Below are 115,343 nucleotides of genomic sequence, written 5' to 3' on the forward strand. Positions count from 1 at the left end.
AATAAAGAGTATACAGATATGGCTGTATTTGAACAAAAGCAGTATGTTGTTATTGCAATGGGGAATGAATTGTGGTATTGCCAATATGTGAAAGGTGTGGCATCTGCTCCAAAATTGATTCATACATTTGACAAGAAGGTGATTGCTCTTTCATCTAATGATATATATTTGTATCCAAAATATGGAGTTTACAACGGTCAGTTAGGGGTTGCCTTGGAAGACGGAAGTTTCTTTATATATGGGGTGGAAGAGAAGGACAAGCAAGAATCAGGATTGGTTAATGATGTAAAAATAAAACAATTATACCCGAATGAGGAAAGTGAGAAGGAGGGAGATAATAATTTTGGAAAAATAGTGGATGTACTATATAAAATAGGAAATGCTAACCAGATTGTTCAGTATGACCTTTAAAATAACTTGATCTATATAGATTATGCGGGGAATCGCATTGAGTCTTGAATACTTTATGTGATTCTCCTTTGTTTATTTGAATATGAGAAAAAGAATATTATTTATAGTTTTATTTGCTTGGTCAGGCATTCTGCATGCTTTTTCCCAACAGCAGGCCAACTATGAATTGGCAAATGAATTTCAGGCTTTCGGTTTAGGGGGTAATTTTACTGCTAATAGTCTAAATCTCTGGCCGAATGAAATTAATGGAACAGATAAGTTTTGGTTTGAATTTCATACGACTGTCGGGAAGGATTACTATTTTGTAGATCCTGAACGTCGGTTAAAAGAACCATTGTTTGATAAAGGGAAACTGGCATCGGGAATTGCACAGATTACTAGGGGTGTAGTGGACAGGAATAAACTGGAGTTGAGTGATATCAAATTTTCTGAAAACCTGGCTTCTTTTTCTTTTTCTTATAAAGGTAGGAACTATGAATATAATCGCCTGACACACCAGATTGTAGAGAAAAAGAAAGAAAAGAGTCGGTCATTATTTGATCGTTACTCATGGATGAAATATTCGCCAGACAGAAAATATCTTGTGTATGTGAAGAAACACAATCTGTATGTGAAAGGTAATGGGGAGATGGGAATGGATACGACGGAAGTGCAGTTGACCACTGATGGAGTTCGGTATTATTCTTATGCGCATGATGGAGGAACGGACGAAGAAGGAGAAGTCATGTCTGATATCTGTTGGTGCCCCGATTCAAGGCATCTTTATTTAGTACGCGAAGATGAACGTCTGCTTAGAGATTTTTGGGTGATAAATTCGTTGGATGACAGGCCTTCCCTGACTACTTATCGTTATGAATTCCCTGGTGATAAGAATGTAACCCAAAATGAACTGGTTATAGTTGACGTGATTGGGCGTACCGTAAAAAAAACAGACATAAGTAAGTGGCCGGATCAATACATAAATCCTTTGTGTGTGACAAAGGATAGTAAATACCTCTTTTTTGAACGTACGAAACGTACATGGGACGAAGTGGATTTGTGTTCTGTCAACCTCTCTACAATGGAGGTGAAAGAAATAATTCATGAAGTTGACAAACCGTATCGTGATCCGCATGCTCGTAGTGTCGCTATTTTGAATGATGGTAAAGATATTCTTTTTCGTTCGGAGCGTACGGGATGGGGGCATTACTATCATTATGATGGTAATGGAAAGTTGAAGAATGTGATGACTTCCGGTGAGTGGGTGGCAGGTCAGATAGCTTCTATTGATACTTTGGGGCGAACAGTATATCTATATGGATATGGCAGGGAAAAAGATATTGCCCCATCTTATTACATGCTCTATAAAGTGCATATTGATAGGGAAGGAGTAACTCCATTAAGTACGGAAGACGGTCAGCATCAGGTTAAATTCCTGAAGTCTAATAGATACTATATTGACACTTATTCAAGAGTGGATATGGAACCTAAAATCATGTTGAAAGATAACAAGGGACAAGGGATTCTTGAATTGGCAAAGCCGGATATTGAATTAGCCTACAAAGCCGGATGGAAAAAACCGGAACGTTTTGTTGTGAAGGCTGCTGATAATATAACCGATTTACATGGAGTAATGTGGAAACCGGCAGACTTTGATTCTACTAAGGTATATCCGATTATTTCTGTGGTATATCCGGGGCCTTACTTTGGTCAAGTTCCTACTTCATTTACCTTAGAAGACAGATGTTGTACCCGTTTGGCGCAGTTAGGTTTTATCGTAATTGCTGTGTCTCACAGAGGAGATACTCCTATGCGTGGAAAGGCATACCATCGGTTTGGTTATGGTAATATGCGTGATTATCCATTAGCTGATGACAAATATGCTATTGAGCAGTTAGCTCGGAGGTATTCATTTATTAATGGTAAAAAAGTCGGTATCTACGGTCATTCCGGTGGAGGATTTATGGCTGCTGCAGCCATCTGTACTTATCCGGACTTTTATAAAGCTGCTGTCTCCTGTTCCGGAAATCATGATAACAATATCTATAATCGTGGGTGGGGAGAATGCTATAACGGTGTGAAGGAAGTGGAAAAAGTAGTAAAAGATAGTTTGGGTAATGAGACAAAAGAGTATGGATACAAGTTCAATGTGAAGCCGAATACGGAGATTGCCAAGAATTTGAAAGGACATTTAATGCTCGTCACCGGTGATATGGACAAGAACGTGAACCCTGCTCATACTTATCGCATGGCGCAGGCATTGATTGAAGCCGGCAAGGATTTTGATATGCTGGTGATTCCGGGTGCCGGCCATGGATATGGTTCTGCTGATAAGTATTTTGAGAAGAAGATGTACCGTTTCTTTGCCAAGCATTTGCTGGGTGATACTCGTGCAGACTATTGGGGAGATATTAACCGTAACAAATAAGACAATAGATAAGATTTTATGAAAAACTCTCTCTTTAGATATGTGTGCCTGGTGGTTGCATTGTTGATATGTAGCTTTGCCGATGCACAGCAGAAAGCGAATTATAAGTTAGCGGAAAAGTTCCGTCTGTTAGAACAGAATCCTATAATAAAGTATTCAACAGAAGTCAAGCCAACGTTTATTAATGGTACGGACTGTTTTTATTATTCGTTTACTACACGTGAAGGAAAGAAGTATTATTATGTAAATCCGAAGAAAAAGGAAAAACGTCTTCTGTTTGATACGGCTGAATTATTGAGTAAAATTGCAGTATATACCAAGAAAGCCTATTCTTCGGCAGATCCATATTTGTCTTTCACTTTCATGAAGGATAACGAAACGATTCGTATTGATTTTGACCGTGGACTTTATACGTACAATATTCATACGAAAGCACTGAAGCAGCTTAATGAGAAACCATCTTATGGAAATAGTGATCCGTATTGGATGAAGTATTCTCCAGATAGTCTTTATTTTCTTTATGCCAGCAAGGATAATTTGTATTTTGTTGGGAATCAAAAGAAAGGGCAAGATACCATTCCTGTACAACTGACAACGGACGGTGAGCCGAATTATACATTTAACCGTGAAGATGAGGGTAAGCTGGAAGGACGCTTCGGAGCCGAATCTACTCATTGGATTCCAGGTAGCCATCGTTTTTATGCTGTTCGTGAGGATAACAGGAAAGTGCGTGATTTATGGTTAATCAATTCGTTGTCTACTCCATATCCGACACTGAAAACTTATAAAGCCGAACTGGCAGGCGATAAACATGTCACCCAATATGAATTGTTGATTGGAGATGTCGATACCCGTGAAGTGAAGAAAATCGATATTAATCGCTGGCCTGATCAGTATATTGACATATTGTATATTTCAAAGGACGGGAAGCGTTTGTATTTCCAACGTTATAACCGTCCATGGAACCAGTCGGATATTTGCGAGGTAGACGTAGAAACCGGAAAAGTGCGCGTAGTGATTCATGAAGAAAACAAACCATATCTCGATTATCAGATGCGTAATGTTTCTTTCCTGAATGACGGGAAAGAAATCCTTTTCCGTTCCGAACGTAATGGTTGGGGACACTATTACCTGTATGACACAGCAACGGGAAACTTAAAGAACCAACTGACCGATGGAATATGGGTAGCTGGTCCGGTTACCAAGATTGATACTATCGGGCGTAAGATGTATTTCTATGGTTATGGTCGTGAGAAAGGCATTGACCCTTATTATTACATTCTTTATGAAGCTCAACTGGATCGTCCGAATGCTGTTCGTCTGTTAACTCCGGAGAATGCGTCACATGATGTCAGTATCTCTCCGTCTTACCGATATATGGTAGATTCTTATTCTACTGTTTCGCAGGAACCGGTGAATGTGGTTCGTAACCGGAATGGAAAGGTGATTATGACGTTGGAAAAGCCCGATTTGCAGCCTGTCTATGAGATGGGATGGAAAGCACCGGAACGCTTTAAGGTAAAAGCTGCCGATGGAGTGACCGATTTGTATGGCGTGATGTGGAAACCAGCCGACTTTGACTCGACAAAGGTTTATCCTATCATTTCGAATGTTTATCCGGGACCGTTCTTCGAATATGTGCCGACACGTTTCACGATTAATGATGTTTATAATACCCGTTTGGCTCAACTGGGGTTCATTGTAATCACTGTGGGGCACAGAGGTGGCACTCCGATGCGCGGAAAGGCTTATCATACCTATGGATACAACAATATGCGTGATTATCCGTTGGCGGATGATAAATATGCTATTGAGCAACTGGCTGCCCGTTATCCGTTTATTGATGCCACCAAAGTCGGTATTTACGGCCATTCCGGTGGAGGGTTTATGTCGGCGGCTGCCATTTGTACTTATCCTGATTTCTATTCGGCTGCTGTTTCATCGGCAGGTAATCATGACAATCGTATTTATAATAAAGGCTTTGTTGAGATTCATTTCGGTGTAGATGAGAAGGTGAAAACGACTAAAGATAGTTTGGGAGTAGAAAGTACGATGTATGATTATAGTGTCCGTGTACGTCCGAATCAAGAGTTGGTAAAGAATTACAAGCACGGCTTGTTGCTGTTTACCGGTGCGATGGATAAAACTGTGAATCCTGCTAACACATTGCGTCTGGTGGATGCATTGATTAAGGCTGATAAGGATTTCGAAATGTTTGTATTGCCGAAATGTACACATGGATTCTTCGGTGAGTCTGAGGATTTCTTCGAGCATAAGATGTGGCGTCACTTTGCCCGCTTGTTATTGCATGACAACTCGGCTGATTCTGATGTCGATTTGAATAAGGATATGATTAAAGATGACAGGAGAAGATAAGATGAACCGGATATTTGTATATATAGGGATTATAGCAGGATTGTTGCTGGGGGGAAGCTTGTCTGTTGAGGCTCAAAAGAAACCGTTGGATATAGAAGCATGTACATCTTGGAAACGTATTGATGCACCGGATATTTCACCGACAGGCAGATGGGTGACTTACCGTATATCGTTGATGGAATATAATCCGGCTAGCAAGGAAGAAAAAAAACTGCATTTATTCGATTCCCGTACGCGGAAGGAAATATTGCTGAATGGCGATATAGAGCGTCTGGAGTTTTATAATAACGACCAGGGAGCTTTTTATCGGTTGGCAGACTCGGCAGGAGTAATGAAAACATTTTTGTTGTCATTGCCTTCGGGAGTAAAGACCGAATGGAAACATAAAGAGGCTTTTCGTCCTGTGGAAGGGACCCCTTACTCAATCTCTGTAACTAATGTGTCGAAAGATACGGTAAATCATGTTCCGGCTTTTAACAGGCTGGTGGTACGTCATCTGAAGACAGAAGTTGCTTTTCATATTGACAGTATCGGCTATCATACATTATATGACGGAGGACGTTCTATTCTTTTCATTCGTAAAAAGTCAGACAGGAACGAGCTATGCTATGGCCCTTTAGCTGGTCCATATAAGACTCTTTATCAGAGTTCTGTAAAGAGTGAACCCTCTTCTTATAGTTTTAATGAAAAAGAGATGATCGGGGAGTTTAGCGTAAATGATTCTTTGTGGTATGCTTTTTCATTAAAGAAGCCGGGTTGTAACTTGCTTTTTGACCGGAAAGAAATTGTTTTGCCTGATGGTATGTCTGTCGGACGTATTGACTTGTCTAAAAGCCATAATTTTTTGATACTTGAACTTCGGGACTCACAGCAGATTTCCCGTAGAAGGGAAGAATCGGAGAAGAAACCGGACAAGAGTTTTGAATTAGAGTTGTGGACGTGGAACGAAATGGAAGTTCCGACTTTACAAAGGGGCGGACGTTATAGGCAGGATAAGTCGGTGACGTATATTTATGATATTTTTTCTAAGAAGCTCACAGAAGTTGCTCCATTTACCGTAGATTTACTCTTACCATCGGGAGCAGAGAATTTGAACTATGTGCTTTACACAGATGAATCTCCTTATAAGATGCAGCGTGAGTGGTTGGATCGGTTGCCGTTCGATATATATTCAGTGAATGTGCATACAGGTGCAAAACGGTTGATCGGACGTAGTTATCGTACAGCTCCCAAATGGTCGGTAAATGGCAAGTGGGCAGTAATGTATGATCCGATTGCTCAAGTCTGGAATAAGTTTGATGGTGCTACCGGTAAGGTTGTTAATATATCTGATGCTATCGGTTATCCAATGTTCATGGAAAGTTATGATAAACCGGCTCCTGCTCCCGCTTATGGAATAGCAGGGTGGACGGCTGACGGGAATAATGTGTTTCTGTACGATGCATATGACTGGTGGAAGATTGATTTGACAGGAGAACGTCAGCCGGAGTGCCTGACTAAAGGATATGGTCGCAAGCATGGCAAATCTATTCGTAAAATGACGAGTAATATAGATAAGGATGTTTTTCAGAAAGACGAAAAAGTCATAGTTAGCCTTTGGGATAAAGACACGATGGATGAGGGTGTCTATCAGCTTGATATGAAAGGCCGTCTGAGAAAATTGATGGAGGGGAATTATGTATATACTATACATCGTTTTTCTGACAATCATGAGTATTGCGTTTGGAATCGTCAGAATGTATCGGAATTTAGGGATTTGTGGTGGAGTAAGTCCGATTTCTCCAATCCCGTTAAAGTGACGAATGCGAATCCTCAACAAGCAGATTATAAATGGGGTACAGTTAAACTGATAAAGTGGACTAATTATGAGAATAAGGAAAATAAGGGGTTGCTTTATCTTCCGGAAGATTATGATCCTCAAAAAGAATATCCGGCGTTGGTGCAGTTTTATGAAACTCATTCCGGTGAGTTGAATATTTATCATGCACCTTTGTTGAGTAGTGCGTTAGGGGATCCTATGTATTTTGCCAGCAATGGTTATATTGTGTTTATGCCGGATGTGCATTTCACGGTTGGGACTCCCGGTCAGAGTTGTTATGATGCTGTTGTGAGTGGAACGAAGTATCTGATAGAGCAGGGGATAGCACATCCCGGGAAAATAGGCTTACAGGGACATAGCTGGTCTGGCTATCAAACATCATATTTGGTGACAAAGACAGATCTTTTCACTTGTGCCAATATAGCGGCTCCAATTACGGATATGGTGACCGGATATTTGGGAATTCGTAATGGAAGCGGTCTGCCACGATATTTTATGTACGAGGAAACACAAAGTCGTATGGGAAAGACTTTATGGGAGGCAAAAGATAAGTATCTGGCAAGTTCAGCAATTTTGGAGGCTGATAAGATACATACACCTTTGTTGATATTACATAATGATGAGGATGAGGCTGTTGCATATGAACAAGGACGTGCTCTTTATTTGGCTATGCGTCGCTTACAACGTCCTGCATGGTTGTTGAATTACAAAGGTGAAGGACATTTCGTACTGGGAAGAGGTGCACAGAAAGACTGGACAATCCGGATGATGCAGTTCTTTGACTATTACCTGAAAGGAACAAAAGAACCACGTTGGATGAAGGAAGGTATTCATCTGCGAGAGCGTGGAATTGATCAGAAATACGATTTACTAAAAAAATAAATATTGATTTAAGATGAAAAAATTATTGATTACGGCTATGGCTCTGTCTTGTTTCGCTTTAAGCTACGGACAGAAGAAAGTAGAAAAACAGATTATCGGAAAATGGTGCAATCCTTATACATACAAGTCTACGGGTGAGTTGAAAGGATTTGAGTTCAAGAAAGGTGGTAAGTGTTCTGCTATCAATATTCCGTCTTTAGATTTGAAAACGTGGAAAGTGGATAATGGTTATCTGATTGTGGAAGGATTCAGCAAGGAAGATGATGGAAAGGTTGAGGTGTACAAAACTCGTGAGCGTATCGGCTACCTGACATCGGATTCATTGCAGTTGATAGTGAACGAAGGAACTCCTCGTTTGGCTTTCCTGTACCTAAATACAAAATCAATTAAGGAACTGGTTACTCCTGAAGTGAAGTAACTCCAAACTATTAATAAATTGACTAAATCTCTCTCTTAATAATTTAGTGTTAATTAGCATAAGCTAATGGAGTGCCTCGGCGTAGTGATTACGCCGGGGTTTCTTTTTTATGAAAGGCGAATTGAAAAGCAGTGTACGAATTGAAAGCAATGAGCGCTTATCGCAACATCCCCAATGCCTTATTCTCAGCTGCTTCCATAACTTCCCGTTCTCCGGGACCTTTATCATTAATGCCGCACAAATGAAGAATTCCGTGGATAATCACACGATGTAGTTCGTCTTCGTATGAAGCACCAAACTGTTCCGCATTGGTGCGTATCGTATCCAGGCTGATGAATAAGTCACCTGATAGACGATCGCCTTCACAATAATCGAAAGTAATAATGTCCGTGTAGTAGTCATGTTGCAGATACTGACGGTTTACCTCCAGAATTTTTTCGTCCGAGCAGAAGATATAAGCGATTTCACCGAGTCTTTTTCCGTAAGAAGCAGCTACGGTCTTTATCCATTCCGTAGTCTCACGTTTCTTGATATCAGGCATTTTTACGCCTTCTGTTTGATAAGTTACAGCCATAGTTGAATGTTATGATTTAAAAGAAAAATAAATAACTGATTAAGATAGCGGCTATGATACCCGAAAAGTCAGCTATCAGACCGCAAGTCACTGCATTACGAGTTTTGGTAATTCCTACACTGCCGAAATAAACGGCCAGAATGTAGAATGTGGTATCTGAAGCTCCGCGTACTACGCAACTCATACGCCCTACAAACGAATCCGGTCCCAGTTCTTTCATCGTATCAATCATCAATCCGTTGGCACCGCTACCGCTAAGCGATTTCATCAATGCAGTAGGCAGTGCCCCTACAAAGCTTGTATCAACTCCGCATGAGCCTACTATGTAGCCAATGCCTCCCACTAGAAAATCCATAGCTCCCGAAGTGCGGAACACGGCGATTCCTACAAGGAAAGCAACCAGATAGGGTATGATACGTACAGCTGTCGTAAATCCTTCTTTAGCTCCCTCTACAAACGAATCGTATACATTGATTTTTTTCCTGACTCCCGTCAGAATAAACAGGATAATGACACTGAACAGCAGAATATTCGCTATCAATGTAGAATAAGTACCCATATCCTCTCGTGAAACGCTTAGAAACAGATAAATCAATCCCGAAAAGAAAAGACAGATAACACCCATTAAAATGAGAATAGGCTTATTGATTAAGTTTATCTTTTGAGCGATACTGACTGCTATGACTCCTACTAAAGTTGAAATGAAAGTACTTAGCAGGATAGGGATAAATACATCCGTAGGCTGTGCAGCCCCCATTTGTGCACGATACACCATGATACTGATTGGAATGATGATAAGGCCGGATGTATTAATCACCAAAAACATAATCATCGGATTGGAAGCCGTATCCTTATTCGGATTCAGTTCTTGCAGTTCTTTCATCGCTTTCAGTCCCAGCGGGGTGGCGGCATTGTCCAAACCGAGCATGTTGGCAGACATATTCATAAAGATGGAGCCTAACACCGGATGCCCTTTAGGAATGTCCGGAAACAGGCGGCAAAGCACCGGACTAAGAAAGTGGGCCAGCGCATTAATCAATCCGCTGTTCTCGCCGATTTTCATGATGCCCAACCAAAGGGCCAGTACACCCGTAAGTCCTAGCGATATCTCGAATGCCGTTTTGGAGGAGTCGAATGTAGAGTTCATGATAGCCGTAAATATCCCCGTATCTCCCAAAACAATCACTTTTATAAGAGCGATGATAAAGGCTATGACGAAAAATCCTATCCAAATGTAATTTAGAACCATAGTTGATAACGTGTATATAGATAGTGCAAAAGTAGTTATTACGTTTCAAATAAACTAAATCTTCGTCTTTCTTATACTGAAAATGAATGTAAATCTCTATCTTTGTCTCCTACTTTCAAGAAATAAATGGAACAGGAAGATTTTAACATACGCGAACATCAGCTTACTTCAAAAGAACGGGATTTCGAGAATGCACTCCGTCCGTTAAGCTTTGAAGACTTTAGCGGGCAGGACAAGGTGGTGGAAAACCTTCGCATTTTTGTGAAGGCGGCACGTCTGCGTGGCGAAGCACTCGACCATGTGCTGTTGCACGGCCCTCCCGGATTAGGAAAAACAACTCTTTCGAATATTATCGCTAACGAATTAGGAGTTGGCTTTAAAGTAACTTCCGGTCCGGTACTTGATAAACCGGGTGACCTGGCAGGTGTATTGACCAGCCTCGAACCGAACGACGTGCTTTTTATTGATGAAATTCATCGGCTGTCGCCTGTGGTGGAGGAATATCTTTATTCGGCGATGGAAGATTACCGCATCGATATTATGATCGATAAGGGACCTTCGGCACGCAGCATCCAGATAGATTTGAATCCTTTCACGCTGGTTGGTGCAACCACACGTAGCGGTCTGCTGACGGCCCCGCTTCGTGCACGTTTCGGTATTAATCTTCATTTGGAGTACTATGATGATGATATTTTGAGCAATATCATTCGTCGTTCTGCGTCCATACTGGATGTGCCTTGTTCGGTACGTGCAGCATCGGAGATCGCTTCCCGTAGCCGCGGAACGCCCCGTATTGCCAATGCCTTGCTCCGTCGGGTACGTGATTTTGCGCAGGTGAAAGGCTCCGGTTCTATCGATACGGAGATCGCCCAGTTTGCATTGGAAGCACTGAATATTGATAAGTACGGCCTGGATGAGATAGACAACAAGATACTTTGCACCATTATAGACAAATTTAAAGGTGGTCCGGTAGGTATCACTACCATTGCCACGGCTTTGGGAGAAGATGCGGGAACCATTGAGGAAGTTTACGAACCTTTCCTGATAAAAGAAGGATTTATGAAGCGTACTCCCCGTGGACGTGAGGTGACCGAACTTGCCTATAAACATTTGGGAAGAAGTCTTTATAACAGTCAGAAAACGCTGTTTAATGACTAACATAAAGCGTCATGTGACAAGTGGTATTAACGGTATAAAAGAACTTTATAAAGCATAGTTGGATGATGAAGCAATGGACTACTTTACTTGTTTTTCTCTTTTTGAGCTTGTCTTTATCGGCTCAACAGGAATATGGGAGGGATATTTTTGTCTCTTCTAAAGGAGACTCTTTACCTTATCGGATGATTCATCCCGAATCGGTGAAGCCAGGTGAAAAGTATCCGCTCGTACTGTTTCTGCATGGAGCCGGCGAACGGGGAAATGATAATGAGAAACAGTTGACTCATGGTGGACAGATGTTTCTTAATCCGGTCAATCAAGAGAAGTATCCCGCTTTCGTTCTAATTCCACAGTGTCCGACAGACGGTTACTGGGCTTATACAGGACGTCCGAAGTCGCTTATCCCTACAGAAATGCCAGTGGGACAAGAGATCAGTCCTATATTGCAAACGCTTAAACAGTTGCTCGACTCTTATCTGGTAATGCCCGAAGTGGACACACAACGGGTTTATATTATCGGTCTTTCAATGGGAGCGATGGGAACGTATGATTTAGTCGTGCGTTATCCGGAGATTTTTGCAGCTGCAGTTCCTATTTGCGGTACAGTCAATCCAAGTCGGCTATCGGTTGCCAAGGATGTGAAATTTCGTATCTTTCACGGAGATGCGGACGATGTAGTTCCGGTGAAAGGTTCTCGCGAAGCGTATAAAGCACTGAAAGCTGCCGGTGCAGATGTGGAATATATTGAATTCCCCGGTTGTAATCATGGGAGCTGGAATCCGGCTTTCAATTATCCCGGATTTATGGATTGGTTGTTCAAACAAAAGAAGAAACGTTGAACCAATCTGAATGATAATCACTAATAAAACATGGCTGGACTAAAATCATTAGCTAAAGATACGGCAATTTATGGGTTAAGTAGTATTGTCGGACGGTTCCTTAACTACATGCTGGTGCCTTTGTACACAGCGGTATTGCCAGCTTCCACCGGAGGTTATGGAGTTGTTTCAAACGTATATGCGTTTACAGCCCTGATGCTTGTACTGCTTACGTTCGGTATGGAAACGGGATTCTTCCGTTTTGCCAACAAATCGGGAGAAGACCCGATGAAAGTATATGCCAACTCCTTGTTATCGGTAGGAGGGGTATCTTTGATTTTTGTTTTCCTTTGCTTGTTATTCCTGCAACCTATTTCCAATTTACTGGATTATGGCGATCATCCGGAGTTTATAGCGATGATGGCTGTTGTGGTAGCTTTAGACTCTTTCCAATGCATTCCTTTTGCCTATTTACGGTATAAAAAGCGGCCTATTAAGTTTGCTGCTATTAAACTGCTCTCTATCGTTGGTGGCATCGGTTTGAATTTATTTTTCCTATTGGTGTGCCCGTGGCTGAATGTACATTGTCCGTCAACGATCTCCTGGTTTTATGATCCGGATTATTTAGTGGGATATATCTTTATTAGCAACCTGATTATTTCGGTTGTCCAGATGTTCTTCTTTATTCCGGAACTGACAGGTTTTGCTTATAAGTTGGACAAGGTATTGCTGAAACGAATGGTCGTATATTCTTTCCCGGTATTAATCTTAGGTTTGGTAGGTATTCTAAATCAGACTGTGGATAAGATGATCTATCCGTTTCTTTTTGAAGACCGGCAGGAAGGGTTGGTGCAATTGGGTATCTATGCAGCAACCAGTAAGATTGCGATGGTGATGGCAATGTTTACGCAAGCTTTCCGTTATGCTTACGAACCGTTTGTCTTTGGCAAAGACCGAGAAGGAGACAACCGGAAGATGTATGCCGCTGCGATGAAGTATTTTCTTATATTTTCCTTGCTGGCTTTCCTTGCTGTCATGTTCTACCTCGACTTGCTGCGTTATCTGGTGGCAAGGGGTTACTGGGAAGGCCTGGGGGTAGTAGCTATTGTAATGCTTGCAGAGATCTGTAAAGGGATCTATTTCAACCTTTCCTTTTGGTATAAACTGACGGATAAGACCTATTGGGGAGCCTACTTCTCGGTGATTGGTTGTGTTATTATTGTCGTATTGAACATCCTGTTTGTGCCGGTTTACGGTTATCTTGCTTCGGCATGGGCTTCTGTTGCAGGCTATGCAGTCATCTTGCTGCTATCCTACTGGATAGGACAGAAAGAATACCCGATTCATTATGACTTGAAGAGCCTGGGACTTTATGTTCTGCTGGCAGCGGTACTTTACATTATTGGAGAGCAGGTTCCTATCCCTAATATAGTGCTCCGTCTCGCTTTCCGTACCGTACTCTTATTGCTATTTATAGCTTATATTATCAAGAAGGATTTACCATTGAGTCAGATTCCTGTTATTAATCGATTTATAAAGAAGAAATAACTATGAAGACAGATGAACGTAATAAGTTTGCTATCAAGTCCTTTCTGGGAGAATATCTGGACTTGAGGAAAGATAAGGATAACGAACTGGCCACAGTGGATTCTATCCGTAAGGGGGTAGAGTTCAAAGGTGCCAATTTATGGATTCTGATCTTTGCCATATTCATGGCATCACTCGGATTGAATGTGAACTCCACTGCCGTTATTATCGGTGCCATGTTGATTTCTCCATTGATGGGACCTATTATGGGAGTAGGACTGTCTGTCGGACTGAATGACTTTGAATTAATGAAACGCTCTTTGAAGAGCTTTCTCATAACGACTGCTTTCAGTGTGACTACGGCAACAATCTTTTTCCTTCTTGCCCCTATTGCCGGTTCACAGTCAGAGTTGCTGGCACGTACATCGCCCACTATTTATGATGTATTCATCGCGCTTTTTGGTGGTTTGGCAGGTGTCGTGGCTCTCTCTACCAAGGAAAAAGGAAATGTGATTCCAGGTGTTGCCATTGCTACTGCATTGATGCCGCCGCTTTGTACGGCAGGTTACGGACTGGCTTCCGGTAATCTCATTTATTTCCTGGGTGCTTTTTATCTTTACTTTATCAACTCTGTTTTTATCAGCCTGGCTACTTTCCTCGGTGTTCGTGTGATGCATTTCCAACGGAAAGAGTTTGTGGATAAAACCCGTGAGAAGACCGTACGTAAATACATTGTTCTGATTGTAGTGCTTACCATGTGCCCTGCAGTTTATCTGACATTTGGAATTATAAAGAGCACTTTCTATGAAGCAGCAGCCAATCGTTTTATAAACGATCAGTTGAGCTTTGAGAATACGCAGGTACTTGATAAGAAAATTAGCTATGACCATAAAGAAGTACGGGTTGTTTTGATTGGTCCTGAAGTGCCTGACGCTTCGATATCTATTGCTCGTAGCAAGTTGAAAGAGTATAAGCTGGAAGATACGAAACTGATTGTATTACAGGGGATGAACAATGAGGCGGTAGATGTATCTTCTATCCGTGCCATGGTCATGGAAGACTTCTATAAAAACAGTGAGCAACGGCTTCAACAACAGGCGGTGAAAATTTCCCAACTGGAGACAACACTGGAGCAATACAGAACGTACGATGCTATGAGTCGTACATTAGTACCCGAATTGAAGGTACTTTATCCTTCCATCACAACTCTTTCCATCGCTCACTCGCTCGAAGTGCGGGTCGATTCGATGAAGACGGATACGGTAACATTGGCTGTCCTTAAATTCGCCAGACATCCGTCTGTTGCTGAAAAAGAGAAAATCAGCGAATGGCTGAAAGCCCGCGTAGGAACGAAGAAGTTGAGGCTGATTACAGAATAATGAATCTAAAAATAATAATATGAAGTTCAGACTAACCGTCTTGATAGTCTTTTCTCTCTGTCTGTCGAATGTATTTGCCGATGAGGGAATGTGGTTGTTGGGAAATCTCCGAAAGAATAAACAGACTGACCGGGTAATGAAAGAACTTGGTTTGCAGATGCCTGTGAATAAAATATATGATCCGAAGAAACCATGTCTGGCAGATGCTGTTGTCAGTTTTGGAGGCTTCTGTTCAGGAGTGGTGGTTTCCGAAGACGGTCTGGTGTTTACCAATCATCATTGTGGCTTTAGCAGTATTCAGCAACATTCTTCAGTGGAGCATGATTACCTGAAAGATGGCTTCTTTGCACGTAGTCTTGAGGAAGAACTGCCGAATCCGGAGTTGTATGTTCGTTTCCTGCTTCGTACGGAAGATGTTACTAAACGCGTATTGTCTGCCGCCCGGCATGCTAAAACGGAAACAGAACGCCGTGTAGCTGTTGATTCGATTATGAATGTAATCAGTATGGAAGTCTCCGAAAAGGATTCTACATTGACTGGTATTGTAGATGCTTATTATGCAGGGAATGAATTCTGGCTATCTGTTTATCGTGATTATAATGATGTCCGCCTGGTTTTTGCACCTCCTTCTTCTGTCGGGAAGTTCGGATGGGATACGGATAATTGGATGTGGCCGCGTCATACGGGCGATTTCAGCGTATTTCGTATCTATGCTAATGCCAAGAATGGTCCGGCGGATTATTCTCCTGAAAACGTCCCTTATCATCCCGAATATGTAGCACCCATTTCTTTGGATGGATACAAAGAAGGTTCTTTCTGCATGACGCTTGGCTATCCGGGCAGTACGGAACGTTACCTTTCCTCGTATGGTATCGAAGAGATGATGAATGGAATCAATCAGGCAATGATTGATGTACGGGGAGTGAAACAAACCATCTGGAAACGGGAGATGGACCGTCGTCCGGATATTCGCATTAAGTATGCTTCAAAATACGATGAAAGCTCCAATTATTGGAAGAATAGCATCGGAACGAATAAAGCCATCAAGCATTTGAAAGTGTTGGAAAAGAAGCGGGTGGCTGAAGCAGAGCTTCGTAACTGGATTCAGTCTCATCCGGAAGAGAGAGAGAAACTGATTCGTTTATTTTCTTCTTTAGAGTTGAGTTATAGTAATCGCCGTGAAACCAATCGTGCGTTGGCTTATTTCGGTGAATCGTTTATAAATGGTCCCGAGTTAGTGCAGCTCGCTCTTGAAATTCTCAATTTCGACTTTGAGGCGGAAGAGAAGTTGGTGATAACCCGCATGAAAAAGTTACTGGAGAAGTATGATAATCTCGATCTTTCCATTGATAAGGAGGTTTTTGCTGCCATGCTCAAAGAGTATCAGTCGAAAGTGGATAAAAAGTTTCTGCCTGCTATGTATGAGAAGATAGATACGCTCTACAACGGGAATATTCAGACCTATGTAGACTCTTTGTATGCAACTTCCAATATAACGTCTCCTAAGGGCTTAAAACGTTTTCTGGAGCGAGATACTACATATAATCTCATAGAGGATCCGGCTGTTTCCTTGAGTCTGGATTTGATTGTGAAGTATTATGAGATGAATCAAAGCATTTCCGAGGCTTCCGAGCAGATAGAGGAGGGGGAGCGTTTATTCAATGCAGCCATGCGCCGTATGTATGCTGATCGTAATTTTTATCCGGATGCCAACTCTACCATGCGGCTTAGTTTCGGAACGGTTGGAGGATATACTCCTTTTGATGGGGCCACTTATGATTATTACACAACCGTGAAAGGCATTTTTGAGAAAGTGAAGGAACATGCGGGTGATATTGACTTTGCCGTTCAGCCGGAGTTGTTGAGTTTGCTTTCTTCCGGTGATTTTGGAAGATATGCCAATGCGCAGGGAGATATGAATGTTTGTTTTATCTCCAACAATGACATTACAGGCGGTAATTCCGGCAGTGCCATGTTTAATGCCAAAGGAGAATTACTAGGCTTGGCTTTTGATGGCAACTGGGAAGCAATGAGCAGTGATATCGTATTCGAACCAGATTTGCAGCGTTGCATCGGGGTAGATGTGCGGTATATGCTCTTTATCATAGAGAAATACGGTAAGGCAGCCCATCTTATTCAGGAATTAAAAATGGGTCGATGAAGTAAATATTCCGATGAAACCGCATTTTTTATCGTTTTAATATAATAACGATTACGGCAGCGATAATCAGTGCAATACCTACACCAATGCTTGTGGTGAAGGCTTCCCCGAAAAGAAAGATACCTACACATACAGCAGTTACCGGCTCCATAGCTCCCAACACAGAGGTGAGTGTGGAGCCGATGCTTTTTACGGCTCTTACTAGAGCAAGATTAGAAACTACGGTAGGGATTAAAGCTAATAGAATCAAGTTGCCGGCAGTATGCCATTCGCTGATGGGTTGAAGCTGGCTGATGGTTTCCGTTCCGATAAAAAGGAGAATACCTCCGAATAGGAATACATAGAAAGTAAGCAGTAGCCCTTTCATCTGTCCAATCTTTAATTGGCTCATTGTGACGAGATAAAGCGCATATCCGAGTGCCGACAGAAGAACAATGAAAAGTCCCAGGAAAGAAAAGCTCCCCGTTTTTGTATCTCCGCCGGATAAGAAATAAACTCCTGCCACTGCGGATGCAATGGCAGCGATCCGCCAGCCGGACTTCTTTTCTTTAAAGAAGAGCATCATGATTAACGTGGTAAGCACCGGATACATGAAATGAATAGTGGTGGCAACTCCGCTAGCCATAAACTTATATCCCCAGAACAGGAATACGGCAGACATTAAATAAAGAAGCGCAAGAAGAAACAGGGAAGGAATGTCCTGCCTCTTGATGCGAAATGATTGACCATTCACCAATAAGATTCCGCCTAACGCCAGACAGGCAAACAGGAAACGATAGAAAAGTATCGATTCAAATTGCATCCCTGCTTGCATGGCAGGAATGGTAAATAGAGGGATAAGTCCAAAAGAAGCCGATGAAAGCAGCCCATATAGTAAACCATTAACTTTATTCATAGTCAAGTATATATTCGGGCCGCAAAGATATAGCTTTTTTGAGGCAAGTAGATAAAGCGTCCATACAATATTTTTCGTAAATTAGCACGCGATGTAAATATGGCATCCGATTGAAAGAAAATACAAACTAATTTTTGGATAAAATGAAACGATTGACACTATTACCGGGATTACTATTTTTAATGCTGCAAGCAGCATTTTCACAAGAGTCAGGCAGCTGTAAACCAGTGAATCTGGTTTGTGATTATTTGGTGAATCCCTTGGGAATAGATAATCCTGCTCCCCGGTTATCATGGATGCTGAATGATGCTCGAAAAGGAGCACGGCAAACAGCCTGTCAAGTCATCGTAGACAAAGACTCTCTTGAATTGATTGCAGGGAAGGGAACTATCTGGGATTCGGGCAAAAAGGACTCCGAACAGATTCTGATTACCTATTCCGGACAGGAACTTCGTCCTTTTACCAAGTATTATTGGAGAGTGAATGTATGGGATAAGGATGGAGTGAAATCTTCTTCGGATATTAATAGTTTCGAAACGGGCATGATGGGGATGGAATACTGGCAAGGGGCTTGGATTAGCGATAACAAAGATATTAATTACCGTCCTGCTCCCTATTTCCGGAAAGTGTTTGATGCACGAAAGAAGATATGGTCGGCAAGGGCATATATTGCCGTAGCAGGTTTGTATGAACTGTATATCAATGGTGAGAAGATTGGAAACCACCGGCTGGACCCGTTATATACCCGGTTTGACAGGCGTAATTTCTACGTTACTTATGATATTACTTCCCAAATACAGAAAGGGAAAAATGCGATTGGTGTGTTGCTGGGCAATGGATGGTATAATCATCAGTCAATGGCCGTGTGGGACTTTCATCGTGCACCTTGGCGTAACCGTCCTGCTTTCTGTATGGATGTGCGGATTACTTATGAGGATGGTTCTGTTGAAGTCGTTTCTACGGAGCGGGACTGGAAAACTTCATCCGGCGCATTGATCTTTAATAGCATTTATACAGCCGAGCATTACGACGCCCGTTTGGAACAGAAAGGCTGGAATACCGTGAACTTTGACGATTCTAAATGGAATGGAGTAGGATATAGGGCTGTTCCTTCACAGAATGTGGTGTCACAACAAGTGCAGCCGATTCGTGCAGTAGAAACGATCCCCGTAAAAACCTGGAAGAAACTTAATGACACAACGTATGTATTCGATTTTGCCCGCAATATGGCAGGAGTCACCCGCATTAAAGTGTCCGGGGAAGAGGGAACTGTAGTGAGACTGAAACATGGTGAGCGGTTGTATGACAACGGACGAGTGAATACGTCAAATATTGATGTGTATCACCGCCCGGTAGACAACTCCGATCCTTTTCAAACGGACATCCTCGTTTTGAGTGGAAAGGGAGAGGATGAATTTATGGCACGATTCAATTATAAAGGTTTCAGATACGTGGAAGTAACAAGCACTAACCCCCTTGTATTGAATGAGAATAGTCTGACTGCCTACTTTGTGCATAGTGATGTTCCGCAGAAAGGGACGATTCATACTTCGAACGCACTTATCAACCGTCTTTGGTGGGCAACAAATAATGCCTATTTGTCCAACTTGATGGGGTATCCTACCGACTGCCCCCAGCGTGAAAAGAACGGATGGACAGGCGACGGTCATTTTGCTATTGAAACGGCATTATACAATTATGACGGTATCACTGTTTATGAGAAATGGCTTGCCGACCATAGAGACGAGCAACAGCCCAATGGTGTACTTCCCGATATAATTCCTACAGGAGGCTGGGGATATGGCACGGATAATGGACTGGATTGGACAAGCACTATCGCTATTATTCCATGGAACATTTATATGTTTTATGGCGATCATAAACTGTTGGCAGACTGTTATGAAAATATAAGGCGGTATGTAGACTATGTGGATCGCACCAGTCCGACCGGATTGACCTCATGGGGAAGAGGAGACTGGGTGCCTGTTAAATCACATTCTTCCAAGGAACTGACCTCTTCTGTCTATTTCTATGTGGACACCAAAATACTTGCCAATGCCGCAAAGATGTTTAATAAAACGGAAGACTATAAATATTATTCTGCTCTTGCCAATAAGATAAAGAACGCGATTAATGACAAGTTTCTGAATAGAGAAACGGGCATTTATGGTAGCGGCGTTCAGACGGAACAAAGCGTTCCTTTGCAATGGGGCATTGTTCCCGAAGAGTTGAAGAGAAAAGTAGCCCGGAATCTGGCAAAACAGGTGGAAGCAGCCGGCTTTCATTTGGATGTAGGTGTGTTGGGGGCAAAAGCTATATTGAATGCGTTAAGTGAGAACGGTGAAGCTGAAACGGCTTATAAATTAGCTGCACAAGACACTTATCCATCATGGGGCTGCTGGATTGCCAATGGTGCTACCACATTACTGGAGAACTGGGATTTGAATGCCACACGTGACATATCGGACAATCACATGATGTTCGGTGAAATTGGCGGATGGTTCTATAAAGGATTAGGTGGGATCTTCCCTGACCCCGAAAATCCCGGATTCAAACATATTCTTCTTCGGCCTAATTTCCCCAGTGGATTAAATGAGTTCGAAGCCAGATATCAATCACCTTATGGGGAAATCTGCTCTAAATGGGAACGTAAAAAGAACCGTATTGTCTATCATGTAACTGTTCCGGCAAATAGCACTGCTACCTTTTATGCACCCGACAATGTGAAAGGAGAGCGTGCAGTAAATTTGGAAGCAGGAAAACATATCTTGGAATTACCTATAAAGAGAGCTGTTTATTGAATGTCTTTCGATTGGTAATCCTGGTTGCTGTTTACCCAGATGTAAAAAACTGCTTCTACACCATTGAAACGGATGAATATATCTCTCCCCTTCCATGAATCGGGCAGAGTGAAATCCTTCCGATAGCTACCTATCGGATTGGGCATGGAAGCGAAAGTATAATCTGCCGGACGAGGCTGGATGACATTGGGCCACTGCACTCCTTTGCTATAATCGCAGAATGGATAGATCACGTTACAATAGAGAGGTTTGTCCCAATTTCGTGCTTTTGTATAGCTGCTTTATAACTAATAGATGGAGTGTTTTGAAATAAGAACTTGACAAACGACTTTTTATTTTGTATCTTTGTGATCAGAAAAGAAACTTATTGATTGGAAATTATGTGTATGAATAGTATAATATTAGAACAGAGTTGCCGACGATTTACCTCTCTTTAGAAGAAGAGGAAATTTATTATATACTAAAGGTTGCAGACTTTTGATGAGTTTGCAACCTTTTTTGTTGTATAAAATTGAATTGTTTGCAGTAGATATACTTCTTATCGTTTTTAATAAATAGGAATACCGTTTATTAAAAACGATAAGAAAGTTTATTAGAAACACAAAAGTAGATTCTGTATGAACAGTTGTCTTTTTTCAATAAGATAGAATAGGGATAATGTTGTTCCTTCTCATTAGAATGTCAAGATGGTAATTAGTTGTAACATAAAGACCTCTGACTAATAATGTACAAATCTACGGATTATGCTTGCTTCATATTTATTTCTTCTTAGGTTTTCTACGTGCCCATCCTTCTTCGCTGAAGTCAGGTTCTTTATCTTTAAAAAACTCCTGCCAGTCATCTTTCTTTTTCGGACCGCGAGCATCAGAGTATCCTCGCTCAGCACGACTAGGCTTATCTTTTTTTGTTGACTTTGAGTCTTTTGCAGAAGCATCTTTCGGTTTTCTATCCTTATTTTCATAGCGCGGTGCACGTTCGTCGCTTTTGCCGCCGAATCGTTTACCTCCCTTGCGCTCATTTGAACCGTTTTCACGTCCTTTTCCGTTTTCTTCACCGGCACCGGCAATCTCAACAACTACCTTGCGTCCGTTCCATTTAGCCCTATTCAGCGCCTTGATTACATTTGTCGCTTCCTTTTCCGGCACTTCAAAGAAAGAATAGTTCTGCATTAGGTCAATACGTCCCAACTCGATACGTCCTCTTGTGTTACTATTTAGTAGTCCGATAAGATCGCTAGGGAAGAAACTGTCTGTTTTACCCAAATTGATAAACAGGCGGTTAAAGCCCGGTGCAGCTTGGCGGCTTCTTTTTTCGAAACCACCTTCTTTGCGGTCACCCCGTCCGGTACGTTCTCCTCTGATGTCAGTCGGTACTTCTATTTCTGCACGGTTGCGATAATACTCGGCGAAACGGTTGAATTCGTGAGAAACCATTCGTTTAATCAGGTCCTCTTTGCTCAACCATTCCAGTTTACGATAGATTTCCGGCATAAAGTCAGCAATCTCTTCCTCGTTTACTTTTACTTTTTCGAGATCATCAATAACCTTAATCAGCTGCTTCTGACAGATTCCTGCTGCTGTTGGCATTTCTCCGACAATGAATTTTTTGCTGATAATCCGTTCAATTTCTCTCATCTTTCCTTTTTCACGGAGGTTGATGATGGCAATGGAAGTTCCTGTTTTTCCGGCACGTCCTGTACGTCCGCTGCGATGTGTATAACTCTCTGTATCGTCTGGTAATCCGTAATTGATAACATGCGTCAGATCGTCTACATCAAGTCCGCGGGCAGCCACGTCAGTTGCCACGAGCAGTTGCAAGTTGCGGATGCGGAATTTCTGCATAACAGCATCCCGTTGTGCTTGAGAAAGCTCACCATGCAAAGAATCGGCATTGTAGCCTTCTTGCATTAATTTGTCTGCAATTTCCTGAGTCTCTTTACGGGTACGGCAGAAAATGATACCGTATATTTGTGGGTAGTAATCGACGATACGCTTTAAAGCTTCGTATTTGTCTTTAGCCTGTACGGTATAAACAACGTGTTTAACGTTGTTGGTACTTTCATTCTTACGGCCAATAGTGATTTCTTTCGCATTGCGCAGGTAATTTTTGGAAATGCGTGCGATTTCCGGACTCATTGTTGCGGAAAACAATAGAGTGTTACGTTCCTGCGGTACATCAGCCAGAATGGCGTTGATGCTTTCTGTGAACCCCATATTAAGCATTTCGTCCGCTTCATCCATTACTACATTGTGGATGGTAGACAAGGAAACGGTTTTGCGTTCCATCAGGTCCAACAGGCGTCCGGGTGTAGCTACAATGATGTGTACTCCTCGTTTGAGGCTGCGTATCTGGCTGTCAATAGAAGAACCACCATATACAGGTAATACTTTTAGTCCATCAATGTATTTGGAATAGTCGTTCAAATCTCCTGCTATCTGGAGACAGAGCTCGCGGGTAGGGCAGAGGATAAGCGATTGTGGAATTCTGTTTTTTACGTCAACTTGTTGGAGCAAGGGCAAACCGAATGCGGCTGTTTTACCTGTTCCTGTCTGTGCAAGAGCTACTACATCATTATTTTCTCCTAAAAGGTACGGAATCACTTCTTCTTGTACCGGCATGGGATTCTCGTATCCCATTTCTTCAATTGCTCTACGTATCTCCGGAGAAACGCCAAGCTCTTCAAATGTCTTCATTAAATCTCTGTATATCTTTTATTTCGGCTGCAAAGATAGTTAATTTAGTTGATAATGAATGATTGATAGTAGATAATTATTATAGACGCCACCCTATTTTATCACTTATCAACTATTAATTATCAGTTAGTAAGATGCTGCGTAACTGTTCAATTTCTTCTGCAGAAAGTCCGATTCCCTTTTTCAGATAGGTCTGTACGCTCCCGTATTCAGCCTCAATCTGTTCTTTGGCAGCGTTCAGGAAATCTTCTTTTGCAGAGTAGATGGTTGTAATGGCTTCTTGCGAATTGACCGATAACTTATATGCATATTGAGAAGCTTTGGGAATATTAAAATAGTCATTACTCAAACGATAGTCTTCCATAATGACGTCTTCGTTGACTCCAAGAGCGGCAAGCAATAAGGCGGAAACGACCCCTGTACGCCCTTTCCCGGATGTACAATGAATCACAACCGGATAATGAGTACGGTCGAGAAGGACGGTGAACAGCTTTTTGAATTCCTTTTGGTAGTTTATAACTAATTCCCGATTCATTTGTTCTACCAAACGATAAATAGTGTCACTTTTTATCTTCTCTTCCTGAATTCCTTGCAGAATTTCTTCCATGTTCCCTGTGAGAATAGGGATATGTATGATATTAAATTCATCATCATGCAATTGCGGGTAGTTGTGGCGTTCATTTTCAGAACGTAAGTCTATGATTGTCCGTATCCCCATATTCTTAAGTTCCTGGCGTGAGCAGGGAGGAATGCTGTCTATTTGTGCGGAACGGTATATCATTCCCCAGCGAAGAGATTTGCCAGTACTGGCAGATTCATATCCTCCTAAATCACGGAAATTCTGTATGCCGGGGATGTTAATGTTGCGGGTGGCCACTTTAACCCGGTATTTGTTATTAAATACCATCAAGTAGTAATAACGTTGAGACGGATCGTTGGTTACGATTGTCATTTTACCACTGGAAATGTTTGCCATTGCAATGGGAGAATCTTCCGGAATAGCTTCAGGAGAAGTAGAGGTGTATACTTTTACCTGTCCTTTTAATACCGGTGCTGTTTCCCATTTGATAATACAGTTTCCTACGTTATTTTCTTCACATACCACAGATATAGCAGGTGATGTGCCAGAACATGATGGGAGCACTAATAAAACAGTAAGCCAGCTTAACAGGTTTCTATACATAGTTTCTTTGTCTTGAATCGTATACTGCAAAGATAAGAATTACCCGAAGATGTGGTAATTCCTTTGCTATAATTAGCCAAAGTTAATAGTAATTTACGTGTTAAAAAAGGGCGCTTCTTCGTTATAGAAGAGCGCCCTGAATGAGAAGTAATCTAAGTTTGCTTTATTGAATATTGTTCAATAGATCTATTTTTCCTTCGTTGACCAACTTTAAAATGAGCTCACCAAATAAGGTGTTTTGCCATGCAAACCAGGCGCGTGTGAAGTTTTTAGGGTCATCCTTATGGAAAGATTCGTGCATGAATCCTGTTCCTGCATCTGTATCCATCAGCATTTTTATGCAAGACTTAATTTCCTGGTCGTCCTGACTGGTGAATGCCTTCATCATGATACTCATAGGCCATATCATATCATAACCGATGTGAGGTCCTCCAATACCTTCTCCTGCCTTTCCTTTGAAGAAGTAGGGGTTGTCTTTGCTCCATACAAAACGACGTGTGTTTTGATAAATAGGATCGTTGATGTCTACATCTCCCAGATAAGGCATTGCCAGCAGGCTTGGTACGTTGGCGTCGTCCATTAAGAGATGATTTCCGAATCCGTCTACTTCAAAAGCATAGATTGTACCATATTTAGGATGATTGTAAGTTGCATATTCTTTTAATGCGGTTTCTACTTCTTGTGCCAAATCTGTGCACTGTTTCGCCAGACTGGTGTTTTTGTTTACAACATTCAGAATTTCCGCAGCTTTCTTTAGAGAAGAAACAGCGAAGAAATTAGACGGTACGAGGAACTGTAAAGTGGTTGCATCGTCAGACGGACGGAAAGCTGAAACAATGAGTCCGACAGGATTTACAGGAGCACCTAGACCGTTATTGTTTAATGTGTCGAGTGCGCGTTCTGTCTTACGCTGGAATTTATAGGGACCCACTCCCTCTTTGCGCTGTTGTTCCTTGAAAGTTGTCAGTATGTTGGCGATGGCCTGTATCCATTCATTATCAAAGATGCTTGCATCACCGGTTTCTTTCCAATATTGATAGGCCAGACGTAATGGATAACATAAAGAATCTATTTCCCATTTACGTTCGTGCAGTTCCGGTTTCATATCGGTCAGGTCGGACATCCAATCTCCTCCCACAGCCCCATCATTGAAAGCATTGGCGTATGGATCGATATTTATACATTTAAATTGTCTGCGTATCACTCCTTCGAGCATTTTCTTCAATTCCGGGTCTTTATTCGCTAATTGTATATAAGGCCAAACCTGTGCTCCTGAGTCACGTAACCACATGGCATGGATATCTCCTGTGTAGACGAAAGTATCAGGCTTACCGTCTGTTGTACGGTAATGAACTGTTGTCTCAAGGGTATTTGGAAAACAATTCTCGAACATCCATGCCAATTTTTGATTAGTAAGTAGCTTTTTCACCCTGATGATTTCTGCTTCCACGGCTTTTGATGTAAAAAGACGCTTGTTTACGGGTGGACGATTACTTTTATAAGCGGCAATTTCAGCTGCTTGATTGACCACATTGGTATGATCCTTAGCCAGGATAAGTTCTGTAGCTTTGGCAGGACCTCCCATTAATAGGGTGGTCGTGATGATACATATTCCGATATTTCTTTTCTTCATATCTCTATTGTTTTTAAGAGGGTTATTAAAAGTGATTATTGCAAATTGATTCCGCCTAGTCTTCCATACATTTCTATGAAAGCAGCTTGTGTCAAGAGCCATTTTTTCTCGTTTTTATCTGTGCCGCTCCAATCTGTCTGGAACAAGCCTCGTTCATCTCTGGCATGATGCCATGCGTAATCAAGACTTCTCTGGAAATCGGTTAGATAAGTCTTGTTATGGTCTATCTGATAAAGTTCAATAAAGCCTCTAAGCATAACGGCTGTGAACCAAATATTTCCTTTTTTCAGTAATTGGAATGTTTGTCCGTCTGGAGAGGTGAACTGAGTGAAGAAGTGCTTGTGACACGCTTCTGCTATATTTTGTGCATCTTCCAGATAACTTTTCTGTTTGGTAATTTGATAGAGTAGGGCAGCTGCCTGCATCATTTGTCCACTGTTATAGGCAAATTTGGCACGACCGATTTTCTTGTTGAGTGAGATGTTGTCAAAGTATAGATGATCTTTTGAGTCTTCCAGGTTCTTTTTAGTCCATTCGTATAACTCTTTTCCTTCTTTTAAATAGGCATCATCTTGAGTAGCTTGAAATAGTTTGAGAGCGAATACGGCTCCCGGTGCATTAGAACAAGTATTTTTAGATTCCTTCTTTTGTTCGCACCAGTAGACTCCTCCGCCGAGTACGTCATCTTTACCACTAAGGATAAACTTCCATATTAGTTTAGCTTTCTCCAGATAAGCTTGTTTTCCTGTCATTCGATAAGAATCGGTAAAATCGATACCTAACCAGACGTTATCATCATAAAAACGATCGGAGAGAGGTTGGCTGCTGATATAAGATGAGTAAGCGCATGGTTCCCTTCGTGTGTCGAAATACTCTTCTAATCCGGGTAGTACTTTGTTTTCCAAAAGTTTTTTATACTTCTTATTTTCAGTGCTCTCCAGTAGTGCATTTACCGCAGAGAACGTGCCCGAATACGGCCAAAGGTAGGAATATTCATTGCGTCTTTTTGCTTGTTCTTCTGATGCCAGATAAGTTGCCTTATTGTCTTGGTCAAAAGGATAATTCTCACGTAACAGACAAGTGTTGGGTGCTGCATAGTTTTGGTAAAGAGCATCCAAAGTTTGCTGTGCTTTTTCTATGTTAGGATTTGCGTTTGCAATGGTGAAAGCACAAATAACATTAAGTAATAGGCCGTTCATAATTTTTTATTTAAGTGGTGTTTATATAAATAGTAATTTGAATGAGTTCGCAGGTTTTATTGTGACTCTACAAAAATACCTTATTTCGGTTACTTTTTAAATGGGGAGTGAGCAGATTGTAAATGATTGTTTGGGGTATGTTACTGATAATCAGAGAGTTTTTGATCGGAGAGTCTCTGATAAATGTAAATGATGCTGTATGATTAATACACTGTTATTCCCGGATTTGTTGTCCGATTCGAGCTACTTTTTCTTCAAATTCATTCCGGTCTCCATTTGCTTTGATCCGCATTTTTGAGCGGTAATTATAGATGGTCGATAATGAGTACTGTAAGAAATGAGCTATTTTCACACTGTCTGTAATTCCCAGTCGGATAAGTGCGAAGATCCGTAATTCGGGTGTTAAGAGTTTGCCGGGTCCTGGAATGATTGCATTTTCCGGTAAAAGCAATGCGTTAAAATCTTCGACGAAATTCGGAAAGAGATTCAGGATTGCTTTGTCGAAGTTATTATAAAATTCAGCCAGATCTTCTTCTGTATTGAGAGAGGAGTGGAGGAAAGAGGTTACTTTCTTTATATCTTCACTTTTGGCTATTTTGAGTGCTCTTTTCTTAAAATTGGCAATTTTACTGATATAACTGGTATATTGTTCCATATACAGCCCTACATATTCTTCTTTGATTTTATTGTTATCTGCCAATATTGAGTTCATTTGTTGTATTTCGTAAAGATGATAAGACAAACTCTCATTAGCTTGTTCCACTTTACCTTTTTGTTTTTTCAGTTGTACGGACAGGATGAATAGCAGAATGCAGACAATGCATAATGCAATGAGCAATGCCGTTATGATGATAAATTTATGTTTCTCCTTTTCTTGAAATGCCTTATCTATGAAAAGGTACATATCTGAGGCTTCGATGGTGTTAATTCTCGCATTACATAGGATAGCGTCCTCCATTGCATTTTTCATATATTTAGATGCCCGGTCTATGTCCCCACTCTCAAAGATCAGCTTGGCTAATATTTTTAAAGAGAGGTTTTCTCTAGCTCCATTTAATACATCAGAAATGGCGGACATTGCGAAATACTTAATCGTATTCTCACGATCATTTTTACCTTGATAGGCAGATGCCAGAGAATATGCTATGATTCCGGCATTTCTTGAATAGGGTGTATAACTTTGATAAGTGCTGTCCAGTATATGAATAGCATCATCATACTTTTTATGGAAAAGAAGAGTTGGTGCGGTCATAAAAGCTCGTACATTCGTTGGGATTTCTTTGCATTGGAGCAGCGAATCGCGATAGATTTGTGCTATCAGATCATTTTCTTGTGAATCGTCCTCGTTGGAAGCAAAAGCTTTCTGGTGATTGTAGATCGTGACCTGTCCAAGAAAATATTCGGCTTTGAGTCTAGGAGATAGTTGCTCTTGTTGCATCGAATTGGTAATCGCCAGAGCTTCTTTGAAAAAGCCCATCGAAGATAATATTCTTGAATAATCCAGTTTAGCTTCAATTAAAAGTTCTTTGTCATTACTTTCTTGAGCGAACCTGTTCATGTGGATGGCATAGGCTAAAGCGGAATCTTTTTGGAAAGATGAATACTCAAAACAAAGAGACTGTGCTGTCCCAACTTTCTTTCGAATATCCCTGGATTGTCTTAATATTATTTTCAGGCTGTCTATCTGTCTTTGCTTTTGTTGGGTATAACTAGCTTTGTTTTGTAGAGATTTATCTAATACTTTTAACAATGTTTTTACTTCATCGTTTGCTTTTGCTGGTAAACTGATGAAGATAAAGATTATCAATAGAGGTAAAATAAATCTTTTCATATATTAAGTAAGATTGCTTATTGAATATGGTTGTTTGCAAAGATAAGGAAATCCATATTAAGTTAAGGTTGACAGATTAACTTAATATGGATTTTATGAAAATAGGGATTTCGCTGGATGAATTACTTATATCCAAATCCTTATTTGTAATATCACTTGTATTTTTGTGCAAACTCCACCGATACCGAATTACTGAAACTTCGGCAAACTTCAGCTGCGAAGTCTTTTCCGCATTGGATTATTTTATCCCAGATCTCTTCATTCAAGTTATTTAGATCGCGGTACCGGACATCGTATTTGAGTAATCCGTAGATCAGCCCTGCATTGAAGTTATCACCGGCTCCAATGGTACTGACTGCTTGTAATGGTTCTATCGGATAATCTTTATTGACCAGATTAGAGCGTAACGCTACCTTTTCCGCACCTGCAGTACAGATGAACCGGGGACAGTAGAATTTGATTTTATCCTTGTAAATTTTGTCTATATCCTGCATGCCATACATATATAGAAAATCCTCTAAAGAACCGCGTACAATATCCGCATACTCCAGATTCTCAATAATGGTCGGAGCCAGTTTCATGGCTTCATTCTTGTGTGAAGAACGAAAATTCGGGTCATAATAGATGATGGCTTTCTTTTCACGTGCCTGATCTAGTAATTCGAGAATCTTCTCCCTCAGAACCGGATTCAGTGCGTAATAAGAACCCACCATGACAATGTCGTCTTCCTCTAGTTTCGGAAACAGAACATCCAGACGTTGCTTCGGGTAGTCTTTGTAGAAGATATATTCAGCATCACTCTGCTCGTTCAGGAAAGCTAAAGATACGGGTGATTTTCCATCCGGGAATACATTTACATGATCGGTTGGGATATGATTCTCACGCATAAACTGCAGGATAATATTGCCTACACGGTCATTCCCGGTTTCACTGATGAAGCCGACGTTTATTCCCATTCGTCCCAATGAGACAATACCGTTGAATACAGAACCTCCCGGTACGGCGGCGGAAGGCTGGTCACCTCGAAAGATGATATCGAGGATGGTCTCTCCGATACCGATTACTTTTCGCATAGTGATCTTGATTTTTCTCCCAGATAACCGCCGTGGTGACGTTTTGAATATTCAGCGATAGTAAATCCTGTTTCCTTCATGGTTTGTACTACCAATATATCTCCGATCACTGTCATGGCAGTAGTGGATGTAGTAGGAGTCATCCCTAACACACAGACTTCTGCAGGCTTGCCGGTACTTAGACAGACATCCGATTCTTTTGCCAGCGGACTATCCGGATTTCCGGTGATAACGATAAACTTCAGATCCGGGTCCAGATTATGGGCCAGGCGGGTCAATTCCACAATCTCACGTGTCTTGCCAGAGTTAGAGATCAATAGGAGCAGATCGTTTTTTTGTAAGATACCCAAATCCCCGTGTTGCGCCTCGCTGGGATGCAGAAAGACGGATGGAATACCGGTGGAACAGAAAGTCGTAGCAATGTTCATAGCAATCTGCCCGGCTTTTCCCATACCGGAAGTTACCAGTTTTCCCTTTTTCTGATGTATTTGTTCTACAATCAGTTTCACCGCTTTTTCATAAGCGTCTGTTACGGGGATGTTGAGCACAGCTTGTGCTTCCTGTTGCAAAAGTTGTTTGATGGAGTCTATCATATAGGATCAGTTTATTTTTTCTTTTAATTCATTTAATGTGTTTGCTACTTCGTAATAGGTTGAGAAAGGCTGTCGTGCAAAACCTTTGTCCTCCAGGGTGTGGAGCGCTTTTAATAGCTCGTCGTAAAAACCATGTTCATTGTAGAAAATGACCTTCTTTTGGTGATATCCGATAGAGGCAGCGGCTATTACGTGGAAAATCTCATCAAGAGTACCGACGCCTCCGGGGAGTGCAACCAATACCTCCGACTTCTCCGTTATGATATCTTTGCGGTCACTCAAGTTACGGGTATGAATTTCTTCATCTAACAGAGTGCTTACCTTGCCATTCTCTTCCAGTTTGGCAGGAACTACTCCAATAACCTTACCACCATTTTCTTTCACGGCACGAGCTATGCATTCCATTAATCCGAGGCTGGCTCCTCCATATATCAAGGTTTTGCCTGTCTGCCCCATCCATTTGCCTATTTGGCTGGCGCTTTCGAAGTACATTTTGTCAATGTTATCGGAGGCGGAACAGAATATTCCTATCTTTTCCATATACGTTGTTGCTGTTATAGTCCACAAATATCTGCAATTTTCTATAAACAGCAATAAGTTTTATTGTATTTTTGTGGCATTAATTCAATAAGGAAGTATAAAACGATGCAAGGTAACGAATATACATTGCCAAATGGCCTGCGTATTATCCATGAACCAACCCTCTCAAAAGTAGCTTATTGTGGTTTTGCGATTGATGCCGGAACCCGTGATGAGGCGGAGAATGAGCAGGGAATGGCCCATTTTGTAGAACATCTGATTTTTAAGGGAACGGAGAAGCGGAAAGCCTGGCATATCCTCAACCGGATGGAGAATGTGGGTGGTGACCTGAATGCTTATACAAATAAGGAAGAAACTGTCGTCTATGCCGCTTTCCTGAAAGAACATCTGGAACGTGCGCTTGAGTTGTTGGGGGATATTGTATTTCATTCAACCTTTCCGCAGCATGAGATAGAAAAAGAAACAGAGGTCATTATCGATGAAATCCAGTCGTATGAAGATACTCCGTCGGAACTGATATTTGACGATTTTGAAGACATGATCTTCCGCAATCATCCATTGGGAAGAAACATTCTTGGTAAACCGGAACTTCTGCGGAGTTTTCGCACGGAAGATGTTCTATCGTTTACCCGCCGTTTTTACCAACCGGGAAATATGGTGTTTTTTGTTCAGGGGCAATACGAGTTCAAGAGAATCATCCGTCTGGTAGAAAAATACCTGTTGGATATTCCTGATGTGAAGGTAGAGAATCGCCGTACACCTCCGCCTCTGTATGTGCCGGAACATTTGACAGTGGCCAGAGATACACATCAGGCGCATGTTATGATCGGTAGCCGTGGCTATAATGCGTATGATGACAAACGTACTGCACTCTATCTGCTGAATAATGTCCTTGGAGGTCCCGGAATGAATAGTAAACTGAATGTGTCCCTTCGCGAACGCAGAGGATTGGTCTATAATGTCGAATCCAATCTGACTTCCTATACGGATACGGGAGCTTTCTGTATTTATTTCGGGACGGATGTGGATGACATGGATACTTGCCTGAAATTGACCTATAAGGAATTGAAGCGGATGCGTGATACAAAGATGACTACCTCCCAGTTGGCGGCAGCGAAAAAGCAGTTGATCGGGCAAATCGGAGTAGCGTCCGATAACTTTGAGAATAATGCGTTAGGGATGGCGAAAACATTCCTTCATTATCATAAGTATGAATCATCCGAGCTTGTTTTTAAGCGTATAGAAGAGCTAACAGCAGAGATGTTGTTGGAAGTTGCCAATGAGATGTTTGCAGAGGAATATTTATCCACATTGATTTATAAATAATTGATTGACAGATTTGCTTTCATTGCCAGAATTCGTATTTTTGTAGCAGATACGTATGTGATAACAATCTAATAGTAGAAATTGTATGTTGGTGACGGGCAGAAAACTCCCTATCGGGATTCAGACTTTCGAAGATATCCGCAATGACGGATACTTGTATGTAGATAAGACCGCATTGATGTGGACTATAGCAAACATCGGTAAACCTTTTTTTTAAGCCGTCCGCGCCGATTCGGAAAGAGTTTGTTAATTTCTACGTTTGAAGCCTATTTCAAGGGACGGCGTGACCTTTTCACGGGACTTGCCGTGGAACAATTAGAAAAGAAGTGGGAAGAATATCCCGTACTGCATCTGGATTTGAATGCCGAGAAATATGATTCACCGGACAGATTGGATGCTATTTTAAGTAACCAGTTAACTCAATGGGAAGCTATATATGGCAGGGGAGAAGATGAAACCACTTTGTCTTCCCGCTTCTTGGGTGTCATTCGTCGTGCCTCCGAACAAGCAGGCAGGGGTGTTGTAGTCCTGGTGGATGAGTATGATAAGCCCTTACTACAGGCTATTCAGAATGAACCGCTTCTCGATTCTTACCATTCTACTTTGAAAGCTTTCTACGGTGTGTTGAAGAGTGCAGACCGCTATCTTCGTTTTGCTTTTCTGACAGGTGTCACCAAATTCTCGCAAGTAAGTGTGTTTAGTGATCTGAACCAATTGAATGACATCAGTCTGAATTATGACTTCTCTACTCTTTGTGGAATCACCCGCGAAGAATTTCTTGCTAATTTTGAACCGGAGATTGCAGCTTTATCGCAAGCAAATGACATCAATACGAAAGAAGTTGTGGAAACAATGACCCGGCAGTATGACGGTTATCATTTTCATCCTAATGGAGAAGGAGTGTTCAATCCATTCAGTGTTCTGAATGCATTTTTCAGTAAAGAGTTCGGTAATTACTGGTTTCAGACCGGAACTCCTACTTTCCTTGTGGAGTTATTGAAAGAGAGCGATTATGATCTTCGCTTGCTGATGGATGGTATAGAGACAGCTGCTTCCGCTTTCACTGAATATTGTGCTGATAGGAAAAATCCTATTCCATTGATTTATCAGAGTGGTTATCTGACTATTAAAGATTATGACAGAGAGTTTAGACTTTATCGTTTAGGCTTTCCTAACGACGAAGTACGTTATGGCTTTCTTAACTTTTTACTCCCCTTTTATACGGCAGTCACGGATGAAGAACGAAGCTTTTATATAGGTAAGTTTGTTCAAGAACTACGTACAGGCAATGTTGACGCTTTCATGCACCGCTTTGAAGTTTTCTTTGCAGATTTTCCTTACGAGTTGAATGACCAGACTGAACGTCATTATCAAGTCATCATATATTTAATATTCAAACTGATGGGACAATTCACGCAGGCAGAAGTACATAGCTCACGGGGACGTGCAGATGCGGTTGTACGAACCCCGAAGTTCATCTATATTTTCGAATTCAAGCTGAATGGGACTGTTGAGCAGGCCATGGAGCAGATTGAAGAAAAAGGTTATGCTTTTCCTTATATGGCAGAGGATCAACAAGTGATAAAAGTTGGTGTAGAGTTTAGCGCAGAGAAACGAAATGTAGAGCGCTGGATGGTAGCGAAAGAAATTTAATATAAAATTGATTATGAAAAACTTAATACGAAATGTCTGGGTTTGCTTGGGGCTGATGGTGCTTCCCTTCACAGCCTCCGGACAACAAAAGGATAACATTACCTATGTACCGGCTCAAGAGCTTTTACTGGTAGGCAAAGCAACTACCGAAGGCGAATACTTCCATCGGGTAGATACAGCCAAGTATCGTACAATGCCTCCCACAGTGAAGAAACTATTCACAAACTCTGCCGGTCTGGCTATCTCTTTTACAACGAATAGCCCCGTCATAAAAGCCAAATGGATGGTTCCTGATAATTACCAGTTACCCAATCTGACCAGAGTTGCTCAGAAAGGTCTGGATTTATATATCAAACGGGATGGAAAATGGCAATTTGCCGGAGTAGGGATACCGGGTGGTGTGACTACGGAAAAAGTGCTTGTTGATAATATGGGTACGGAAGAGAAAGAATGTTTGTTATATCTGCCTTTATATGATGAACTGAAAAGTCTGGAAATAGGTGTTTCTTCTGATGCACACATACGTAAAGGAGAAAATCCGTTCAAAGAAAAGATAGTGGTATACGGGTCCAGTATTTTGCAGGGAGCATCTGCCAGTCGTCCCGGGATGGCTTATCCGGCTCGTTTGTCCCGTAGCAGCGGATATAATTTTATCAATTTAGGATTGAGCGGAAACGGCAAGATGGAGAAAGAAGTTGCCGAGATGTTGGCGGATATTGATGCGGATGCTTTCATTCTCGATTGTATTCCTAATCCTTCTCCCAAAGAGATAACCGACCGGACTGTTGATTTTGTAATGACGTTGCGCCAGAAGCATCCGGATACGCCTATTATTGTGATACAGACATTGATACGTGAAACAGGTAATTTCAACCAGAAAGCTCTTGAGAATGTAAAACGACAGAACGAGGCCATCGCTGAACAGGTAGAAGTATTGCGAAAGAAAAATGTCAAAAACCTGTATTTCATAAAAGAAGATCAATTCTTGGGAACAGACCATGAGGGGACTGTAGATGGGACCCATCCGAATGACTTGGGATTCGACCGAATGTTGAAGAAATATAAACCGGCTATCAGTAAGATTCTGAAGATCAAATTCAAGGCTGAATAACAGGAATGAAAGATTATAACAGAGACAGATAGAAAAAATAAAGGTCAATTCATGGGGGTGAATTGGCCTTTTTCTTTTGCAAATGTGTTAAGTTGCTGTTGGTATTTTATAGTTTCCTTAAACCTTTATCTTCTAAGTATTTGATTAATTCTTGGGGACGATCAGTTTGTATCATAGTTGCCTTATGTTCCAGTATCCATCCCCAATGCTTATCTTTACCTTCTAATAGGGCGTTTTCGTCATCATGTCCACCGCATAGACTATCCCATAGAGTATTCATCCATACCCGGCTACCAGATTGTACAATTTTATCAATAACCTTTAAATTTGAAGTCTGTTCGTCTTTGAAGCAGAGTTCATAGGCTATTGGCGTAAAGTCTTTAATAAAACTTTCGGTCGCTTTTATATCTTCTTCTTTCCATAAATGAATGATAGGCATATAGAGCATACTGGTATTGGTTCCATATTCCTCTTGAACTTTCTCGACAGGATACCTTCCTTTTATAATCACTTGTTTTTCCATTCCACATTTTCGAATGATGGGAAGAATCTCCTTTATATATGTTCCGCCTTTATCTATATTGACCAGAATACGATCTTTACATGTCATTAACGCTTCTTCTAAAGTGGGTATGGATCGGCGGGTCTTTATACCGTTTCCACTTTTCAGCACAAATTGTTTTAGTTCTGTTGTCGTATAGTTTTTAATGGCGCCTTTTCCTGTTGAAGTGCGGTCTAGCGTTGCGTCATGCATACAAATAAAGTTGTTGTCTTTGGTTTGCTGAATGTCAAGTTCAACCATGTCTGCTCCCATAGCGATGGCATTCTCTATACATTGTATGGAGTTCTCCGGAGCATTCCTCCAGTCGCCACGGTGAGCTATAACAAATACATATTGAGAATTCTTGTCGTGAAGATTCCTCAATAGTTTATCAATTCTGGATTCTGCTTCAGCAGATAATGAAACCAGAAGAACTGATAATAGAAATATAATTTTCCTTGTCATACGTGCTTTTCTTAAATAAAATGTTTTGATCTATATTGGGTACCTATGAAAAACTATCCTATAAAGTTATCTTAATCCTTTTTCTTTTAAATAAGAGTTGACAAGATCAGAGTAATCAGTTTGCACAACTTCTATTTTGTTATCTATAAAAGTTTGAAGGTGCGAATATTTACTATTCAGTAGATCGCTATCCCAATCTAAATGATTGGCATAACCTACTAACTTGGCATCTTTAATAGCTCCCATTAGTTCAGTGAGAGATGCATTGTCTATTCCGAATTGTACCATTTGTACTTTACTGTAATATTTGGCGAGGACTTTTACTTCTGCCGCAGTGGATACCCATGGAAAAGGAATGGCTCCAGGGTTAATAGTATTCATTTCTTCAATATATGATGTACTGGAACCAGTATAATAGCAAACCTGGTCGATCATCCCTTTTTCTGCAACCGTTTTAATGATTTTACCTAAAAGACCCTTCTCTTTTACATCGACACAAACATAGATTTTGCCTTTCGCAGCATCCAATACTTCCTCAAGTGTAGGCACTTTGTATTCAGTGATACCTTTAGAACCTTTTAAAAAATATTGATAAAGAGTTTGATAAGTCATATTGGCTACAGCACCAGTTCCGTTTGTTGTAGCATTAATGGTTGTATTGTGCATATTTACGATTACTCCGTCAGAAGTTGCTCTAGGGTCTATTTCAATCATATCGGCACCGACTTCTATTGCATATTGGATAGCGGGAATAGAATTTTCAGGAATTCCGTCACGTATTCCCTTATAGGTGTTGCTACGATGAGCGCAAGTCCACATTTTCAGACTTGTGTTGCTGGAAAGATTCTTTAAGTCGGTTGTTAAACTTTTAGTGTCAGGTTCTTCACCTGGGTCCTCCGGGTCTTCATTATCATCCGGAGGAGTCGGCTGATTTTTGTTTTCATATTCATCATTGGAAGAGCCGCAACTGGTACACATTACTTGCCCGGATACAAGTAAGATGATTGCCAAAAGAAAAAATACTTTCTTCATAGTCTTTTTATTTTATTTATTAGATAATGTAGGATAGGCTATCGAAATAACCTATCCTGTTTGATTTGAATTATTTTACTGTAGCAGTGTGTTGAGCGTCTTTTGCACGCATCGGCCAGCCTGTTGTTGGTAATCCTTTCACATATTTGGATGACAGGGCCACTAATAAACTTTTCGATTCATCTTGGGTGTTAGTAATGGCCACATAGATAGTCCCGTCTGCATCCACTACCGGTGAACTCCAGAATTTGCCTTGTGTTGCAGCCCATTCGGATGCATAAGCACTTTCACTGTTAGCAATTGCTCCGGCCACATCAAGTACGGCAATAGCGTCAGTACCATTTGCGTCAAGGATATAGAAATTACCACGTTCCGTACCGAACAAGATATGTCCATCCTTATCAATAACAGGAGTACTGCTAACACTTTCTGATATCTCATATTGCCATTTGATAGTTCCACCTGCTGACAATGCAACAATTCCGCCAGGCATATCTCCCTGACTTTTCAATGAGGCATATACAGTGCCATCTGTGCCGATAACGACTCCTCCCTGATCTTGTTTGCCGGTATTCTCAATAGGGGTAGTCCAACGTACACTACCGTCACTGGCAACGGAATAGATGGTAGTAGTCAGATCAGATGTATAAATCATGCCATATACATTTCCTTCATTGTCTATGGCCATTGATGCATGACAGCCGCTGTTCAAACCACTGTCAAATGCTCTCCATGCCCATGGGCTGAAAGTATTGTCATCTTTAGCCATAGTAGCTTTTGCTACACCAAACATTCCGTAGTTGGTACACATGATATACATCATTCCTTGTTTGGAGATAACAGGACCTGCATAAACACCTCCGGCAGGACCGCTGGTACCATCTGCGTTAGTTAAATAGCTAACACGGTTTCCTGTTGTTTTGTCTACCGCAATCATTGAACCGGTGCTTCCCCCATTACCACAGTATACATATTTATCATCAAATGCTGGTGACACACTACGCATTTTGGCATTGGCGGCGTTACCTTTATTCCAAAAACCGGTAGTCGGATCATTGAAAGTAATCCATTTCTTATTTCCATCAGGATTGATAGCAAATAGTTTACCATTGCTTCCGTCACCTGTGCCAATGTAGATTGTACCATCCGTATCTACAGACGGTGTCATGTTTGAGCCTCCTGTTGCCTGCGCTCCCCAAGATGGATCAGTCATGTCGAATGACCATTTTTCAATACCTGAAGTTACATCATAACTATGTAATATGTGGTCATTACTATTGATGTAAACCGTTTTTTCATCAGGAGAAAGAGCGGCGGAATTGGAAACTAACTTGGCTAAATGAGTGGAGGAGGTCCATAGTAATGTGAGGTCTCCTTTTTCTACTACTTTATCGGTAATTTCAATTGTTTTCCGGTAGAGGTTCGATCTTCCACTGCTGTCGGTTATGGTCAAACTAACAACAAATATACCTTTCTCATTGTACACGTGCTTCGGGCTTTCTTCGGTAGAAGTCGTTCCGTCCCCGAAATCCCATACATAAGTAAAGTTGCCACTACCTCCATAAGATGCGTTAGTGAATTGTATTTCACCTTCTATTTGCCCTCTTTCGGGAGCGATTGAGAAAGTTGCGGAAGGAATATCTTTCCCGGCATTGTCTTCGTTGCTGCATGCGGCAAATAATAAAAGACAAACAATATATATGAACGGACATATCCGTACTTTATTTTTAATAGTTGTCATACACATAATAATCATTTAAGGTTTTGTTATTAATTTCCTGTATATCCCGCATATCCGGGATTTTGTGGGTAGGCTACCGTACCGGCCATGTCAATCTCATCTTGAGGGATCGGATAATACATCAGATAAGTACGACCATCAAGTGTTTCTAGCAATTCTAAGCGATTTGTACGTTTGATGTCCTGCCAGCGCATACCTTCAGCATAAAATTCACGACGGCGTTCGTCCAAGATCAATGTCTGATATTCTTTGTCCGATAGAGCTTTGATTGCTGCTTCACTTGGAGCGGTAGTATATCTTTTTTTCATATATTCCACTAATGCGGCGGCTCCGTTCGTTTTTCCGAGAGCTTCGGCTTTTACCAGATACATTTCTGAAATACGGGAGATTACTACCGGTGTGCAGGTATAATCTGACGTTTCCGCCAATTGATAAGTCCCATTCGGATATTTGATTACGCGGTTGGCATCTTGGCTGGTGAATGTGGCTTTTAACCGTACGTCTCCTTTGCGTGAAAGAGTATTATCATCAGCAAAAAGACTACTATAACACCAATCAGATGGAGCATAATTCCATGAACCGTCCGTGTCATTAACGTATAATGTGAAGTTTAGAGGACTGGATGCTCTTGAATTATTAACATAGGCAAATATAATTTCCGGACTTGAACTTCCTGCAACCCAATTTTTAGAGAAATCCATAGCGGTGGATGCGAGCGAGAAACTGGGATTAGCTAATACTGCTTCTGCATAGTTTGCAGCATCCGTCATCTTGTTCTGGAAAAGAGCTACACGTGCAGCAAGTGCATTTGCTGCGTCAGAAGATACGTACCATTTGGAATCTGCTTTTGACAGTAAGCGGATAGCTTTACCCAAATCCTCTTCGATGAATGTCCATACTTCAGCTTCCGGAGAGATAGGAACCACCTCTTTTGAACGTTTACGCAGGATGGGGACATTTCCATAATGAGAGGCCAGACGATAATAAATAAATGCACGGAAATAGTAAGAGACACCACCTACTTTTTTCATAAGAGCACTTTCTTTATTTTCGGAAGCTTCATAAGTTTCTACGAGAAAATTGACCTGGTGCAATGTTGTAAATGAGTTTCTCCAAAAGGAGAGAATGTTAATTGCCTGATTGGTATACGAGGGAGACATTTCACATGGGTCTGTAATTTGACCTCCTCCAGGACCTGCTTTGAAATTTTCCCCTTGTATATCATCCAACCACCAGAAAGTGAATGTATAATTTTCCATAGTGGCGTATACTCCATTTAATAGCTTTTCGAGATCATCATCCGTCAAGGCTGATTGAGGAATTGCATGTCGGGGGCTGATGTCGTCCAGCCAGTCAGAACAGCTCGTGCCGAGTACAGTTATGGTCATTAAAACCAGAGTGAATAATAGTTTTATATTTTTCATATCGTTAGTTTTAGAAGTTAATGCTTGCACCTATGATAAAACTCTTTAATGTGGCTTGTTCTCCGAAATCTGCTCCGTAGCTGTTGCCTGTCGGATTACTTTCGTATGAGAATTCCGGATCATATCCGGAATATTTGGTCAGTGTAAAAAAGTTGTCGAGAGAAACAAAGATGCGAGCTCCCGTTACATGTATTTTTGACAACAGAGAATGAGGAAGGCTATATCCCAATGTGATGGTTTTGAATTTGAAATAAGAAGCATCTTCCAGATAGCGGGTAGAAACAAGATTGTTTCCGAAACCGCCGGTGAACGTGCCTGCCAAAGTAGGGCGTGGAACAGTGTTGCTAGTTCCTTCTCCCCTCCAGTAATGGTTGGCGGCATATTTTGATATGTTATAGAATTGTTCCGAATCGACCAGTGTGCCATTTTTGTAACCTTTGATACTGCTGGACGCTAAGCCGAGATGTTCCGTACCTTCTGTTCCCCCGCAGCCTTTCCATGCTGACAGGATTTTACCTCCGGCTGCAAATTGGCAGAAAATGGATAAGTCGAAGTTTTTCCAGTTCATAGTCGAAGTGATACCACCATAAATGTCAGGTGTAACCTTTCCTACATACATGCGGTCATCGTCTGTGATGTCTCCGTCATTGTTGTAGTCAAAGTACTTACAATCACCGGCACGTACTCCTTTTGCGTAGAGTTTGCTTGGTACTTCCTGGTTGGTTTGATAAATACCATCCTGACGCAACATATAGAAAGCACTAACCGGTTTACCTACCATTAAAGCATGCATTACTTTACCGGTATTGGCACCACCACCGTTGATTTTCATATCAAGTACTCCATCCAATGACAATAGTTTGTTTTTTGTATAGGAGAGGTTAGTAGCAAGCTCCCATTTAAAAGGACCATCGAATATTTTACCGCTCACCATCACTTCCAATCCTTTGTTCTCCAGCGAGCCGATATTGGCTGTCCGGGTAGTATATCCTGTTGTAGCAAGTGTACTGATATTATAAAGTAATCCGCTTGTCTTTTGATAGTATCCGTCTACAGATAGCGCCAGTCGTCCGTTGAATAGCTCTGCGTTGATTCCGACATTCACCTGATTAGCTTTCTCCCAGATAAGATCCGCAGCATCTGCTCCGATTTTAAAACCGGATGAACCATTATAGGAATTTCCTCCCGAAGTTACTAATGACATAGCTGCCCAGTTACTGATACCATCCATACTGCCAGTCTTACCCCAACTGGCGCGTAGCTTTAAGTCATTCAGTGGCGTGCCTTTAGGGAAAAAAGGTTCGTTGATAATCCGCCACGCGAAAGAAGCAGAAGGAAATGTTCCATAACGTTTATCTTTTGAGAAACGTGAAGAACCGTCACGACGCATCGTTACATTTAAGATATAGCGATTATCCCAATTCAGGGCGGCACGTCCGAAATAAGATTCGAGTGCATATGCATTATATCCGATACTACCTGCGTAGATGTTAGAACCGGAATTTATCAGACCGAAGCTGGAAGAAGGATAAGCACCGTTTGCGTAATTATCACTGTAAGCTCCAAAAGTTTCATAGTTATACTCTTCGTATGAGTGACCAAGCATGGCTGAATAAGTCAGTTTATCCCAACTATTTTCATACGAAATTACGTTGTCTATAACATATCGGTAACTTACATTTTTCTGTTCGCTAAGTGCACCCCATCCTGCATTTTTGGAACGTGCGTCATGTTTCTCTGAAATTGTTTTCTTTTCTTCATCAAGAATACCGTATATGCTGAATGAGGGAGTGTATTTGAGTCCTTTGATAGGAGTAATATCAAAACTAAGGGCAGCTACTCCTTGTTTCTTATGTACAGTCCAGTCTTCTTCATTAATCAGCATAACGGGATTATGACGACATAATTCTGTTGACATCACTGTATAGCCTCCATCTTCCCGATAAGCTCCAATCCATGGTTGTTCTTCACGGGCAGTACGAATCACTTTCAAACTGGTAGATGACTCTTCCACTTTATCGAAACGGCTGTAAGATCCTGTGAGATTCAGATTCAGTTTAAACCATTTGTTCAGCTGATGAGTAAATTTTGCCCGTAGGTTGGTTTGCTGGAATCCGCTGGTGCGGATGATACCTTGTTGGTCGTTAAATCCCACAGAGGTGAAAAAAGTAGTTTTCTCATTACCTCCCGAGAGATTGATAGATGCCGTAGTAGAGTGTGCTATATCACGTTGAATGAGTCCGAGCCAGTCTGTTTCGGTAATCCGGTCGGGGATAAAGAATGATTTTGTGTCCTTCTTCTGCACATTCCAATTATCTACGGCTGCTTGCATAGTACGAGTATATTCTGCTACATTTGCCATTGGTATATCGTTGGCAATCCATCCAAGGCTGTGGCGTACACTGGCATTTACGCGTGTTTTACTGTTGGTGTTTCCCGATTTTGTGGTGATGATGACAACACCGTTGTTAGCTCGCGAACCATAGATGGCAGCAGCTGAAGCATCTTTCAATACGTCCATGCGTTCGATGTCGTTGGGGTTTAGCATAGGCATTGATTCACTGGGAACTCCATCGACCACATACAATGGGGTGCTGTTACCTGTGATGGATGCAATACCGCGTACCCGTACACTCGGTTGTTCACCGGGGGTACCGCTGGCAGAGGCTACATTTACACCAGGAGTACGACCTTGCAGCATCTTGGCTACATTGTAGTCACTGCCTTGATCCAGATCATCCACTTTCAGGCTACTGATAGAAGTGGTTACTAGTTTTTCGGACTGGGAGCCATAGCCGACTACAACTATCTCATTTAATGCAATGCTACTCTCTTTCAAATATATTTTCAGATTGTTTTTATTGCCGGCTTTCACTTGTTGTGAGTCAAATCCAATATAAGATACTGTTAGTGGTTGGTTAGGATCTGCTACAATGGTAAAGTTTCCGTTAATATCTGTAATGACTCCGGTTCCTTTTCCTTGCATGACATTGGCGCCAATAATAGGAATTCCACTTTCATCTAGTACGGTTCCTTTAATCGCTCTCTTTTCATTACTTCTTTGTTCTGTCTCCTGCTTTACCAATACGATGGTGTTGTTGGTAAATGAATAAGATATATTCAAAGGAGTAAATACCTGTGAGAGCGCTTCGCTGATAGGTTTCTTTGTGCAGCTAATTGTCACTTTAGTCTGATCGTTAAGAACATGATTCCGGTATACAAAAGTATATCTCGTTTGCTGTTCTACTTGTTTCATGAAAGTTTTTACCGTGCCATTTTTGATATGAATGGACACATTTCCTTCTTGGGCAAACACTCCCGAAGGGAATAAAATTATAGCAGCGGATAAAATGGTAAAGTTTCTAAAAATAAGGCTGTTCCGCAGTTTCCTTCTCAATAAAAATGTTAACTTTGTGATATTCATAGTTGATAATGTTTTGATGTATAAAATTTTATCGACTTCCATACAACCAAAGGATTGGGCGATTCTTTGGTTGTTCTTTTTTGATTTTAACTACTGTGTGTTTTCCATAAGCTCCTTTCTTTTAAATTAGTAAATAGTTATTATATCTTTATGTATCTCGTACTTAAATCCGTATTGTATGCTTAAGGATCTTATGACATTCTGTATACTTTCGTTTCGGAAAGATCCCGATAGTAGATCTTGTGCGATTTGCTTATGATGCAATCTGATTTCCACCCCATACCATCGTTCTATCTGGGCTATTACATCAATTAATGGTGTGGATTCAAAGATGAGGTAATTATCTCTCCATCCGGCTTCAACATGGGCATCCGCTTTGCTTATTCGTAGTGTTTTGTCCATAGCGGAATAGGTCGCCTTTTGTCCAGGTGAAAGCGTATATTCATGGGGAAGTGAACCACCTGATATTCTGATTCGTCCGCTAAGTAAAGATGTTTCTACAATGTCTTTTTTATAGGTCTTTACATTGAATGAAGTTCCTACTACTTCAATTTGCAGATCGTTGATTATTACCTTGAATGGGCAATCGGGATTCTTGGCAACATCGAAAAAGGCTTCTCCTGATAGTTTGACGAGGCGTTGCTTGGAGTTGTTTACATCATATTCCAGGTTTGTAGCCGCATTTAGATGTACAAATGTACCATCAGGGAGAGCCATTTCTGCTTTACTGCCAGCTTTAACTGTTACAGCAACCATTTGACTTTCCGGGTTATTCATCCATGTATAAAGTCCAAAAGAGGATGATAGGATGATAGCGATAATGGCAGCATATTTCATATATTGCAGCCAACGGCGTCTCCAAATGATTTGTTGTAGTTCCTTTCGAATTTGCTTTTTCATCATAGGAGGCATCTTTATCTCTACTGTGTCGTTTTCCATATCTATCATGGTATTCCATAACTCTTCGTCAGGTATGTTGTTGAGTTCATTTCTGAACTTTCCAATATCGGAAGAGGTGATTCCTTTTTCGATGTACTGGCAATATAACTTTTTAAATTGTGGACTCATATTATTGGTGTTTCTATAGGTTATACGTAAATACATAAAGGGAGTACTAGACTTCTTTTATGTTGTAGAGCATAGAAAAAGTTAGGAATAGTAGGTGTTTGTAAAGTTTTGTGGAGTTTTAATTATTCCTACTGAAAGTGCTATTCTTGTTACAGGAAGAAAATAAAGAGAATATTATATTTCATCATTTCGCTGCGAAGAATCTTCAGGGCGGAAGTCAGATAGTTTTTCACCGTTTGTTCGGAGAGATCCAGTTGTTCGGCTATTTGCTTGATGGGGATATGTTTCTCCCTGCTTAATTCATAAATCTCATGTTCCCGTTGTGACAGAACTTTCTTCGATTGTTGGAGTTGTTGCAGGAATTCGTCGTACAATAAGATATCTTCCGGTGATACGTCAGTTGCCTGGTTCTCGCAGTATTCCATAAAATCCTCGAATTGCAGTTCGTTGACCTGTTTGCGGAAATAATCGATTACCTGATGTTTGGCAATAGTGAAAATAAAGGCTTGCAGATTGCCGAAGCTATTCAACTGGTTACGGTTGTCCCATAGGCGTAAAAATGTATCCTGAACAATATCCTGTGTCAGGGAACGATTTTTTAGTTGTTTAAGAACAAAGCTGTAAAGTCGGTCGGCATAGGCCTCATAAATCTGTGTAAAAGCCTGGTAGGAGCCGTTGCGTAGTTCTTTTATGCACTGTATTTCGTCTATTTTCATCCTTTCTGCAATAGAAGTAGGTCGGGCAAATGTACTGAAATAATTTAGAAATCAACAAATCTATGTGAATAAATAAAGAGAAACCGATGTCCGGTAGTTGGCAGATGAATTTTATTTTGCAATCATATTACAATCATATATTGAGCTTTATTGTGCCGTCTCTTGCTTTCCGCTAATTAATTTTGTATCTTTACTGTTTTTTACCCTTGTAAAGACAGGTGGTCACCTTATGCAGTGATAAATATCACCTTATAAGGTGACATTAGGCTGTTTACAAAGTGACTATTGTCCCGTTACAACCGGACAACTACCCGAGTGCATAAACAATGATAAATCTCTGCACTGAAAATCTTTATTCTCTGCACTGAAAAGTCTTAAATATAACAATAAGATTATGGCCTTTTACAATTTAAAGAAAAAGCCTGCCTTGACTACTAAGGAAGGAGAAACGGAAACAATGTATGCCGACATTGTCTACAGTGGAACGATTCCGGCAGAACGATTGATCCGTGGCGTTGCTAAGAGAACCGGATTTAAGGAAGGAGTGATAGAAGGTATCCTGATGGAACTGAAAGACGATGTATTGCAATATCTAGGTGAAGGATACCGCGTCGAATTGGGAGAGTTCGGCTTCTTTTCAGCCAAAGTGAAAGCTTCCCGATTAGTCGCAAATAAGAATGATATTCGTTCTGAATCCGTAGCTTTCAACGGGGTGAATTTCCGTGCTTCCAAGAGTATGCGTGTGGGTATTCGCGGAGATTTGGAGCGTAGAAAGTGTGTCGATTTCAACACTTCGCGTAAGTGGGACAGAGACAATCTGAAGAAACTCGTCCTGCAATATATCGGAGAGCATGGCTTCATCACAAGAGCCACTTATACGCAACTTACAGGACGCCTGAAGAATACTGCATTGGACGATCTTAAATCTTTTGCAGCCGAAGGCATTATTAAGCGAGAGGGACGGGGTAATCAGATGCATTTCATTGCACCGCCACGAAAGGAACCGGATGGCGAGTAGTGAAATCTAACGGAATATCGATGGAAACCTTTGTCGTACAAGATTGGAGATTGGGAACAGAACAGAGAAATGAAGAGGTAGTATCTACCCGAATGGATTGAATCAGTGCAAAATGTGGTATAAGTATGATGTATGGCTAAAAAAATACAGTACCTTTGGCTGTGAATACAGGTAAAACGGTGATGAGGTGTCTATGAAACAGCCTTACAGTGGATTTCTCGTCCGAATGTTGTTTGACCGATAACACAAACTATAATATGTTGGATATCATATACTACTTCAATATCTTCGGTTGTCTGACGATGGGGATGGCTCTACTGTTGATTCAAACAGCCCCACAGCTGATAAACCCGCACTACCGCAATGCCAAACGATTCTTGGGTATTGCATCGATTATCGTGGCTCTGTGCAATGCGCTTATCCTTTACAACAGGGTACAGGAGAGCGTTGCCGAGATATTTGCAATGCCTGTGCTCGTTGCGGCACAGTTGCAGGCGGCGCTTTTTACTTTTATCGTGCTGATACTTTTTCATTCACCATACGTTTGCCGGCGAAATATTTTGCGACACCTCTGCCCGACATTGTTTTTTGTGGGACTCTATCTATTAACGATACTTCTATTTCCTGATGTGAGGATCTATTCGGTGGATGAGTATATAGCGAATATCACGAATCCGGTTCTTTTGTTAAGAACTGTATTTGCGGCTACTTATCTGACGCAGATCGTGATTTACGTCCGTTTATTCCGGCGTGAGCAACGGAATTATATAGCCAAGATTGAGAACTATTTCTCCGACACCGACAAATATGAATTCCGGTGGGCTTCGAGATTGTTCTACGAGGCTGCCTGCATCGGTATTGCCGTTCTGGTGTTCAGTATATTCCCTGCCCCGTTATTCGACGGAATAATCACGGTGGTGATTACAGTGTACTACTTTGACTTTGGAGTGAGGTATATCAACTACCAATACAAACTTTACTATGAGGCTTTGCCCGCGATAGAGGAGAAGGAAGAGTCGCAGCCGGCAAAGGAGAGTGAAGGAGACAAGGAACTGGAAGATGAAATGGTAAAACTATTATTGTATCTCCAGCAGGGTGTTGTGCTGGGCGACTATGCCGAGGCTCTGCATATCCCGGAACGGAAACTATCTGTATTCATCAATTCGACTTACGGGGTGAGTTTCAAACGTTGGGTGAACAATAAACGGGTAGAATACGCCACAGAGCAAATGGCGAAACATCCGGATTATACAATGGAGAGGATTGCCGAGCTTTCGGGTTTTGCCCACAAAAGCCATTTCTGTAAAATCTTCCGGGAGATAACAGGGGGATCTTTTACCGAGTACAAAAATAGATAACACCTCCAATCTGTTGTATATTTGGCGATACAGCTTGTTCCAACATACAATAAATCCACAAAAAACACTTGTGTTGCACGTTTCGACGTCAGATATGCGTAAACGTGCACCAATCATCCAAAATTTTCATTATATTTTTGCTGCGTAGGGCATAGACCGCTCTGCGCTTTTTTGTTTTCCCATGAATATTAATCAAATATAAAACAACATGAAAAAGATTTGTTCTTTGTTAGTGCTATGTGCAACAGTAGTCTTTGCTTCGTGCAGCAAGGACGATCCGGTAACGGAGCCCGTGCCGGAAGGTATCACCGTCACCACATACGACGCCCTGCTCGACGCCCTGCAGACGGGCGGCACCTCGGCCGACGCTCCGACACTCGTCACGCTGGGCGCCGACATCACGATACCCGCGGGAGGTGACTACAACACCCCTCCCATGAATGGCAGCGGTTACTTCAAGATAGACGGCGGCGGCCACACCCTCACCTGGGAAGGGGAAAACGGCAACAACCACCACTTCCTCGGCAATTCCGACCCCGACGACGATGCCGTTTATATCGAACTCACCAATATCAATCTGGACCGACAGGATATGGGCACCGCGGTAGCTGTTTACAACGGCAGGATTACGCTGGGCAAAGACGTGGCATTGAACGGGCAATATGAACGCATGATTCTGGCTTCCGGCGAGCAAGCGGCATTGGAACTGGGTGACGGCTGCGAATTGTCTTACACGACAGGCCGTTCGTACTGTGTAAGCGTCTGGGGTGGCGCCACCCTCGTGCTGAACGGGGGAAAGACCGCTGCCGGGGCTTACATAGACATAGCCTGCTATTTTGACCCGGCCGCCTCCCATCCCCTTATCTCCGTTCCGAAAGCCCTCACGGGGGATGTGCACCTCTTTCTCGACATGACCGGTGTAACCTCCATCGCCCAGGGTGCCGGCGGTTACCAACTGACGCAGGCGGACTGCGACCGTCTGAAAGTGAATCCGGAGTCAATGGTCAGCCTCTATGGAGAGCCGAGTCAGAAGTACGGCGACAACTTCGAGCTTTACCTCGACCCTGCGGCGGAACATCAAATCAAGCTGCGCCTGAAGAATTTCACACCCCCCACTTCCGGCAACATCGACATGACCTCTATGACTGCCGACGAAGCGCAGCTAACCATCCTTGCCGCCCTCGCCGCAGGCTTCACCGAAATCAAGCTGACGGGCGAACTTTCCAAAACAGGAATTGGCGGTAACTGGGGTACATTTATCAATAATAAAAAAATCACGAAATGCGACCTCACCGGAGTGACGGACTGGGGTAGAACGCCAACTCTGCCCGATGTCGCCTTTGCGAATTGCACCGCCTTGCAGGAGGTGACGCTGCCCGGTGATATGAAGGTAATCGGAGGTAGTGCTTTTTCAGGTTGCGCTGCGCTGACTAAGGTGAATCTTTCGCAGGTTACCTGGATTAATCTAAGCGCATTCTGGGGATGCACTTCATTGGAGACGCTCGCTTTGGATAATGTGACTGCGATAGGCCAGGAGGCTTTCTACGGATGCACGGGCCTCGAAACGCTCAAAATACCGAAGTGTACCGAGTTCGGCACTTATATCGTATCGGGCTGCCGCAGCCTCACCCGGATAGAAGCCACCGCAGCCGGAAATTTCGTTGACATAAGTGATGGTCGCAGCAGTATAGAGCGCACCGCCGTTTTTCACAACAGAGACAGTCATTACGGAGATAGCGCATTCAATCCCGCCAAGTGCGACCTCGTGCTGAACGCCGACAAGAAGCAGGATGGCAATGCCACCCCCAAAGTCTTCAGCGACAACGAATGGCTTGTGATGCCCAACGGCCAACTCATGAGATGGAATAGCATCACCTTTGCGCAGCAGTAATCCGCGCCTTTCCCGAAGTTGAACTTCGAGGCGGTCTGATTTATTTTTTGAAATCCAATTTTATGCCTGATGCGGTAGACGGCATATGTTGTCGTAAAAAGATTATATCTTAATTAGTAGTCGATTAAAAACGCTCTGCCATCGGCAGATTACAAAATATATCTCCGCCCAACTTACAAAAAGGGTCCCTACTGTCAAATTGCAGGGATCCTTTTGCTTTATACAATTTACTCCGCATGACTTAGGAAAGCTGTCCTCTGTCAAAAGGAAGATTATCGAATAACGGAGTTTTTTTTACTGTCGAATTGTATAAAAACCGGTCGTGAGTTTGTTTCCTGAGAGAATTTTGTTACTTTTGTATTCGAAAGAGTTACTTGAAGATACAACTCTGCAAATCGCTAAAATGCGCACAGTTACCAAATTGTTATCTCTCAATTCCCCAAATTATGCAAAGTGTTTATTCTTCAATTGGTTATCTTAACCGCGAATAATCTAAAATAAAAAAACGATGTTTCAGAAACTTGTAGCTATAGAGCCGGTCAGTCTGGTTCCGTCGGCCGAAAAAGCGTTGTATTCATTTGCCGGTCAGGTGGTGATGTATCCTGACATACCCGCGAATGATGATGAAATCATTGCCCGTATCGGAGATGCTGATGCGGTGCTTTTGAGTTATACCTCCCGTATCAACCGGTATGTACTCGAGTGTTGTCCGAATGTGAAATACATTGGAATGTGTTGTTCACTCTATTCTCCCGAAAGTGCCAATGTCGATATTCGCTATGCTAATGAACGGGGTATCACGGTGACAGGTATTCGGGATTATGGTGACGAGGGAGTAGTGGAATATGTAGTCAGTGAGTTGGTGCGCTGTTTGCACGGCTTTGGGCAGGAATCGTGGGAGGAGTTGCCTCGTGAGATCACCGGATTGAAAGTCGGAATAGTCGGACTGGGTAAGTCGGGCGGCATGATAGCGGACGCTTTGAAGTTCTTTGGTGCTGATATTTCATATTATGCCCGCAGTGAGAAAGAAGCGGCTACTGCCAAAGGATATCGCTTTTTGTCATTGGGGAAACTCCTTGCAGAGAGTGAAGTCATTTGTTGTTGCCTTAATAAAAATACGATTCTGTTGCACGAAGAGGAATTTAAGCAGATGGGTAACCGGAAGATCTTATTCAATACCGGTTTGTCACCAGCATGGGATGAGGCTGCTTTTACTGAATGGCTGGAAGGTGATAACCTTTGTTTTTGTGACACGATAGGCGCATTGGGGGGTGAGCAACTGCTCAATCATCCGCATGTACGTTGTATGCAGGTGTCTACTGGCCGCACGCGTCAGGCGTTTGACCGCCTGAGCGCAAAAGTGTTGGCCAATTTGTCAGAATACAATGGGTGATGCGATATTAATCAGGGTGCTCACTACTGACCACCCTGCAATATCCGATGTAGCACTATAAATGTCTACTACGGCATGCACCTGATCGTTTTTGATTTCTACTCTTTGCGTATCTCCCACAAATCCGGGAGTAGACTGTATGGATACCTGCATGTTCTCCGGACCGACAGAAGCCCGTGAGGCGGCAACTGTAACATTCACTTTGGTTGGAAAGAGGCGAATAGCTTCCGCAGCACTACCGGAGAAAACTGTACGTTGCTCCGTTTGCAAAGAATCATCATAAACGGGAGTTCCTTTGAGTCCATTAGGACCTTTTTCATTGAAGAAGCGGGCCGTCGTATTTCCCATCAGAGAGGCAGTTCTTAAAACATCGAATCCACCGGTAGCTCCGGATGCGATATAGATTCGTGTACCATTTGCCTTGGCGGTTTCTGCCACTTCCCGATAGAATGTCTCGTCTGCCAAAGCACCGATAGACAAGGTAATGACAGAGGTTCCGTTTCTCAATGCCGGCAAAGCCAATTCCCGCATAGCGGCAGGAGAGGCCGATTCCACCAGATAATCTGGTTTTAATGCCAATAACTCTTCCAATGTGGCGCAAGCAATGCAAGGCTTGCCATGTTGCTGCATTTTATGAACGATGTGCGCTGCTTTTGAAGCTGTACGCGAATAGACACCTACCAAGTCATAATCTGGTAATAAGCCTTTGACAACTGCATCCGCAACGATTTCTGCAAGTCGTCCACATCCTACAATGACTAACTTTTTCATGCAACAAAGATAATACTTTTATTGGTAAGAGCTTCGGTTGGTAATATGGTATTTATTTTCATCAGGTATGTATCCGGGAATGGATTTGTCTGATAGAGTAAGACTCATTTTTATTAATGATAATGTAACACATACCCTGTCTGGCTCCTGTTTTTTCCTTATAATAGACTGTTTGTTCCTTTAATTTATGAACTATTTATAGTTAGGTTACAAAGATTTTCTATACATTTGTCCGGTTAATCTCTATCATCTCATACTCACTAAAGTCTATCCGCCTAATGAAAAAGAACTGTCTACTCTGCTTTTTGCTCTTCTTTTCCTGCCATTCAGCTTTTGCTGGTGAAAGCTTGGATTCATTGTTGAATGTGCTTGATAAAACGATTAAGGAAGCCGATACTTATGTGCAAATTAAAGAGAACAAACTCCATGAGCTGAAAAAAAAAGCACGAAAGACACCTCCCTTTTCTGTCGAACGCTATCATCTGAATAACGATATTTATCTTGAATATAAAGCATACAGTTCCGATTCTGCACTCCACTATCTGAATGAAAATATGCTGTTAGCACGCCAGTTGAATGACAAAGAGCGGGAACTTAAAATTCAATTGGAGCTATCCTATCTGTTATCCTCCATTGGAATGTATATGGAAGCAGCAGATATACTTAACTTGATTGATCGTCAGACACTGCCATCGTCTCTTTTGGGATATTACTATACTTGCTACGAGCATGTATATTTCGAAGCAGGAGCGGCACAACCCCGTTATAAGATGTTTGCTTCCCGTTATGCTAAATTGAGCCATGCATACCGTGATTCCATGCAGGTTACTTTAGATCCATCTTCGGCTACATATCTGTGGTTGCGTGAGACGCAACTAAGAGAAGCCGGAAAATATGATGAGGCTCTTGAGTTCAGTGACCGTCGGCTTGCGGAGGCTTCTTTTGGTACCCCTCAATATGCATTAGTGGCCTATCAGCGTTTCCGCCTTTTTGAGAGCATGGGCAAGAAAGACGAGCATTTGTATTATTTGGTACTTTCAGCTATATCAGATGTACGTTCCGCCATTAAGGAGCAATCTTCTTTAATGGTACTGGCACAGGAACTGAATAGCAAAGGAGATTTGAAACGTGCCTATGACTATATCAATTTCTCATGGGAAATATCACAATTCTATAAAACGCGGTTGCGGAGCTGGATGAATATCACTCCGCTTTCCATGATTAACGGGAATTATCAGGATATTATCAAGCAACAGAATCGGGAATTACTGATCTATATTACGTGCGTAGCCTTGTTGGCGTTGTTATTGGTGATTGCATTAATCTATATCTACCGACAGATGAAGGCCCTTTCCATCGCCAAAAAAGGACTGCAGGAAGTAAACGAACGGCTCTTCTCGTTAAATGAAGAACTCGAGGAAGTGAACTGTCATCTTCGTTCTACCAATCTGGAACTTTCCGAGTCCAATCTTATTAAAGAAGCCTATATTGCCCGTTTCTTCAAACTGTGCTCTGTATATGTAGACCGTTTGCAAGCGTACAGAAAGTTGGTAAATAAGAAACTGCAACGCGGACAAGTGGCAGAATTACTCAAAATGACACATCTTAGTAATGACATTGTAACCGTTGAAGTACAAGAATTATATGCGAACTTTGATTCCGCTTTCCTGCATCTCTTTCCTAATTTCGTGGAATCTCTTAATGCCTTATTATTACCGGAAGAACAAATCGTATTGAAACCGGATGAATTACTGAACACCGAACTGCGTATTTTTGCTTTGATACGTTTAGGAATAAAAGACAGTTCTCAGATTGCAGAACTTCTGCATTACTCGGTGAATACGATCTATAATTATCGTTCAAGAGTGAAGACCAAAGCACGTGTTTCACGAGATGATTTTGAAGATTTGGTGGCAAAAATCCGTTAATAAAATCTGTGCCGAATCTACCTTTTAATGTGAGCTTGTTAAGTTTTAATGTGTTTATTATCAGGTAGTTATTTCTTTGAGTGGATTGTATATTTCCACTTATATTCCCTTTGCTATTTTTTATCGGGGCATTTCCCTCTATTTTTGTCATAACCGAACGGAACGAACTGATTCCGTCTTCGGGAGTTCCTTTTTTTATTAACTAACCTTTATAGAAATACAAATGAAAAATGAATTATTGCATTTTTTTGTTCCGGAAAAAGGAAGAAGAACAAAACGCCAGCCTATAAGCTGGTTATGCTGTTGGGCTATTCTACTGGGAATGGTTTGCAACGCTTGCTCTGACGACGATCCAGTGAAAAAGAATCCTTACCTGCAAGTAAGTACTCGTGCCATGCTGAAAGAGGTGGTAGAGGTCAAATTCAACAACATTGATGGAAATACCGATATTACTGTCGATTTTGGTGACGGGACGGTCAAGGAGGGGAAAGCTGCCACCCCTATCACTTATGCCTATACCCAAAGTGGTGACTACACGTTACACGTTACGGCAGGTCAGTATGAGGTGCAGAAGAGAATCCGTATCTATAATCTGTTGTCGTTGACGGAGGCGATGAAGCAATTCAGAGAGCCGGACAATAAAAAAGTATGGGTTATGACACACCGGGCACATACGTCCGACAGGACTGTTCCCGAGAATTCTGTTTCTTCCGTAGAGGATGCCATTGATTCAGGAGCTGAAGTGATCGAGTGCGATACTCATGTGACAAGTGACGGAGTGGTAGTGGTTTGCCATGACCAGACGATCAATGCTACAACAAATGGTACGGGTGACATTACGAAAATGACCTATGCGGAAATACAGAAGTACAACCTGAAAGACCGGAATGGCCGGGTGACCGATGAAAAGATGCCTACTCTGGAAGAGTTTCTGAAAGCAGGACGCGGTAGAATCTATTACAACCTTGACTACTCTCCGCGTACAGCTACTTCGCAACAAGTGGTGGATATCGTGATGAAACTGGATATGATGGAATCTGTATTCTTCTACTGTAACAGTGCGCAGAAAGCGGAAGAAGTATTGGGTATTACTCCTAAGGCACATGTGTATACATGGACAGGAAGTCATAAACCGATGATAGGATTACCGGGTAACTACTTCGTGCAATACAGCTACCTGACGAATGGGAAAAGCACTCCTTTGGGAAGTTCAATCAATGATGGAATGCTTGCTACGGTGAATATGCTTCCTGCCAGTGGCAGTAGTGTGTCCGAATGGACGTTGAACGAGACTTATCTGGACGAACTCTTGCAAATCTATCCGATGGTATGTATGATACAAACGGATTTACCGGACTTGTTGATTCCGGCATTACAGGCAAGAGGGCTTCGTTAACTTTATCATCTAATATAAAAATCATCTATTTATGAGAAATATTTATTGTAGAACGTGTACCTGTCTGTTAGGTATATTGCTGATGCTGTTTTCCGGCATCCAGGCAAGAGGAGCTTCCTGGGAAGTGCAGCAGGAACGTAAAATATCCGGTACGGTGATCGATGAAAAGGGGGAACCTGTCATCGGAGCTTCGGTGGTAGTTATAGAGACAAAACAAGGTAGCATTACCAATATGGACGGTAAATTCCAGGTGAGTGCTCCGCAGAACGGACATTTAAAAATCTCTTATATCGGTTATGAAACACAAGAAGTGGCTATCAAGGACCGGCAATTACTAAAAATCGTGTTGAAAGAGGAATCCACTGCTTTGAACGAAGTGGTAGTGGTGGGTTATGGTACGATGAAACGGAAAGAAATGACTTCGGCTATTTCGCATGTCGGTGCGAAAGATCTGAATCAAATATCCAGTCTCGATGCTTCCATGTTGTTGCAGGGAAAGGTATCCAGCGTCTCTGTTTCCAATACGGCTTTGGCCGATCCGAATAGTACGGGAAGTATTCAGATTCGTGGTATATCATCACGTAATGCCGGGCTGGGTCCGTTGATTGTTGTAGACGGAGTGCCGGGAGGTGATATGACGAATATTAATCCTGCGGATATTGAATCTATCGATGTATTGAAAGATGGTGCCGCTTCTGCTATTTATGGTACACGGGGTAGTAACGGTGTTATCCTTGTTAATCTGAAAAAAGGAACCCGTGACGGGGAAGTGCATACTACTTACAGTGCTGCTGTCACTTTCAATAAAGCAAAGAAAGAGCTGGACATTATGAATGCGGAGGAATATCGTGCTTATCGTACAGTGTCTAATCCACTTTCCGATATGGGAGCTAGTACAGACTGGTTTGATGCCGTTACCCGTTTGGGAGTGATACACATGCACACGTTAACCTTCTCCGGAGGTAATGCGAGGACCAATTATCGTGTGACAGCTGATTATCGTAAAGCGCAGGGAATCGACTTGCGTTCCGACCGTCGGGAATATGGTGCACGTGCCACTATCAGTCACACAACGAAAGATGGCCTGTTTACGTTTGCTGCCAACATGACTCCCCGTGTCATCGACCGGAACAAATCAGCCAGTGTGTATGGTAGCGTTATTAAGAATAATCCGACGATGCCGGTTTATGATCCCGAATCAGCTAATGGGTACTATCGTTTTCCGTCCGGAGGAGATAGCTCGAATATTGTTGAACAATTGAACGAGGAAGAAAATGGTACGGAGATTAAATTGCTGGAATGGAATGCTACTGCTGCCGTTAATTTGCTGCCGTTGTTTAATCCTACAAATCCGAACATGGTCTTGAAATCACAGGTTACCATTTCCCAGTATCAGGTGGATAAGTTCAACGGATGGTTCACACCATCTACTTACGGTCCTAATGTGAATTCGGGCGTTACAGGAAAAGCAAGCCGTGATTTTGATAAAAGTACTAATAACAATCTGGAATGGGTGACTAACTTCTCTACACGTATTAAGGATCACCAAATCCGTGCAATGGTGGGTTATAGTTATAATTACGGTGTAAGTTCGGGAATGGGAGCCGAGAACTGGGATTTCTCTTCCGATGGATTGACGTATAATAATCTGGGCTCCGGTCTGGAAGCAGCCAAAGAAGGGAAAACCATGATGAGTTCTTATAAGAATGACCATAAACTAATCAGTTTCTTCGGACGTGTCAATTATGACTGGAAAGAGCGCTACCTGTTTACTTTCTCTTTACGTCACGAGGGCTCTTCCCGTTTCGGTGAGAATCATAAATGGGGTAATTTCCCGGCTGTGTCTGTCGGCTGGCGTATCTCGGATGAAAAATTTATGAAAGGACTTTCATGGATTGACGATTTGAAAGTGCGTTATGACTATGGTGTAACCGGTAATCAGGAAATAGGTAACTACCAGTCTTTGGCTACCTATAAGGCTTATGGCTGGTATCAGTATGGGGGTAACAACTTCCATGTTTGGGGACCGAGTAAGAATGTCAATTCGGAACTTCGTTGGGAGAAGGGACACAACCAGAACATCGGTTTGGACTTCTCGCTTTTCAAACACAAAGTAACCGGTTCATTTAACTATTTCCACCGTAAACAAAGCGATTTGCTCGGTAGCTATTCCGTATCGGTTCCGCCCAATTTGTTCTCTACCATCTATGCCAATGTAGGTACATTGCGCAATACCGGTTTCGAGCTTGATATAACTGTCAATGCTGTTCGGACAAAAGACTTTACTTATAGTTTCACATTAGTAGGTGCTACCAATAATAACAAGTTTGTCAGTTTCTCCAATGATGTGTACAAGGGACAGAAATATTACTCCACCTGTAACATGGCAAACCCCAATAATCCGGGATATTTGCAGCGGATTGAAGAGGGAGAGCGTATCGGTAACTACTTCACATACCGTTATGCGGGAGTGGATAAAAAGGGTGACTGGTTGATTTATGACAAGAAGGGAAATGTAATCCCTGTATCCCAGGGTACGGAAGAAGACAAAGCAGTGACCGGAAACGGTTTGCCGAAATTCACCGGTTCTATGACGCATAACTTCACTTATAAGAACTTCGATTTGACTGTTGCTCTTCGCGGTGCTGCCGGATTTGACATTTTTAACGTGCACGATTTCTATTTCGGATTACAGAGTATGAGTACCAATCAGTTGACCACCGCTTATTCGAAGAATGCACATATCACAACAGGTAAGAATGTGATTACCGACTATTTCATCGAGCCGGGTGATTACCTGAAGATAGACAACATTACTTTAGGATATACAATGAACCTGAATAAGAAGTACATCGAAAAGATACGCTTGTTCGGTACAGCTAACAATCTTTATACGTTTACGAAATTTACAGGTGTAGATCCTTCTACATACGAAGTGAATGGACTGACACCGGGTACTTTCGGAGGAGGATACAACTATTATCCATCTGCTTTCCAGTTTATTTTAGGTTTACAAGTAAGTTTTTAAAAGAAAAACAATTATGAGAATAACAAAATATATTATAGGATTGGGTATGATGGCAGGTACAGTGTTAGGCCTACCGTCTTGTACTGATCTGTCGGAAACGGTGTATGACCAGGTGATGTCCAAGAACTATTATAACACGAAACAGGATGTTATCAATGCTGTCTTCCGTCCTTTTGAACACATGTACTGCTGTATCTGGATACGTCATGAGAATGAAGAACTACCGGCGGACCAGCTGATTACTCCTACTCGTGGTACTTGGTGGTACGATGGAGGACTGTGGGAAATGTATCATCGTCATCAATATGACGATATTAATCAAGGGGACTGGTTGAGTGAATGGGACAACTTTTATGTAGGCATTGGTCAATGCAATATGGTATTGGATGACTTGGCACAGTTGAACCCGTCTAATTTTGGTTTAAGCGACAGTGAATTTGAAAGTTTTAAAGCGCAGCTACGTTGTATGCGTGCCTGGGGCTATCTTCGTCTGTTGAATACACATCGCAACTGCATTCTAACGACCACGTCGGATCAGGCAGTGAACGAACTGCCGGAAAACCGGAAACAAGTTTCTCCGCAGGTGATGTTCGATTTCATCGAGAGTGAATTGAAAGACTACTGTCTGACAGCTTTACCTTCCAAGAGTGGACAATCTGGAAATGGTAGCCAGCAGGGACAGTTCACGAAAGCTGCTGCGGCATCCTTATTGGTGCGTCTCTATCTGAATGCAGAGGTATGGATCGGCCAGGCTAAATGGCAGGAGTGCATTGATATGTGTAAACGTATCATAGGAGGAGAGTTCGGATATTATGCGATTGCGGATAACTGGTATGAACCTTTCGACTGGAACAATGAAATGTGCAATGAGGTGATCTTCGGTTTTCCCGGTTCTTATGGGCTGACCAGCTGGCATCTGCAAAATGACAGAAGAACGGTTTACGGACGTGGTTTGCCTTATGGTAGTGCGTATTATCTGAAAATAGAGGGAAACGGCGAACGGAATCCGAAATACGCGCTTTCACCCAGCTATGACAATCAGCAGCCACGCGAACTGTTCGACTATGGATTGGGAATGGTTACCCGGAAGTTTGCCAAATATCAGGGAGACATACGTTATAAGCAATATGTAAACACTGGTAACAATACCCGTGAAGGTATGTTCTTTCTCGAAGGTAAGATTGCCAACTCCGCTGTCAGCGGAGGATATGCCAAGAATCCGGATAATCAATATGTGATTTATTTACGTGATCAGGTCGGACGATTCGAAGGGAATGCAGAGTCTGGTTATATCTCCAATCCGGCTTATAAGGAATCTAAATTGGGTAATGGGGACTTCAACTCCGGACTTTACTGCGTGAAATATCCTTTCTATCCGTTTACCGGAGGTTATTATATTGAGTCTGACTATACAGAGATTCGTTTGGCAGAGATTATTTATTCTCAAGCTGAAGCTCTTCTTCGCCTCGGACAGGCGGGTGAGGCTGGTAAATTGCTGAACAGCGTGCGTAAGCGCAACTATGAAAACTTTACAGCGAATATCGCTTACCAGCCGGAAGGGAACGTGGTGCTCGATCTGAAAGAAATGCTAGATGAGTGGGGACGGGAGTTTCTGGCGGAAAGCCGTCGTCGTACAGATTTGATTCGTTTCGGCAGGTATCAGGAGGCATGGTGGGACAAACCAAGGGATGCAGACAATCATTATGAGCTGTTCCCCTTGTCGCAGACACAGCTGGAACAGAATGAATATCTGAAACAGAATCCCGGTTATCCGGATATTTCCCGGTGAAATCGGTGAATTTGCGATTATTCTTATCTAATGTACAAGTTAAAAAAGAAAGAAAATGAAAAATAGATTATTCATAATATCGAAGATATGTATGCTGGCTTTCATGATTCTGTTGGCACAGGGATGCCAGGAAGATTATGAGATGATAGACCCACCTATGATGACGGATTACGATGACGATCTGGACGAAGAAGTGATTATGCAGAAAGGATTGGAGAGTTACTTTGTGACTCAATTCGGTGAAGGTGAGATGGATGGCAGTTCTTGGGAACAGGCACTGGATGCGGCTGGCTTCCGTAAGTTGTTGAGCGGTTCAATCGATCTCTCCAAGAGTACGATTTATATGAGTCAGGGGAAATATATAATGTCCGAAGAGAGTGGGCTTGGTGTAATCGTTCGCAAGGATGTCAAAGCGATTAAGGGCGGATATAGTCAGTTTAGTGAAGGGACGGATGTTTCGGCACGTGATATAGATGCGTATGTGACAGTCATCAGTGGTGATGTGAACGGAAATAAGCAGGCGGATGCCGGTGATTGTGGTTTGTTGCTTGTCAAGAAAGGGCATATAGCTATTGAAGGGGTTACTTTTCAGTATGGATATGTATCTGAAGCAGATGCCAGTGCTACCGAATGTGGTAGTGGAATTTATGTGAGTGGCAGTGCCAGTGATACTTCTATTGAGTTGACCGATTGCGTGATTAGAGATTGTAAGTCGGGAGTAACGACTTCTGCCAAGCAGGGTGGTCCGGCTGTTTTTGTCTTGTCGGGACAGGTACGTTTGAATAAGGTAAGCTTGTTGGACAATACGGCTGCAGGTCGTGGAGGAGCTGTTCGTTGTAGTAGCAAGACAGCGGTGGTATTTATGAATGGCTGTCTGCTGAAAGGTAATTCTCATAACGGTTCGTGGGGAAATGGTATTCAGATGTCGGAAGGACATATTTGTATAAACAATACCACGCTGATAGAGAATATGGGGACAGGTGCCGCTTTGAATGGAGGAGGTAGTATACTGCTGACTAATAATACAATCATTGGAAATGCGAATGATAGTCATGGGGCTGTGCGCTGTGAGACGGGAGTTGGCGGTGATACGAAGTTTATTAATAATTTGTTGATTTCAGAAAATCCTTCGGCTCCGAGTTTTAATCTGAATGGTAGTAACTTTGAAGCTTTCTCGAAAGGATATAATGTGTATCAGCGTGTGACGGGGATAACGATGAGTGCATCCGATACGGCTTATCCTAATCAGGTGAACGGTGCGCTGAATGAGGAGGGAGTGTATGTGTGGGATCTCAATCAGATTGGTTCGGTAAAAGGATATGCTACCAGGCAGGCAGTAATAGAAGTTGCGAAAAGCTTTAACCCGGTGGCTTCGCCTATTACTAATTTGGGAGAAGTGTTTGTGGAATGGATCGGTGAAGATGCTTTCGGAATAGACCAGCGGGGAGTGACTCGTAATGCCAATAAGATGCAGGCCGGTGCTTATGATGCTGTTCTGGCCAATTAAACCCTAAAACGACTGTAACATGAAGAAAATATTTTATATAATAGCCTTGGGTGTCGGACTAGCCGGATGCTCAAATAATGAGGATGAATTACTGTCAACGGGTAGTTTTCCCGAAGACCATGTAATCCGTATCATTACAGAAGTAAATGAACCTTTGTCGCGTGCAGGGTATGACGTAACGAATCTGGAACGTTTCGGATTGATGATCCGGAATAGCGAGAATGCTGCTTATAACTATCATAAGCAAATGGTTAGTTCCGGAAATGCCTGGAGTACGTCCGACGGTCAGCAGATGCTTTGGGATGCGGAAAGAACGCCGGTGACGATGATAGCGTATGCGCCTTATATGAGTGAAGCTGCTCCGGATGCCTCTTTGGCAGTCAATGCTCTTACCAATCAGACTACTGAAGAGAATGTGAAGTCCTCCGATTTTTTGTTGATGAAAGCAACAGTCGACCCGGAGCAGGATTTAACTGCGGATGGAAAGCTGAAAATCTCTTTGAGTCATGCCATGAGCAAGCTGCTTATAAAAATCACAGTCAATGGAACGACAGATGCTGCGATGAATAAGTTAGGGGATATGTCTATCAATGGGGCTGTTGTTAATGGCATTTGTGATTTGTCGGCAACGGTTCCGATAGTTGTTCCTGCGCCAGATGCGGTAGTGGCTACTGTGGCTCCCTATAAAGGGACGGAATCTTGCGAATGTATTCTGCCTCCGCAAAAAATAGCAGAGGGCTTCTCTGTGAACTTCAGCTATGATGGAAAGCTGTATATCTGGACTGCAAAGGAAGCCATTGAATTGGAAAAAGGAGTGGAACATACCTTGACGCTCAATGTAAACACAACTGTCCGATTGGCTGCTAAGATGGCAAGAAATTGGGCAACCGGACAACTTATCGACCGGAATTAAAGAAGGAGGAGATAAACAATGAAGATTACAAAACTGATATTGGCTGCGTATTTACTGACGAGTATGGCGGCCTGTGATACGGATAAGAATATAGCTATGTACGGCGAAGATTCCGGTGCTATTCAGATTGAAGCTGCTATTAATACTGCCTTTACCCGCAGTAATCCCAGTGCGGCAGGAGATCAGCAGAAACAATTTAATGAGGGTGATGAGATTCAATTAAGTTGTGAGGATGGGTATTTGAATTATGTACTTTCGGAAGGAAAATGGGTGCCGACCGATAATTATTATTTAAGATGGGGTGCGGAACCGGTAACTTATTCGGCTTTTTATCCGGTAGTGAACGGAGCCAGTACGGCTAATTTTACACTTCCCACAAACCAGCAACGTTTGGAAAACCTGGCTAAGGCCGATTATATGACGTGTACCGTAGAGAATGCAACAGACGACGGATCCCGTATTCTTCGTCTGGGTATGAACCGGAAAATGGCAAAAGTGATTATGACGCTTGCAGATGTAGGCGGACAAGCTAAGGTTCAGGGAGTAAAGATTGGTTCCTATCAGGGATATACAAACGGGGAAGTGGTATCGGGTACTTCTTTAATATCCCCTTTCATTACAGTTCCCGAAGGTGGTAAGGCAGGACAGGATGGTTGTACGTACACTGCCATTGTGGCTCCCGGAAAAGCCGGGACAACTGCTACCTTTGTTTCTTTGAACTATTTGGGCGAAGATCTGGTGCTGCCCGGTATACCGGAACTGAAATCTGGAAAGTGTTATGAATTCACATTAAAAGTGGAAGGTTCGATCATAACTATCAGTGAACCGATTGTTTCTCCGTGGGATAGCGGTACTTTGCCGGGCGGAGATGCGGAAGAACTTCAACTGGCCGCTTACTATGTGAAAGAGCAACCTGCTGGAAATGCGACCGGTATGGATTGGGATAATGCAATGGGAGTAGATGCGTTACGCAACTTATTGCAAACGAATAGCAATAGTGAAATTTCCAATGCTAATGCAGCCAAACTGGATGGTAAGAAGATTTATGTAGCTGCAGGCTCTTATGAGATTGTGAAAGAAAACTCTGGAGTGAAGATAGAATATAGCGGTTATAGTAAGCAAGTGGAAATAACGATTGAAGGCGGATATGATCCTTCAAGCACGGGAACAGATTTAACGAAACGTGACGTTGCTAAATATACGACTGCTTTTGTCAGAAATACCAGTAGTGGAGCATCTGCGACGTCTAACTCTTTATTAGTATTGGGTAATCAGATAAATATTATTTTCGATGGCTGTACTTTCAATGGACAATATGAATTGAGCGATGCAGGAAGTGTTCGTGCCGTATTTGTTGCGGCAGGTGGAGGTGACGCAACCCTGCAATTGAATAATTGTGTCATAAAGAATTTTAATCGCGGAAGCGATGGTGGAACAGATGGCGGAGCAGCCGTTAAAGTATCAAAGGGAAGAGTCTTGTTAAATCAGGTGGAAATGGTGAGCAATAAAGCGACAGGGCGGGGAGGAGCCATCACTACTACCGCAGCAAATAGCTTCCTGTTTATGAATAATTGTTTGTTGCATGAGAATTATGCACCAACCGCTTGGGGAACTAGTATTCATGCCGGAAATGGATATGTCTGCATGAATAATGTAACCGTACTTGGCACGGCAGCTACAGGAGGAAATAGCATCACTGTCAACGGAGATGCCTACTTTATGCTTGCCAATACTACGATTGTTGGAAATTCGGGCAATCCGAATGGTGTCTTCCGTGCAGGGAAAAATGCTTCTCTTGTGGTCAACTCTTTATTTGCCAAAGGAGCCGGAAACAGAACTATTTATGCAGGTAATATCACTTCCGGTGGATACAATGTATATCAGGCGGCAGATGCCGGTTGGGGAGCAGTTGCTACGGATACGGATTATTCATCTCAAACTCTTCCAGCTGCTACTTTAACGGATGGCGTTTATCAATGGACTGTGACCGGGGTTATTGACGAATTTGCAACCAGACAGGCTGTGATAAATGCAGTGAAATCCTTTGATGCGACTGTGGGACAGCAATTTGTGGACTGGGTTGGTGAAGCCGGCTTTGGAGTAGACCAGCGTGGAGCAACCCGTAATGTCAACAAGATGCAGGCTGGTGCTTATGATGCAGGACTGTAACTGTGACCAAGATATAATAGGTTTTGAATTAAGTAAGAAGATTAAATAACAAATGAAAGATATGAAGAAAAGCAAGTTTATAGTGCTTTTGTTACTGTTCTGTCTGCAGCCAGGTTTCCTGGCTGCACAACGGGCGGAGCTCATTCGCAAGGATGTGTTAAATCCGCACTTAGATAAGGTTTTAGTGGTGGCGCATCGCGGAAATTGGAGTATTGCCCCCGAAAACTCTTTGGCGGCTATCGATAGTGCTATTCAGATGAAAGTGGATATTGTAGAGATAGATATCCGTAAGACGAAAGACGGTGAGTTGGTTCTCATGCATGACGATACGGTAGATCGCACTACTAATGGTACAGGAAAAGTAAAAGATAAAACGTTGGCTGAAATAAAGCAACTCCGGTTGAAAGATAAGGATGGTCAGTTAACGGAACATACTGTTCCTACTTTGGAAGAAGCATTGTTGGCAGCCAAAGGTCAGATTATGGTTAATCTGGATAAGGCCTACCCTATTTTTGATGATGTATATATTATATTGAGGAAAACCGATACTGCTGATTTGGTTATAATGAAAGGTGCTCAACCGGTGGAGACGGTGAAGCGGGAGTTCGGCTCTTATCTGGATAAGGTGATTTATATGCCTGTCGTAACGATTGATGAGGAAAAATCGATGAAGGTTGTCGAGGATTATATGGAACAGTTGCATCCGGTTGCTTTTGAGCTTTGTTACAGAAATGCTTCTAGCCCGGTACCTGCCGAAATGGAACGCAGGCTGGCAGGAAAAAGTCTGATCTGGTATAATACTTTGTGGGCTTCTCTGGCAGGCGGGCATGATGATGAGGCTGCAAAGAAAGATCCGGATGCTAGTTATGGGTATCTGATAAACAAGTTGGGAGCACGAATCCTTCAAACAGACAGTCCGGCTTTTATGCTCAATTATTTGAGAAGTAAAGGATGGCATGACTAATCACTAAGGCTAAATTTATGAATGATATAAAATTTTCTTTATGGACAGTAGGGTGGCTGTGCATCCTATTCTTTGCAGGCGGTTGTAAATCGACGAATGATTCGGGAGCTCCGATTTCTTTAACTTGGGAGATGGGAAACTACGATGAGAATGGTAAATATTATGAAAATTCATTTGTACTGAAGAATATATCAGATACTCCTGTTGGAAAAGAATGGGAGATTTATTATTCGCAGTTTCCCCGTACTATCCGGCAGGATGCTTCGTCACCGGTTAGAGTGGAGCAAGTGAATGCAACTCTTTTTAAAATGTATCCGGGAGAGGGATTTATCTCATTAGCTCCGGGAGATTCATTGAAAGTGATTTTCCAGTGTGATGGGGAAGTGCCAAAGAATTCGCATGCGCCCGAAGGAAGCTACTGGGTGAGCCAGTCGGGAGCATCGAAAAGTAAGCCACTTCCTGTAACATTGAATAACATACCATTACCTATGACGGAATGGCAAAGAACGATTGCTCGGAAAACGTACGAAACAAACCTTCGTTTAAACAATGCGAATACTCCGGAGTTTCGTTCGACGGATATAATACCTTCCATAAAAAAGGTGATTACTACCGGAGGTAATATCTTGTTAGAAAAACAACTAGCTTTGACTTTTCATGAGGATTTTGCCAATGAGGGAAAACTGCTAAAAGAAAAACTTTCCGGATGGTATGGCTTGGAAGTAGTGCCGGAAGCTTCGGTAACCATTACTCTGGATTACCTTTCTGACAAGAAGAAAGCAGTTAATGAGGAATATTATGAGTTGAGCATTGCCGGTCAGCAGATCAGGATTAGCGCTACTACTCCACATGGTATTTTTAACGGAGCGCAGACCCTGTTGGGGTTACTGAAAGGGCAGGAAAGCCCATTCCGGTTGGAAGCAATGTCTATAGTGGATTATCCGGATTTATTATATCGGGGACAGATGTTGGATATTGCCCGGAATTATACAACGGTGGATCACTTGAAGAAACTGATTGATATTCTCTCTTCTTACAAACTGAATGTGCTCCAGTTTCATTTCTCGGATGATGAAGGTTGGCGACTGGAAATTCCGGGGTTAGAAGAACTGACTGCCATTGGGTCACGGCGAGGACATACTACCGATGAAAAAGATAGGTTGTATCCGGCTTATGATGGTGGATATGATCCGTGTGCCGCTACATCGGGAAATGGTTACTATACCCGGGAGGAATTCATTGATTTATTGCGATATGCAACCGAAAGACATGTGCAGGTAATTCCGGAAATAGAATCTCCCGGCCATGCGCGTGCGGCGATTGTAGCAATGAATGCACGTTATCAGAAATACATCGATACAGACCCGGAGAAAGCAAAGGAATATCTTTTGAGTGACTTGCAGGATACTTCCCGATATGTTTCCGCACAGGCCTATACGGATAATGTTATGAATGTAGCCTTACCTTCCACTTACCGTTTTATGGAGAAGGTGATTCAGGAAATAGTGAGCATGTACAAGGAAGCGGATGCGCCACTGACCACCATTCATTTAGGCGGTGATGAGGTGGCTAAAGGGGCATGGATGGGATCACCCTTATGCAGAACGCTCATGGAAGAACAGGGAATGGAAAAGGCACATGATTTGGCCGAATATTTCATTACCCGGGTGGTTGATTGTTTACAACAGTATAATTTATCCTTTAATGGCTGGCAGGAAGTAGCTTTGGGGCATAAGAAAGATACTCATACTTATTTGTCTCAACACGCAGCCGGTATCAATTCGTGGAAGACTGTTCCCGAATGGAAAGAGGATGAAATTCCTTATCAGATAGCCAACAACGGTTATCCGGTTATTCTCTGCAATGTGAATAATTTCTATCTGGATTTGGCTTATGATGCTCATCCCGATGAACCGGGACATTTCTGGGGTGGATACGTGGATGAATCCAAAGCATTTTCCATGCTTCCATTCGATGTCTATCGTTCTTCCCGTACGGATATGGCGGGCAATCCGGTTGAGATCAGTTCCGCAGGAAAAGGAAAAACAGCATTGACTGCATCCGGCAGGAAACAGATAAAAGGCGTACAGGCCCAACTGTTTGCCGAAACAATTCGAGGATTTCAATGGGTAGAATATTATATGTTCCCTAAAGTGATGGGACTGGTAGAACGTGGCTGGAACGCGCATCCGGATTGGGAAGTCCTCTCCGGAGCAGCAGAGCAACAGGCTTTTGACCGGGATCTGGCACTATTTTATGAGAAAATCAGTGTAAAGGAAATGCCTTATTGGAGCCGGTTAGGGGTAAACTTCCGTTTACCTCATCCCGGACTCTTCGTCAGAGACGGACTTCTGTATGCGAATACTCCTATCGAAGGAGCACAGATACGCTATACGACGAACGGGACTGAACCGACGATTGATTCGATGCTATGGGAGGCCCCTATAACCTGTCAGCCTGCTGTTGTAAAAGCAAAACTGTTTTATAGGGATAAGCAAAGTGTAACCAGCTGTTATTTACAGTAATTAGTGGAATAGTATAGTAGTCTTAGATGCACAAGCAAAAAACTTGTGTATCTAATATTTTATAGACTTTATTCAGAAAGGCTTAGCTCATCAAGAAAGAGAAGTTTGAAATAAAAGAATGAAATGGACAATGTGAATGGATAAATGAGTGTTAGTCGGCTTATGATTAGTGATATAAGTATAATAAATATTAATAAACTCATCCGCAACTAGGAAATATACCCCATTTGAGAGTCTATATAAATAAAGAATGAACTTATTTCTTATATCATAAATGAACATGAAATTCAAAGCAATGTTACTTGCCCTGTCTGTGATGACTGCACTGTCTGCTTTTGCGCAGAAACCGGTGTATCTGGACACAGGTAAGCCTATTGAAGAGCGAGTGAAAGATGCGTTGAACCGGATGACCCTTGAAGAAAAGGTAAAGATGATTCATGCACAGTCTAAATTTAGTTCGGCAGGCGTTCCCCGTCTTGGTATCCCGGAAGTATGGGCTACTGATGGTCCTCACGGTATCCGTCCGGAAGTATTATGGGATGAATGGGATCAGGCAGGATGGACAAACGATTCTTGTATTGCCTATCCGGCACTGACGTGCCTTGCTGCTACATGGAATCCTGAAATGTCTCATCTTTACGGGAAAAGTATCGGTGAAGAGGCGCGTTACCGCAAGAAAGACATTCTGTTGGGTCCTGGTGTGAATATCTACCGTACACCCTTGAACGGACGTAACTTCGAATATATGGGAGAAGATCCGTACCTCTCTGCCACAATGGTGGTTCCTTACATCAAAGGTGTGCAAGAGAATGGAGTGGCTGCTTGCGTGAAGCATTATGCATTGAACAATCAGGAATTCAACCGTCATACCACTAATGTACAATTAAGTGATCGTGCTCTTTATGAGATATACCTGCCTGCTTTTAAAGCGGCTGTTCAGGAAGGTGGAACATGGTCGATTATGGGCTCTTATAATCTTTATCAGGGACAGCATGCTTGTCACAACAAACGCCTGCTTAAAGATATACTTCGCGATGAATGGGGCTTTGACGGCGTCGTAGTGTCTGACTGGGGAGGTGTGCACCATACCGAACAGGCGATCCACAATGGTATGGACCTCGAGTTTGGTTCATGGACGAACGGACTGTCTGCCGGAACGAGAAATGCCTATGATAATTATTTCCTTGCTTTCCCTTACCTGAAATTAATCAAGGAAGGTAAAGTAGGAACAAAGGAACTGGATGAAAAGGTTAGTAATGTCCTTCGTCTGATTTTCCGTACTTCAATGGACCCGCACAAACCATTTGGCTCTTTAGGTTCTCCTGAACACGGGCAAGCCGGACGTCAGATTGGAGAAGAAGGGATTGTACTGTTGCAGAACAACGGTAACTTATTGCCTATCGATTTGAATAAAGCTAAGAAAATAGCCGTTATCGGTGAAAATGCCATTAAGATGATGACTGTGGGCGGTGGTAGTTCTTCTTTGAAAGTGAAATATGAAATTTCTCCATTGGATGGACTGAAAAGTCGTGTGGGCTCAAAAGCAGAAGTAGTATATGCCCGTGGGTATGTAGGCGACCCGACAGGAGAGTATAACGGTGTGAAAACCGGTCAGGACTTGAAAGATAACCGTTCGGAAGATGAATTGCTTGCAGAAGCTTTGCAAGTGGCTAAAGATGCCGACTATGTAGTCTTCTTCGGTGGCTTGAACAAGAGCAATCATCAGGATTGTGAAGATTCGGACCGTGCTTCTTTAGGTTTACCATACGCACAGGATAGAGTGATTAGTGAACTCGCAAAGGTGAATAAAAACCTGATCGTGGTCAATATCTCCGGCAATGCTGTGGCTATGCCTTGGGTAAATGAAGTGCCGGCCATTGTACAAGGCTGGTTCCTGGGTTCGGAAGCCGGAACAGCTCTTGCTTCCGTATTGGTAGGAGACGCCAATCCTTCGGGAAAACTTCCTTTCACCTTCCCGGCAAAACTGGAAGATGTAGGGGCTCATAAATTGGGCGAATATCCGGGCAATAAGGAGGAACTGGCACAGTCTAAACATAGAGGAGATACGATTAATGAAATCTATCGGGAAGATATTTTTGTAGGTTACCGTTGGGCGGATAAAGAAAAAATCAAACCGCTGTTCCCGTTCGGACACGGATTGAGCTACACTACTTTCGCTTATGGAAAGCCTTCGGCTGACAAGAAAACAATGACAGTAGATGATACTATCTCTTTCACGGTCAATGTGAAGAATACAGGAACTCGTGAAGGTCAGGAAGTTGTTCAGCTTTATATCAGTGATAAGAAATCCTCTCTCCCTCGTCCGGTAAAAGAGTTGAAAGGTTTTCAGAAAGTGAAACTGGCTCCGGGAGAAGAGAAGGCGGTAACGCTGACGATTGATAAGAAAGCATTGAGCTTCTTCGATGATGCTAAACACGAATGGGTGGCCGAACCGGGTAAGTTTGAGGCAATCATCGGTAGTTCATCCAGAGATATTAAAGGTACTGTACCATTTGAGTTGAAATAGGTAGATGTTTGGTTAGAGATTTTTTTAAGGAGATGACAGAGAGTCTGGGTACTCGGAAAACGCTAAGTGATTGCAACAAATCGACTTAGCGTTTTTTTATTGCCTAATTTTCCCAGCGTTTGCAAAAAAATAGTAAGAAAGTAGTCGTTTCGCTTGGTAAAGTGTTGTATCAGAAGTAATTTTGGGAAAAATAACAATTAAGGTAACCTAATTATGGAAAAAGGTATTTGGCTGGAAATAGAGGAACTGTATAAGGAGTTTCAGCAACTCGGTATCAGTCAGTCGGTGGACTATGAGAAGTACTACCTCTATTCTCTTATTACCCATTCTACAGCCATTGAGGGTTCTACACTAACCGAAATGGATGCACAGCTTCTTTTCGATGAAGGTGTAACAGCTAAAGGAAAGCCGTTGGTATATCATCTGATGAATGAGGACTTGAAGAAAGCATACGAGCTTGCTAAAAAGGAAGCGCAACGCAATACTGTTATAACTCCTGCTTTTTTGCAGAAGTTAAACGCTACTTTGATGCGGACAACAGGGGGAAGGCATAATACAATAGGCGGCTCTTTCGATTCTTCCAGAGGTGAGTTCCGTTTGTGTGGCGTTACGGCTGGTGTAGGTGGGCGTTCTTATGTGGGTTATCAAAAAGTACCTGTTAAAGTAGAAGAACTTTGTTTCTTGTTGCAGGAACGGCAAAAGAATGTGGAAACGTTCCGTGAACAATACGAATTAAGTTTTAATGCTCACCTCAATTTAGTGACTATTCATCCTTGGGTGGATGGCAACGGGAGAGCAGCTCGCTTATTGATGAACTATATTCAATTCTGCTATCATCTTTTCCCCGCTAAGATTTTTAAGGAGGATAGGGCAGATTATATCCTTTCTTTACAACAGGCGCAAGATGATGAAACCAACCAGCCTTTTTTGGATTTCATGGCGGTGCAATTGAAAAAATCACTGTCTTTGGAAATTCAAAAATATAAAGCTTCTCACAATAAAGGATTTAGTTTTATGTTTTAATCTTGTAGGGCTTCTTTTGATAAGACTTCCACCCATTGTATATTGTGTTGTTTTTCATTAACGAAATCACCATTACAGTAACGGCGGTTGCATTTATTAATATCGAACTTATGTAATTCTCTAATAGTTTTAAATAAAGGTTCATCAGTTTCACCGTTAGCTGAATAGTTATAGACCAGATATTTATGGTGGAAGAGGTACATAAAATAATAAAGAATCATCCTTCACACTCTTCACTGTTCTTTTTATATGCCATAAGCTAAAGTAAATATGCTATAAGCAAAAACGAATATGCTATCAGCTAAAATTAATAAGCTCATAGCAAACGCTCCATCAAGTATTAACATTTGAGCTATCGACTATTAATACTTTGTATTTAGGCTATTAATACTTGAGTTGTTGGCTATATATACCCAAGACGCACGATATATATATCCAACGTGTTAGATCTATATGACCAATACATTGGATCTATATGCCCAACAAATAGGGTGTATAGACCCTTAATCTATACGATATAAGCGTCTTTTAGTCTGGTTATTTGAAAGAAAGAGAAACAATCTTGTTAATATCTGCTAAGGAGCTATATCGATAAAAAGCTATCTAAACTTGGGGGCTTACTAGTTCTTCGTTAACAATCTTAAAGCTTATAAGAAGTCTCTCTTTCGAGTGCAAAACTAAAAGACGCTTACTTTTATTTTGTGAAGGAGGTGAAGGATGATTCTTTATTATTTTATGTACCTCTTCCACCATAAACATCTGATTTATACTCATTCAACTAAAGGTGAAACCGGTGAACCTCCTAAATGAATTTTATAGTTACAAGTAGCTTTAGAAGATTTTGTCTTTTGCTGATCGCTGTAAACTTCAATTTATATTGATTTTCTTTTCTCTTTTCTGATTTTATATTCTATCTTTGCAATGCTCTTTATCAAAATCCACAGCAGGGGAACCTGCTGTATCAATGTGGCAGGCTTTTTTATGCTTGTCCTATCATTCTATATGGCGGTTTCGTACCCCCATGTAGGATGTTAATGCACCTACTGCCTGTTGTGGATGGTGAAGAGCAATGGGACAGGCGGAACCGCTTCTTTTATTTCTTAAAACTACCCTTCTGTATCGCCCCATTGAACTTAATTTATTCACCATTTAATTAAAATTCTTATGGAAGAAGTTTTAAGCAACCAGCAGGCTCGTCCGGGGGACGCGACGCAACTCATGCACGCTATCTTTTCATCCGATGATGAAATGATGTCTTTTTATCTGACCCTCAATTGTTTTATGAATCCTGAAAGCTATCTAGTGGAACGAACAGATCGAAAGAGACTGGAGGATTTAGCTAGTACGCTTTGTAGTAATGTGGCAGCCTTTGAAGCCATCCGTAATTATAAGTCGATAAGTGTGAAAGAGGTGATTAGAGGATTCGGGGCGCACATGATGAATACGCTAATCTCCAATACCAATCGTTTCCAAAGTGCCGATGCCGTGGGAACGTTAATGAATTGCATACTGAATACCACTAAAAACAGTTGGCAGTTTAAGAAAATGGATCGGAATAACGATATACATCTTCAAAATGTACGCTATTTGTTGAATCGGCTGGATGCAGCAGAATCTAATGAAGAGAAGAACTGTGAAGAAGTAGCGATATAAACAGTTTTCTCTAAAAATTACTTAGGAAATGCAAATAGAGGGTATAAGAATCGGAGATAATGTATAGATAAAGGCAAATGTAACGTAACATAAAGCATCTGTAACCTGCCCGATAGAAAAGGAACACAAGACGTTGTGCTCCTTTTTTATATTGTTGTAACTTTGCTTTCAGATAATATGATAAAGCTGATTGTTATGAGAAACACACTTTTTGGGATTCTATTCCTTTTTATTTTGCCTCTTCAGGCACATCAGAAACTTCCGTATTTGCAGAAACAGGGAAGTACCACACAACTTATGGTAGATGGAAAACCATTCTTAGTGATTGGCGGTGAATTGGGAAATTCTTCAGCTTCCTCTATTGAAGATATTGAACGTATATTCCCGAAATTGCAGCGTATGGGTCTGAATACGGTACTGGTTCCTGCATATTGGGATTTAACAGAACCACAGGAAGGTAAATTTGATTTTACCCTGACGGATAAAGTGATTCAACAAGCCCGTGCGAATGATTTGAAGGTGGTTTTCCTTTGGTTCGGTGCGTGGAAAAACTCAATGAGTTGCTATGCTCCGATCTGGTTTAAGGAAGATTATAAGAAATACCCGCGTGCCTATACGAAAGCAGGGAAGCCCCTCGAAATAGCCAGTTCCTTTTCGGAGAATGTGTTTCAGGCGGATAGCCGTGCTTTTTCCCAATGGATGAAACACATTGCTTCTGTGGATAAGGAAGAGGGAACGGTTATCATGATTCAGATAGAAAACGAAATCGGAATGTTGGAAGATGCCCGCGATTATTCCAAAGAAGCGGATAAACTGTTTTATGCATCAGTTCCGTCCCTTTTCATCGACTATTTGCAAAAGAACAAGAGATCTCTGCATCCCGAAATGTTGGCAAAATGGGAGAGCCAGGGATTCAAGAAGAAAGGTACGTGGCAGGAAGTGTTTGGTGCAGACGTGTATACGGATGAAATTTTTATGGCCTGGTCGTATGCGCAGTATGTAGAACGAATGGCAAAGTTAGCACGTTCTATCTATAATATTCCGTTGTATGTCAATGCAGCAATGAACAGTAGGGGGCGGAAACCGGGAGAATATCCGTCGGCAGGACCATTGGCTCATTTGATAGATGTATGGCATTATGCAGCACCCAACATTGATTTTCTGGCTCCGGATTTATATGATAAAGGTTTCGTTGATTGGGTGGCAAAGTATAAACTGCACAATAATCCTCTCTTTATACCTGAAATTCGGTTGGAAGACAATGATGGAGTACGTGCTTTCTATGTGTTTGGTGAGCATGATGCGATTGGCTTTTGTCCTTTCTCTATTGAAAGCGGTTCGGATAGAGCAGATGCACCTTTGGTACAGAGCTATATTAAATTGAAAGAACTGATGCCTTTATTGACAAAATATCAGGGTAAAGGAGTGATGAACGGTCTTTTGTTTGATGAAGAGAATAAAGAACGAATACTTTCATACGATGATTTGGAGATTACCTGCCGTCATTACTTCACTCTGCCATGGGACCCACGTGCCCGGGATGGCACTGTATGGCCTGAAGGGGGAGGTGTTTTGCTACGTCTGGCTCCAGATGAGTATATCGTTGCCGGCAGTGGCTTGGTACTTGAATTTAAGAAACAGGGGGAAAATAAAATGAAAAGTTCACCGGCATTGGGCGAGGATGGTTTTGCCAGTGTGGGCGGAAAGGCATCAAAAACGGAAAATAGCTGGCAAGGTGGTATGAGAGCCGGTATCGGTTCTGTAGATGAAGTTAATGTGAACGAAGATGGTTCACTGAAATATATCCGGCGCCTGAATGGCGATCAGGACCATCAGGGAAGGCATGTACGTATTCCTGTCGGAGAATTCAGTATTTTACACGTCAAACTGTACGAGTATAAATAATGTGACGACATGGTGCACCTTTGTTGGCTACATACGTATAGAAGAGTGGAGTCATTACTTGCCTAGTACCAACAGACTTTCCGGTCCCATATTGAACAACAGGTCTATGATACTCAAATTAGGAAGAAAACCCAGTTTGGGCTCGAAAACCTGATAGTAAGGTTGCGGAATAAACTCTGTATCCACTTCTCGGAAATCCTTTTTGGGATGAATGACTTCCCGAAAATCGAATTCTCCGGGAGCAAACTTCATCTTATATTCGCTAGTACGCTCCATAGTGGGGTGAATATCTATCAATTCACAGACCATCCGGCATAGTTCTTCGTTGAAATCGATTAAAAACTCGTATTTCTTTTCGTAGAAGGGACGGAAGTCGTCCTTGTAATATTCAAAGAAAGGAGTACTGTTGTAGGCTGATTCGATGGCGTTCCAGTGCAGATGTCTCCAGTTGCCGTGGTCGGAGATGCGGATATCTTTCATCGGACACTTCAATGTGTCGGGTTTTACGGTTGGGATAGAAAGAGCTAATTCGCCGGATGGGCCGGCAATGGTGCATCGGTTACGATAGGTTTGTTTGATATAGTGGTCGTGTTGCTCTACAAACACTTTGTCATAAGCCAGAAGTTTGGTATAATATTCGACGGGAGCGAGATAAGCTGAAGATAAATAAGCTATTTTCATTTCTTTCATTTTAATACGTTTAGGGGGCTCTATAATAAGGATATTAATTAAGGATATTATTAAGGAGTTATTTCTTTTATGTTCCGGAAGATTATTTCACCGTTCTGAAGAAACGGTTCCATCGGTATCCGTCAAACAAGCCTGTCTCTTTTTCTTTGGAGAACCAAATGATGGAGGCTTTCCCGATGATATGGTCTTGCGGGACAAACCCGAAGAGCCGTGAGTCGGAAAAGTTGACGGTATTGTTAGACCCCATCCAATAGTAATCTTTAGTGAAATAACAGTGTTGTGTAGGTTTGCCGTCTACGTAGAGAGTGTCGTTCTTTATTTCTGCCTGTTTGCCTTCGTGTATCACGAGGGTATTCCGCAGTAAGGTTATGTTCCAGGGATAGACCCGGATAAATTTCCCTTTTCCGGGAACAATCAGCGGATTCGGTTCGGCATCTTCCCTGTTTGACAAAAGTTGGACAAAACTCTCTTTCCCATTCATTGCCTGTTCCAACAAATAATATTCGTAACGGCTGAAACTACGCACATGAGTACTGTCATTACTTCCCATCAATCCGTCGTTGGTGATGGAAAGAGTATGCATGAGTGAGGTAATCAGATTTTCTTTTGACGCGGGGTACGAATAAAGCCTTTTCTTATCCGGATTGAATTGTGCCTCTGGAGAAATAACGGAGAAAAGAGAATCGACCAATAATGTATCTCCCGGAACTCCGAGGCAACGGCTGATATAGATTTCCCGGCGGTCGATGATAGGTTCCCGGATTCCAGCCGGATTATTGAACACTACAATATCTTGTTGCCGTACAGGACTTTCGCACCAACGATGATAAGAAAAGAGCGACATGAAAGGAACTCGCAATCCGTAACTCCATTTGTTCACTAAGATACGTTCACCCTGGAAAATGGAGTTTTCCATACCGGTGGAAGGGATAAGGCAGGACGTAAAAGCAAATCCCCGGAGCAGAAGCACTACGACTACTGCTCCGGCAAATGCTAGTATCCATTTGAATTTACGAATGTTCATCAATATTTATCACCTTATCACTCTATTCTATCCGTACACTTATCAGTCTACCCACTTGAAGAGGCGGTTCCAGCGAATCTTACCGTCAAACCATCCACGGTCTTTGTCAAGCGACAGCCATACGACAATCGGCTTGCCCACTACGTGATCTTCGGGTACAAAACCCCAATAACGGGAGTCGGCAGAGTTGTGACGGTTGTCACCCATCATCCAGTAATAATCCATTTTGAAGGTATATTCATTGGTCTTTTCACCGTTGATGTAGATACCGTCCGGTTTCACTTCCAACTTGTTGCCTTCGTAGGCTACGATGCAACGCTCATAGATAGGCAGGTTGTCTTCTGTGAGGGTAATGGTAGCTCCTTTGGCAGGAATCCAGATCGGACCGTAATTGTTGCGGTTCCATTTGGTATAAAGGTTCAGCGGATACATCTGTCCGGCGTATTCTTCCGGTTCCATTACTATTTTGCTGATTAGCTTTTTATTGCCAAGGAGAGTGTCATACATCTTTTTAGTCAATGGAAGATGATATACCGGATTCAGTTTGCCTTGCGCATTCCGGTTGTCCAGTCCCATATCCAATAATCCGCCTTCCCAGCCAGAGTCTTCTATCAGCATGGTGTCATCCTTGCTGATGCCTAATTCGCGGAGCATATCTTCCGGAATGTACGGGCCGGTAGTCTGTACGAAGTAGTTGAATTGCAGGTTTTCGGGGTTCTCAATCGCCTTACCGTCAATCATCACCTGTCCGTCTACAATTTGCAATGTATCACCGGGCAAGCCGACACAACGTTTCACATAATTCTCGCGACGGTCTACCGGACGCCACAGTACTTCACCGTAAGTACGAGGATTGTTTAGAATCTGTTTACGTCCGGCGTCATAGTAGAGGTCATAGATTGCACGTTGCTGTGAACGTGTCAGGCTATCCATTTCAATCTGTTTGGAGTAGATGCGTTGTCCTTCACCATAAGCCAGCGTATAGAAGTCCGTTGTCTGTTGGTAGTTCACTGCCACCGTATCTCCTGCCGGGAAGTTGAAAACCACAATGTCATTCAGCTTCACTTTGCCGAAGCCCGGTACCCGTTTGTATTTCCATTGTGGCCACTCGATATACGATTTAGTATTGAAGACAGGCAGCGTATGTTGTGCCAACGGCATAGAAAGGGGAGTGTTCGGTACGCGGGGACCGTAGCTCATCTTGCTTACATACAGGAAATCGCCTACCAGCAATGATTTTTCCAGCGAAGAGGAAGGAATCTGGTAATTCTGGAAGATGTAGATATTGACGAAGTAGACGGCAACCAACGCAAATACGATGGCATCCACCCAACTCATCACACTGCGGACAGCCGGATTCTTCGACTTCTTCCAAAAAGACCAAGGTATTTTCTTTGTGATATAAATATCGAAAATGAAAGGAACAACAATCAATCCCCACCAACTCCGTACCCAGAGGAGGAAGACGAGGTAAAGTAGAATAGCAATGGCACATTTGATCCATTGTGCGCGTGTGGCTTGTCTCATAATGTTATATTTGTTTAGAACTAGCTTCTGAAATCTTAGTCGTTCAAGAATGGGAATAAATCACTCATGCCCAAAAAACCTTCGTGTGTGGCAGTATATTCGGCTGCCAGTACGGCTCCCAATACAAATCCGCCACGACTTTTGGCATCATGCGTGATAGTTATGCTGTCTACATCAGATTCATAGCGAATGGTATGAAGGCCGAACACTTCTCCTTCGCGGATAGAGGCGATAGGAAGTTCATTAGGGGCGCAATCGTTGGTTCCGCTAATGGTTCCGTCCGGTGCAAGGAAAGTGCCTTTCACCCATTTGTCCTTACGGTCCAGCTTTTCCAGAATACCTTCCGCCAATGTAATGGCTGTTCCGCTGGGAGCATCCAGTTTGTGGATATGATGTGTCTCGCTCATGGTGACATCATAAGCAGGGAACTGATTCATGATTTTAGCCAGATACTTGTTGAGAGCGGAGAAGATGCTGACTCCCAGGCTGAAGTTGGACGACCAGAAGAGTGTTTTGCCCTCTTCCGTGCAGAGCTTCTTGATTTCTTCGCCATGCTCGGCCATCCATCCGGTACTGCCCGATACCAGTTTCACACCGGCTTTGAACGCTTTCATATAATTGCTGTAAGCTACCATCGGATTGGTAAACTCAATGGCCACATCGGCCGATTTGAATGCTTCCGATTCGAAGTCATCCTGATTATTGATGTCAATGATGCAGACGATTTCATGTCCGCGACTACGGGCAACCTTTTCTATCTCTTTGCCCATCTTTCCGTAACCGATCAGTGCTATTTTCATTGTTTTCTGACTTATATTCAAAATAATAGTCGCAAAGATAAGATTTTTATTACATTTGCAGCGCACATTAACGTCTTGTTAACATGGAACATCTTCTCCACTACGTGTGGAAACATAAATTATTTCCCCTGAAAGTACTGCAAACCACCAACGGCTTACCGGTAGAAGTGATTGACCCCGGTCTGCAAAACCCCAACGCCGGTCCCGACTTTTTCAACGCGAAACTAAAGATTGACGGTGCCTTATGGGTAGGGAATATAGAAATACATACACATTCTTCCGACTGGTTTCGCCACGGGCATGATTGCGACAAAGCCTATGATTCTGTGATTCTCCATGTGGTGAGTGAAGCAGATACGGAAATAACCCGTTCCAACGGTGAACAGATACCGCAACTATTACTTACCTGTCCGGACAATGTGCAATTACATTACCACGAACTTTGTGTAGCCGATCAGTATCCGGCTTGCCATCCCATCCTTGCCTCTCTTCCCAAACTTACCATTCATTCTTGGCTGACCGCTTTGCAAACGGAACGTTTGGAGCAGAAAGCGCAATTAATCACACAGCGTCTCAAACATTGTAACAGTAATTGGGAAGATGCTTTCTTTATCACCCTTGCCCGTAATTTCGGTTTCGGCTTGAATGGAGATACTTTTGAAACGTGGGCGGGATTGTTGCCATTTCGTGCGTTGGGTAAGCACCGGAATGATTTGTTTCAGATAGAAGCTTTTTTCTATGGTTTGGCTGGGTTGTTGGAAGAAACATTTCTGAAAAAAGAACAGGAAGACGAATATAGTCTTCGTCTTTGTAAAGAGTTTCGTTATTTACAGCATAAATTTGAAATCGGGCAGGGGATGGATGCTACTTTATGGCGTTTTCTCCGGCTTCGTCCGGAAAACTTTCCGCATATTCGCCTGGCGCAGTTGGCTTATCTTTATCAGAAAGGAGACAAGCTGTTTTCACGTTTGTTGGAAGCGGAAACTCTGGCGGACGTGAGAGCTTTACTGGATACCCGTACGTCTCCCTATTGGGAGAATCATTATCTATTCGGACGACTATCTTCTCAAAAGGAAAAGACGATGGGAGAGCGTTCCAAGGATTTGATTGTCATTAATACGGTGGTTCCTTTTCTTTATACCTATGGTTTGCACAAGGCAGATGAACGAATGTGTGAACGTGCCGCACGCTTTCTGGAAGAATTGAAGGCGGAGAGTAATCACATCATTCGTTCGTGGAGCGATGCCGGACTTCCGGTAGTCAGTGCGGCGGATAGTCAGGCACTGATACAGTTACAAAAAGAGTATTGCGATAAGCGGAAATGTCTGTACTGCCGCTTCGGCTATGAATATTTGAAACATACAAAGATTTAGTTCTTAAAATAACCAAGATGCCAAACTTGTCATTATCTTTGCGCCGTTAATTAAACTCTTAATTTATATAGTATTATGAGAGCTAAAAAGTTTGTATGCTGCTTGCTGGCTATGATGCTGCTCGCAGGTGTTTCGTTTATCTCCTGCGGTAATAGTTCCAAGGCAAAAGCCGATAGTGAACTGACTACACAAGACGGTGAAGATTTCAAATCCTTTTTGGATAAATTTACTTCCAGTGCAGCCTTCCAGTATACTCGTATCAAGTTCCCATTAAAGACTCCGATCACTTTGTTGGCAGATGACGGAGAAACCGAGAAAACATTCCCTTTCACTCGGGAAAAGTGGCCGTTGCTGGATAGTGAAACTATGAAGGAAGAGCGTATCACCCAGGAAGAGGGAGGTATTTATGTTTCCAAGTTTACGCTGAATGAACCGAAACACAAAATCTTTGAAGCGGGCTATGAAGAGTCCGAAGTGGATTTGCGTGTTGAGTTCGAATTGCAGGCTGACGGGAAATGGTATGTGGTGGATTGCTATACAGGCTGGTATGGATATGACTTGCCGATTGGGGAGTTAAAACAGACTATTCAGAATGTGAAAGAAGAAAATGCCGCATTCAAAGAAATACATCCGTAGAGATAAGTATCAATATCAAGTATTAAGTATCAAGTATTAGCCAGTCATTTAATACTTAATACTTGATACTTAATACTTATTATTAGGGTTCTCCTACATAATATCCTAGTTCGGATTCTTTTCCGTCTACCATTTCCCTGACAATGCCGTTTTTAGTGTTGAAATCCTGATAGAGTTCTTCATAATCACGTGTATAATCTGCGTCGGGGACTACGTTAACATCAAATTTTAGTTCTGCTTTTCCATTTGGGAGCATATTACCGAAAATCCGGATGCGGTGAACCACTTCGCCTACATTCTTGATACTGTTGTAGGTTGCCTTGAATTGCCTGATACCATCCTCAGGAATGATGATATGCGAACTTTTATCCAGAATGATACAGCCACAGGAAGGTTGCATTTCTGAAATGATTAACGGAGCATCTCCCGTGTTGGTGATGGTAAACATGATATCGAGTTGCTGACCTTGCTTGATAGGGTAATAGTGTCTGACGGAATCTTTTATCGTCATGCTGGTGGGACGTACTTCCTTCCTGCACCCTGTAAAGCAGAGCGGAAGTGCCGTCAGTAGTAAAATATAGAATATAGATTTATTCATTGTTGCCATTTATTTTTGTTATATCACTTTTTCAGCATTTAAGGGATGAATGCAATTTCATCGATACCCATTTGCGTTCCCGGTTTCTTTAAACAACTGATTTTTATGCTTAATTGTTCTGTTCCGTTCAGGGCTGCCGGAACAGTGGCTTTCATCATTTCTCCTTTTTCTGGGGAGTCTTCCGGTTTCAAGTCTATTGTTTTATAGGCTACTCCGTCTTTCAACAGTTGAACTTGCTGTGGAGCATAGATACGGTGGCGGGGAAGATTCAGAAAACTGATATAGAATGTTCCTGATGCATTGAGTCCTTTAACCGGCAGGTTGATGGTACATTCTTCTCCCGGAATGATAACCCAACCGCAATGATAGTCTCCGGGTAAACCGTGAGTGCCGTCGGTCAGTTTCTTTGAATCATTTTTATTTAGTTTAGGGGTTGTGGAAGGATTCATTCCCAGAAACAAACTTTTCTTTATGTCGGAAGCAAGTATATATTGTTCCCATTCCTTTATATAATAGTCAATCTCATAAGCTGACTCATTATAATATTCCATTCCGGCAAATGCTTGATGCTCTTTGAGCTGGGTGACCCATTTACGAGCTTGGGGAAGCGGTTGAATATCCTTTCCATTCCGCTTGGCATATCCGTAAGCGTCGAAACCGTGGTCACGTGCTAATTCCATGCGCGTGAAAGACAAGGCGGTCTGGAGCTCGTGCAGCTTTTTGCGCTCTTTCCCTTTTGCTTCGGATACAAAATCTCCCATTTCATCATAGAATTTGATAAACTTCTCCGGATAGAGGAATCCTTTTTCCGATTCTCTGATACCGGCGTAAAGTCCGAGCCGCTTTCCAGATTGGGCGTTGTTTTCTAGCTCTGTGTAGTAATCGTACAGCCATTTTTTGGATACCGGGTATTCCTGATTGAAATAGCTTTTAATTAACTCATCAACCGGAAGTTCCGGGTTGATAAGAAGGGCTGATAATACAAAAGTCCTCATTTCATCGAAAGAAGAATAGCTGTAGCCGCTTCCGTTGAAAAATATGCCGCTGGCTCCGTGTTGTTTGAAAAGTTGGAGTCTTTGCTGGGCTATCTTTAATATGGGGAAAGGAGTGAGGTAGTCGTCGAAGTTGTTGATATAGTCCCATATATAGATGTTGTTCGTTACTTTCTTCCAGTTGTCGAGTTGTTCCGCAAATTTCTTGTCTTGCTCGTCTTTGCCGTCTGTCCGGCGGGGCGGGTAGTCGATAGCGCTGACAATTACCCCGACGTTAGGCGGGAGCTGCTTGTCTGTGACTTGTTGCGTAGTCAGGTAGGAAGTCGTAAAGAACGTGTGTTTGGGAAAACGCTGCGACAGGCGGAGGATCAGTTCCGTAACGGCGGGGGTTGCGTTCTTCTCTGTATTTCCCAATGCGGTACAGGTGGCACACGTACAGGCGTACGGAGTATCATCCGGTGCGATTACAAAACGGAAATTCCCCTTTTCACCGAAGTTATCTACGATGTAACTTTCTATCTGGCGATACATATCCTCGGAAGAGAAACACAGTTGTGAGTCATCTGTCTTCCCGTGAATGGTGGCATATACTTTCTCTGCATCTTTTCCCAAGACTTTTCGCAGGTTGTGTCCCCATATTCCCCAGCTGTCATCAAAGTTGTTCAGGCCGATAACGCCTGTATGATCGGCGTTCAGGCCGTATGGAGAATAAATACTTTGATAGTCAAATGCAAAAGCTCCGCAAGTATCGTTGAGATTGATAAGGGCGGGAGGAAGATCCGAACCGTCTATACGCGGGTCTTCTTTGCTGATCTTCTTTATCAGTTGGTATTGCAGCCATAACATTTGTTTGTCGTCACTTGCGGTCAGTCTGATATCAGAGCCTTTGCAGGCTACTTTGAATCCTCTCTGCAATGTTGGGTCTATCTGTATGATGATGCGCCACATGTCCATTTCGGAAACGCCAAAAGCGACTATTTCATCGTCGTTTGCACGCTTCTTGAGATGCTCGTACAGGTATTTCGCCCACCGGGTGTCTCTGTCCGTCGGATCCTCACCAATGGTGACGAGATACCCTTCTTTAGATGGGAACATCTCCGTGCGTGCCTGCATACGGCAGCCGGATAAAAGGCAGCAAATACATATCATTCCTGCCAATATGGGGCAAAGCGTGTCAGAATGAAATATAGACTTGTGCATAGATGTTATATAAGTTTTTATAGCGTGTCGATATGGATTCTATCGGGTTGAGCGGACTGGTCCCTCGCACGGTGTTGGTCTGGTTATAATAAGTATTCCAGGTACCCATCAGACCTATGGTAATGTTAGGACTGACCATATACTGGCCTCCCAATCCCACCATAGTATTGGTGTGAGAGAAAGAGCCGGGCAGCGCATAGTCCAGTACGGCCGTTTCCGGTGCCGATCCGATGCTTGCCATGGCGTTGATATTTGTCTTTCCGTCATTAGCCGGGAAGTATTTGGCGCCAATCTGAGCATTGTAATAGAAGTTGGAGTTGAAGAAGTGCATATCTATCTTCGTGTTGAGACGAACGACTTCAATGGTCTTGGCTAATTCTCCGCCTACAGTGAGTAGGTTAGTTTTTGACTCATTCCAACCCGTAAACAGATAGCCATTGTCTCCGGTGCCACCTGCAAAGAATTCATCGTTCCATTCATAACGCTTTGTGTAGGCGGCTACCCGTCTATAACCCACATGTGCACCTATTTCCCAATCATTCTTGAGATAATGCCGTAAAGCGACATCAGCCGTTATGTCCGGGAAGTATTTGGTCGCAAAGGCTGCATTGGCCGTGAGGCTCCACTTCGGTGAGAAGTGATGCGTCCACTCACCTTGTACCTGAATGCCGACTCCTCCCGGTGTCTGTTCTTCAGCCTCCATGCTGTCGCTTGCCGAGCCGCTTCGTCCTGCATAGTTGAGACGTCCCGTGTAGCTGTTCTTCTGGCCTTTTCGAGTGTATTCAGCGGTGGCAACGGAGGTAATGATGTCTTCTTCTCCGTAGCGTGCACGCAGGTAGGTCAAAGCAATCTCATTCTTGAGCATCATGCTTCTAAGGCCCGATAAGTGTCGTTGGAAAGAGCGATATTCCATGATGGATGGCTCGTAGTACTTTTGGTAATAATAGGCTGAATCCGCTTGACGGTTGGCTTCATATACCACCCCCTTGGTGTACTTCAATGATTTGTTCTGACTGTCGTAAAGCAAAGCTGTATCAAGAACAGCGAGAGCCTTTTCCGGTTCTTTCGCCTTTGTCAGTTGCAGGGCACGATATTCACTGCTTTGTGAGAATGCGCCTATAATCTCTTTGTTACTCGGGTATTTATTGAGTATCGGTTTCAGGAATTCCAAAGAAGCTTCGTATCTCTTGTCACGCTCAAGGACAGTAGCCCTCTTTGCCTGATAGAACGGTTCTTCAGGATAATAATTGATCCCTTGAGCCGTATATTTCTCGAATTCATCGTATTTTCCGAGTAAACCGGACGAATTGATGGCATACCGTAATCCGAGATCGCTCGATGGATTCAGGCTAATTAGCTTAACAGATTCCTCGTATGCTTTCTTCGTAGCTCCGGCTTCCATACATTTCTTGATGTACGGCACTGCTAGTTCCTCGTATCCGATAACATAGAAAATGCGCATATCCTCATCACTCTGCTCGATGGCAGATAGATACAGTTGCAAAGCCTCTTCGGTTTTATCCATTTTATCGAGAATAAATGCCCTTTTCAACGTGCCGTTTTCGTAATCAGGGAAGTGAAGAGTGATGGTGTCCAATGTGGCAAGTGCTTCATTGTAACGTTTCATATTGATATAGCAACTCAAGGCTTTTTCCCATGCGGCACCGTTCACTTCATTGTCGTCTACATGTTTTTGAGAAACGAACAATACGTGCGGCAATGCTTCTGCGTACAGACCAAGTTCCATCAGTTTTTCAGCTTTCTTCATGTGTTGTGCGCTCATGGCAAGCGTAATATCATAATCATCAGGATACATCTCATACATCTTTTTCAGCGTTGAATAGGCAAGATCATCCTCATTCATCTGGCGATAAAGCATATATTCTTTATAAAGAATTCCTTTATCATTGTTGCCATATTGTTTTTTAGCTTCTCTGATATAGAAGAGTGCGTCATCGGTATATCCCCGGGTGACGGAAGTGTTCAGCAGGTAGTCTAATGCTTCCTTGTTCTTATTACCTCCTTCGTAGGCCATGCCATATAATACATAAGGATCCCGCTGCTTCTCTGCTCGGGCAGCCTCCATTAACAGGTCGTTATACATACGCCGTATGGCAGGGCTGTTGTTTCTTCGCATTTGCTCGCGTATAAACACCAGAGCTTCTGGATAACGTGCCAATTCACTAAGGATACTCGCCCTTTTGACGATAAGCGCACCGCTTCCCGGTATGGCAGCCAAACCGTTGGATGACCAGCCTAGAGCAGCTTCCCGGTTTCCTTCCTGTAAATGCAGGTTAATGATGTCCAGATAATATTCTTCGTTTTGAGGAGATACTTTGATAAGCTCCGTCAGCTTTTCGATAGCCTCTTTTCGGTTACCACCTTTTTTCATTTGCTGGTAGCCTACCTCCATGCTGTAGATATAATCCTTCCTTAGAATCGTATCGTTCGGGTAAATCTGATTGATTCGTTTCAACAGACGGTCTGCTTCCACATCGTTGTTCTGCTTGCGGTACAGTTCAATCTTTCTTCGCCATAAACCTCTCCAATACGGATTCACTTCCAGCAACTCATTAACGTAACAAATAGCACTGGAATAATTCTCGGTGATATCTTCTACGTCTACCAGCAGATGTTTGGCATTGACGTTGTTGTAATTGTCATCTATCGCTTTGACAAGATGATAACGCGACTGGTCATAGTTCTTTTCGTGGAACCAGTATTTTCCCATGAGCCATTCAAGGTCAGAAACATTCGGGTATTTCTGAAGGCCCTCCTCCAACAGCTCTTTCCCTGCTTCCCATTCCTCGTTCGCAAAATGCTCCTGTACAATCTGGGCATATTGCTCCGGTGTCTGGAATCCGTTGTCGGTCCCGGAGGAAGAGGTTATCAGTAAAAACAGACAACCTAATATGGTGATCTTATGGAGAAATTCTCTGTTCATTCTATCTTGTCTTTAATCTTTCTTTCTTGTTTAAATCGTAGCAGGTTCGGGCTTCATTGCCGTTATATCAGTACCGTCTGCACTTTCTTCTTTCTGCTTGAATCCTTTCCGTTCCATGTTCTTCCACTTGAAGTCTCTATTGGTCAGATAACTGAGGTATCCTCTCAATGAACAGAAAGTGATGATGGGATGATAGAAGATGGGCTCCAATATGGACGCAATGATAATCCACAGGTATTCATATCCTCTTTTATATAGCATCCCGACATAGTAGTCGTAGGTAATAACAACGATGGAAAGGAACTGGCAGAACGTATAGATCGTCAGGTAAATCATCCATGCCGTGTTCCAGTTGACTGCTCCTGTAAAGGCCAGATAGATAAATACTATCAAACCGACGAGCTCGATGATCGGCGCCAGAAACTCAAAAACGAACATATAAGGCAGAGTTAACAGTCCCATCTGTTTATACGTCTTTTTGAAAATCATCTTACGATGGATATTAAGTGTCTGGAACAATCCCCGTGCCCAACGGGTACGTTGCCGGTAAAGCATTGCCAGGTTGGGAGGTCCTTCCGTCCAACAACAAGTATCAGGAATCTGTACGATCTTATAAGGACGGGAGAAGTCGCACATATATCCTACCATGCGGGTGATGAGGTCCATGTCTTCGGCAAAAGAGGGGGCATCGTATCCTCCGGCTGCAATCGCTACCGAACGGTCGAAAAGACCGAATCCACCGGAAACATTCGGCATACCATTGATTGCGGACCATCCCATCTTACCAATCAGATAGGAACGCATGTATTCCAGATTCTGGAAAAGTGGAATCGGTGTACGGGGAGTTCTAACGTCTATGATTTGTCCGTCTTTCACGACGCATCCGTTAGCCATCAACATCGTTCCGCTGACTGCAATTACTTGTTTTTCTGAAGATATAATGGGCGAGATACAACGATAAAGAGCATACTTTTCCAAAATGCAATCCACATCCGTGCAGATAAAATAAGGATGAGAAGCAACGTTGATACCCGCATTGGATGCATCCGCTTTAGTTCCTCCATTTTCTTTGTCTACAACGATGAGTCGGCTGTATTTCGGGTTGGAGGATTTGAGGAGTCTTCGGAACGGTCTGGTTTTGATTCGCTCGATATAAGCATAGGGCACTTCTACCAGTTCATAATATTCGGTCATCTTTTCCAATGTACTGTCCGTACTTCCATCATTTACAATAACCACCTCGAAAAGCGGATATTCCAATGCAAGCATGGAGTTCACATTATCAATGATTGTCTTTTCTTCATTGAAGGCAGGAGCAATTACCGAAATGCCCGGTGTATAGGGGGATTCCTTGATTGTTTTCCGCATATAGCTTTCCACATAGTAATCCTTTCTCCGTTTTAGAGAAATGAAAGAGAGGAAGGCGAATGTGACGAAGAATATCGCCAGCATGCTCGTATAAAAGAATACGAAATAATTGAAGAATGTAAATATTATATCTCTCATGTTCTCTAGTTTAACTGGTTGATTAACGGATGCTTGGTGTGGGCAAACAATATAGCTGTGTGGGAATCTGCTTTTCTTTCCAATTGATCGAATGTTTTCCTTCCCATTGCACTATACTCATAGAGGGCTTTGAGTATGACTCTCTTGGTTCCCCAGTTATCTGCTTCATCATAAGCATTGTAAAGAAATCCTAAAGCCTTATCGGTCTTTAGATCCGCAATAGCCGAAATGATTTGTCGTTTGACTTCTTCCGGTTGTACATTATACATTTCAATCAGCTTAGGTTCAACCTCTTTGTATTTTAGTTTACCTAAAGTCTTGATCGCTTCACCTCGTATTTCCACAGAACGGGCATTGAGTTGCTTCGCGAGAATTGGGGCACTTTCGGTTTCATTATATAGCCGGATTTCGTTGATAAAGAATATCTTAACGTTTTCTTCAGCTGAAGTATTCACCCATTTAATAAAGGTGGGTGTGTTATATCCCACTTTCTTACGGTGTTCCAAGATAGCGTGTAACTCCATCATGTCCCATTGCCTTAACTTCATGCCGATATCTTCGTCAAAGAAGCGGAACGGGTCACCCTGGCTTAACCACATATAAGTGTAGCGTGCCGAGTTTCTTAGTTCTAGTTCACGATGATAGAGGAAACGCACCAATACCGCTTCAGAGGCATACCCATTGATGGACTGAATAAGTTTCAGAGCTTGTATCTTTGATCTTTTGGAACCGAATTGAAGTTCGCGTTCAAGGAAACGTGTGATTTGGAATACGGTTTGAATCGTTTGATAGTTTAGTTCATTGATCTCATCTTCATGCACACTCTTGATTTCTGTTAATAGTTGAGTGATAATGCGTAACTCGTTAGGTTTCGGGCGCTTTTTCGTATCATATTCTAATCTGTCAGCTATCTCTTCTTCACTCAATGTGTTGGAATCTAGTGAGATAGATTTCATTTCTTCATAATACTTATCAAATGCTTTATTGTATTTCCGCTTCTCTTTTCGCCTTTTAAATATACCATATATAATATGGAATAGGAGAAATAAGTACGCAATAATACAAAACATTACAGCAATTGAGCATATTCTTATGATTAAAGGATAGCCAATAAACTTGTAATATATCCAATAGAAATAATATTCTATGTAATCTATACCATACAGTACTTGATCCATTTCCCTTGATATATTTATATATAGAACTTGTATATTCGGAATAAAAGCTCTATATTTGTTGTATTGAATGTTCTGTCTAATGCAAATATACGAAATAACTTGTATATATTATCCATTGTTCATGAACAGGCCTTTTGAGCCCTATTTTAGCTCTTGTGATTATTTTCGATGGAAAGGATTGAAATTACAAATAAAGGCAAGCAAAAAGCTATTAGGCGTTAAATATATTTTTGATAAGTTAACAAATGAAGCCTGAAAATAAGTGTGATAAGCTAGGCTCTCATGCGAAACAGAAACAAACAATAAATTTAAAAATTAGATTAAGATGAAAATTAAAGGTTTGATGTATGTCCTTATGGGGACAATGTTGGTTACCACTTCCTGCTCTGATAATGAGTTGGAAAAAGGTAAAGATGGTTCGGGAACTGTTGACCCGGTAAATGCTTCTGCACTTGTGAATGTATATTCTGATAAAAGTGGTTCTGAAGCGAGTCTGCTTGTGGGAGATGTATTAGTGAAAGATTCCCGCACTCTTACGTTGAATGTTCCTGCTGCTTGCGAGAAAGTGTATATGAAATACAATACAGTTTCGGGAACAGAAGCTACAAAAGAATTTGCTTTGTCTCCTGTTAGTCGTGGTGTAGATCAGAGTACTGGTTTCAATTTTGAAACAAACCGTCTGGCATCGGTAACTCTTGCGCTTCCTGAAGATGCAGTGCAGCCGACAAATGAAACGGACCAAGGCTATCTTTTTTATCATAACACAGGTGTGGTGATGTTCGAAGATGGTTGGCCTACTCAATTGGCTTCATGGTATGATGAAGATTTCAATGATGTTGTTTTCGAGTATGATTTGAAGGTGACTGAATGTCATAGTCAACAAATGATGGAGACCGTAGGAGGCAAGGAGGAATTATTGCTGACTTTGGACGTTCGTGCAGTAGGTGGAACATTACCGACTGTGTTAGGTGTTGTTTTGGATGGTTTGAAAAGTGAGTATGTTGACCGGATTACTGCAAGCCTTGTACTGAAAGGTGGTCAGGGAACAATGACAGACTTAGCTAAAGAGGAACTTTCTACGAAAGATGTAGTGAAGATTGAAAATAAAAACTGGAATTGGAGCAATGATACTCGCACTGAACCACGTTTTGCAATCCTGACTGTAGATAAAGCACAGGCAGAAGGTACTGTTATCACATTGGATGGTTTAAGCTCTTTGAAAGATAATAATCAGGATATGTTCCAGGTAAGACCGAAAAAAGTAAGAGAAGGACTGCCTATGTTGCGTGCTGAAGTCAGATTGATTGGTAAAGAAGGGCTAACTGGAGCTGATAGAGATGCTCAGCTTGCAGCATTTAGAGAACTGATTCTTGATACTAATAGACAAAACTTCTTTATTTGGGCTAACAATAAGGAAATCCACATGAAGGGTTATGCACCGACTTCTGCTTATAAGGCTGAATATGATAAATTGGTTGCAAAGGACGCTACATTAGATAAAGATGTTTATTATTCAAACACTAACGGTTCCACTTGGGGAGTTAAGATGCCGGTTGGCGCACGTCATGCCTATGAGAGTGTACCTTTTGTAGAAGCGTATACAGGATTTGCTGATTGGGTAAATACTAACGGTAAATCAAATAAGAATTGGTATGAGGGCTTTGATCCAGAAAAAACTGTAAGATATTGGTAATGCAAATTATCAGTCAATACGTTATTTGAGATATTTTGTACAATTTGAACCCCTCTTTTTTCGAAAAGAGGGGTTTCTTTGTATTCGGAAGAATAATCTTTAAACTAATACCGTAATGACGAAGCGATTTTTTATAGGCTACAGTTTGATTACTTTTTTTCTCTTAAATAGTGTGGTGCTTTTGGCACAGCACAAAGCTTCTTTTGTGCAGCAATGGAAAATAGAAGATGCATCCCATGCTTTGCAAATAATAGAACGTGCGGATACATTAGAATTGATAGTTCCGGACGGACTGACTATGTGGTATCGGCAACGATTGGCAGGCGATTATGAAATAAGTTATCGTATTTGTATGGTGATGCAAGGTGGAAAGTATGACCGCTTGAGTGATCTGAACTGCTTCTGGGCTGCCAATGATCCTAAATACCCTGATGATCTTTTTGCCCGTAGTCAGTGGCGTGACGGCATCTTTAAAAACTACAATACATTAAACCTTTTCTACGTTGGATACGGAGGAAATGATAATTCAACGACCCGTTTCCGTCGATACAAAGGAGAATATTATGGAGTGGCAGATGACAAGGTGAAACCTTTATTGAAAGAATATACCGATGCCCCTCATTTACTCGTCCCCAATCAGTGGTATGAGATTCGGATTCGAGTGGAAAAGGGAATCACAACTTATTCTGTGAATGATGCAGAGTTGTTCCGCTATACCCTTGCGGGTGGTGAAGGTGACGGGCACTTCGGTTTACGTCTTTTACAGAATCACGTACTCTTTACAGATTTTAAAGCGACTATACTTTGACTTATATACTGAAAACCTAATAAGACCATATTTCCATGATGAAACAACCTTTTACTAAATTTGGAGTGACAACTCTGTTTTCTCTTTTGTGCTCAGCATTCCTTCATGCGCAAGTCGTAACAGATGAGCGGATGTTTTCTTTTGAAGAACCGCAAATACCGGATTGTATCACCGCTACCCATTCCCGCCTGTCGGTATCTGATCTGCATTATAAAGATGGAAAACATTCGTTGGAATGGACATTTGAACCGGGTGGTATATTGGAACTCAAGAAAGACTTGAAGTTTGAGAAGAAAGATCCGACCGGCAAGGATTTATATCTTTCGGCTTTTATTGTGTGGATTTATAATGAAGTGCCTCAGGATGCGACTATTGAGTTTCATTTTCTGAAAGACGGCAAAAAATGCACATCTTTCCCTTTTGGTATTAATTTCAGTGGTTGGCGCGCCGCATGGGTCTGCTATGAACGTGATATGCAAGGCACACCGGAAGAAGGCATGAATGAACTCCGAATTATTGCTCCAAATTCAAAAGGAAGCCTTTTCATCGATCATCTGATTACGGCTACTAAGGTTGATGCACGTCAACAGACGGCCGACCTGCAAGTCCCTTTTGTCAATGCCGGAACCACCAACCATTGGCTGGTTGTCTATCAACACTCGCTTTTGAAACCGGATATTGAATTGACTCCTGTAGACGATAAGCAAAGAGCAGAAATGCAACTGTTGGAAAAGCGTTTTCGTGATATGATCTACACGAAAGGGAAAACGACAGATAAAGAAGTAGAAACCATCCGTAAGAAATATGATTTCTATCAGATAACTTATAAGAATGGCCAAGTATCGGGAGTACCTATTTACATGGTACGTGCTTCAGAAGCTTATGAACGGATCATACCGAACTGGGATAAAGATATGCTGACTAAAATGGGAGTGGAAATGCGTGCTTATTTCGACCTGATGAAAAGAATTGCCGTTGCATATAATAATGCGGAGAATCCGGTGATTCGGGAAGAAATGAAGAAGAAATTCTTAGCAATGTACGATCATATAACCGATCAGGGAGTAGCTTATGGTAGTTGTTGGGGAAACATCCATCATTATGGCTATAGTGTTCGCGGTCTGTACCTGGCATATTTTCTGATGAAAGATGTGCTTAGGGAAACCGGGAAACTTCAGGAAGCCGAACGTACGTTACGTTGGTATGCGATTACTAACGAAGTATACCCTAAACCGGAAGTTAATGGAATTGATATGGACTCTTTCAATACACAGACCACAGGACGCATTGCCAGCATTTTAATGATGGAAGATACACCGGAAAAACTACAATATCTCCGGTCTTTCTCCCGTTGGATTGATTTTGGTTGCCGTCCTGCATTGGGATTGTCCGGTTCGTTTAAAGTAGACGGAGGTGCCTTCCATCATCGAAATAGCTATCCGGCTTATGCTGTGGGCGGACTCGATGGAGCAACCAATATGATCTATCTTTTCAGCCGGACGGAATTTGCTGTTTCCGAGTTAGCTCATGAAACAGTGAGAAATGTACTGTTGACCATGCGTTTCTACTGCAATAAGCTGAACTTCCCTCTTTCCATGTCCGGTCGTCATCCGGATGGAAAAGGTAAACTGGTTCCTATGCATTTTGCTATGATGGCTTTAGCCGGTTCTCCCGATGGAAAGGAGGAATATGATAGTGGAATGGCTTCTTCTTACCTCCGTCTGATTTCAGACCCAAGTATTGAAAATGACTCTCCTGAATATATGCCTAAGGTTTCAAATGCTGAAGAACGTAAGGTGGCAAAACTTCTTATAGAGAAAGGTTTCCGTCCGGAGCCGGACCCGCAGGGAAATATAGCGATGGGATATGGTTGCGTCTCTGTCCAACGTCGTAGTAACTGGTCGGCTGTGGCACGCGGACATTCCCGTTATTTATGGGCGGCAGAGCATTATCTGGGAGCAAATCTATACGGTCGTTACCTGGCGCACGGCAGTTTGCAAATATTGACTGCTGCACCGGGACAGACAGTAACTCCCGCCACTAGCGGCTGGCAGCAGGAAGGTTTTGACTGGAACCGTATTCCGGGAGTGACATCTATTCATTTGCCATTGGAGCAATTGCAGGCTAAGGTGCTCAATGTAGATAGTTACTCTGGAATGGAAGAGATGCTTTACTCCGACGAGGCTTTTGCCGGTGGTTTGTCTCAACAGAAGATGAATGGTAATTTTGGAATGAAGTTACATGAGCATGATAAGTACAACGGATCACATCGGGCACGTAAATCTTACCATTTCATCGATGGAATGATTGTCTGTCTTGGTTCGGATATTGAAAATACAAATACGGAGTTCCCGACAGAAACGACTATCTTCCAATTGGCAGTTACTGATAAAGCAGGGCATGATTATTGGAAAAATTATCAAGGAGATAAGAAAGTATACGTAGATCATTTGGGAACGGGTTATTATGTTCCAACTCCCATTCGGTTTGAGAAGAACTTTCCTCAATACTCGCGAATGCAAAACACAGGAAAGGAAACAAAGGGTGATTGGGTTTCTTTGGTTGTAGATCATGGAAAGGCACCGAAAAACGGAAGTTATGAATACGCTGTTCTGCCTCAGACGAATGAAGCTCTGATGAAGAAATTTGCAAAGAAGCCCACTTATAGGGTATTACAGCAAGACCGGAATGCACATATTGTAGAGTCCGTCTCCGAACAGATCATTTCTTATGTGTTGTTTGAAACTCCTGAAACGACATTGCCGGGTGGTTTATTACAACGTGTGGATACTTCCTGTCTGGTTATGACTCATAAAGAATCTGTTGATAAGATTAAGTTGACGGTGGCACAACCGGATTTGGCTTTGTATCGCGGTCCAAGCGATGAAGTGTTTGATAAAGATGGGAAACGTATCGAACGTAGTATCTATTCACGACCATGGATTGAAAATGCCAGTGGTGAAATACCTGTGACTGTAACGATAAAAGGGCAATGGAATGTAGAAAGAACTCCGTTTTGCAAGGTGATTTCTTCTGATAAGAAGCAAACAATTTTGCAGTTCAGTTGCAAAGATGGCGCTAGCTTTGAAGTGGAGTTAAGGAGATAAAAGTCAGACAACAGGCGATCATTTGCTTTCCCTGACAGAGAACAGTAGTTTTACCGTATGAAACTTTTAGTTTCAAGGCTTGAAACCAAAGGTTTCGCACCGGGAAACTAAAGTTTCAGCACCGAGAAACAATAGTTTCAACGGCATGGAAACTATTGTTTCATGCGGTGAAACAAAGATAATGCATTCATGAAATAAATAGGATTGCCTGGAGCTTCCGGAGTGAATACCTCCGCGTTGTGAAATGTAGTTTATCTGTTTCTGGTGACGGCATTATTGTTGTCACACTACTGTCACCTATTGCTGTCACGGTGTTAATTGTTAATAATCAAATCGTTAAGCAGCAATCGGTGACAGGTGACAGATATATAATTAAAATAATTGTATAGTAGAGAGGTTAGAACATAAACATGGCAACGGCAACAATACGGTTGTTACATACGGCATGGGTATCTTGAATTTTCCCATTGGACGTATTGAGCGAACCATACCATGCAGAGCTTAATGTATATTCCAACCCGAATTTCCAGTGGGGGACATTGTAGGTCAGTTCTGCTCCTGCCGTAACTAATTGGTTAAGGTCTGTTCCTGTTCCATAAAGTTTTGCATCATTTCCTTTGGGAGCATATAGCGCATCACTTGTTCCCAGATTCTTGGCATAGCCTACGAAGATTCCCGGCTTCCATTTCTGTCCGTAGACAACGTTGAACCAAGAGCTAGAGAAACGTATCGGAGTATATTCTTGTTCTCCCGTTTGTTCGTTGACAGACTTGATCCCGAATCCACCCAAACCGGAAGCTTGTGTCAGATTGGATCCTAATACACTCTTCGCAGCGATGAACCAGTCTTTGTTGGTGTATTTCACATGAGCTTCGTATGAAAGAGTTGTGATGCGTTCGTCTACCTTGTATTTATCTGTATTTACTATAGACTCCGTACGTGGTTTCAATGATAACAACTCAATGCCTACGCCGGCCAGCAAACCGCCATTCTTATAATCAGCTCCGACATAAAATTCGGGAATACAGCTTTGCTTCAGATACTTATGTGTTTTCCCTTCCGGTCCTTGTGAAGTATATTGTGATTGCCACACTGCGGCTCCGGTAAGTTGGAAATTCTTGTTTGTATAGCGATAACGAATTTGTGGCGCACGGCTGAAGGGCTGAAACGGTGCTCCTACGGAGAGATTAAGAATCTGCGGAGACACATCTCCGAATAAGGGATGCCAGTTCTGTCCGAGTAATAAAGTTGATTTTCCCCAATCCAGATTCAAATAAGCATGACGAAGGCGAATGACCGAATAAGAAGTGCCTGTGCCGCGGAAGTCGACTTCTACTTTGGCAGATGTCTTGGCTGTTCCCAGTTTTGGACCGGCAACGTCTACTCCAAGGCGCGAATATAAAGTATAGAAGTTACTGTTGGGTGTTGAGTTCAAATCGTTCCCCTCCGGATCACGCACTTTGTCTTTTGGATACATATAAAACAATCCGTCTACGGTTTCTTCGTTAGCACGACTATTATAATAGAAGTCAGTACGAATCTGTCCATAGAATTTGAACTTGAAATCCTGCATTTGTGCGAAACTGCCTGATACGGTTATCAGACAAAGAAAGATTAGAATGTATTTTTTCATAATGTGCATGTTTGTAAACGGGCGCAAAATTACGTAAAATTACTGGTTATCAGTTCATCGTTGATTAAAAAAGGCAAGGATTGCCTGATTATATTTGTTGAGACTTGTGCTTTTATGAATTGCTTTCAGTAATTTTCTGTCTGCTTGCGGCATTAAATATTCCCAGAAAGTTTTCATTTTGTTCAGAAGTTGTTCGTCTCCTCCTTCCAACTGTTCTGCATATTGATTGTATACGCATTTGTGCATAGATTGCAATTTTTCTCTCATTTCATCGAACTCGAGTGCACGGTTTTGTCTATACTCCAAAGCTAATGCCGGGTTGGCAAGTAATCCCCGTCCTATCATCATTCCGGCTAGTCCGGGAAACTGTTCCTGAATGCGGTGAATATCTTCTACACTATTGATATCTCCATTATAGATGAGCGGATGCTTGCAGGCATTCTGAAAAGCCTCAAACGCTTTAAGGTCAACTTCTCCTTTGTATTGCTGTTTTCCCAAGCGGGGGTGCATAACCACTTGTCGCAAGGGTAGCTCATTGATAATCGGAGCCAGTTTCAGACATTCTTCCGGATCTTCCCAGCCCAACCTCATTTTGATGGAGAAACTTATTTGCGGATATTCTGTAATCAGGCTAAGTAACGCCTGAACTTCTTCGGGATAAGGAAGAATGCCGGAACCATTGTGGCGTTTAGCCAGCATGGGAAAAGGACATCCCATATTGATGTCGACTTCCTTATATCCCTTTTCAATGAATAGGGATAAGATTTTTTCTGCTTTTTCAAAAGAAGGGGCTATCAGTTGGGGAATCAGATGGGCTACCTGATTATTCCCGGGTTCGATTCCTCGCACATCTCTATGGCGGAATCCGCCTTTTTCGAGTCGTACAAATGGGGTATAATAAGTATCTATACCTCCGAAGCAGGCAGCATGAGCATTACGGTAAAACACTTCGGTGTAACCTTGTAATGGGGCAAAATGAATAGGAAGAGTCTTTGGCATTATTTTTATTTTTGTGCAAAGATACAGAAAAAGTAAAAGAGAGGAACCTCGCGGTCCCTCTCTTTCTGATGTTAAATTGATTAAAGTCTGATTTTTATAAACGTTTTCTATGATTGAAGGTTAGAAAAATTGGGGGATATATTTTTATTCTACAACGTTTATAGTCAGTTCACGTACTACTTGACCACCTTGATGGACGTAGTTTGCATTGTTGGCTACGAAAGTAGCGGTATATGTACCGGCCTCTTCATAGGTATGTGAGTATATCTCCAACGATTGCGAGATATTCTTGATAGCTACACCAGCGTCAGGATCGCAGGAACCGTTAAGGAGGATGGAATTGGAGATAAGCCAAGTATCTCCTTTTGTATACCCTGCTGCTCCGCCACTGGTTACGAAATCGCTTGGCTGGCTAATTCTCCAGAAATAAGGAATATTACCGTCTACAGTAGCATATGCTATTTTATCTGCATATTCTGCGCTTTTCATCTCTTCAAGTGTGAGGTTTTTATTTCCTAATGCTTCCTTCAATTTGGTAAGATGAGTGTTGTTTTTTGAAAGATCATCTAAATTGTAGGTTACATTTAAAGCCGAGAATTCGAAGTTCTTTGCATTAATTGTGGTTGATTTTCCATTGTTGAACTCCAGATTAAGCTGTAAGCCTTTAATATGTATTACAGGCATTGTGCTGCTATTATCAAGAGGGTTGAGGCGGAAAGCAATGCTGATTTCTTTACCCAAGTAAGATATTAAAGGACAAGAATAGTCTTTAGTATCTTTGGTTGCTTTAGGAAGCTCATCTTGGCTGACAAGTTCTGTCCATTCGCAATTAGTAACTGCTTCTTTGTCTTTTTCCACATTGTTGCCACTAATTCCTTCGAATTGATCGGATATTAATATGTGAGTAGAACCTTCGATGGTTTTCGCACTACCATAGTCATATACTACGGAGAAGTTGATTTCACATTTTTCTACGTCTTCCGGTTGCATTTCAATTCTGTTCCGGTGTTTGTATTCGTGCCCTATCTCACCGCTGAAGAAACTGATAAAATCAGGGTCACCATCGAAGCTGAACGTTACAGGGTTTCCTTTCTTTACAGTCACAGTTTTGCCATCGAAGCTGACATTGCTGTCTGTCACCACACCCACTTCCATTGCTGTTTCTTCTTTTAATTCCTTGTCGCATGAAGCCAGGGATAGTCCGGCAAAAGCGATAGTCATCAAACTTTTATATATTGTTTTCATGTCCTTTTCTTTTTAAAGTTATTAAGAGAATTACCAACCCGGATTATTCGTCTTGATAGCACCGTTTGATCCTATTTCATTGGCAGGAATCGGGAAATAATTGTAAGACTTCGGAATATTGAAGTAAGTATATACATTGATTCCGAACTTCCAGGATTCGTCAGCCTGTGCCTTGTCCACTTGTTCCTGCATCAGTTTGTAATAGTCTCCCCAACGGATCAGGTCGAAACGGCGTGTGTACTCGAAACAGAGTTCCATTGCACGTTCGTCTTTGATAGCTTTGCGGAAGCTCTCTTCATCCAGATTTGCTGCAAGTTTTTTGATTCCTGCACGTTCTCTTACTGCATTGATACATTCATACGCCAAATCATTAGGGCCATGGTTGACTTCATTTTCTGCCTCTGCAATCATTAGCAGAATGTCAGAGTAACGGAGAAGAGGGAAGTTGATGGAAGTATCGTTTTTACTCTTCTTGTCTGCTTCATATTCTCTACGATATTTGGCGGCAGCCCTGTTGCGGTTCTTATTGGCATCGTTCTTCGATTCACGATCACCGTAAGTAGACCCCGGCTCTGTTTTACCATAGCTGAAGGATTTATCCCAGTATTGTTGTTCCACTTCATCTCTTTTTCCTTTTACAAATTCACGACCGTCTACCGGAGTACCTTCTCCTGCTGACTGGGTGTAAGTGAATGGAGCGATGTTCCAGTTGCAACGGTCAATGTCATCGTTTGCTTCATACAATTCCAGCAGTTTAGGAGTATTCCAGATAAAAGCGTATGCATAGCCCGGATCACCTTTACCAGTGATGGATGCTTTGGAAGAAAGGTCCTTACCCTGAATGCCGATAATATTACCGATTCTACCTTCTGCACGTACATCCGTCGAACGGTTACCTGCAAATTCTACTTCCCAAATACTTTCATTAGCCTTGGCACCATCCTTATTGAGAGCAGTGTTATACTTATCAGAACAAATGTCGATAAAGAAGTCCCAATATTTGGCAGTTAGTGAATGACCCTCATTCTTGACTAACTGTGCATAGTAACTTGCTTTTTTGAAATATTCTGTAATCTCGGCACTAGTCGTGTTGTTAGCCAAACCCACTTCCTTGTCACGTTTAGGTTCACCGGCCCGGAACATATATACACGCGCCAACATTCCCCAAGCAGCCGATTTGGAAACACGTCCCGGTAAATAGTTCAAATCTTGAGCAGATTTGAGATCCTCGGCAGAACCATACATCTCTTTGATGATAAAATCATAAATCGTCTGTTTGTCCGTACGTGGAATGGAGAGGTTATAGGCATCTTCTGTAGAAGTAGTCTTGAAAGGTACATCTCCCCAACATTCTACCAAAGTAAAATAATAGAATGCGCGTAAGAAACGGGCTTCGGCTTTGTACTGCTTGCGGGTATCATCGTTCATATCGGGCACTGCATCAATATTTTCCAGGAAAATATTGGCTCTGTTGATGCCGGAGTATAATGTGTACCACAATGCTGCAACGGCCGGATCACTTGTGTTGGCATTGTTACAGATCAACCCACTTTTGTTAGGTCCGCGGTTGGCACCACCATAGTGTCCCAGATCGTCACCTCCTACAAGGTATAAGAACTCATTTCCGTAGAAGGAACTTTGTCCCAGAATGGCATAGGTTCCTGTCAGCCAAGAGGTAGCGTCCGCTTCATTTTTGAAGAAGTTTTCAGGAGTGGTGTATGTCGGGTCTTTTTCCAAGAAATCGCAGGAAGTCAGGTTAAGTCCGACAAGAAGTGATATGATGATTATTTTTATTGTTTTCATATACGTAATTGTTTGAAGGATGATTGATTAGAAACCTAAGTTTATACCAAAACTGATAGAGTAGGCTCTCGGATAAGCGGAGAAGTCCAGTCCCGGAGTCAGTGCGCCTTCACGGATAGATACTTCCGGGTCGTAACCGGAATACCCTGTACATGTCCATAGATTCTGACCGGCAACGAATACGCGTGCATTGTCTATCTTCCATTTCTTGGTCAGTTGTTTCGGCAGTGTATATCCTAAAGACACGGTCTTCAGACGAAGGAACGAACCATCTTCGATAATACGTGTAGAGAACACTTTGTTAGAACCGGAGTCGGTAGCTCTCGGAATATTACTTTCCGGATTTTCCGGTGTCCAGCGGTCTGCGTAACTTGCGTATTGGTTCAAGTCACGTGTTTTATTGCTGTTCTCGAAGAACAGGCGGTTGGCATTCAATACATCGTTTCCATACGACCATTGGAAGAAGATGCTCAAGTCAAATCCTTTGTATTCGAAATTGTTGGTAAATCCGCCCGTATGTTTCGGCATACCGTTACCGATCATAGTGCGGTCGTTATCGTCGATGATACCGTCACCATTCAGGTCTGCGTATTTCGGCATACCCGGTTGTGTATTACTTTCGGAAGAGAAATACGGAACATTGCGTTTCAGTGTATATGTATCACCTACTTTGTCGAAATCTTCGTATTTGTATGTACCTTCGTAGATGAATCCGTACATCATTCCCATCGGATAACCCACTTTGGCAATGTAGCTGTATTGAGAGTTATAGTTCTGGTCAAATTTGGCTGCACTCAACAGAGAAGATTGGTTTTCGGCCAATTCTAATACTTTGTTCTTGTTGAATGCGATATTAAAGTTAGTAGTCCATGAGAAATGACGGTTCTTGATATTGGTTGTGTTCAATGTGAGCTCGATACCTTGGTTGCGTACCTTTCCTACATTCTTCATGGCACTGAAATAACCGGAAGAGGTGGGAAGTGCAGTATTCAGCAACAAATCACGAGTCGTTTTACGATACCAGTCTACGGTTAATCCGATGCGTTCGTCCAGGAAGCCTAAGTCCAGGCCTAGGTTCCACTGTTCGGTAGTCTCCCATTTCAGTTTTCTGTTTCTTAAGGAAGTGGGCACTGTACCTACACTTGTCAGGCTGTTTTCGAACGGATATACACCACTCGGTAGGCTACCGATCGAAATAAAATCTCCAACTTTATCTTTTAATATCTGATATAAAGCATACGTATCATACTCGCCTACACGGTTGTTACCGGTCAATCCCCAGCTTGCTCTTAATTTACCGGAAGAAACAACAGACTTCAATGGTTTCATAAAATCTTCCTCCATGAATCCCCATGCCAATGAACCGGAAGGGAAATAGCCGAAACGGTTATCACCACGGAATTTGGAAGAACCGTCGGAACGGAAAGAAACCGTTGCATAATACAATGATTTGTAGTTATAGTTCAAACGGCCCAGGAAAGAAAGCATAGACCAGGAACTCTTTAATGATTTAGTCGTACTGGGAGTTCCTTCACTCATTCCCGCCATGCCGAGTGCTTCGTTCGGAATCTGTACCGTTTTGTATGAATAGTATTCATAGTCGGAATTTTGCAGGGTTACACCTGCCATACTATTAAAGAAATGCTTCCGTTTGATATTGGTCTGATAGGTCAGAATGTTTTCGTTCAACCATGTTGCACGTTGAGAATGGTAGATTTCTGCATTTACCTTATCGGATGATTTCGGATTACCATAGCGGGTCTTCGAGTTGTTGAATGTTTCCCCTTTGCGGGTATCGAACGTGTAACCGCCGGAAACTTTCAACTTCAATCCTTTGATAAATTCATATTCTGCAAATCCGTTGAACTGGATATAGTTCGCGTACGTCTTACGATATTCGTTTTTCAAAGACATGATAGGGTTGAAACGATAGTCGTTGGTATTGTTTATCGCATCATCCATAATATTGTCCATCAACGAGTTTAATGGTCTGTCCGGTTCTGTCACAGGGCGATATCCCCATACACTATAGAACAGGTTATTCATACCACTGTATGAGTTCTGAGAAGGAGAACCACCGGTGGTTGTAGTGCTTGAATAGTTGGTTGTCAGATAGATTTTCAGTTTCTTCTTTTGAATGGTAGTACCCATACGACCTTGTATACGCTTGTAGTTTGATTCCAACAAGATACCGTCCTGGTCATAATAAGATAAAGAAGCGTTGTAACGAACTCCTTCCGAACCACCGGTCAGGCTGACATTGTGGCTTTGCATCCATGCACTGCGGAAGATTTCATCCTGCCAGTTATATTGCGGGATATTTCTATAATCTTCCAGTCCCCATTTCTTGCCGTCATAATTCATGAAGTAAGTAGTTTCCATATCTTTGGGACTACGTTCTGCCTGTAGTTTGACGAATTCATAGGCATCCATCATCGGGATTGTTTTGGTGATATGCTGAATACCGAAACTTCCGTCATATTTAATTTTAGGTTGGCCGATTGTTCCTTTCTTGGTTGTAATCATCACGACACCGTTGGCACCACGGGCACCGTAGATAGCAGTAGCAGAGGCATCCTTCAGGAAGTCGAGTGACTCGATATCATTCTGATTGATGGCTGCGGCTATGGAGGGGTCTTCCACCGGGAAACCGTCAATGACATAAAGAGGAGAGTTGTCCTGTGTCAAAGAGTTGTTACCACGGATGACGATGTTCATCTGTCCGCCCGGCATACCTTCGCCCGAACTTACGTTGACACCGGCAATACGTCCGCCCAATGTCTCGCCGAAAGAAGCAGTCGGAGTGCTAAGCAGTTCTGCCATACTGGCTTTGGCAACAGAGCCAGTCAGATCCTTCTTGCGTATCTCCTGATAGCCGACTACTACCACTTCGTCCAGTGTCTTTGTATCTTCCTTTAATGTGATAACCATTGGCTTTTGAGTGTCCACCTTCATTTCTACTGTGACATAACCAATGAAAGAAATAACCAATATCGAATTTTTATTGGGCACGTTAAAAGCAAATTTACCGTCAAGGTCAGTGATTGTTCCTTGCGAAGTACCTTTTACCTGGACACTGGCTCCCGGCACTCCTTCTCCTAAGTTATCCTTCACTGTACCTTTAACAAGTACCTGTGCAAGTACAAAAGAAACAGAAAACAGGATCAGTCCGATGGAGGAGAGCATCCTTTTTCTAGTTTGAGTGGATAAATGTTTTTTCATATATTAAAAATTAAGTGATTTTATTGAATCTACGCTTGCAAAGATAGATGGATTGAATATTCTAATATGGATAGAATTATTCAAGATTGGTGCAAAATCATACAATTTTTCTGTTCTCATAAACTATTTTTCTTTTACGGATTCTAGTAATTCAGATAATTCTTTCACTATGTCGGGATATTGTTTTGATACATTCGTTTTCTCCGATGGATCGGAGGATAAATCGTAAAGTTGAGGCTGTTTGTCGTTGCCTAACTCCATTTTCGTCCAATACTCGATAGCGGGGCCGTCGCTCGGTTCGATGTATTTCCATTGACCTTTTATGATGGCAAGTGTGTTATTGAGATTCTGTTGAACGACATACTCACGGTTTGTATTATTTTTGCCGAGGAGTACGTTCAGATGTTCTTGACTATCGGGAGCAGCTCCTTTACGTAAAGGTTGGTCCAAAAGGGAGGCGAGCGATGCATACACATCTATTTGAGAGAAAAGAGCTTGTTGCTTGTTCGGCTTTACTCGGGCAGGCCAGCGGACGATAAATGGAACGCGTGCCCCCGCTTCGTAAGCACTGTATTTCCCACCACGGTAGATCCCCATCGGAGTATGCCCGTTGAGAAGTTCGTAAGCTTGGTCTTGATAGCCGTCGTCGATAACAGGACCGTTATCGCTGGTAAAGATCAGGATGGTGTTGTCTGCGATGTAGAGGCTGTCCAGTGTGTGCATGATTTCACCGATGGTCCAGTCCAGTTGCAGGATGACGTCGCCACGAGTGCCGAGCCCGCTTTTGCCTGCGAAACGTGGGTGGGGGATGCGTGGTACATGTACGTCTTGCGTACCCATATATAAGAAGAAAGGTTCTTCCTGATGGGATGCAATGAAATTCTTAGCCTTATGAGTGATGATATCGGCTATGTCTTCATCTTTCCAAAGGGCGGATTTTCCTCCGGTCATCCAACCGATGCGGGGAATGCCGTTGATAATTGTATTGTTGTGTCCCTGGCTGGGTTTTAAAGTGACGAGCTCTGGGTTCTCTTCTCCCGTAGGCCAGTCGCCGACTTTGTGGTCGTAACTTACGGTGATAGGATCATTGGGGTCAAGTCCTACGACATGTCCGTTTTCTACAAATACACAAGGTACACGGTCTACGGTAGCCGGAATAATAAATTCGTAGTCAAAACCGATGCTTTGTGCATTAGGGGTAATCCGGTTGTTAAAGTCGGTTCCACCTTTCGGACCGAGTCCCAGATGCCATTTGCCTACTGCACCGGTTGCGTATCCTGCATCTTTCAGCATATCTGCCATGGTGATGCAGGTAGTGTCGATAATGAGTTCAGAGTTGCCGGGAGCGATTCCTGTGTTTTCTTGTCTCCAGGGGTACATACCTGTCAGGAGTCCGAAACGGGAAGGAGTGCTGGTGGCAGAAGTTGCATAAGCATTGGTGAATTGTACTCCTTGTCCTGCCAACCGGTCGATGTTGGGAGTACTCACTTTCGTTGCTCCATAACAGCTTAAATCACCAATGCCGAGATCATCTGCAAATATATAAATAATGTTAGGCTTTTGGTTGTTCTGCCCATTGCTCTTTTGGGGTGCATGACTGCATCCTGACAGCGTGACGATGCCGGACAATAGGGGAAGTAGACGCGAAACGTTTTTCATAATGCTGAATGTTTTAGGAAATAATGTAATGAACACAAAGATAAGCGAATGGAAGAAAAAGAATGAGTAGGAATGTACAAGTGAAGTACAAAATAGTACACTTAAGAAGTTACCTTCTTTATTCGGGCGAAGATGTCCGGACTAAGAAACCGTTTATATCATAAATTTAGGCACGGATTACACGGATTAACGCTGTTGTTTTCATACTCATCGTTTTTTAATCCGTGAAATCCGTGTGATCCGTGCCTAATAATATAAGATTATTTTGCAAGAGTGCTTGTATAGTTGCCTGCTAATCTGTTTCTTCTCCGTCCCCTTCTTCTTCGCTCTCTTCTCCTTTACGATAAGCCAGCGGACTGACGTGATAAATCTCCTTGAAACATTTACTGAAATAGCGGGAGGAGGAGAACCCAATCCGGTCAGAGATCTCCGTGATATTCAGCTCCGGGTTATTCCTTAACATGACAGCGCCTTTTTTGAGACGTATGCTTAGGATGAAATCATTCGGGGTCTGGCCTGTAACTGCTTTCAGTTTAGTGAATAGGTTCGTACGTGCCATACCCATTTCGCGGGCGAAGATATTAACGTTGAAATCCGTATTGTCCAGATGACGTTCGATAATGGCCATCGCGCGGTCGAGCATCTCCTTATCCATCGGGTTGGTAGCCAACATTTGGGCAAAAGCCTGTGGTTGTTTGCTGAACTTCTCTTGCAATAGCCGGCGGGAATTAACCAGGTTATTGCAGCGGGAAATCAGAAGATTGGTATTAAACGGTTTCGTGATATAATCATCCGCACCAATCTTCAAACCTTCGATATTGTGCTCTATAGCAGTACGTGCGGTTAATAATACCACCGGAATATGGCAAGTGTTAAAGTCCGTCTTGATCTGTTTGCAAAGTTCCGTACCCGACATGCGTGGCATTACGACATCACTTAAAATGATGCTCGGCATATCCTTCTGTATCATCTCTAATGCTTCTACTCCGTCGGAAGCCGTACTGACTTGATAGAATGTTTCGAAAATACCGACTAACATCTGTTTGATAGATTCATTGTCTTCCACTATCAGCATTTTGGCGTCTTCGATGCGCTTGTTATCTTCTTCTTTCCATTCCGAATCAGGGATTATTTCTACTGAAGGAACAATAGTCTCTGTTTGCTGGATGGTTTCCGTATCATCTTTCGCTATTTGCTCTTCTGTGAAGTGTTCCTTGCCTAGTTTGAGGGTGATAATGAAACTGCTTCCTTTGCCCGGTTCGCTTTCTACCCGGATTGTGCCGTGATGAAGTTCCACAATACCTTTTGTCAGTGCCAGTCCGATGCCTGTACCGGCTCCGGTATTCAGCGAGTTGAGATGTTCGGTCTGATAGAAACGGTCGAATATCTTATCAATTTCGGCAGCGGCGATACCTGTCCCGGTATCTTTTATTTCAATGATGACATGGTCTTTCTCCTGCGATACATTAATCGAAATTGTATCTTCGGCCTTGGTATGCTTCACTGCATTAGACAGCAGGTTGTTTATTACTTTCTGCATCTGCTTTTGGTCATACCATACTTCAATGTCATCCTTCTGTTTGTTGAACTTGAAGTTGATTTGTTTACTGCTCGCATATTCGAGGAAGAGCAAATAATTCTCATACAGGAAGTTAACCAGATTGTGCTGGCTAACTTTGATCTTCATGTGACCCTGTTCCTGTTTACGGAAATCAAGTAGTTCCGTAATCAGTTCCCGTAATTGGAGACTGTTCTTGTAGATTCCCAATACCTTATTATATATATTAGGCGTAAATGTCTGCACCTGCAACAAAGTTTCCACTTGTCCCACGATCAGCGTTAACGGTGTGCGGAATTCGTGCGAGATGTTAGTGAAGAAACGGAGTTTCGACTGGTTCAATGCTTCGAGGTCTTCAATATGCTTCTTTTCGTACTTCAAAGACTCACGGAGTTTGATGCGCGAATTATAGTTCTGAATAAGATACCATAACAGGCTGATAGTGACAATGGTATAAATCAGGTAAGCCCACCATGTCTCATACCATGAAGGGAGTACGATAATCAGCAGTCTGGCCTCTTTTATTCCTTCCCTCTGTGATTTGATGACAAGGGTATATTTACCCGGATTCAGGTTTGTATAAGTAATCAGCGTTTGCTTCCGGTAGGTATGGTTCCATTCGTCTGAGAAACCCTCCAGGCGATAGAGAATTTCATCTCTGTTGGCAGGGATGAAGTTGGAAGTGGCATATTCGATGCTAAACATCGATTGATTCGCTTTCAGACTGATTTCCGGAGTATGACAGATCGACTGTTCCAGGATGCCGCTTTCATCTCCCGGAACTACTTCTTTTCCGTTGACAAGCAGGCGGGAAAGAATGATATTATATGATTTGGGAGTGAAATGTAACTTCTTCTCCCAGAAAGAAATCATTCCCTGAATACCGCCAAGGAATACTTCTCCGTCATGTGTCACAAATAGTGCGTTTTCATTGACGGCAGTCAACGGGAATCCGTTTTCCGTACCGTAATTATAGAATTTCTTGCTTGGATAGTCGAACTGTGAGAAGCCTTGATTGGTAATCAGCAATAAGTCACCTTTTTGTATGGACGATTCGCATACTTCGTAGATGCAGTCACTGGATAAACCATCTGTCTGTACATCGAAGTTTTCAAAGTCATCACTTGCCTTACGGTAACGGTCGAGACCGCTTCCGGAGGTGCAGAACCATAGATTACCATTACTGTCCTGCATGATGCTGTTGATGTTATTGTTGCTAAGACTGTTCGGATTAGCGGGATTGTGTGGATAATTAGTAAGTTTACCGCTGTCGAACCGGTAAGAATAAACACCCTCCCCGGTAGCCGCAATCCACAGTGTACCGTCTTTATCAATATAAAGACTGGCTACCATGCCAATACCTCTTCCTTCTTTCGTCTCTTTGAAGAGTTGTTGACAAGCACCTGTTGCCGGATTGAAAAGACAAACACCGTTTTGTGTGGCGACAACCAGCTTGTCTTTATAAGGTACAATGTCTCGGACGATATCCGAAGGTAGCGAAGTTGGATCTCCCGCTTTCATCCGGTAGGCTGTGAAACGATTGGTACGCAGGTCGAGTTTGTTCAATCCTCCCAAGTGTGTACCTATCCACATGATTTCATTAGTCCGGTCGTAATAGATTGCTTTGACGTTGTTATGGGAAATACTATTTTTGCCCTCTTCGTGGCGATACCACCGATAGGTATTATTTTTCCGGTCGTACACATTCACGCCACCGCCTTCAGTACAAATCCATAAGTTCCCGTCTTTATCTTCAGTCATTCTGCCGACGATCGGACTACTTAGACCTTCTTTCTCTGTATCTCCGGTTTTGTAGCGGGTATAGATTTCATATTCCGGGTTAAAGTAATTGACGCCTCCGAAGTAAGTTCCCAGCCAGATTGTACCTTGTTCGTCTTTCACGATGCACCAGATAGAAGAGTGGGTGAGGCCGTCGGGTTTGTCATTATTGGCGGTATAAAGATGGAATTTACCTGTGCTTTTGTCGTATCGGTTCAGACCGTGAAATGTACCTATCCACAGGTTGCCTGCGTTGTCCTCGCAACAACTTCTGACAAAGTCGGAGCAGAGGCTGTTCGGGCTTTTCGGATCGTGGCGGAAGTTTTCGATGCTTCCGTCTTTTTTTATGTGGTAAAGTCCTTCTTCCCAACTGCCGATCCATAACTCCTTGGCAGAGTCTTCATAGATGCTGGCGATATTTCCTTTCGTAATAGGTTGTGAAAGCTCCTTGCCCTCCGACAGGCAATAAAGCCCGTTTCTAGTCGTTCCCATCCAGAGATTCTTCTTTTTGTCCAGATGGATGCAGGATAAAGAGATATTCTTCCCGGCGAGATGGTAGTAAAGATCAAAGTTGCCTGTGCTTTCGTTCAACACGAATACATCTTCTCTTTTACTTATATATAATCTCTCATTATAATAAATAGCGTCCACATTGCCTTGCAGCAACGTCTTAAATTTTTGTGTCGTCAGATCAAATTCTGCCACCCCGTCCGTACAGAGCAAGTATACTTTCCCGTTTTTGTTCCCGGTGATGCGCAACACAGTGTTGCTGAACAAGCTGTTCGGATCGTTCTTATTGAGTTTGAAACTTTTAATATCGTTACCGTTATATCGGTTAAGTCCTTCACGCGTACCGATCCATATAATTCCCCGTTCGTCAATATAAAGGCTATTAACAGAGAACTGGGAAAGCCCGTCGTCCGTGGTCAAATGACTGAAAGTGATGTTTTGACCTTGTGTGCGGACTGCGGCTACGCTTAAAAATAGCAGAAATAAAAGAATTACTTTTCTCACTAATTTATTTTTTAAGGTGTTTACATCTATGCAAATATATTGTTTTTATTCGATTTCAGTGAATCTTATTAGAAGAAAGTAACTATATTTGTATCATTCAAACGAAAGATATATGAAAGTAAAGAAAATTAGTGCGGCTAACGTGGAGGCTTGTTCGCTTCCTAAATTATTCGATGAAGAAAAAATAGATTTTCAGCCAATTCAGTGTGTCAATTGGGCTGAATATCCATACAAACCCAAAGTGAACTTTCGCATTGCTCACACGCAGAACTCAATTTTACTACACTTTAAAGTGAAAGAGGAGAGTGTACGTGCCAAGTACGGCGAAGATAACGGTTCTGTATGGACTGACTCCTGTGTAGAATTCTTTTCTATACCTGCAGGCGATGGGATCTATTATAATATAGAATGTAATTGCATCGGAACTATCCTGATAGGTGCTGGCCCAGTTCGTAACAACCGGGAACATGCACCGAAAGAAGTGACTGCTCTTGTGCAACGTTGGTCAAGTCTGGGTAATCAGCCTTTTGCAGAACGTGTCGAGGAGACAGACTGGGAAGTTGCTCTCATCATTCCGTATGCTGTATTCTTTAAGCATCAGATTGAATCACTCGATGGAAAGGAGATAAAAGCTAATTTCTATAAGTGCGGTGATGAGTTGCAGACTCCTCATTTCCTTTCATGGAATCCGATAGAGATTGACCAACCGGATTTCCACCGTCCCGATTTCTTCGGTACTTTGGAATTTGAATGATGAATTGAATTTCCGGATTTGAAGATAAATCATTTGCTTAACTGAATCACTGGAGTATCGTCTATTTAAAAAAATATTATCTATTGCGTCATCCATCTATAAAAAAGAAGGGTGACGCTTTTCTTTGAGCATCACCCTTTCTTTTTATAGATGTTACATTGTTTATTTCACAATACCTCTTTCCGAGTTTTTTACGAAATTTACAATATTCTCGATCTCTTCACTCATAGGAACCTGATCGATAATCTTCTGTACGGCATCCTGAACGCTGAAATTACCCTGATAAATCAAACGGTATGCGTTAGCGATGTGACGAAGGATTCTTTCCGATGTATTGTGATGTTGAGAAAGAACTACAGCGTTTACACCATGATATGTTACCGGATTTCCTGACATGATAACGTATGGAGGTACATCTTTAGATATACGGCAGCCGCTTTGTACCAGTGTCCAGCTTCCGATGTGACAATATTGATGTAAAGTGACATTTCCACTTAGGATAGCGCAATCATCCAACGTACATTCTCCTGCAATAGTGGTGCCGATACCTACCACACAGTTATTGTTGATTTGTACGTCATGGCAAAGATGTACTTTATCCATCAGGTAGTTTCCGTTTCCGATTTTGGTAGCATTGCCGGCAAATGTAGCGCGGCTGATTACTACATTCTCACGAATATCGTTATTATCTCCGATAATCAGGCTGCTTTCTTCTCCAGTATAGTGGAAATCTTGTGGTTCCGCTCCGAGGACAGCATTCTGATGTACCTTGTTTCCTTTTCCCATTTTAGTACCTTGCAGGATACTAGCGTAAGACATGATGACGCAGTCATCCCCGATCTCTACATTCTTTTCAATGTAGGCAAAAGGCAGAACGGTTACATTCTTGCCCAGCTTTGCTTCGGGATCTACGTAAGCTAACGGACTAATCATAATAGTATATGTTTAAAGTTATTCTTCTCTTCCACCACCCAGTGCCTGGTAAAGGCTTACTACAGCCTGCATCCGATCAAAGCAATCGGAAACCTGTGAGATTTGTGCGCTCAAGTAAGCCTGCTGTGCAGACAATACTTCCAGGTAGGTTGAAGTCCCTAAGTTAAACAATTCTTTTGTATCTTCCGAAGCTTTTTTGGCAGATTCTACTTGCATTTGACGAGATTCTACCTTTTCACTCGTCTTTTGGTATAAACTTAGCGCATTGCTGACTTCACTACCGGCATTCAACAGCGTTTGCTGGAAGGAGAGTTTCGCCTGTTCTTCCTGCGCTTTGGCCATTTTCAGTTTAGCGATATTTGCTCCGTGATAAAAGAGAGGCTGTGTCAGTGAGCCGATGGCAGTAGCCAGGAATTTTCCCGGATTAATGATAGCAGAGCCTGCGCTGTTTGTCCATCCGGCAGATCCACTAAGTGTAATTTGTGGATAGAAAGCGGAACGTGCGGAGTTCGTGTTATAATAAGCAGAAGCTAGTGACATTTCAGCCGCTTTTACATCCGGACGGTTGGATAATAATTGGATAGGTATGCCTACTGAAAATTCGGATGGTAGAATTTGCTTTTCGATGGTACCGCGTTGGATATGGCGGGGAGCTTCTCCAAGAAGAGTTGATAGAGAATTTTCCACTTCGCGGATGCTCTGTTCTATTTCCGGAATAGAGGCCATCACTTGTGCATAAGCCGCTTTACTCTGTTCGACACCTGCCGAATTGATATTATACATAGCAGCATTTTTCATTGCTTCCATTGTTTCGGCATTACGCTTTAATATTTCTGCTGTCTTTCTGGTGATTTCCAGTTGGCGGTCAAGCATTAATAAAGTGTAATACAGATTAGCAACATTGGCAATAATCTGCGTTTGTACAGCTTGTTTGTAAGCTTTGGCCTGCTTAACGGCAACATCTGCACCTCGTTTGGCATTTAGCAAGCCTCCAAAGAGACTAATCTCCCAACTGGCGGTTACCGGAAGTGAATAAGTCTTACTTGCTTTACTATTATCAAAACTGCTGATAGTACCTTGTGGGGACAAGGCCAGAGCTGGAACATAGGCTAGTTTGGCTGCCAACAACGGAGCCTGGGCTGCTTTGATTGATAGTATTGCACTCTGCAGGTCAGTATTTTGTTTCAGTCCCGTTTCGATGAGTGACTGGAGTTGCGGGTCGGTGAAGACTTCTCTCCACGGCAGATTACCGAAGTTGGCTGTATCCGAAACCAGTGTATCATTATCCGCTACCGGATCGCGATACAGGCCGGAAGTAGTGATATCTTCGGGTCTGTCATACGACTTATAGATGTGGCAGCTGCTCAAGAGAGCAGTTGCGCACAACATATATAGAATCTGTTTCTTCATATCGAATTTCATTATTTAGCGTATTGTTCAATCTCTGTTACGGCATCTGCATTGTCAATATCTTCCCATTCCATCGGTTTAACTTTCTCTTGCAGATACTGGAAGATAACAAACAAGGCAGGAACGATGAAAATTTGGCAAATCATACCGATTAACATACCACCGATAGAGGCAGTACCTAGTGTACGGTTACCGTGGGCACCTACACCGAAGGCAAACATCAACGGAAGCAAACCGACTACCATCGCCAATGATGTCATCAGAATCGGGCGGAGACGAGCACCGGCACCCAATACAGCTGCCCAAGTGATACTCATACCCATCTTGCGACGATCTAGGGCGAACTCTACGATCAAGATGGCATTCTTCGCCAACAGACCCATCAACATGATTAACGCGATCTGCATATAGATATTGTTTGACATCGTACCCAGAATCATCTTCAATGCCGAAATATTACCGATAGCACTTACACCGTTCACAAACAGGAAACTGCCTAACAGACCGAACGGAATGGATAATAATACGGCCAATGGAAGAATGTAACTTTCGTACTGTGCACTCAACAATAAGTAAACGAATACAAAACAGAGTACAAAAATCAGTCCGGTAGCACTTCCGCTACTTTGAGCCTCTTCACGCGCCATACCTCCTAGTTCATACGTATAACCGGTAGGCAGGTTTTCTTGAGCAACTTCGGCAAGAGCCGTCAATGCCTGACCGGATGTATAACCACTTGCCGGAGCTACCATTACTTTCATAGAGGTATAAAGGTTGAAACGACTAATAATATCCGGACCATATACTTTCTCCACAGAAATGAACTGGGCAATCGGGGCCATCTCGCCTGCACTATTACGCACCTTGATATTTTTTAAAGATTCCAGGTTTTTGCGTGATAACGGATCTGACTGAATCATAACACGATACATCTTACCGAAACGATTGAAGTTGGATGCGTACAAACCTCCGTAATATCCTTGCATAGTAGTGAGGATATCGCTCGGGCTGATGCCAGCTTTTTTACAAGCTGCCGCATCAATGTCAATCATGTATTGCGGGAAATTCGGGTTGAAGGAAGTCTTTGCTGAATTAATTTCCGGACGTGCTTCCAATGCTGCCGTATAATCATTAACCACATCGAAGAATTTGTTCAGATCACCACCGGTCTTATCCTGCATATTCACTTCAATATCCGTAGATGCCGAGTAACCCGGGATCATAGGAGGAGCGAAGAACAATACTTGTGCTTCTTTGATAATCTTCTGTGCACGCATATATAAGGAGCCGACCACAACGTCTGAATTCTGTATCATGGAACGTTCGTCCCAGTCTTTCAGTTTGATAATGAAAGAACCATAGGAAGGTCCCTGACCACC

At 42.4% G+C, this 115,343-nt stretch carries 75 protein-coding genes and 1 pseudogene (2 of these 76 cut by a window edge); 37 read left to right on the forward strand and 39 right to left on the reverse strand.

What is annotated here, in order from left to right:
• The 5 genes from DWZ47_RS04175 to DWZ47_RS04195 all read left to right on the forward strand — a co-directional run.
• Positions 1-411, forward strand: partial view of a PKD-like family lipoprotein gene (locus DWZ47_RS04175; protein WP_022199979.1) — the 3' portion only. Its footprint begins 1,263 nt before the window's first position; only the last 411 of its 1,674 coding nucleotides appear in the window; its start codon lies beyond the left edge, outside the window; the stop codon is at positions 409-411.
• A gap of 82 nt (positions 412-493) precedes the next feature.
• Positions 494-2,818 carry a S9 family peptidase gene (locus DWZ47_RS04180; protein WP_117512370.1) on the forward strand — a complete coding sequence of 775 codons (2,325 nt, stop codon included), beginning with the start codon at positions 494-496 and terminating at the stop codon, positions 2,816-2,818.
• A gap of 18 nt (positions 2,819-2,836) precedes the next feature.
• Positions 2,837-5,194: a S9 family peptidase gene (locus tag DWZ47_RS04185; protein ID WP_008998256.1), complete on the forward strand. Its 2,358-nt coding sequence runs from the start codon at positions 2,837-2,839 to the stop codon at positions 5,192-5,194.
• Positions 5,178-7,895 (forward strand): prolyl oligopeptidase family serine peptidase, encoded by a 2,718-nt coding sequence (locus DWZ47_RS04190; protein ID WP_004298032.1) that lies wholly within the window; start codon positions 5,178-5,180, stop codon positions 7,893-7,895. Before DWZ47_RS04185 ends, DWZ47_RS04190 begins: the two co-directional genes overlap by 17 nt.
• Before the next feature lie 13 nt (positions 7,896-7,908).
• Positions 7,909-8,313 carry a lipocalin family protein gene (locus DWZ47_RS04195; RefSeq protein WP_004298034.1) on the forward strand — a complete coding sequence of 135 codons (405 nt, stop codon included), beginning with the start codon at positions 7,909-7,911 and terminating at the stop codon, positions 8,311-8,313.
• Between the two features lie 157 nt (positions 8,314-8,470).
• On the opposite strand, the gene ybeY is transcribed toward DWZ47_RS04195, so the two are convergent.
• Together ybeY and DWZ47_RS04205 are read right to left on the reverse strand one after the other, a co-directional pair.
• Positions 8,471-8,887 carry an rRNA maturation RNase YbeY gene (ybeY, locus tag DWZ47_RS04200; RefSeq protein WP_004298035.1) on the reverse strand — a complete coding sequence of 139 codons (417 nt, stop codon included), beginning with the start codon at positions 8,885-8,887 and terminating at the stop codon, positions 8,471-8,473.
• A gap of 16 nt (positions 8,888-8,903) precedes the next feature.
• Positions 8,904-10,136, reverse strand: a complete 1,233-nt coding sequence (locus DWZ47_RS04205; RefSeq protein ID WP_004298038.1) for a nucleoside recognition domain-containing protein — start codon at positions 10,134-10,136, stop codon at positions 8,904-8,906.
• Positions 10,137-10,262: 126 nt separating this feature from the next.
• Here DWZ47_RS04205 and ruvB point away from each other — a divergent pair, with 126 nt between their 5' ends.
• The 5 genes from ruvB to DWZ47_RS04230 all read left to right on the forward strand — a co-directional run bounded on the left by ruvB (position 10,263) and on the right by DWZ47_RS04230 (position 17,179).
• Positions 10,263-11,294 carry a Holliday junction branch migration DNA helicase RuvB gene (gene ruvB, locus DWZ47_RS04210; protein WP_004298040.1) on the forward strand — a complete coding sequence of 344 codons (1,032 nt, stop codon included), beginning with the start codon at positions 10,263-10,265 and terminating at the stop codon, positions 11,292-11,294.
• A 62-nt stretch (positions 11,295-11,356) separates the two neighbouring features.
• Positions 11,357-12,133, forward strand: coding sequence for a dienelactone hydrolase family protein (locus DWZ47_RS04215; protein WP_004298042.1), 777 nt, complete (start codon positions 11,357-11,359; stop codon positions 12,131-12,133).
• Positions 12,134-12,163: 30 nt separating this feature from the next.
• Positions 12,164-13,660: a polysaccharide biosynthesis C-terminal domain-containing protein gene (locus DWZ47_RS04220; RefSeq protein ID WP_117512371.1), complete on the forward strand. Its 1,497-nt coding sequence runs from the start codon at positions 12,164-12,166 to the stop codon at positions 13,658-13,660.
• Between the two features lie 2 nt (positions 13,661-13,662).
• A complete protein-coding gene (locus DWZ47_RS04225; RefSeq protein ID WP_004298044.1) occupies positions 13,663-15,018 on the forward strand; it encodes a TIGR00341 family protein in 1,356 nt (451 codons plus the stop codon).
• Between the two features lie 19 nt (positions 15,019-15,037).
• Positions 15,038-17,179, forward strand: a complete 2,142-nt coding sequence (locus tag DWZ47_RS04230; RefSeq protein WP_004311915.1) for a S46 family peptidase — start codon at positions 15,038-15,040, stop codon at positions 17,177-17,179.
• 28 nt (positions 17,180-17,207) lie between these two features.
• On the opposite strand, the gene DWZ47_RS04235 is transcribed toward DWZ47_RS04230, so the two are convergent.
• The gene (locus tag DWZ47_RS04235) at positions 17,208-18,074 is read right to left on the reverse strand and encodes a DMT family transporter (RefSeq protein WP_004302970.1); all 867 of its coding nucleotides are present in this window, start codon (positions 18,072-18,074) and stop codon (positions 17,208-17,210) included.
• A gap of 143 nt (positions 18,075-18,217) precedes the next feature.
• Between DWZ47_RS04235 and DWZ47_RS04240 the strand changes: the two genes are divergently transcribed.
• On the forward strand, positions 18,218-20,875 hold the full coding sequence (locus DWZ47_RS04240; RefSeq protein WP_032856234.1) for a glycoside hydrolase family 78 protein: 2,658 nt from the start codon (positions 18,218-18,220) through the stop codon (positions 20,873-20,875).
• Here the strand turns inward: DWZ47_RS04240 and DWZ47_RS04245 are convergent.
• The 9 genes from DWZ47_RS04245 to DWZ47_RS04285 all read right to left on the reverse strand — a co-directional run bounded on the left by DWZ47_RS04245 (position 20,869) and on the right by DWZ47_RS04285 (position 31,620).
• Positions 20,869-21,075 carry a sugar-binding domain-containing protein gene (locus tag DWZ47_RS04245; RefSeq protein ID WP_117512416.1) on the reverse strand — a complete coding sequence of 69 codons (207 nt, stop codon included), beginning with the start codon at positions 21,073-21,075 and terminating at the stop codon, positions 20,869-20,871. The two genes, DWZ47_RS04240 and DWZ47_RS04245, sit on opposite strands and share 7 nt — an antisense overlap.
• A gap of 558 nt (positions 21,076-21,633) precedes the next feature.
• On the reverse strand, positions 21,634-23,568 hold the full coding sequence (locus tag DWZ47_RS04250) for a DEAD/DEAH box helicase (RefSeq protein ID WP_008648935.1): 1,935 nt from the start codon (positions 23,566-23,568) through the stop codon (positions 21,634-21,636).
• 115 nt (positions 23,569-23,683) lie between these two features.
• Complete coding sequence (locus DWZ47_RS04255; protein ID WP_117512417.1) at positions 23,684-24,751, reverse strand: tyrosine-protein phosphatase; 1,068 nt, start codon at positions 24,749-24,751, stop codon at positions 23,684-23,686.
• 163 nt (positions 24,752-24,914) lie between these two features.
• Positions 24,915-26,384: a glycoside hydrolase family 125 protein gene (locus DWZ47_RS04260; protein ID WP_074638950.1), complete on the reverse strand. Its 1,470-nt coding sequence runs from the start codon at positions 26,382-26,384 to the stop codon at positions 24,915-24,917.
• A 35-nt stretch (positions 26,385-26,419) separates the two neighbouring features.
• Positions 26,420-27,583: a glycoside hydrolase family 76 protein gene (locus DWZ47_RS04265; protein WP_004302988.1), complete on the reverse strand. Its 1,164-nt coding sequence runs from the start codon at positions 27,581-27,583 to the stop codon at positions 26,420-26,422.
• A gap of 214 nt (positions 27,584-27,797) precedes the next feature.
• Positions 27,798-29,414: a DUF6377 domain-containing protein gene (locus tag DWZ47_RS04270; RefSeq protein WP_117512372.1), complete on the reverse strand. Its 1,617-nt coding sequence runs from the start codon at positions 29,412-29,414 to the stop codon at positions 27,798-27,800.
• A 152-nt stretch (positions 29,415-29,566) separates the two neighbouring features.
• Positions 29,567-30,487, reverse strand: coding sequence for a carbohydrate kinase family protein (locus DWZ47_RS04275; RefSeq protein ID WP_074558860.1), 921 nt, complete (start codon positions 30,485-30,487; stop codon positions 29,567-29,569).
• Positions 30,475-31,080: an SIS domain-containing protein gene (locus DWZ47_RS04280; RefSeq protein WP_004298060.1), complete on the reverse strand. Its 606-nt coding sequence runs from the start codon at positions 31,078-31,080 to the stop codon at positions 30,475-30,477. Before DWZ47_RS04280 ends, DWZ47_RS04275 begins: the two co-directional genes overlap by 13 nt.
• A 6-nt stretch (positions 31,081-31,086) precedes the next feature.
• Positions 31,087-31,620: a TIGR00730 family Rossman fold protein gene (locus DWZ47_RS04285; RefSeq protein ID WP_004302991.1), complete on the reverse strand. Its 534-nt coding sequence runs from the start codon at positions 31,618-31,620 to the stop codon at positions 31,087-31,089.
• Between the two features lie 105 nt (positions 31,621-31,725).
• Here DWZ47_RS04285 and DWZ47_RS04290 point away from each other — a divergent pair, with 105 nt between their 5' ends.
• From DWZ47_RS04290 to DWZ47_RS04300, 3 genes and pseudogenes are all read left to right on the forward strand, one after another.
• On the forward strand, positions 31,726-32,946 hold the full coding sequence (locus DWZ47_RS04290) for a M16 family metallopeptidase (RefSeq protein WP_004302992.1): 1,221 nt from the start codon (positions 31,726-31,728) through the stop codon (positions 32,944-32,946).
• An 85-nt stretch (positions 32,947-33,031) separates the two neighbouring features.
• Positions 33,032-34,599 (forward strand): annotated as a pseudogene (locus DWZ47_RS04295) (ATP-binding protein).
• Between the two features lie 13 nt (positions 34,600-34,612).
• Positions 34,613-35,710: an SGNH/GDSL hydrolase family protein gene (locus DWZ47_RS04300; protein ID WP_117512373.1), complete on the forward strand. Its 1,098-nt coding sequence runs from the start codon at positions 34,613-34,615 to the stop codon at positions 35,708-35,710.
• A 106-nt stretch (positions 35,711-35,816) separates the two neighbouring features.
• Here the strand turns inward: DWZ47_RS04300 and DWZ47_RS04305 are convergent, their stop codons facing one another.
• The 7 genes from DWZ47_RS04305 to DWZ47_RS04335 all read right to left on the reverse strand — a co-directional run bounded on the left by DWZ47_RS04305 (position 35,817) and on the right by DWZ47_RS04335 (position 46,121).
• On the reverse strand, positions 35,817-36,716 hold the full coding sequence (locus tag DWZ47_RS04305; RefSeq protein WP_004298066.1) for a glycerophosphodiester phosphodiesterase family protein: 900 nt from the start codon (positions 36,714-36,716) through the stop codon (positions 35,817-35,819).
• A gap of 66 nt (positions 36,717-36,782) precedes the next feature.
• A complete protein-coding gene (locus DWZ47_RS04310; protein ID WP_004298068.1) occupies positions 36,783-37,748 on the reverse strand; it encodes a glycerophosphodiester phosphodiesterase family protein in 966 nt (321 codons plus the stop codon).
• A 70-nt stretch (positions 37,749-37,818) separates the two neighbouring features.
• Positions 37,819-39,489 (reverse strand): PQQ-binding-like beta-propeller repeat protein, encoded by a 1,671-nt coding sequence (locus tag DWZ47_RS04315; RefSeq protein ID WP_224440830.1) that lies wholly within the window; start codon positions 39,487-39,489, stop codon positions 37,819-37,821.
• 29 nt (positions 39,490-39,518) lie between these two features.
• The gene (locus DWZ47_RS04320) at positions 39,519-40,913 is read right to left on the reverse strand and encodes a RagB/SusD family nutrient uptake outer membrane protein (protein WP_117512374.1); all 1,395 of its coding nucleotides are present in this window, start codon (positions 40,911-40,913) and stop codon (positions 39,519-39,521) included.
• Positions 40,914-40,923: 10 nt separating this feature from the next.
• Positions 40,924-44,169, reverse strand: a complete 3,246-nt coding sequence (locus DWZ47_RS04325; RefSeq protein WP_410492096.1) for a TonB-dependent receptor — start codon at positions 44,167-44,169, stop codon at positions 40,924-40,926.
• A gap of 294 nt (positions 44,170-44,463) precedes the next feature.
• A complete protein-coding gene (locus DWZ47_RS04330; RefSeq protein ID WP_117512375.1) occupies positions 44,464-45,405 on the reverse strand; it encodes a FecR family protein in 942 nt (313 codons plus the stop codon).
• A 149-nt stretch (positions 45,406-45,554) separates the two neighbouring features.
• Entirely contained in the window at positions 45,555-46,121 is a 567-nt protein-coding gene (locus tag DWZ47_RS04335; protein WP_004298079.1) for an RNA polymerase sigma factor, read from the reverse strand.
• A gap of 394 nt (positions 46,122-46,515) precedes the next feature.
• Here DWZ47_RS04335 and DWZ47_RS04340 point away from each other — a divergent pair, with 394 nt between their 5' ends.
• The 4 genes from DWZ47_RS04340 (at position 46,516) to DWZ47_RS04355 (ending at position 51,781) form a co-directional block, all read left to right on the forward strand.
• A complete protein-coding gene (locus DWZ47_RS04340; RefSeq protein ID WP_008648950.1) occupies positions 46,516-47,139 on the forward strand; it encodes an HU family DNA-binding protein in 624 nt (207 codons plus the stop codon).
• 257 nt (positions 47,140-47,396) lie between these two features.
• Positions 47,397-48,497 (forward strand): AraC family transcriptional regulator, encoded by a 1,101-nt coding sequence (locus DWZ47_RS04345; RefSeq protein ID WP_117512419.1) that lies wholly within the window; start codon positions 47,397-47,399, stop codon positions 48,495-48,497.
• Positions 48,498-48,705: 208 nt separating this feature from the next.
• Positions 48,706-50,388 (forward strand): leucine-rich repeat domain-containing protein, encoded by a 1,683-nt coding sequence (locus DWZ47_RS04350; RefSeq protein ID WP_117512376.1) that lies wholly within the window; start codon positions 48,706-48,708, stop codon positions 50,386-50,388.
• A gap of 508 nt (positions 50,389-50,896) precedes the next feature.
• Entirely contained in the window at positions 50,897-51,781 is an 885-nt protein-coding gene (locus DWZ47_RS04355) for an NAD(P)-dependent oxidoreductase (RefSeq protein WP_008776127.1), read from the forward strand.
• On the opposite strand, the gene DWZ47_RS04360 is transcribed toward DWZ47_RS04355, so the two are convergent.
• Positions 51,764-52,552 (reverse strand): aspartate dehydrogenase domain-containing protein, encoded by a 789-nt coding sequence (locus tag DWZ47_RS04360; RefSeq protein WP_117512377.1) that lies wholly within the window; start codon positions 52,550-52,552, stop codon positions 51,764-51,766. The two genes, DWZ47_RS04355 and DWZ47_RS04360, sit on opposite strands and share 18 nt — an antisense overlap.
• Positions 52,553-52,830: 278 nt before the next feature.
• Between DWZ47_RS04360 and DWZ47_RS04365 the strand changes: the two genes are divergently transcribed.
• The 13 genes from DWZ47_RS04365 to DWZ47_RS04430 all read left to right on the forward strand — a co-directional run bounded on the left by DWZ47_RS04365 (position 52,831) and on the right by DWZ47_RS04430 (position 75,879).
• Positions 52,831-54,480 carry a DUF6377 domain-containing protein gene (locus DWZ47_RS04365; protein ID WP_117512378.1) on the forward strand — a complete coding sequence of 550 codons (1,650 nt, stop codon included), beginning with the start codon at positions 52,831-52,833 and terminating at the stop codon, positions 54,478-54,480.
• A 223-nt stretch (positions 54,481-54,703) separates the two neighbouring features.
• Entirely contained in the window at positions 54,704-55,876 is a 1,173-nt protein-coding gene (locus tag DWZ47_RS04370; protein WP_032852678.1) for a glycerophosphodiester phosphodiesterase family protein, read from the forward strand.
• Positions 55,877-55,907: 31 nt separating this feature from the next.
• Entirely contained in the window at positions 55,908-58,904 is a 2,997-nt protein-coding gene (locus DWZ47_RS04375; RefSeq protein WP_117512379.1) for a SusC/RagA family TonB-linked outer membrane protein, read from the forward strand.
• A 13-nt stretch (positions 58,905-58,917) separates the two neighbouring features.
• Positions 58,918-60,693, forward strand: a complete 1,776-nt coding sequence (locus DWZ47_RS04380; RefSeq protein ID WP_117512380.1) for a RagB/SusD family nutrient uptake outer membrane protein — start codon at positions 58,918-58,920, stop codon at positions 60,691-60,693.
• A 55-nt stretch (positions 60,694-60,748) separates the two neighbouring features.
• Positions 60,749-62,200 (forward strand): right-handed parallel beta-helix repeat-containing protein, encoded by a 1,452-nt coding sequence (locus DWZ47_RS04385; protein ID WP_074638188.1) that lies wholly within the window; start codon positions 60,749-60,751, stop codon positions 62,198-62,200.
• A 19-nt stretch (positions 62,201-62,219) separates the two neighbouring features.
• The gene (locus DWZ47_RS04390) at positions 62,220-63,113 is read left to right on the forward strand and encodes a fimbrillin family protein (protein WP_008648967.1); all 894 of its coding nucleotides are present in this window, start codon (positions 62,220-62,222) and stop codon (positions 63,111-63,113) included.
• 18 nt (positions 63,114-63,131) lie between these two features.
• Complete coding sequence (locus DWZ47_RS04395) at positions 63,132-65,282, forward strand: fimbrillin family protein (RefSeq protein WP_117512381.1); 2,151 nt, start codon at positions 63,132-63,134, stop codon at positions 65,280-65,282.
• A 61-nt stretch (positions 65,283-65,343) separates the two neighbouring features.
• The gene (locus DWZ47_RS04400) at positions 65,344-66,246 is read left to right on the forward strand and encodes a glycerophosphodiester phosphodiesterase family protein (RefSeq protein WP_182281591.1); all 903 of its coding nucleotides are present in this window, start codon (positions 65,344-65,346) and stop codon (positions 66,244-66,246) included.
• 17 nt (positions 66,247-66,263) lie between these two features.
• Positions 66,264-68,771, forward strand: coding sequence for a family 20 glycosylhydrolase (locus DWZ47_RS04405; protein WP_117512383.1), 2,508 nt, complete (start codon positions 66,264-66,266; stop codon positions 68,769-68,771).
• Positions 68,772-69,045: 274 nt separating this feature from the next.
• A complete protein-coding gene (locus tag DWZ47_RS04410) occupies positions 69,046-71,298 on the forward strand; it encodes a glycoside hydrolase family 3 C-terminal domain-containing protein (RefSeq protein WP_117512384.1) in 2,253 nt (750 codons plus the stop codon).
• 213 nt (positions 71,299-71,511) lie between these two features.
• Positions 71,512-72,321, forward strand: coding sequence for a Fic family protein (locus tag DWZ47_RS04415; RefSeq protein WP_117512385.1), 810 nt, complete (start codon positions 71,512-71,514; stop codon positions 72,319-72,321).
• Positions 72,322-73,485: 1,164 nt separating this feature from the next.
• On the forward strand, positions 73,486-73,974 hold the full coding sequence (locus DWZ47_RS04425; RefSeq protein ID WP_008648987.1) for a hypothetical protein: 489 nt from the start codon (positions 73,486-73,488) through the stop codon (positions 73,972-73,974).
• Between the two features lie 195 nt (positions 73,975-74,169).
• Entirely contained in the window at positions 74,170-75,879 is a 1,710-nt protein-coding gene (locus DWZ47_RS04430) for a DUF5597 domain-containing protein (RefSeq protein ID WP_117512420.1), read from the forward strand.
• A 54-nt stretch (positions 75,880-75,933) separates the two neighbouring features.
• Here the strand turns inward: DWZ47_RS04430 and DWZ47_RS04435 are convergent, their stop codons facing one another.
• The 4 genes from DWZ47_RS04435 to dapB form a co-directional block, all read right to left on the reverse strand.
• On the reverse strand, positions 75,934-76,569 hold the full coding sequence (locus DWZ47_RS04435; protein ID WP_032852246.1) for a WbqC family protein: 636 nt from the start codon (positions 76,567-76,569) through the stop codon (positions 75,934-75,936).
• Positions 76,570-76,651: 82 nt separating this feature from the next.
• Positions 76,652-77,593 (reverse strand): signal peptidase I, encoded by a 942-nt coding sequence (gene lepB / locus DWZ47_RS04440; RefSeq protein ID WP_117512386.1) that lies wholly within the window; start codon positions 77,591-77,593, stop codon positions 76,652-76,654.
• A gap of 42 nt (positions 77,594-77,635) precedes the next feature.
• Complete coding sequence (lepB, locus tag DWZ47_RS04445; RefSeq protein ID WP_004307501.1) at positions 77,636-79,120, reverse strand: signal peptidase I; 1,485 nt, start codon at positions 79,118-79,120, stop codon at positions 77,636-77,638.
• Between the two features lie 35 nt (positions 79,121-79,155).
• Positions 79,156-79,920 (reverse strand): 4-hydroxy-tetrahydrodipicolinate reductase, encoded by a 765-nt coding sequence (dapB, locus tag DWZ47_RS04450; RefSeq protein ID WP_032856028.1) that lies wholly within the window; start codon positions 79,918-79,920, stop codon positions 79,156-79,158.
• A gap of 83 nt (positions 79,921-80,003) precedes the next feature.
• On the opposite strand from dapB, the gene DWZ47_RS04455 reads away from it, so the two are divergent.
• Positions 80,004-81,293, forward strand: coding sequence for a DUF2851 family protein (locus tag DWZ47_RS04455; protein ID WP_117512387.1), 1,290 nt, complete (start codon positions 80,004-80,006; stop codon positions 81,291-81,293).
• Between the two features lie 75 nt (positions 81,294-81,368).
• Positions 81,369-81,929, forward strand: a complete 561-nt coding sequence (locus tag DWZ47_RS04460; protein ID WP_008649001.1) for a hypothetical protein — start codon at positions 81,369-81,371, stop codon at positions 81,927-81,929.
• An 82-nt stretch (positions 81,930-82,011) separates the two neighbouring features.
• On the opposite strand, the gene DWZ47_RS04465 is transcribed toward DWZ47_RS04460, so the two are convergent.
• From DWZ47_RS04465 to DWZ47_RS04485, 5 genes are read right to left on the reverse strand one after another with little or no spacing between them, the layout of a single operon-like run.
• A complete protein-coding gene (locus DWZ47_RS04465; protein ID WP_004324271.1) occupies positions 82,012-82,527 on the reverse strand; it encodes a DUF1573 domain-containing protein in 516 nt (171 codons plus the stop codon).
• A 38-nt stretch (positions 82,528-82,565) separates the two neighbouring features.
• A complete protein-coding gene (locus tag DWZ47_RS04470; RefSeq protein WP_117512388.1) occupies positions 82,566-84,719 on the reverse strand; it encodes a DUF4838 domain-containing protein in 2,154 nt (717 codons plus the stop codon).
• A complete protein-coding gene (locus DWZ47_RS04475; protein WP_004307494.1) occupies positions 84,694-87,663 on the reverse strand; it encodes a hypothetical protein in 2,970 nt (989 codons plus the stop codon). Before DWZ47_RS04475 ends, DWZ47_RS04470 begins: the two co-directional genes overlap by 26 nt.
• Positions 87,664-87,693: 30 nt before the next feature.
• On the reverse strand, positions 87,694-89,169 hold the full coding sequence (locus DWZ47_RS04480; RefSeq protein ID WP_004298138.1) for a glycosyltransferase family 2 protein: 1,476 nt from the start codon (positions 89,167-89,169) through the stop codon (positions 87,694-87,696).
• Between the two features lie 5 nt (positions 89,170-89,174).
• Positions 89,175-90,347, reverse strand: a complete 1,173-nt coding sequence (locus DWZ47_RS04485; protein WP_004298140.1) for a HEAT repeat domain-containing protein — start codon at positions 90,345-90,347, stop codon at positions 89,175-89,177.
• 325 nt (positions 90,348-90,672) lie between these two features.
• Here DWZ47_RS04485 and DWZ47_RS04490 point away from each other — a divergent pair, with 325 nt between their 5' ends.
• The 3 genes from DWZ47_RS04490 to DWZ47_RS04500 all read left to right on the forward strand — a co-directional run bounded on the left by DWZ47_RS04490 (position 90,673) and on the right by DWZ47_RS04500 (position 95,955).
• Positions 90,673-92,040 carry an LruC domain-containing protein gene (locus DWZ47_RS04490; RefSeq protein ID WP_117512389.1) on the forward strand — a complete coding sequence of 456 codons (1,368 nt, stop codon included), beginning with the start codon at positions 90,673-90,675 and terminating at the stop codon, positions 92,038-92,040.
• Positions 92,041-92,155: 115 nt separating this feature from the next.
• Positions 92,156-92,848, forward strand: a complete 693-nt coding sequence (locus tag DWZ47_RS04495) for a DUF6250 domain-containing protein (protein WP_117512390.1) — start codon at positions 92,156-92,158, stop codon at positions 92,846-92,848.
• Positions 92,849-92,883: 35 nt separating this feature from the next.
• Positions 92,884-95,955 carry a chondroitinase family polysaccharide lyase gene (locus DWZ47_RS04500; RefSeq protein WP_117512391.1) on the forward strand — a complete coding sequence of 1,024 codons (3,072 nt, stop codon included), beginning with the start codon at positions 92,884-92,886 and terminating at the stop codon, positions 95,953-95,955.
• A gap of 397 nt (positions 95,956-96,352) precedes the next feature.
• On the opposite strand, the gene DWZ47_RS04505 is transcribed toward DWZ47_RS04500, so the two are convergent.
• The 7 genes from DWZ47_RS04505 to DWZ47_RS04535 all read right to left on the reverse strand — a co-directional run bounded on the left by DWZ47_RS04505 (position 96,353) and on the right by DWZ47_RS04535 (position 110,867).
• Positions 96,353-97,588, reverse strand: coding sequence for a DcaP family trimeric outer membrane transporter (locus tag DWZ47_RS04505; protein ID WP_115484896.1), 1,236 nt, complete (start codon positions 97,586-97,588; stop codon positions 96,353-96,355).
• A 54-nt stretch (positions 97,589-97,642) separates the two neighbouring features.
• The gene (locus DWZ47_RS04510; protein ID WP_099147528.1) at positions 97,643-98,587 is read right to left on the reverse strand and encodes a tRNA-dihydrouridine synthase family protein; all 945 of its coding nucleotides are present in this window, start codon (positions 98,585-98,587) and stop codon (positions 97,643-97,645) included.
• Positions 98,588-98,731: 144 nt separating this feature from the next.
• On the reverse strand, positions 98,732-99,832 hold the full coding sequence (locus tag DWZ47_RS04515; RefSeq protein ID WP_117512392.1) for a DUF5017 domain-containing protein: 1,101 nt from the start codon (positions 99,830-99,832) through the stop codon (positions 98,732-98,734).
• 30 nt (positions 99,833-99,862) lie between these two features.
• A complete protein-coding gene (locus tag DWZ47_RS04520) occupies positions 99,863-101,635 on the reverse strand; it encodes a RagB/SusD family nutrient uptake outer membrane protein (protein ID WP_004324280.1) in 1,773 nt (590 codons plus the stop codon).
• Positions 101,636-101,662: 27 nt separating this feature from the next.
• Positions 101,663-104,821 (reverse strand): SusC/RagA family TonB-linked outer membrane protein, encoded by a 3,159-nt coding sequence (locus DWZ47_RS04525; protein ID WP_117512393.1) that lies wholly within the window; start codon positions 104,819-104,821, stop codon positions 101,663-101,665.
• Positions 104,822-104,980: 159 nt separating this feature from the next.
• Positions 104,981-106,516, reverse strand: a complete 1,536-nt coding sequence (locus tag DWZ47_RS04530; protein WP_117512394.1) for a sulfatase-like hydrolase/transferase — start codon at positions 106,514-106,516, stop codon at positions 104,981-104,983.
• Positions 106,517-106,808: 292 nt separating this feature from the next.
• Entirely contained in the window at positions 106,809-110,867 is a 4,059-nt protein-coding gene (locus DWZ47_RS04535; RefSeq protein ID WP_117512395.1) for a two-component regulator propeller domain-containing protein, read from the reverse strand.
• Between the two features lie 112 nt (positions 110,868-110,979).
• Here DWZ47_RS04535 and DWZ47_RS04540 point away from each other — a divergent pair, with 112 nt between their 5' ends.
• Positions 110,980-111,621, forward strand: coding sequence for a carbohydrate-binding family 9-like protein (locus tag DWZ47_RS04540; protein WP_074558195.1), 642 nt, complete (start codon positions 110,980-110,982; stop codon positions 111,619-111,621).
• A 162-nt stretch (positions 111,622-111,783) separates the two neighbouring features.
• Here the strand turns inward: DWZ47_RS04540 and lpxA are convergent, their stop codons facing one another.
• The 3 genes in view from lpxA to DWZ47_RS04555 are tightly spaced (at most 18 nt apart) and all read right to left on the reverse strand, a layout consistent with a single transcriptional unit that may run on beyond the window.
• Complete coding sequence (lpxA, locus tag DWZ47_RS04545; RefSeq protein ID WP_004298353.1) at positions 111,784-112,554, reverse strand: acyl-ACP--UDP-N-acetylglucosamine O-acyltransferase; 771 nt, start codon at positions 112,552-112,554, stop codon at positions 111,784-111,786.
• 18 nt (positions 112,555-112,572) lie between these two features.
• Positions 112,573-113,964, reverse strand: a complete 1,392-nt coding sequence (locus tag DWZ47_RS04550) for a TolC family protein (RefSeq protein WP_117512421.1) — start codon at positions 113,962-113,964, stop codon at positions 112,573-112,575.
• Between the two features lie 11 nt (positions 113,965-113,975).
• Positions 113,976-115,343 carry the final stretch of an efflux RND transporter permease subunit gene (locus tag DWZ47_RS04555; protein WP_004307479.1) on the reverse strand. 2,064 nt of this gene lie beyond the right edge of the window, so the window shows 1,368 of its 3,432 coding nt (coding positions 2,065-3,432); its start codon lies off the right edge, out of view — the gene reads right to left on this strand; it ends in the stop codon at positions 113,976-113,978.

Source organism: Bacteroides sp. AF32-8BH, assembly GCF_003435205.1.
In the GTDB taxonomy this organism is placed as follows: domain Bacteria; phylum Bacteroidota; class Bacteroidia; order Bacteroidales; family Bacteroidaceae; genus Bacteroides; species Bacteroides ovatus.

Bases quoted from the DNA above. Each gene is read 5' to 3' on its own strand.
- DWZ47_RS04180 (WP_117512370.1), top strand. From the start codon at position 494: ATGAGAAAAAGAATATTATTTATAGTTTTATTTGCTTGGTCAGGCATT.
- DWZ47_RS04185 (WP_008998256.1), top strand. From the start codon at position 2,837: ATGAAAAACTCTCTCTTTAGATATGTGTGCCTGGTGGTTGCATTGTTG.
- DWZ47_RS04190 (WP_004298032.1), top strand. From the start codon at position 5,178: ATGACAGGAGAAGATAAGATGAACCGGATATTTGTATATATAGGGATT.
- DWZ47_RS04195 (WP_004298034.1), top strand. From the start codon at position 7,909: ATGAAAAAATTATTGATTACGGCTATGGCTCTGTCTTGTTTCGCTTTA.
- ybeY (WP_004298035.1), bottom strand. From the start codon at position 8,887: ATGGCTGTAACTTATCAAACAGAAGGCGTAAAAATGCCTGATATCAAG.
- DWZ47_RS04205 (WP_004298038.1), bottom strand. From the start codon at position 10,136: ATGGTTCTAAATTACATTTGGATAGGATTTTTCGTCATAGCCTTTATC.
- ruvB (WP_004298040.1), top strand. From the start codon at position 10,263: ATGGAACAGGAAGATTTTAACATACGCGAACATCAGCTTACTTCAAAA.
- DWZ47_RS04215 (WP_004298042.1), top strand. From the start codon at position 11,357: ATGATGAAGCAATGGACTACTTTACTTGTTTTTCTCTTTTTGAGCTTG.
- DWZ47_RS04220 (WP_117512371.1), top strand. From the start codon at position 12,164: ATGGCTGGACTAAAATCATTAGCTAAAGATACGGCAATTTATGGGTTA.
- DWZ47_RS04225 (WP_004298044.1), top strand. From the start codon at position 13,663: ATGAAGACAGATGAACGTAATAAGTTTGCTATCAAGTCCTTTCTGGGA.
- DWZ47_RS04230 (WP_004311915.1), top strand. From the start codon at position 15,038: ATGAAGTTCAGACTAACCGTCTTGATAGTCTTTTCTCTCTGTCTGTCG.
- DWZ47_RS04235 (WP_004302970.1), bottom strand. From the start codon at position 18,074: ATGAATAAAGTTAATGGTTTACTATATGGGCTGCTTTCATCGGCTTCT.
- DWZ47_RS04240 (WP_032856234.1), top strand. From the start codon at position 18,218: ATGAAACGATTGACACTATTACCGGGATTACTATTTTTAATGCTGCAA.
- DWZ47_RS04250 (WP_008648935.1), bottom strand. From the start codon at position 23,568: ATGAAGACATTTGAAGAGCTTGGCGTTTCTCCGGAGATACGTAGAGCA.
- DWZ47_RS04255 (WP_117512417.1), bottom strand. From the start codon at position 24,751: ATGTATAGAAACCTGTTAAGCTGGCTTACTGTTTTATTAGTGCTCCCA.
- DWZ47_RS04260 (WP_074638950.1), bottom strand. From the start codon at position 26,384: ATGAAGAAAAGAAATATCGGAATATGTATCATCACGACCACCCTATTA.
- DWZ47_RS04265 (WP_004302988.1), bottom strand. From the start codon at position 27,583: ATGAACGGCCTATTACTTAATGTTATTTGTGCTTTCACCATTGCAAAC.
- DWZ47_RS04270 (WP_117512372.1), bottom strand. From the start codon at position 29,414: ATGAAAAGATTTATTTTACCTCTATTGATAATCTTTATCTTCATCAGT.
- DWZ47_RS04275 (WP_074558860.1), bottom strand. From the start codon at position 30,487: ATGCGAAAAGTAATCGGTATCGGAGAGACCATCCTCGATATCATCTTT.
- DWZ47_RS04280 (WP_004298060.1), bottom strand. From the start codon at position 31,080: ATGATAGACTCCATCAAACAACTTTTGCAACAGGAAGCACAAGCTGTG.
- DWZ47_RS04285 (WP_004302991.1), bottom strand. From the start codon at position 31,620: ATGGAAAAGATAGGAATATTCTGTTCCGCCTCCGATAACATTGACAAA.
- DWZ47_RS04290 (WP_004302992.1), top strand. From the start codon at position 31,726: ATGCAAGGTAACGAATATACATTGCCAAATGGCCTGCGTATTATCCAT.
- DWZ47_RS04300 (WP_117512373.1), top strand. From the start codon at position 34,613: ATGAAAAACTTAATACGAAATGTCTGGGTTTGCTTGGGGCTGATGGTG.
- DWZ47_RS04305 (WP_004298066.1), bottom strand. From the start codon at position 36,716: ATGACAAGGAAAATTATATTTCTATTATCAGTTCTTCTGGTTTCATTA.
- DWZ47_RS04310 (WP_004298068.1), bottom strand. From the start codon at position 37,748: ATGAAGAAAGTATTTTTTCTTTTGGCAATCATCTTACTTGTATCCGGG.
- DWZ47_RS04315 (WP_224440830.1), bottom strand. From the start codon at position 39,489: ATGACAACTATTAAAAATAAAGTACGGATATGTCCGTTCATATATATT.
- DWZ47_RS04320 (WP_117512374.1), bottom strand. From the start codon at position 40,913: ATGAAAAATATAAAACTATTATTCACTCTGGTTTTAATGACCATAACT.
- DWZ47_RS04325 (WP_410492096.1), bottom strand. From the start codon at position 44,169: ATGAAACAAGTAGAACAGCAAACGAGATATACTTTTGTATACCGGAAT.
- DWZ47_RS04330 (WP_117512375.1), bottom strand. From the start codon at position 45,405: ATGAGTCCACAATTTAAAAAGTTATATTGCCAGTACATCGAAAAAGGA.
- DWZ47_RS04335 (WP_004298079.1), bottom strand. From the start codon at position 46,121: ATGAAAATAGACGAAATACAGTGCATAAAAGAACTACGCAACGGCTCC.
- DWZ47_RS04340 (WP_008648950.1), top strand. From the start codon at position 46,516: ATGGCCTTTTACAATTTAAAGAAAAAGCCTGCCTTGACTACTAAGGAA.
- DWZ47_RS04345 (WP_117512419.1), top strand. From the start codon at position 47,397: ATGTTGGATATCATATACTACTTCAATATCTTCGGTTGTCTGACGATG.
- DWZ47_RS04350 (WP_117512376.1), top strand. From the start codon at position 48,706: ATGAAAAAGATTTGTTCTTTGTTAGTGCTATGTGCAACAGTAGTCTTT.
- DWZ47_RS04355 (WP_008776127.1), top strand. From the start codon at position 50,897: ATGTTTCAGAAACTTGTAGCTATAGAGCCGGTCAGTCTGGTTCCGTCG.
- DWZ47_RS04360 (WP_117512377.1), bottom strand. From the start codon at position 52,552: ATGAAAAAGTTAGTCATTGTAGGATGTGGACGACTTGCAGAAATCGTT.
- DWZ47_RS04365 (WP_117512378.1), top strand. From the start codon at position 52,831: ATGAAAAAGAACTGTCTACTCTGCTTTTTGCTCTTCTTTTCCTGCCAT.
- DWZ47_RS04370 (WP_032852678.1), top strand. From the start codon at position 54,704: ATGAAAAATGAATTATTGCATTTTTTTGTTCCGGAAAAAGGAAGAAGA.
- DWZ47_RS04375 (WP_117512379.1), top strand. From the start codon at position 55,908: ATGAGAAATATTTATTGTAGAACGTGTACCTGTCTGTTAGGTATATTG.
- DWZ47_RS04380 (WP_117512380.1), top strand. From the start codon at position 58,918: ATGAGAATAACAAAATATATTATAGGATTGGGTATGATGGCAGGTACA.
- DWZ47_RS04385 (WP_074638188.1), top strand. From the start codon at position 60,749: ATGAAAAATAGATTATTCATAATATCGAAGATATGTATGCTGGCTTTC.
- DWZ47_RS04390 (WP_008648967.1), top strand. From the start codon at position 62,220: ATGAAGAAAATATTTTATATAATAGCCTTGGGTGTCGGACTAGCCGGA.
- DWZ47_RS04395 (WP_117512381.1), top strand. From the start codon at position 63,132: ATGAAGATTACAAAACTGATATTGGCTGCGTATTTACTGACGAGTATG.
- DWZ47_RS04400 (WP_182281591.1), top strand. From the start codon at position 65,344: ATGAAGAAAAGCAAGTTTATAGTGCTTTTGTTACTGTTCTGTCTGCAG.
- DWZ47_RS04405 (WP_117512383.1), top strand. From the start codon at position 66,264: ATGAATGATATAAAATTTTCTTTATGGACAGTAGGGTGGCTGTGCATC.
- DWZ47_RS04410 (WP_117512384.1), top strand. From the start codon at position 69,046: ATGAACATGAAATTCAAAGCAATGTTACTTGCCCTGTCTGTGATGACT.
- DWZ47_RS04415 (WP_117512385.1), top strand. From the start codon at position 71,512: ATGGAAAAAGGTATTTGGCTGGAAATAGAGGAACTGTATAAGGAGTTT.
- DWZ47_RS04425 (WP_008648987.1), top strand. From the start codon at position 73,486: ATGGAAGAAGTTTTAAGCAACCAGCAGGCTCGTCCGGGGGACGCGACG.
- DWZ47_RS04430 (WP_117512420.1), top strand. From the start codon at position 74,170: ATGAGAAACACACTTTTTGGGATTCTATTCCTTTTTATTTTGCCTCTT.
- DWZ47_RS04435 (WP_032852246.1), bottom strand. From the start codon at position 76,569: ATGAAAGAAATGAAAATAGCTTATTTATCTTCAGCTTATCTCGCTCCC.
- lepB (WP_117512386.1), bottom strand. From the start codon at position 77,593: ATGAACATTCGTAAATTCAAATGGATACTAGCATTTGCCGGAGCAGTA.
- lepB (WP_004307501.1), bottom strand. From the start codon at position 79,120: ATGAGACAAGCCACACGCGCACAATGGATCAAATGTGCCATTGCTATT.
- dapB (WP_032856028.1), bottom strand. From the start codon at position 79,920: ATGAAAATAGCACTGATCGGTTACGGAAAGATGGGCAAAGAGATAGAA.
- DWZ47_RS04455 (WP_117512387.1), top strand. From the start codon at position 80,004: ATGGAACATCTTCTCCACTACGTGTGGAAACATAAATTATTTCCCCTG.
- DWZ47_RS04460 (WP_008649001.1), top strand. From the start codon at position 81,369: ATGAGAGCTAAAAAGTTTGTATGCTGCTTGCTGGCTATGATGCTGCTC.
- DWZ47_RS04465 (WP_004324271.1), bottom strand. From the start codon at position 82,527: ATGAATAAATCTATATTCTATATTTTACTACTGACGGCACTTCCGCTC.
- DWZ47_RS04470 (WP_117512388.1), bottom strand. From the start codon at position 84,719: ATGCACAAGTCTATATTTCATTCTGACACGCTTTGCCCCATATTGGCA.
- DWZ47_RS04475 (WP_004307494.1), bottom strand. From the start codon at position 87,663: ATGAACAGAGAATTTCTCCATAAGATCACCATATTAGGTTGTCTGTTT.
- DWZ47_RS04480 (WP_004298138.1), bottom strand. From the start codon at position 89,169: ATGAGAGATATAATATTTACATTCTTCAATTATTTCGTATTCTTTTAT.
- DWZ47_RS04485 (WP_004298140.1), bottom strand. From the start codon at position 90,347: ATGGATCAAGTACTGTATGGTATAGATTACATAGAATATTATTTCTAT.
- DWZ47_RS04490 (WP_117512389.1), top strand. From the start codon at position 90,673: ATGAAAATTAAAGGTTTGATGTATGTCCTTATGGGGACAATGTTGGTT.
- DWZ47_RS04495 (WP_117512390.1), top strand. From the start codon at position 92,156: ATGACGAAGCGATTTTTTATAGGCTACAGTTTGATTACTTTTTTTCTC.
- DWZ47_RS04500 (WP_117512391.1), top strand. From the start codon at position 92,884: ATGATGAAACAACCTTTTACTAAATTTGGAGTGACAACTCTGTTTTCT.
- DWZ47_RS04505 (WP_115484896.1), bottom strand. From the start codon at position 97,588: ATGAAAAAATACATTCTAATCTTTCTTTGTCTGATAACCGTATCAGGC.
- DWZ47_RS04510 (WP_099147528.1), bottom strand. From the start codon at position 98,587: ATGCCAAAGACTCTTCCTATTCATTTTGCCCCATTACAAGGTTACACC.
- DWZ47_RS04515 (WP_117512392.1), bottom strand. From the start codon at position 99,832: ATGAAAACAATATATAAAAGTTTGATGACTATCGCTTTTGCCGGACTA.
- DWZ47_RS04520 (WP_004324280.1), bottom strand. From the start codon at position 101,635: ATGAAAACAATAAAAATAATCATCATATCACTTCTTGTCGGACTTAAC.
- DWZ47_RS04525 (WP_117512393.1), bottom strand. From the start codon at position 104,821: ATGCTCTCCTCCATCGGACTGATCCTGTTTTCTGTTTCTTTTGTACTT.
- DWZ47_RS04530 (WP_117512394.1), bottom strand. From the start codon at position 106,516: ATGAAAAACGTTTCGCGTCTACTTCCCCTATTGTCCGGCATCGTCACG.
- DWZ47_RS04540 (WP_074558195.1), top strand. From the start codon at position 110,980: ATGAAAGTAAAGAAAATTAGTGCGGCTAACGTGGAGGCTTGTTCGCTT.
- lpxA (WP_004298353.1), bottom strand. From the start codon at position 112,554: ATGATTAGTCCGTTAGCTTACGTAGATCCCGAAGCAAAGCTGGGCAAG.
- DWZ47_RS04550 (WP_117512421.1), bottom strand. From the start codon at position 113,964: ATGAAGAAACAGATTCTATATATGTTGTGCGCAACTGCTCTCTTGAGC.